The organism is Sporosarcina sp. P32b, from assembly GCF_002743335.1.
Lineage (GTDB): Bacteria > Bacillota > Bacilli > Bacillales_A > Planococcaceae > Sporosarcina.
The window spans coordinates 57672-173014 of the sequence record NZ_PDZB01000003.1 but is presented as its reverse complement, the minus strand read 5'-3'; the positions used below and the strand labels follow the sequence as shown (position 1 = coordinate 173014).

Below are 115343 nucleotides of genomic sequence, written 5' to 3'. Positions count from 1 at the left end.
AGCATTATGTTGTTCCGCTTTATAATATCCGCGTATAGTATATGGGCCCCTAGTTAACAATTCCCCTACTGCACCTAGTTCAACTTCCCGATCCTCTTCGTCAACTACACGAATCTCATCGTAGGGTGACATCGGTCGTCCCTGCGTATTAATAATAGTCTCTTCTGGATCATCTAATCTTGTGTAATTAACCAACCCTTCAGCCATCCCATACACTTGTTGCAGCTTACATCCAAAGGTCTGTTGCATTCGTTTAGCTATTTCAGCATTGAAATGCGCTCCGCCAACTTGAATGATTTCTAAACTAGTGAAATCATATGAACGTGTCTTCAATGCTTCCAACCAAATAATGGCTATCGGTGGAACAAGTGCTACAATCGTTACTTTTTCTTTTTCGATTATAGGGAAAGCCTCGTCTGGACTTGATCCTGTTGCTAGCACGATCCTTGCGCCTGCATAAAGTGAACCGAGCACTCCCGGTGAACTCAATGGATAATTATGCGCAATTGCTAAAACTGCAAGGTACACACTATTCTCATCCATTCGACATATTTCATTACTCTTACGAAGACTATACATATACTCATCATGTGTTCGTGGAATTAATTTAGATAGCCCTGTACTACCACCAGATAATTGTAAAAATGCGATGTCATTTGGATAAACATTAGGCTTAATATACTCTTCTTCCAAATAAAGATCTGCTAACTGTTCCAACTCTTCAGATTCACCAAGTGTAATGATATGCTCTAAAGTACTTGTTTCACGCTGAATGGTCTTAGCCATTTCATGATAATGATATCCGGAAAAGTTTTCCGGCATTATATAAGCCTTTGCCTCGGTCAACTCACAAAAATACTGTATTTCACTATATCGGTGCGACGGCAAAGCAAATACTGGCAACACTCCTAATCGGAACAAGGCAAAACAAACCTCAAAAAACTCAACTGTATTTGGAATTTGAATGACTACTCTATCTTCTTTTTTAAAACCAAGCTTTTGAAACCCGGAAGCAAGTTGATCCACTCTTTTATCCAAAGTTTCATAACTTACTTGTTTTCCCCCATCAGTTATTGCAATCTTATTACCGTGTTCTTCTGCTCTTTCTCGAAGCATCTGTCCAAATGTTTCTCCACGCCAACAATCCTTTTCACGATAAAATGCAGCTATTTCATCAGGCCATGGTTGACACCCTTCCATAAGTATTCCTCCCTGTTTACTTTGTTTTTGACATATCTATGCCCTTATAGTTTTTCAATACCCATAGCATCCAGCATTGTTTTGAACTTCGCTCCAGTCTCATTCAATTCTTCCTCGGGAATGGAGCCAGCAACTACACCTGCACCCGCAAATAATCGTATATCGTTTTCTTCAACTTCCGCACAACGAATCGTGACTATCCATTCTCCATTCCCATTTTCATCACACCAGCCGACCATTCCAGCAAAAAAACCTCTATTAAACGGCTCAATCTCATAAATGGCTTCACGTGCTAACTCTGTCGGATGTCCACATACCGCCGGTGTAGGATGTAACGCAATACCTAATTCTAAAGAAGATGTTTGTGCCTGTTTTAACGTTCCATATATTTCTGTTGACAGATGCCACATTGCTTCTGTCTTAATTAATGATGGTATTTCTGGAACATCCATCGATTCACAAAAAGGAGCTAATGATTCTTTTACCATATTGACAACCACAGCGTGTTCATATAAATCTTTTTCAGATTCCAACAGTTCTAACGCTCTACGCTGATCTTCTATTGGATCATCACACCGAGGTCTCGAGCCTGCTAATGGATTTGCGAATAATGTTGAATCGTTTTTAGACACAAGCAATTCTGGACTCGCACCAATTAATATACGTTTCCCATTTGTTGATACCGTTTCCTTATTACTAATCGTATTAACGTCTGATATATCAACAGCAAATGTGTATCCTTGCTTATTATGATGTTCCAACCTTTTTAAAATCTGTTTTACATCAATCTGCTCTTTCGTTTTAAAATTCAAGGCTCTAGAAACAACTATCTTATCTATTTGTCCTGACGAAATCTTATCTAGGCCTTGATTTACACCTTTCATATATTCTGCTGGCTCCGGAATATGCTGAATTTCATACGGCTGCAAAGGAATATTTTCTAGTTGGACACTATCTTTTACCAATGCGGTAGATACTTTTACTTCCTCAGGTATGATCATTTTTGATGCTTCCGAGTAATCAAACGGAACTGCACCCACAACGATCGGATGCGGATGTCCTGCTCGTTTCGCCTGTTCAATCGCCTCTTCCACCCTATCCGGTAAACTACATATTTGATTTTTAGTCTTCCACGTCTCCTTTACAACTGAGAAAACGCCTTTCCCCATAATCGTTTGCTTTGACGATGATAAAAAGAAATCACCTGATTCATATTCATCTAAAATCGATTTTACCTTTGACATACTCACTTTACTCATATTTCTGTTTCCTCCTCGTTAAACACCTAGTGTGGCTCCACCATCAACAACCATATCGTGCATGGTTATATGTGATGCATCATCTGACGCAAAAAATAATACTGAATTCGCAATATCAGATGGCGTTCCAATTTTACCAAGTGGAATACCTACTCGATATACCTCAGATTGTCCGTCTATCGTTTCTATTTCTCCCTCTTCATTACTCCAAAGTTTTCTTAGCATTTTTGTATCAGTAGATCCAGGCGAAATAACATTACAGCGTATATTATGCTTCGCAAGTTCCAAACCAAGACATTTTGTGAACATTGTTGCTGCCGCCTTCGAAGCTCCATAGGCCGCCATTCCAATTCTAGGAATGTGGCTGGCGTTGGAACTTACCGTAATAATCGATCCCTTTTCACGTGGAATCATTTGCCTACTGACTATTTTTGACATATGGAATACACCCGTTGCATTCACAGAAAAACTTGCATCCCAATCCGCCACATCTAAGTTATCTATTAAATCTAACTTCAGTAATCCTGCCACATTCACCAATATATCTATCGGTCCAAGCTCAGACTCAACTGTAGAAATAACTTCTTCTACAATCACTGGGTCCGTAACATCTGAAGGAAAAGCTGTAATTGGATATCCTCTTTCTTGCATCTTTCTAATACCTTTAACTAATTCATCTTTGTCCTTATCGATCGCCGCTATCACCGCCCCATGTTCAGCTAGCCGCTCAACTATTAATCGGCCTATACCGCCGGATGCTCCCGTGACAACAGCTGTTTTACCTTCTAATTGACTCTCTTTCATTGTCCCATTCCTTTCGAGTTAAGGAGTTGCAATTGATATTGATAATGATAATCGTTATCAATTACTAACCTCATGCTAATTTAATTAAAGACAACAATCAAGGCGTTTTTGAATTTTAAGAATTAAGACCTATATTTATTTTTTGATATAGTTAACATTTTATTTGTATCTTTTACATAGGAAAAGATATATTAGAACAACTCTAAATAGTTAACGGCCTCATTAGGTAAAGGCTTTTTTACCTGGTAATCACCGCTTCATTGCCGGTATTCAACTCCTTGAACGCAATGATAATAAAATAAAAAGCATAAACAAAAAAAGCATTCCGAAAGTAAATATACCTAGCTCTTTGGCTCGATACCCTTTCAGTCTGCTTTTCTTTTCAAGTTGCCGTATATTTTCACTTTTAGACGTTTTTTGAATATATCCATCGACTGTTATTTACCAGTTCATACTTTTTTCATTAACGAAGGCATAACCCGATTGCAAGGGAACCCCAACATTTTGCACACATTGTAAAGGAGTTAAGAACCGAAGATGCAATTAGCACAGTAAAGATGTTTGAGGACATTTGAATGCAAATATGCGTGAAATTTGAGTATAGAGTGTAATATATTTGAAAAAATTTCACGATTAAGTGTTGCTAATTTAATTCCAACCAAAAAAACACCGTAAACATTGATTTTAACAATGTTTACGGTGTTTTTTATTCTTATCTAGATTTCACTTCATTACGTCCCAGGAGGGATTCGAACCCCCGACCGATGCCTTAGAAGGGCATTGCTCTATCCAGCTGAGCTACTGAGACAAACACCTGCAACCACAGGCACAAGAACTATTATATGCATAATCCAAAGATAAGTCAACACTATTTCATAAAACTATTTATTTAATATAATTTGGTCTATTAATTCGTGGTTCATGCTATAAAAACTCACAGTATAAGCATCGTCGATTTCGATGACTGCGTATGTCGCTACCCTACCGCCACGTGGTTGAGTCGTGCTTCCCGGATTAATGAATAATACACCGTTGATCATCTCAGCCCCATATAAATGAGAATGTCCGAATAAAGCAATGGTTGCTTGTTGCTCAGCTGCTGCGTAAGAAAGGGTGAGCATAGAGCGCTTAACGTCGTGTTCATGGCCATGGACGATGAATATAGTCTCATCGCCCACTTTCTGTACAATGGTTGCTGGAAATTGATCATCGCCGTCACAGTTACCACGAACAATATGAATTCCATTAAGCAATGGATCTTCTGCCGATAATTCGCTGTCGCCACAATGGAATATTGCGTCTGCTTGCAGCGATTTAATCTTCTCCACTGTATTCAAGTCGCCATGTGAATCACTTAAAACAATCAGCTTCATTTTATTTCACCTAACCTCGTGATAAATTCTGGTAGCTGTTCTTTTAGCTGAGCTAGTGCCGCACCGCGATGAGAGATGGCACTTTTCTCTTCTGCGGATAATTCGGCCATCGTCTTTTCTTTATTAGGTACATAAAATATTGGATCATAGCCGAATCCATTCGTTCCTTGACGTTCATCCGTAATGATACCTTCACAGCTGCCGGAATAAGTAGTTGTCTTGATACCAGGACCGGCAATCGCCAGAACACATCGGAAACGTGCCTGACGCGCCGTTTCAGGCACTTCAACAAGTTTAGCTAGCAACTTATCGATATTCGCTTCATCGTCCGATGGCTCGCCCGCATAGCGTGCAGAGTAGACACCTGGCTCGCCATTTAGTACATCGACTTCTAGGCCACTATCATCGGCAATTACTACTTTTCCTAGTAAATTTGCAACAGTTTCTGCTTTTAGTATGGCATTTTCAACGAAAGTGGTCCCCGTTTCTTCTACATCAATCGATTCTTCGTTATCTTGCAATGTCAGTACGGTGATACCTAAAGGGCGAAAGAGAACTTCAAAATCTTTCGCCTTGCCTTTATTATTCGTTGCGATTAATACTTCATTCATTGTGCTTCGCCTACCTGTTGTCCGATCTTATCCGCCAATTCACCTAACACTTCTTTTTGAATTGCAATCAATTGCTCAATTCCCGATTCAGCCAGCGTCAATAAATCATTCATTTCCGCGCGGGAAAAAGTAGCTTCTTCGCCTGTCCCTTGCAGTTCCACAAATTGGCCTTGTCCTGTCATCACGACATTCATATCGACGTCAGCTGAAGAGTCTTCTACGTAGTCAAGATCCGTGATCAATTGACCGTCAGCCAATTTCCCTACACTTGTAGCAGCAAGGAAGTCACGAACCGGGAATACGGGTAGTTTCTTATCAATTTGTAATTTATTCGCAGCGATAACCAATGCAACAAATGCACCTGTAATGGAAGACGTTCGCGTTCCACCGTCTGCTTGAATGACATCACAGTCGATCCAAATCGTACGCTCACCAATTGCATCCAAATCAACAACTGCACGCAAAGCTCGTCCGATCAAACGCTGGATTTCCATCGTACGACCGCCTACTTTACCGCGGGAAGATTCTCGGATTGTCCGTTGTCCTGTAGCGCGTGGCAGCATAGAATATTCAGCAGAGATCCAACCTTTTCCACTATTTCGCATAAAGGGTGGTACACGATCTTCAATCGTCGCTGTACAAATCACTTTCGTATTTCCAACTGAAATCAGTACGGAACCTTCTGGGTGAATCAAATAATCCTTCTCGATTGTTACTGTACGAATATCTTCTGTTGCTCTTCCATCATGTCGCATGCAATATCCTCCATTTTGATCCATTTATTTGTTGTGACCAGTTCTTCCAGTCTACGTTCAATCCATCTTACCATATTCACAGCAAAAAACCCGAAAACGACGTACTGTTTCCGGGTACTGCTATACATGTTAAAAAGTTAGCTTGCGTACGTCAGGCTGAGGAATGGCAAGCCAATCTTCAACGATGACTTGAAACTTATCCATCGATCCTGTTGTATAAAATATGGGTTCTTCTGCTGAAATCGATAGTAATTGTTTCGCCTCAAGAATCCGTTCAACATCAATCACAGTCTCCGCCGCTGAAGAAATAACATTCTTTTGATTGGAGAAATGCGCTTCAATATGTTCTTGTAATAATGGATAATGTGTACAGCCAAGAATTACAGAATCAAACGAATAGCTATGCAAGGGCAATAACGTCTTGTCGACTATATTCCTTGCTGCCTGTGTACGATATTCTCCGTTTTCAACAATTGGCACAAATTCCGAACACGCGAGTGAATGGACTTTGGCTTCGGGTTTCAGAGCTTGAATCGCTTGATCATACGCTTGACTTTTCACAGTGCCTTCTGTACCTAGCACAGCAATTTCACCTGTTTGTGACGCATTGACAGCTGCTCTAGCCCCTGGTTCAATAACACCGACAACAGGAAAATCAAAATGTTTTCGTACTTCTTCTAGTGCGATAGCAGTCGCAGTGTTACACGCAATAACGAGCATTTTTATACCCATTTGCGCCAAACTGTTTACCATGTCCATTGTAAATTGCAACACTTCTTCCGCAGGCCGTGGACCATACGGACAACGTGCATCATCGCCAATGTAAATAATAGGTTCATTCGGTAGGTAGTTGCGCAACTCTCTTACAACTGTCAGTCCGCCAACTCCCGAATCAATTACTCCAATAGGTGCGTTCAATGTAATCCCTCAATCTCTTGTCATCTGTTCATGTAGTGTAGCCAGCAATCCTGAAAACTGCTGAATTTCCTGCTCATTTGAATTCACAAGAACATCTTGCAAATACTCTTGTCTCTTCTGTATGACCTCTTCAATAATCCGTATTCCTTCAGGTAATAAATGAACACGGACAACTCGACGATCCTTTTCATCCCTCACCCGCTTCACTAGTTGACTACTTTCCATTCGGTCTACTAAATCCGTCGTGGTGCTAAATGCTAGGAACATTCTATTCGATAGATCTCCGATGGTCATATCACCATGTTCCAACAACCATTGAAGAGCGCTGAATTGAGGAGGTGTAATTGTAGATTTTTTTAATATTTTTCGACCTTGTTCCTTAATGATGGACGCAATGTATCGTAAGTCTTTTTCCATCTTTACGATATCAGTTGGTACGTTTTTCTGTTCATTCAACAAAAAATCAGCTCCCTGAAATGAGTCCTATCTTTTCATTGTACCGTTTTCGTTGATGAACGCAACATTTTTTCCCTCGATTTTATGTTAGAGAAGAAGTAATTGACACTGATTGCACAAAATTGGTCTATCATCCTAAGCAGGGCATCATTTTTAATTCAGCTGTAACTCTCCCAATCGCAATAATTCAACGATTGCCTGTGCTCTGCCTGATACACCTAGCTTTTGAATCGTATTCGAAATATGATTTCGTACGGTCTTCTCACTAATGGTCAGCTGTCCAGCAATTTCTTTTGTTGTAAAATCATCTACCAGCAAAGTGAAAATTTGTCGTTCCCGATTTGTTAATAAAGAACGGTTTTGCATTTCATCCAAGATGCGCCCCTCCTCTTTACGCTTTCCCCTTAGGATATGTAAGCGTAAGGGCGGCTGTGTAGGCTTTTACGAGTTTTCTAGAAACATGCGTTTTTCTTCTTCTGTCCATGCAACAGGTCTTCCATCAGCTTTTCCAATTTGAACGATAGCACTTCTACCTGTAAAGACTATTTCATCGCGTTCATTCCTAGCCATATAGTGCAGATCAACTGAACTCGTGCCCATAGTATTAGCTTTCACATGGATCTGTAACTTTTCGTCAAAGTACACTTGCTTCGCAAAATCGCATTGCAAATCCGCTACGATTGGAATGGTTGTGCCCTTCGGATCGATCCACTTCGCCATATGGTTTAGATGTTTCAAAAACTCAATTCTTGCATACTCAAAATAGGCAAATACTTTCGTGTTATTCAAATGTCCATACATATCCGTCTCTGAAAAACGAACTGAAACGTCGGCATGAAAATGAAATCCTTCTACCCATTCCTCTAGATCTTCAATATAACTTTCTCTCATTTACATGCACCCCTTCAAAATGAATGATTATTCATTACTTTATTATATCAAAATACAAATTAACGTCAAATCGGATTGTTTTGCTACCGGAATCACAGAGTCAGTTAGTAGCCAAGGGAAGTGTGTAATCAAATCTCACGAGGCATTCAAGTGGAGGAATCTTCCGCTTATATCGATTGCTCTCAACTCTCCCCTACGTTCTTACATTTTCTAAAAGCTGTACATATCAAAAAAGCTGTCCAAGAAAGTCATAGACTTCCCGGACAGCTTTGTGTATAGCAATTAATCTACTTGATGGTCACTTCCGAAGAAGTTCTTGAACATTTGGATTGTTGTTGCTCTACCAATTGCACCAATAGAAGTCGTCAATGGAATTCCTTTAGGACAAGCAACTACACAGTTTTGTGAGTTACCGCACTCAGTGATTCCACCGTCTCCCATAACAGTAGCTAAACGCTCATCTTTGTTCATTGCACCAGTTGGATGTGCGTTGAATAGTCGAACTTGTGACATCAATGCAGGTCCCATGAAGTTCGTCTTGTCGTTTACGTTTGGACAAGCTTCTAGACATACTCCGCAAGTCATACATTTAGACAATTCATATGCCCATTGACGTTTACGTTCAGGCATACGTGGACCTTCACCAAGATCATACGTACCATCGATCGGAACCCATGCTTTGATGCGCTTTAACGAATCGAACATGAATTCACGGTCAACAACCAAGTCACGAACGACTGGGAATGTACGCATAGGCTCAAGTTTAATAGGTTGTGTTAACTGATCAACCAGCGCAGTACATGACTGACGAGGGCGGCCGTTTATAACCATTGAACATGCACCACAAACTTCTTCCAAACAGTTCATATCCCAGTTAATAGGAGTCGTTTTTTCACCTTTGGCATTTACTGGGTTACGTCTGATTTCCATTAGAGCCGAAATTACGTTCATATTCGGGCGATAAGGAACTTCAAATCTTTCTACATAAGGGCTTGAAGTGGCAGTATCTTGACGATGAATGTCAAATACGACAGTTTTTGTAGCAGTTGCTGTTTGTTGTTCGCTCACTTTTGTCAATCTCCTTTCTTCGCTGAGTAATCGCGTATACGTGGAGGAATGATCGATGTATCTACATCTTCATACGTAATAATTGGTGCAGATACTCCGTCAAATTCCGCAATTGTTGTTTTCAAGAAGTTCTTATCGTCACGATTAGGGAAGTCTGGCTTGTAGTGCGCGCCACGGCTCTCATCACGATTCAATGCACCTAAAGTGATAACACGTGCTAGATATAGCATGTTTTTCAATTGACGTGTAAACATAGCTCCTTGGTTAGACCATAGCTGTGTATCCGTAATGTTAATATTTTCATAGCGCTCAAGTAACTCGACAATTTTGTCGTCTGTCTGCTTCAACTTATCATTGAAACGAACAACCGTTACGTTGTCAGTCATCCACTCGCCAAGCTCTCTATGAAGAACGTACGCATTCTCTGTACCGTCCATCTTAAGAGTGTCTTCCCATTTCTGTTGCTCTTCTTTCACTGCATCTTCGAAAATCGTTTCTGGAAGTTCATCAGCAGTACGCTTCAGATGCTTCATGTAATCGATTGCGTACGGTCCAGCGACCATACCACCGTAAATTGCAGAAAGTAATGAGTTAGCACCTAAACGGTTTGCACCGTGTTGTGAGAAGTCACATTCGCCTGCTGCGAAAAGACCTGGGATACTTGTTTGCTGATGATCGTCAACCCAGAGTCCGCCCATTGAATAGTGAACAGCCGGGAAGATTTTCATTGGCAATTTACGCGGATCATCACCTGTGAACTTTTCATAAATCTCGATGATTCCACCAAGTTTGATATCAAGTTCTTTAGGGTCCTTGTGAGATAGATCCAAGTACACCATGTTTTCTCCATTAATACCCAGTTTTTGGTTTACACACACGTCAAAAATTTCACGTGTTGCGATATCCCGTGGAACTAAGTTACCATAGTCCGGATATTTCTCTTCCAAGAAGTACCAAGGTTTACCATCTTTATATGTCCAAATACGTCCACCTTCACCACGTGCAGATTCACTCATTAGACGAAGCTTGTCGTCTCCAGGAATCGCTGTTGGGTGAATTTGAATGAATTCGCCGTTTGCATATTTTGCACCTTGCTGATAAACGATGGAAGCTGCAGAACCTGTATTGATCACAGAGTTAGTAGACTTACCAAAGATAATACCAGGGCCGCCTGTAGCCATGATGACAGCATCTGCTTTAAATGCTTGGATTTCCATTGTCTTCATGTTTTGAGCTTTGATTCCACGGCATGTACCCTCTTCATCTTTAATGATTCCGAGGAATTCCCAGTGCTCATATTTTTGTACTAGTCCTGCTACCTCGTGAGAACGCACTTGTTCATCAAGAGCATACAGTAATTGTTGTCCAGTTGTCGCACCTGCATATGCTGTACGGTGGTGAAGTGTACCACCGAAACGACGGAAATCCAAAAGACCTTCTGGTGTACGGTTAAACATAACACCCATACGGTCCAATAAGTGGATAATTCCAGGAGCTGCTGCCGTCATTGCTTGTACTGGTTTTTGATTCGCTAGGAAGTCTCCACCGTAAACTGTATCATCAAAGTGAATGTCGACAGAGTCGCCTTCACCTTTCGTATTTACAGCACCGTTAATGCCGCCTTGGGCACATACGGAGTGGGAACGTTTTACTGGTACTAGCGAGAACAAGTCAACCGGTACACCAGCTTCTGCTGATTTGATGGTAGCCATTAGTCCAGCTAGTCCTCCACCGACGACAATCAATCTGCCTTTTGCCATTATTGTGTCACTCCTCAATTATACGTAATTTCATTAGTTAGTTAGTTTTTTACACAAAAGCTAGAAGTGCTTGAATTCCAATTACAGAAAGTATTAAGAATATAACTATTGTGATGTACGATACGATTTTTTGTGATCTTGGTGATTGTGCAATTCCCCAAGTAACACAGAAAGACCATAGTCCATTTGCTAAGTGGAAAGTAGCAGAAACAACACCTAGGATATAGAATACAAGCATAAATGGATTCGACAAGATATCGACCATCATGTTGAAGTCTACTTCAGTTCCAAGCGCTTTTTGAATACGAGTTTCGTATACATGCCATGCAATGAAGATGACTAGGAATACGCCTGTGAACCGTTGGAGCGTGAACATCCAGTTACGGAAAGTACTGTAATGGCCCACGTTGTATTTCGCTGAGAAAGCTATGTACACTCCGTAAAACGCGTGGAACATGAGTGGAATGTAGATAATAAACCATTCCAAGAAAAATACAAACGGCAAGTTCCCCATAAAATTAGATGCTGTGTTGAATGCTTCCTCACCGCGTGTTGCAAAATGGTTAATTACTAAGTGTTGGGCAACAAAAAGTCCAACTGGAATTACACCAAGCAACGAATGTAGACGGCGTAAGAAAAAATCTGTTTCTTTCGACAAGTCTTTTACCCTCCCTTATTTCTGAGATTATACTGTAGTGATGCGGTTCTCTATTTGGTTCGCATTCACCAGTATCTCTCTTCATGGTACAATATGATAACATGTATATTGTACTCCTCTGTATAGGACAGGTCAAGACGCTGTGTGCTTTTCATAGTAGATTATGATTTTTCTAAAAACGTCGAATCACACAATGCTTTTTCCTATGATCCGACAACGCTTGACATAGTTCGAAGCCCATGAGAGTAAGGGTTTGAGCATGTAGCTTTTCGCTTTATTATACTACGCAACTTATTTATTTCTGGAATTTTTATCTCTAATTCCGTTAACTGGCTAATTAAATAAAATATACTGAAAATTAAACTATATATATCAATGAAAGCCCCTTGACTTATTACTCAGTCAGGGGCTTTTCGGTTGTTTCAGGTTGCTGAAAATGAGCGAGTAACTCATCAGCTACTTTTTTTGGCATCCCTGCTTCTTTTAATTGTTCAGGTGTTGCTTCACGAATGGCTTTCACTGTTTTAAAGTGTTTTAGTAATTGCTGTTTACGTTTCGGTCCAACGCCTTCAATTCCATCAAGTGAAGAAGTTAGTGAAGATGCTCCTCTTCGCTGTCTGTGGAACGTAATAGCAAATCGATGGACTTCGTCTTGAACACGTTGTAATAAGTAAAATGCTTCACTTGTTTTCTTTAATGGAACTATCTCTGGTGGATGACCGTACAGCAATTGCGCTGTATTATGTTTATCGTCTTTTGCCAGTCCAGCTATCGGAATAGAAAGTCCGAGTTCATCTTCTAGCACTTCCCGAGCAATCTCCATCTGCCCTTTCCCACCATCAATGACAATTAAGTCCGGTAAAGGCAACTGATCTTTTAATACTCGTGTATAGCGTCGTCTAACGACTTCACGCATTGCACCATAATCATCATGGGCTGCTGCAGTTTTGGTTTTATACTTTCGATAATCTTTGCGATTTGGTCTTCCGTCTACAAAGGATATCATCGCGGATACCGGTTCCACGCCATGTGTATGGGAGTTATCAAACGCTTCAATGCGAAGAGGCGTACTGATATTCATCGCTTCACCAAGCTCTTCACACGCACCAATTGTACGTTCTTCTTGACGTTCAATTATTTGGAATTTGGCGTTTAATGCAATAGACGCATTTTTGGCAGCGAGTTTGACAAGCTCTTTTTTCTTTCCACGTTGTGGTATTAACACAGTCGTATCAAGCAATTGTTCGGCTAACGCAAAATTAACGGTTTCCGGAAGAAGTACTTCTTTCGGCAATAAATGTTGAGCTTCTCCATAGAAACGGCCGAGATACGTCAGTAATTCTTCTTCAGGATCTTGATAAGCTGGGAAAATGGATACATCGCGTTCTATCATTTTACCTTGTCTGACGAAGAACACCTGCACACACATCCAGCCTTTATCAACTGCATAGCCAAAAATATCACGATCTGTAAAATCATTTGCATTCATATTCTGCTTTTCCATTACGGTTTCGATATTAGTTATTTGATCGCGATATTCTTTCGCTCGTTCAAATTCTAATTCTTCCGCTGCTTCATTCATTTTTTGTTGTAGTTCTTTTTTTACTTCCTTATAACCACCATTGAGGAATCTTGTAATGTCTGCGATCATTTCAGTATATGCATCCGCAGGCACTTCTTTAATACAAGGCGCAAGACATTGACCGATATGATAGTACAGACATGCTCGAGTAGGTATAGTCTGACATTTGCGGTATGGATATAAGCGATCCAGTAATCTTTTCGTTTCATGAGCGGCCGTTGCATTTGGATACGGCCCAAAATACTTGCCTGATTTTTTATTAACTTTACGTGTAATGATTAACTTCGGATGACGTTCGTTAGTAATTTTCAAGTAAGGATATGTTTTGTCATCTTTAAGCATAATATTGTATTTTGGATCGTATTTCTTAATCATGTTTAATTCTAAAATTAAAGCTTCGATTTCAGAATTGGTTACTATATATTCAAAATCCTCTATTTCTCCTACCAACCGCTGTGTCTTGCCATCATGGGAACCCGTAAAATAGCTGCGTACACGGTTTTTTAACACTTTTGCTTTCCCAACATAGATGACAGTACCTTGACGATCTTTCATTAAATAGCAACCCGGCAATTCAGGGAGGATCGAAAGTTTATGTTCAATAATTTCATTCATTATTTTCACCTACTAAAAGACCGGGCTGCTCTTGCGGCCCGGTCTCTTGTATTTATGCGTGTTTTTCAACTAGTTGTGCAAGTGCTTCTTTAGGTTGGAAGCCTACTACCTTCTCAGCTACTTCTCCATCTTTAAAGAGAAGAAGTGTTGGAATCGACATGATACCGAACTGGCTAGCAGTTGCTTGGTTATCATCTACGTTTACTTTTACAATGTTCGCTTTCCCTTCAAGTTCTCCTGAAAGTTCTTCAAGTACAGGAGCGATCATTTTACATGGACCACACCAAGGTGCCCAAAAGTCTACTAGTACTACGCCTTCTTTTACGTTTTCTGCAAAGTTCGAATCAGTTGCATTGATAATCGCCATTCTAATTTCCTCCTTAGTCTTTAACTATATCCGTATTATATCATGGAGGTATAGAAGGAGCTAAAAAAATGCCTATCTCAATTCATTAGCTGACTTTGATCTTTTTAATTTCTTCAATCATGATGGGAATAATCTCGAAAATGTCCCCTACGATACCGTAGTCTGCAATTTTAAAGATGTTCGCTTCAGGATCCTTATTGATTGCCACAATGACTTTCGAGTTGGACATACCTGCTACGTGCTGGATCGCTCCAGAAATTCCTGCTGCAATATACAAGTCTGGAGTAACTACTTTACCCGTTTGTCCAATCTGTAGTGAATAGTCACAGTAGTCTGCGTCACATGCTCCACGTGAAGCACCGACTGCGCCGCCTAGAAGGTTTGCCAATTCTTTTAATGGTTCAAATCCTTCAGGTCCTTTGACCCCACGGCCGCCAGCTACAATAACTTTAGCTTCAGATAAATCTACACCTTCTGTAGATTTACGTACTACATCTTTAATAATAGAACGTAGGTTTGTAATGTCTACAGTTTTCGCTGTTACGTCACCTGAGCGGCTTGCATCATGTGCTAACGGCTCAATGTTGTTCGGACGGATTGTGATAAATTGCAAACCTTCTTTAATTTCTACTTTTTCAAATGCTTTACCAGAATAAATTGGGCGGATGAATTCTGCATCGTCGCCTTCTCCTTCAATCTTAGTCACATCTGAAATTAATCCAGTTCCAAGCTTACTTGCAATTTTCGGTGATAAGTCTTTACCCATAGCTGTGTGTCCAAATACGACACCGTCGGGAGATTCGTCTTCGTAGACTGCTAGGAACGCTTGGCCAAAGCCGTCTGGCGTGTAATGCTTCAAATGTGGGTGCTCAACCGTTACTACACGATCCGCCCCATAATGAATCATTTCTTCGCCAAGTGACTGAACTTGGTCCCCTATAAGAACAGCGACAACTTCTCCGCCGCCTGAAATATTCTTTGCCGCTGCAATTGTTTCAAATGATACGTTACGTAGTTCTCCATCACGTGCTTCACCTAAAACCAACATTTTCTTTGACATAATGTAGTCCCTCCTAATTACGGTTCTCTATATGAATTAAATTACTTTCGCTTCGTTACGCAATAATTTTATAAGTTCAGCCGCTTGATCTGCTGGCTCTCCTTCAAGTACACGCCCCGCTGCTTTTGCAGGTGGTAGGAAGACTTCTTTTGTTTCAGTCTTCGCTTCTACGTCATCTTCCTCTAAATCTAGATCATCGAACTCTAGGTCTTCAAGAGGTTTCTTCTTTGCTTTCATAATACCAGGCAAAGAAGGGTAACGTGGTTCGTTCAGACCTTGTTGTGCTGTGACAAGAAGTGGCAGGGATGTTTCAATGGTTTCTGAATCCCCTTCTACGTCTCGTACAACGGTTGCGTTCGTTCCGTCTATCGTTAATTCAGTAATTGTCGTGACATAGTTAATGCCAAGCAATTCTGCTACACGTGGTCCTACTTGTCCTGAACCGCCATCGATTGCTACGTTACCTGCAAGAATTAGATCAGCATCTTTGTCTTTTAGGTAATCTGCAATGACTTTCGCTGATGTGTATTCGTCAATATCATCAATGTCGTCTTCAATATTGATGAGTACTGCTTTATCTGCACCCATCGCCAATGCTGTACGTAGTTGTTTCTCGGAATCTTCGTCTCCGATTGATAGTACAGTTACTTCCCCACCGTGTTCGTCACGTAGTTTAATAGCTTCTTCTACTGCGTACTCATCGTATGGGTTGATAATGAATTCTGCACCATCTTCAGCAATGGCACCGTTTGAAATTGAAATTTTTTCTTCCGTATCAAATGTTCTTTTTACTAATGCATAAATGTTCATTAATAGAACCTCCTATTCGATAATTACTTCCCGTTAAATGTAGGTTGACGTTTTTCAATAAATGCTTGAATACCTTCTTTGGCATCTTCAGAGACGAAAACTTCTCCAAATGATTTCGCTTCTTCTTCCACACCCTCATAAAATGACTGATCTTTTGAGTAGGAAAGCATACGTAATGCATGTTTCACTGCGATCGGGCTTTTCTGAGAAATCTTCTTTGCCATCTTCAAAGTTTCAGCTGAAAGTTCTTCATCTGAATATGCATGATTTGCAAGTCCCCACTGTACTGCATCTTCACCTGAGATTGGATCACTCGTCAACATAATTTCTGCTGCCTTCGCTACACCAACCAAACGTGGCAAACGTTGCGTACCAGCAAATCCAGGAATAAGGCCTAATTGCAATTCCGGTAAGCCTAGCTTTGCACTCTTCGTAACTAAGCGGATATGGCAAGCCATCGCAAGCTCTAAACCACCACCAAGTGCTGCTCCATGAATGGAAGCGATTACAGGTTTAGGGAAGTTTTCTAATCGCTCGAAAACTTCTTGTCCTTTACTAGAAAGGTTCGAGAATGCTGCGCCTGTGTCGACCGTTGTGAATTCTTTAATGTCTGCACCCGCTGAGAAAAATCGACCTTCACCATATAGAACAACAACGCGAACATCGTCGTCGTGCTCTACGCTGGTTAACAGCTGATCCACTTCTTCAATCAATTTCGAAGACAGTGCGTTCGCCGGTGGATGGTCAATTTTCGCTAATGCGACATGTCCGTCTTTCTCCAAGTTAATCAATGTCATCTACTATCTCTCCTTTAATGCAATGCTTACTGTTGTTTATAGCCATGCAATAGCATGTAGCTAACTTTTGGTGCTAAGCTAATTAAATTAAATTTCTGTTCGTTCATCACCCAAGAGGTAATTGTCTCGTCCATTGTGCCAAATAGCATCTGCCTTGCTAGCCTAAGGTCAAGTTTAGGAGATAACTCTCCTTTCTCTACCCCTTCTTCAAGCAAAGTATCCAACAAAACCATATATTCTTTCAACACGTTATTGATTTGGAATCGCAGATCTTTATTTGACTGTCTGAGTTCCAATTGTGTGACGATCGCTAAATGAGGATCTTCTTGCAGTACTGTAAAATGATTTTCTACAACTAATTGCAGTTTTTCTGCGATTGGAAGATCTTTCTTTAAAATTTCTTCAATGTTTTCTACAAAAATCGCCATTTTTTCTCTGAATACGGATATGAGAATGTCTTCTTTATTTTTAAAGTACAAATAAATGGTTCCATCCGCAACTCCAGCTTCTTTAGCTATTTTTGAGACTTGTGCTTGGTGGTATCCATTCTCTGCAATAACAATTACTGCAGCATCTACAATTTGTTTATATTTAGGTTTTGTTCGCTTCATTAATGATTCACCACCAAAAAGAAAATATGAATGATGATTCATTCATATTTTCATATTAATATTCTTTTGGGTTATAGTCAAGCATTTTGTTATGAACTTTTTAATGAATCTTGAACTTCCGTTAATTTTCTTCGTTCTTCCTCTACTAATGTTCTACGCAAGATTTTACCTACTGCTGTTTTAGGAAGATCTTCGCGGAAATCATAATGCTTTGGAACTTTAAATGCAGCAAGCTGCTTTCTGCAATACGTATCTAATTCTTTTTCCGTTATGGAATATCCTTCTTTTAAAACAATATAAGCTTTAACTGTTTCACCACGGTAAGGATCTGGTACACCTGCTACGATACACTCTTGAATTGCGGGATGTTCATATAGGACTTCTTCAATCTCACGTGGATAGACATTGAATCCACTTGCGATAATCATATCTCTTTTACGGTCAACAACATAGAAATAACCGTCTTCATCCATATACCCTAGATCCCCTGTCAAAAACCATCCATCACGGAATGATTCCTGTGTGTCGTCCGGCCGATTCCAATAACCTGTCATTACTTGAGGTCCTTTTATCGCAATTTCTCCAATTTCTCCTATTGGTAACGATTCTGATGAGCCTGGTCCAAGAATACACGCATCTGTATCTGGCCACGGAACACCGATAGAGCCTCGCTTTTCTAGTCCATCCCACACAAAGTTCGCCATTGCTACTGGAGAGGTCTCTGTTAAGCCATAACCTTCTACAAGCTTTCCACCGGTAACCGCTTCAAACTTTTCTTTCACCTCAATGGGTAATGCAGCAGATCCACTGATACAAGCTTTAATAGAAGAAAGATCGTACTTTTCCAAATCAGGATGATTCAACAGACCAATATAGATCGTCGGTGCACCTGGGAATAATGTAGGTTTTTGTTTATCAATATCTTTTAATGCAGTCTTAAAATCAAATTTAGGAATCAAGACCATTTTATGACCTTTCATTACTGCGAAAATCAAAACCGTCGTCATACCATATACGTGGAAAAACGGTAGAATCCCCATAATCGTTTCTTCGCCATCTGTTGTTTTGTATAACCAGGCACTACACATCTCAGTATTGCTAATTAAATTGGTATGAGTCAGTTCCACACCTTTTGGCGGTCCTGTAGTTCCTCCGGTATACTGCAATAATGCAATATCCCCTTTCTCATACGCTATATGAATCGGATCAGGTTGTGTTGTTTTCATTATTTCGGTATATAAATGGTGAATACCACGATGCTCCACTTTAACCGTCAACTTATGCTCTTTTTTCTGAATGAATGGATACACTAGATTTTTAGGGAATGGGAGATAATCTTTAATCCCCGTAATTATTATATTTTCAAGCGCAGTTCCATTCATTGCTTTCGTGACGCGAGGGAACAAAATATCCAGTGAAATAATCACTTTTGCACCCGAATCAGAAAGTTGGTAGTGCAATTCCCGCTCTGTATACAAAGGATTTGTCTGTACTACAATAGCACCTGCGTAGAGAATTCCAAAGTATGCGATAGCACCTTGTGGACAGTTCGGAAGCATGATAGCTACGCGGTCACCCTTCTCAACCCCTAATTTTTGCAAATAGGTTGCGAATTTTAGAGCGGACTCGTGAAATTCTTTGAACGTGATATCTTTCCCCATAAAATGAATCGCTGTGTTATTTGAATACTTTTTGCTAGACCTCGTTAGATAGTCTTGCAATGGAATATTTTCATATTCTAAAGTAGTCGGAATTTCTTTCGGATATGCAGCAAGCCAAGGTTTTTTTGTCATCTATACAACTCCTTTACGTTAATGTAATTGTTCGAACATTCCTTATTCATTAGTATATCGATAAACTAATTAGTTTACAAGATAAATATGAAAGCGCTTTATTCGTTTGCATACATACCTCTTAGTCTATGTGAGAGTAATTAGCTTTATACATTTTATAAATAGTGAGGTTAATATTATTTTGCGTTGGGATTTCCGCTTCAGAAGAAATGCGGTCCCGCGCGAAGGCATCCGCCACTTGAAGCTTCGATCCCCTCGCAATACCTATGTAACTATCCGCTGTTTGCTATTGTTCTCCCATATTTCAAGTACTAAAAAACACACCAAGACCGAGGTCAAGGTGTGTTGTTGAATAGCCAGTAGACTCCGACGAGGACGAAGAGTACACAGACTACTAATAGTATTTTAATTAATCTTTCCATAATATGCGGTCTCCTATGAAATACTGGCGCCTATGACGAATGACAGACCTACCGAAATACAGAGCGAGATGAAGCCAACTGAACGATTGTCCGCCTGAATCTCCTCATCCACCTTGAACTTCGGTGTCAGGAATTCGAACAGCAAATAGGCAAAGACGAGAAGTACGAAACCGAATAGGCCCCAACCCATCATCTGCGGCAAGCTATTATGCTGCTCGATCGAATAGCGAAAAATATTGGCGACACCAAATATTTTTCCGCCTGTCGCCATCGCCACTGACAAGTTTCCTTTACGGATCTCTTCCCAGTTTTTATATTTTGTTACGATTTCAAATAGCACCATCGACACGATCAAGCACAGTGTAACGACACTGAAATACCCGGCCGTCTCAACTAATGGATGACTCCAAAATCCCGTATGATTCATAACGCTGCACCTTCTTTATATTCTCTTGCTTGTCATACGGTCCAAGCAGCTGAAAGGTTTCATTTATTTTAATTCTACTACAGTAACGCCACTTCCGCCTTCTCCTGCTTCACCAAAGCGATAGGATTTCACGCGTGAATGTTTTTTTAGATATTGTTGAACGCCTTGTCGAAGTGCACCCGTTCCTTTACCGTGAATAATGTTTACCTGATGGTAGTTGGACAATAACGCATCATCAATATACTTCTCGGTTCGCACAAGAGCATCTTCATATCGTTCACCACGTAAGTCAAGCTCCATTTTCACATGTTCGGAACGACCCCTAACTGCTGAGACTGTAACATGTTTCTTTTCTTTTTCAGGCTTCGTATACTGCAATCCAGATTCCGGTAGTTTCATCTTCAAAATACCAATTTGTACGATCCATTCTTTTTCTGATACTTTTTCGACAAGTGTTCCTTTTTGTCCGTATGCGAGTACTTTCACTTCGTCCCCTTGTTGTAACGGACGAGGTCCTGCTTGCGCTTTAATGGTTTTCTTTTTCTTCTCTTCAGGTGCAGCGCCTTCCAAACGTTTTCGCGCTTCGATTAATTCATGCTCTTTCACACTAGCTCCTGCATTCATTCGTAGAGCACGTAGATCTGAAATAACCGCTTCAGATTCTGTTTTGGCCTGATCCACGATTTTTTTCGCTTTCTCTTTGGCCACTTCTGTTAAACGGTCTTTTTGCTCTTCAAATTCTTGTAATTTATCGTGTAATTCTTTTTTCAGCTTTTCTGTTTCTAAAAGTACGTCATGTGTACGTTCAGCGTCTTTTTCAGATTGCACACGACTCGTTTCAAGTGAGGCGATCATAGAATCTACTTCTCCACGATTTTCTCCTGTAAAGCTCTTTGCACGATCGATTACATGACTTTGTAAACCTAGTCGTTTGGAAATTTCAAATGCATTACTTCGTCCCGGTACACCGATCAGTAAACGATAAGTCGGGCTCAACGTATCGATATCGAATTCAACACTTGCATTGGTTACACCTGGCCGGTTAAAGCTATACGCTTTTAGTTCCGGATAGTGTGTGGTCGCCATCACTCGTGCGCCAGTTCCATGCACTTCATCTAAAATGGAAATGGCAAGAGCAGCACCTTCTTGAGGATCTGTCCCTGAGCCTAATTCATCAAACAATAATAGAGAGCGATCATCGAACTTTTTCAATATATCTACGATGTTGACCATATGGGATGAAAATGTACTTAAGCTCTGTTCGATCGATTGCTCATCACCGATATCTGCGTATATAGAATCAAAGACTGCAATTTCAGAACCATCGAGTACTGGAATAGGCAGACCTGATTGCGCCATCAATGTACAAAGGCCAACTGTTTTCAACGTAACTGTTTTACCACCTGTATTCGGACCCGTGATCACAATCGTTGTAACATCTGTACCGAATTCAATTGTATTCGCTACTGCTTCATTAATTGGTAGAAGTGGGTGACGCGCTTTAGAGAGTCGCATATAGCCATCTGCGTTAACTGCTGGTTTTGTACATTTATTTGCAGTACCGTATTTGGCTTTTGCTAAAATGACATCTACTTCTGCTAATAGCTGCACTAATGTGAATAGCTCATGAGCGATCTCTTGAATACTGGCTGACAAGGCAAGCAAAATCTTTTCGATTTCTTCTTGCTCTTTGACTTTCAGTTCACGAATCTCATTATTCGCTTGTACAACTGCATCTGGTTCGATGAATAGTGTTTGGCCAGATGAAGACATATCGTGAATTACACCGCCATAGTGAGAACGATATTCCGCTTTAACTGGAATACAATACCGATCATTACGCATCGTGACGATTGCGTCAGATAACATTTTCGATGCGTTCTTCCCCCTCGTATAACTTTCAAGACGTTCACGCACGCGACTTTCTTGAATACGTAAGCTCTGGCGAATTGAACGTAACGCGGATGAAGCACTGTCCATCACTCGACCATTATCATCGATTGCCGCATTGACTTCATGTTCGATTGCTGTCAGGATCGGCATTGCTTCTTTACGTGCGATTAAATGGGGAATAGAAATCTCACCTTCAGCCATAACAGCCTCTAAAAACTGACGTAGAATTCTACTCGCCCGGATCGTGTCTGCAATTTCCACTAGTTCCATGGCGCTTAACATTCCGCCAATTTGTGCTCGTTTAGCGTGGGATCGAATATCGTGGATTCCACCCATCGGGACATTGCCGCGAATTCGTAAAAGTGCCAACCCTTCGTCTGTTTCTTCAAGTAACCGATTGACATCTTCAAGGTTTGTTGAAGGTACTAACTGCTCTATATGTGCACGGCCCGCAATGGACGTACATTGTGCCGCTACTTGTTGAATGATTTTATCAAATTCAAGTGTTTTTAAGACACGCTTTTCCAATGTCTTACACTTCCTTTCATCTACGAATCACTTTCTCAATAAATGTTTCAAGTGTCCATGTGTTGACTACCTGTTCAGCAGGAAGCCAAGCTTTTTGGGCGTATTCTACGCCAATCGGCATAATGTCAAGTTGTTCTATCGCATGCGCATCTGTATTGATCGCAATATTGACACCAGCTTCCATCGCTTGGATTACGTGTTCCGTGCGTAAATCCAAACGATATGGACTTGCGTTCACTTCTAGTATTTTGCCGTATTCGCTCGCCCACTTAATGAGCTGTTCGATATCCGGATTATACCCTTCACGCTGACCTATAATACGGCCTGTCGGGTGGGCAATCATGTGCACATGTGGATTTTGACAAGCAGCATGCAATCTCTCCATGATTTGCTCCTGTGGTTGATTGAAACTTGAGTGAATCGACGCAATGACAAAGTCTAGTTGCTCAAGAATTTCATCATCAAAATCTAATGTCCCATCCGGAAGAATGTCCATCTCGGTTCCGCAGAATACTTCGATGTCATCATATTTCGCGTTTACTTCGCGAATTTCCTCAATTTGCTTTACTAAACGCTCAGGTGTTAAACCATTAGCTACTTTTAAATAATGTGAATGATCGGTGATAACCATATGTGAATAGCCTTTTGCACGGCAGGCTTGCACCATTTCTTCTATGGAATGCCCGCCATCCGACCAAGTAGTGTGCATATGAAGATCGGAACGAATCAGTTCAGGTGTGACAAGTGTAGAAATCTCACTTGCCCGGTCGAGTTCCGTACCGTCTTTGCGAATACTTGGTGGAATGAATGGCAAATCAAAATGTGCAAAGAATTCTTTTTCACTAGTAAATGTCTGCACATGTCCTGTTTCATCTTCTACACCGTACTCACTAATTTTCTGTTTACGATTTTTAGCCAACTGACGCATCCGTATATTATGCGCAGCAGAGCCAGTAAAGTGATGAAGTGCTGTTGCGAATTGGTCTTCCGTGACAAAACGAAAATCTGCATCGATTGGATGTTCTGTATCAAGCGAAATCGATAGTTTAGCATCTCCCGCTGCGATCACCTTTTCGATCGGTAACGCAGCCATGATTTTTTCACGTACGATTTGTGGTTCGTCCGTTACGAGAATCCAGTCCACATCCGAACTTTCTTCTTCGCGCCTACGATAACTGCCTGCTACTTGAAACTTCTGAATTTCATCAATCAATTGTAATTCAGCCTGAACGATATCCACGATTTTTGTTACTTGCCAAATTGGTGTCTTGCCGGAACGACTTGAGAGTATTTCAATTTCACGCAATATGTTTTCTTCTGTCTTTTTACCGAATCCCGGAATTTTACTAACCTCTTGTCTTTCGCAAGCTGCTTGAAGTGATTCAATCGAATCTATATTCAACGCTTCGCGTAGTTTGGCTATTTTCTTGCCACCGAGTCCAGGAATATTCAAGAGAGGGATCAAACCTTTTGGAACCTTCTCTTCAAGTTCCGTCAAAACATCTGAAGTTCCTTTTTCCATTAAATCAGTAATGACTGCACCGGTTCCTTTACCGATTCCCTTCAACGACAAGATATCATCCATTTCAGCGAGACTTCTTGTGTCCAATTCCAGAATCGAAGCGGCTTTCCTGAACGCAGCTACTTTAAAATGGTTTTCTCCAAGTAACTCCATATACAATGCAATTTTTTCAAATGTACGAATTATAGTCTTTTTATTCAAGTCAGTATCCTCCCCACTCTGTTAAAAAAGCTTCCACGCGTTCGGGAAGCTTTTGGTTCATATGTACAGTACATTATTTACAAGCGTTAGCCTATATAAACGAACCACCAATTTTTTATTGCCGAGGAAATAATTGGCGTGTGTTCGAACATTGCTTTTGCCAGCAATGAATGACCTAATGAATTTTGAATGACTTCAACAGGAAGCATCGCAAGTAATGATAATACGAAAAAGATGATAACGTAGAATTCAATAAAGCCCAGTCCTGCGCCAATCAGACGTGCGCCGAAACCAAGAATTGGAATATGCTTGATAAAGTCCAGCATGGAACCAACTAAATGCAAAATCAGCTTCATTCCGACAAAAATCAAAATAAATGCAATCAATCGGTAAAACGTCATATCCATATCCAAGTTTTCAAACGACCAGCTCAGTGTATCTGCTGCAGTCGCCCCTGGATAAGGTATCCATAATATTAATTTTTCTGCAAATGGCTTGTAGAATTTATACGCCACGATTACCGATACAATCAACCCTAACATATGGATGAGCTGTACGATGAATCCGCGTCTAAAGCCTGCAATCAAGCCGCCTACAAGCAGTAAAATAATGAGTAAATCTATCATATTTCGCCCCTCAACCCTTCATTTTTTTCACTTCATCTTCTAATTCTTTTACTCTTTCTTGTAGTTTTAGAAATTCATGCACATTATTTACCGCCGTCAGGACAGCAATTCTTTTACTGTCGAGATGTCGATTATGCTTACTGATTTCGCGCATTTTTTCATCAACGAGCGAGGCTACATAACGCACATGTGAAGATGGTTCCGTACCAACAACCGTATATGTTTGTCCGTAGATTTCAACTGTCACTCTTGCTTTTTTATTGTCCGCCATTTTTATGCCCTCCCTCTAAAAACCCTCTCATAATCATACCATGAAAATCAATTACTTGTGAATCAATTATGCCTCAAACTGACACTAGGTTAGAATTTTAGACATTATCTTTCATTTGAAACTCTAGTTTCAGGTATACTGAGGAATAGATCATTTCAAGGAGTGGGTAAATAAATGAGTAATCAGGTCATTGTCCTGTCTGAAAAAGAAATGCCGGAAGTTGTTCGCTTCTATGAAACAAATAAAGTCACCCGTAATGCACCAGGTGTCATCTTCGCAGCCAAGATTGCTGACACCTCCATTACCGCTTACCGGTCAGGTAAAGTGTTGTTTCAAGGAGCAGGCGCAGACAGAGAGGCTGCACGCTGGGGGACTATAGGTACAGTAACGAAAGTGACGCCGTCTGGAGCCAAAGGAGATACATTACCAGCAAACTTCGCATCGTTATCCGTTCTTGGCTCGGATGAGACAGGTACTGGCGATTTCTTCGGCCCCATTACTGTAGCCGCCTGTTATGTTAGTAGTGACCAGATTGAGTTGGTAAAAGAACTGGGAGTAAAAGATTCCAAACAACTTACAGATGCGTATATGCAACAAATCGCAGAGGATTTGAAACAAGTTGTAACCTACTCCGTCCTGACGCTTGATAACGTCAAATACAATGAAATTCAAAGCGCAGGATGGTCGCAAGGGAAGATCAAGGCTATTCTTCATAACCAAGCACTTCAGGAAGTACTGGATCAGATGCGTCCTGTTCTACCGGAACATATACTCATTGACCAGTTTGCGGAACGACGTGTCTACTTTAATTATCTAAAGGATGAATCTAGTATCATTCGAGACAAAGTACTTTTTTCGACAAAAGCTGAAAACCTTCACGTATCGGTAGCTACTGCTTCTATATTGGCACGGGTTGCATTCCTTGAAGCAATGGATCAATTAAGCAGTAAAGCGGGTGTAACATTGCCTAAAGGTGCGGGCCCCAAAGTTGACCAAGTAGCTTGTCAGCTCATCCGTAAAAAGGGAGAGCCATTTCTACACACCATTACGAAAGTACATTTTGCCAATACACAAAAGGCATTGAAACTCGCTTATAAAAAATAATGTGACTGCAGTAAAATAAAGCAGGCTACCCATCAGAAAACTGATAGGTAGCCTGCTTATTTATTATGATCGGAGTTGTGCGTTCGCTTGTACAGTTAACGCATCCAATACTTTACTATGTGCCTTGACGACGTCGTCATCCGTCAACGTACGCTCAGGATCGAAGTACGTCAGAGAGAACGCAACGGATTTTGTTCCTTCTTCTACGTTCTTTCCTTCGTATAAATCAAACAACTGAACTTTCTTCAGTAATTTACCGCCTGCTTGCTGGATAATCTTCTCCAAGTTCGCAGCAGATGTGTCTCGATCCACAACTAAGGCAATATCACGAGAGATGGAAGGATAGCGTGGAACGGCTTCATACAACAGCTCTTCTGTTGCAGTTTGCATAATAGACTGCAAATTCATTTCCATGACATACGTCTCCTGTAAGTCACGTTGATGTTGAACAGTCGGGTGCACTTGACCGATGATCCCCACTGACTGATCATCCAACCATACTGTCGCTGTTCGACCTGGGTGCATTTGATCCACTGTCGCTTTTGTGAATTGTAGTCTTTCAAGCAAACCTAATTGCTCAAACAACCCTTCTACAATTCCCTTCATGACGAAGAAGTCGACTTTTTTCGTTTCACCTTGCCACGCATGATGAACCCATTTGCCAGTCAACACGGCTGCAACATGTTCTACTTCTTTCGGCAAACCATCTTCTTCGATACCAAGGAAAACAGATCCTGTTTCGTAAAGTGCAATCGATTCATTTCGTCGAGCCACATTGTACGTTGTTGCATCAAGAAGGTGCGGAATTATGCTTTGACGAAGAACACTGCGCTCTTCACTCATCGGCATTAGCAATTTCGTTACCGGAGCTGTCTCCAGTGCGAAAGCTTGCGCGTCTTTCGGTGAAGCCAATGAATACGTCAGAGCCTGTGATAGTCCTGCCGCTTCAAGATATCTGCGGACAATGCGACGCTTCGCCTGATAAGGAGTCAAACCGCCTGGTGTACTTTCTACGACTGGCAATGTTTTTGGGATTTCATCATAACCATATAGACGCGCGATTTCTTCAATCATGTCTTCTTTGATTTTCAAATCTTGACGACGTGTCGGGATATCCATCACGAGTTGTCCATTGATTAATTCCGTCGGGATCTGCAAACGGTCCATAATCGTTTTCATTTCATCCATAGCAATTTTCATACCTAGACGATTATTTACATAGTCCGGTGAAAGAATGATTTTCTCAGGTGTTTTGTCGAGTTCGTCGAACGTAACGGACCCTTCAAGAACTTCTCCACCAGCAAGTTCAGCCATCAATTGAGCCGCTCTTTCTGCTGCTTCTGCTACACGATTCGGATCGACACCTTTTTCAAAACGTGTGCTCGCATCACTGCGTAGGCCTACTTCTTTAGAAGTTTGACGAACAGAACCTGGCGCGAAATAAGCTGACTCAATAACAACTGTTGTAGTACCTTCATACACTTCTGAATTAGCGCCGCCCATTACACCCGCAAGTGCAACCGGCTCTTTGCCATTCGTTATGACTAGTTGATGATCATGTAAAGTCCGTTCTACTTGATCAAGCGTCACCATCTTTTCACCTTCACGGGCATGACGCACGACGATCTCTTTCGTTTCGAGACGATCATAGTCAAATGCGTGAAGGGGCTGACCATACTCCATCAATACGTAGTTCGTAATATCAACTACGTTATTATGCGGTCGGATACCAGCAGACATTAACGTGTTTTGCAACCATTGAGGTGATTCGGCAACTTTGACATTCTTCACTACTTTTGCCACGTACATGGGATTGTCTTCTGCTGCTTCTACGGAAAGTTTCAAAACGTCTTGCGCTTTTTCTGCAGATGCTGAATAAGAAATTTCCGGCAACTTAATATCTTTCGATAAAATCGCCCCTACTTCATACGCAACACCGAGCATACTCAATGCATCAGAACGGTTTGGTGTTAAATCAAATTCCAAAATACGATCGTACAAACCGAGATGCGTCAATGCGCTATCACCAGCACGTACATCATTCGGTAACACATAAATTCCTTCAGCATACGCTTTTGGAACCAACTTTCCTTCTATACCGAGTTCTTGTAGTGAACAGATCATGCCGTTAGACTCTTCACCACGAAGTTTCGCTTTCTTGATCTTCATTCCACCAGGCAACACTGCTCCTGGACGTGCGACAATAACATTTTGCCCCTCTGCGATATTTGGTGCTCCACAAATAATTTGTGAAATCTCTCCACCTACATCGACTTGACAAATATGTAATTTATCCGCTTCAGGATGTTTTACACAGCTATTTACGTGTCCAATGACGATATGATCCATACCGAATGAACGATCAATAATGCCGTCTACTTCTATTCCGGCACGAGTAATTTTTTCTGCCAGTTCTTCTATGGAAAGTTCATTCCAATCTACGTAATTACTTAACCAATTTGTTGATACTAACATCAATATTCCTCCTTATGCCTCTGACCGGTGGAATTGTGAAATAAACCGAATGTCATTTGTATAGAAATGACGAATATCTTCCACTCCGTATTTTAACATCGCAATTCTTTCCGGCCCCATGCCGAATGCAAATCCTGTGACTTCTTCCGGGTTGTAGCCAGCCATTTCCAAAACGTTAGGATGGACCATACCCGCTCCTAAAATTTCGATCCAGCCTGTTTTCTTACACACGTTACAGCCTGTTCCGCCACATTTGAAACAAGAAATATCCATTTCAACTGAAGGCTCCGTGAATGGGAAGAAACTTGGACGCAAACGAATTTCACGCTCAGCGCCGAATAATTTCTTCGCAAGGAGATCAAGTGTACCTTTCAAGTCGCTCATGCGAATATTTTCGCCCACAACAAGCCCTTCGATTTGTGTAAATTGATGAGAGTGCGTCGCATCATCCGAGTCTCGACGGTATACTTTACCCGGACAAATGATTTTGATTGCAGCTCCATCTTTCGCTTCCATCGTACGAGCTTGGACAGGAGATGTATGTGTGCGCAATAAAATGTCTTCTGTAATATAAAATGAATCTTGCATATCTCGAGCTGGGTGACCTTTTGGCAAGTTCAACGCTTCGAAGTTGTAATAATCTTTTTCTACTTCGGGTCCTTCTGCGATTTCATAGCCCATACTAATGAAAAAGTCTTCAATTTCCTCTACTACTCGCGTTAAAGGATGATGATTACCTAATTCTACTGGACGGCCTGGTAATGTAACATCAATCGATTCATTTTCCAATTGTTCCTGGATTGCTTGCTGTTCGAGGATTTCTTTACGTTCCTCAAGGATTGCCGTTACACTTTCACGGATTTCATTGACGAGCGCCCCCATCTTCGGACGTTCTTCAGCCGGCAGTTTACCCATCCCTTTTAGTAGGTCGGTAATCGGACCTTTTTTCCCGAGATACGCTACGCGCACATCATTCAATTCTTTGACAGTATGGGATTCTTTGATTTTCAGCATTACCTGTTCTTTCAGTTCATGTAACTGTTCTTTCATGTGTACTTGCTCCTCTCTCTATTTGGCGGTTACGTAGCTAAACTTTCCGGAAAACAAAAAAACTCGCCCCTATAAAAGGGACGAGGTCGATTTCGCGGTACCACCCTGATTAGTTTGCATCGAAAAACGACGATGCAAAATCACTTAAATTGGAATAACGGTCCTATGCCGGCACGCCTTTACATGTCTGGTCCAAGCGTGCAGCTCGCGGGGTGAACTTCAATGGAGCATCGTTTTTCACACTTTCAGTCAAGGTGTGAAATCCCTGAGAACGCATCTCACCATTTACTTTTCCCGGTCATTGCTGTTTTCTTTCATTCGCCTTCTAGTATACCGTAAATCGATTACGCCTTCAATAGAGATGTCAGTGCTGTCGAAGTGTGTACAGCAAAATACCTGTCGCAACTGCCACATTCAGTGATTCAGCCTGACCGTATAACGGAATTTTCACTACATGATCAGCTTGGGATAGTAATTCACTATCAACACCACTTCCTTCATTCCCTACAAGCAGTGCAAATGAAGTTTGTGCCTCTAATTCGTTAAGTGAAACGGCTTGCTGTAAACCTGTGCCGATAACCGGGACTTGATTGGCTTTCAAACGATCTATCCACACTGTCAACTCTTCACGTACAACAGGAATATGGAAATGAGAACCTTGCGCAGAGCGAACCGTTTTTGGATTAAATGGATCCGCACATCCTTTACCTAAAATTACCGCATCTAAACCTGCTGCGTCTGCAGTACGGATCATCGTACCGATATTCCCCGGATCCTGTACAGCGTCAATTAGCAACACTCGCTTCCACTGATGTTGATCTGTTTCTTCGTACTGAGGCTGTCTACAATAAGCGAAAACACCTTGTGTCTGCTCTGTTTCAGAAATTTCTTTTGCAACTGCAGTTGTCAGTTCAATAATCGGTGCCGTCCAATGTGTCGGAATTTCAATATCTTCGCGTACAAGTAATTGAATAACTAAATCCGGCTGTTTAATAGCTTCTTCGACAAGATGGAAACCTTCCACGAGAAACTCTTTCGTCTGATCTCGTTCCTTTCGAGTCGTAACTAATTTCTTCCAATGTTTCACTAATGAGTTCTGAGTTGATTCAATTCGTTTATTCAAGAGGCTGAACATCCTTTTTTTCTTTTTAGTGTATCAAACCAGCGTATATTTAGCGACTTTTGTGGAAAAGATGAGAATAAAGGAGGCTGAAGAACATGAATTTCCAAATACGCGATGCCATCTCAGCAAACATGACAAACAATAGCTCCACTGACGTACGAGGTGTGATCGACGATGCCATTCAACGAGGCGAAGAACATCTATTACCAGGATTAGGTGTGTTTTTCGAGCAACTATGGAAACGCGCAGACGAAACAGAAAAAGCAGAAATCACCAACGAACTATCCGAAGCATTCGCACAAGCACAATAAAGATAAACCAAACAAAAGCCCTTCACTTCTCTAATTTAGTGAAGGGCTTTTGATTTTTGTTTTTGTTTTTGTTTTTGTTTTTGTTTTTGTTTTATCTAATTATAATCACACATAAAGAAAACTAAACTAGTTGATCGTAAGTGTAAGGCGGCGACTCCCGGAGGATCAGCGTGTGCCTTGAGACCCCGCAGGAACGCTAGTGACGAGGAGGCTCAAGCCACGCCCTCGGGAAAGCGTCCGCCTGAAACGTCGATCAACGGCGCCTTTCCCTATCCAGTCTCACTAATCTTTACTTACTCCTTCGTATAATGCTCCTTCAACTGATCCCGTAAAGCCGCTTTCAAAAACTTCCCAACAGACGTCTTTGGAATCTCCTTGACAAACAAAATCTCATCCGGAATCCACCAACTCGCAAACTGCACCTTTAGCGAATCTTTCAACTCCTGTACCTTCGCGTCATCCTCTGCCACATTCTCATTCAACACGACACAAGCCAACGGGCGCTCCATCCACTTTTCATGCGGAACTGCGATCACCGCTGCCTCATACACATCATCATGTGACATCAACGCGTTCTCCAAGTCAACAGAAGAAATCCATTCGCCACCGCTCTTGATTAAATCCTTCGTGCGATCCGTCAACTTCAGATAGCCGTCCTCTGTCATCACTGCAATATCACCTGTATACAGCCAACCATCTTTAAAGGCTTCTTCCGTTCGCTCATCTTTGTAATATTCACTAGCAATCCACGGGCCTCTGACAGTCAACTCACCCATCGTTTCACCGTCCCACGGTACCTCTCCGTTTTCATTGACTACACGGATATCGAGTCCCGGCATAACCAACCCTTGCAACGCACGCATATCGATTCTCTCATCTGTCGTCAAATTATCCATGGAAGATGTTAGCACTGATAAACTGACAAGCGGCGAAGTTTCCGTCATGCCGTAGCCGACAATGAATGGAACTTTGTACTTCTCTTCAAACGTTCGAATTAAGCCTTTTGGCGAAGCAGAGCCGCCACAAACAATACCACGCAGTGAAGAGATATCTCGTGGATTCTGCTCCAATTCTTTCAGTACAGCGAGCCAAATCGTCGGAACGCCTGCAGTAATTGTTACTTTTTCACTTTCAATTAAATCGAGTAGAACGGCTGGATTAAACCCTGGACCGGGCAAGACTTGTGTCGTGCCATAGAAAACGCCAGCGAAAGGAATTCCCCATGCATTAACATGAAACATCGGTACAACAGACATGGCAATATCCCGTTCACACACACCCATTGCATCCGATAATCCAAGTGCGTAACTTTGCAGAACCAATCCTCTATGCGTATATATAACGCCTTTCGGTAATCCTGTAGTAGCTGATGTGTAGCACAGACCCGCTGGAGTATTTTCATCCAAGTCTTGTGGATAATCGTACTCATCTGACGCATTTTCTAAAAGCGCTTCATAGGAATGTACATTTTCTAATGTAGTCTCAGGTATATCTTTACTGTCGCCCATGATCACAAAATGTTTTACCGTCTTTAGCATCGGTGCCATTTTTTCAAGATGAGGGAAAAACTCTGCATCCACGAGCAAAATTTCATCTTCTGCGTGATTGATAATATACATAATATGTTCAGGCGATAAGCGAATGTTGATCATGTGAAGGATTGCACCCGTACAAGGCACCGCGAAATAAGCTTCTAAATGCCGGTGATGGTTCCATGCAAATGTGCCAACTTTCGTACCATGCTCCATGCCTAGCTGCGTCAGTGCATTTGATAGTTTCCGCGTTCTCTTTGCCCATTCACGATACGTAAAACGCTGTATGCGCTGTTCTCCTGTTCGTGAAATGACCATCTTATTCGGAAAAAACCGTTCTGCCCGTGTGATAAATGTAGATAGAATTAGTGGTGTTTGCATCATATCCATCCGCTCCTCTTTCGTTAGAAGTGAAATTATCAATCCGTCGTGCACGTTTCAAAGCATGTACTATTCATTTCAATGAAATCAATGCGCAGATGGAATGATTCTCAGGATGTACTCTATGCGCAAACAAATTACTCTATGAATACTTACTAACGTTACTTTCTGAATATAGTATATACGTTGTCTAACTATTCTGTCTACATAAATCGGTAGTATATCGCTTATCCCACTTTTTGACGCGTCCAAAAGAATGCATCTACTCCGAGAACGGTTAGCGTGCCAAATACAATCGACCAGATAGCTAGACTTAGCAACAACCAGATGGCGGTCTGTGATTTAGATGAGCCTAGGGCAAGTGCTAGGAACGCAGCCAGATGGGAGCCAATCAAAACAGGCCCAAGCAAAGCTAGACCTGGAACGCCATAGCGTGTCCAAATTTTCTCCGCACGAGCTGTACGCTTTGAAGGTGTTTTCACGTCGGTTTTCTTCTTACTTTCCCACCATTTTTTTAATTTCTGAAAAACTAAAATTTCCAGTACTATTGTTAAAGCGTTTCCTGCAAAACCAACCACGACAGCAGTTGCTAGGGACATACCACGCAGAATCCCTAAAGGAACCGCCACTAGAACTTCAAATCCCGGTGCTGCACCGGCAAGAAATACAAGCAAATATGTAATCAACTATTTTCCTCCCCTATTTCGATTCCATTCAGTATATCAAACGAAAGATAGCAGAACATAAAAAAACTGCTTTCCAAATAAACGGAAAGCAGTTGATCGATTTATTATAGTAACGATGCAAGAATTGCTTTTTGTGCGTGCAGACGATTTCCGGCTTGCTGGAATACATACGAGTTATTACCATCGATCACAGAAGTCGATACTTCTTCTTCACGGTGTGCTGGAAGACAATGCAAGAACACATAATCTTTCTTTGCATGACCGACTAATTGGTCATTAATTTGGAAATCTTTAAAATCGACTAAACGCTTCGCTGCTTCTTCCTCTTGCCCCATACTTGTCCAAACATCCGTATAAATTGCATCTGCATCTGTGGCAGACTCAACTGGATCATACGTTGACGTCACGCTTCCACCATTTGACTCGGCAATTTTCTTCGCCTTTTCAAACAAGCCTGAGTGGTATTCATAGCCTTTAGGTGTCGCCACAGAAACGTGCATGCCCATATGCGCACCAGCAATGACTAATGAATGTGCTACGTTGTTCCCGTCTCCAATATAAGAGAGTTTTAAGCCTTTCAAATCGCCTTTCACTTCTTTGATTGTAAGTAAATCTGCCATCGCTTGGCACGGGTGAAATAGATCAGTCAATCCGTTTATAATTGGAACTGAAGTATGTTCTGCCAACTCTTCCACCATTTTATGAGACTTCGCACGAATCATCACGCCGTCTAAAAACTCGGATAATACTTTCCCAGTATCTGAAACAGATTCCCCGCGTCCAATCTGCAAATCTCGAGCATTCATGAACAGACCATGTCCGCCTAATTGAATCATGCCCACTTCGAATGAAATACGGGTACGAGTGGAATTCTTCTCAAATATCATGCCGAGTGTTTTACCCGCTAAGATGTCCGGCGTCTTACCAGCCAATGTATCTTGCTTCATGTCATATGCCAGTTGTGTGAGATACGCGATTTCTTCGCTAGAATAATCGAGTAGTGTTAGAAAGTCGCGTCCTTTTAAGCTATCTTTGTCTATACTTGTCGTTGTTTGATTTGTCTTTACCATTTATTGATCCCCTACCATCCATTTGAAGTGTGTATAAACTAGTATACAATTGTATATTTATGAAGTCAAATGAATTTTTATAACTTATTATATTATTTCATTAAAAAACAGCGATGCTTTTTCGGCACCGCTGAGTGATCATATAATTTATTCAAATGTGATGTTTTTCACTGCTTCTGCGTCCAAACGCTTAACAATTTCAACTAACAGTTTCACTGTATTCTCAAAGTCTTGACGGTGAAGCATTGCCGCATGACTGTGGATGTAACGAGTTGGGATACAGATAGCCAATGTAGGGATCCCTGTTCCGCTCACGTGGATTGACCCACCATCCGTTCCGCCACCGGACATCGTTGCGAATTGATACGGAATATTAAGCTCTTCTGCTGTATCGACTACGAAATTGCGTAATCCTCTATGAGATACCATTGAAGCGTCATACAACAAGATCTGTGGACCGTCACCCATTGTACCAACAGATTCTTTTGCTGTAATACCCGGTGTATCCCCTGCAATACCTACGTCAACCGCGAAACCGATATCCGGCTGAATTTTATTCGTTGCGGTTTTCGCTCCACGCAAACCAACCTCTTCTTGAATCGCACCAACACTATACAAACGGTTCGGATGCTTTTCATCTTTCAACCGCTTCATCACTTCAATGGCGATGGCACAGCCGATCCGATTATCCCATGCTTTTGCCAGTAAGTAATTCTCATTTTTCATAACAGTGAATTCGAAGTAAGGCACGATCATATCTCCTGGGAGAATGCCCCATGACAGAACTTCTTCTTTTGACTCTGCGCCTACGTCAATGAACATGTCTTTAATATCGACAGGTTTCTTGCGAGCTTCAGGTGGCAGAATATGTGGCGGCTTTGAACCAATTACGCCTGTAATCGTCTCACCTGAACGTGTCACGATGGAAACGCGTTGTGCCAGCATAACTTGTGACCACCAGCCACCTACTGTCTGAAAGTATACGAAGCCTTTATCATCGATTCGTGTCAACATGAAGCCTACTTCATCCAAGTGCCCTGCGATCATGATCTTCGGCCCGTTTGCATCGCCTTCTTTGCTAGCGATCAGTGAACCTAGTCCGTCATGATCAATTTCATCTGCATAGGGTTTGATGTGCTTCGTCATGACATCCCGTGCTTCGCGCTCATTGCCCGGAATTCCTCGTGCATCTGTTAAATCTTTTAGCATCTCTAATGTCTCATCCAGTTTCATAAAAGATTCTGCCTCCTCATTCTACATTCTAAAATAATTTACCAGGTATTACAGTAATTCTTTACGAATAGCTGCAGGTGATTTAGGTGATAACAAGCCGGGTGCGATGTCATAAACTGTTTTCGCTCCAGTATCGCCTTTTTGCTGCAATTTATAAGCCGCTCTTGCATATGCGACAAGGACACTTGATGTAAATTCGGGATTGCTATCTAATTTAAGCGAGAATTCTATGACTTGATCTGTGTGCTTACCCGTGTTGCCACTGCGAATGACGAAACCGCCATGTGGCATCTTCGCATGGTCCAGACGAAGTTCTTCTTCCGTAATGAAATGAACGATCGTATCGTAATCTGCGAAGTAATCAGGCATCGTAACAATCGTTTCACGTACTAGATCTGCACTAGCTCCTTCTTCAAGAACGACATAACATTCACGTGTATGTTTATCTTTTGTCGAAAGCTCAGGGTGCTCACCGTTACGCACACGATTGATCGCATCTTCAGCTGGCAATGTGTACTGAACGCCTGCTTTTACGCCGTCAACACGACGCACTGCATCGGAGTGACCTTGACTTAATCCTTTACCCCAGAACGTATACGTTTCTCCTTCTGGCAAAATGGATTCACCCATTAAACGGTTGATCGAAAATAAACCCGGATCCCATCCAACAGAAATGATAGCTGTTGTTCCTGCCTCTTTAGCTACTTCATCAACTGCCGCGAAGTACTTTGGAATCTTGGCATGCGTGTCAAAGCTATCTACCGTTGTAAAGTGTTTCGCAAGGGCTGGCCCTTGTTCTGGCAAATCATTTTTAGAACCACCGCATAAAATCAAGACATCAATATCCTCTTTAAATGATTCTATTTCATCCAGCTTATGAACAGGTACTTGTTCTGAAAGTAATTGTACGTCTTTCGGCTCTCTGCGCGTGAATACGCCAACTAATGTCATATCTTTATTTTGACTGATTGCTGACTCTACTCCACGCCCTAAATTACCGTAACCAGCGATTCCTACTCGAATTTCTTTCGTCAAGATCACTCATCCCCTTATGCTTTGTTGTTTACGTTTTTCATTTTACCGTGAAGGATGATAGATTGCGAATATTTATCTTTGAGCAGTTCGGTTCTATTCGAAAAGTTTCATGTTAAAATAGATAGTAGTTGAATTTTTTGTAAAGTGAGGATCTTTTATGCGCTTTTTTGTCTATCTAATTGTTTTCTTCTCGTTCTTTGATTTATTTTCACAGTTGCCGATCATGAGTCCGTTCGCTACAGGTCTCGGTGCTTCTGCTTTTATCGTCGGATTGTCGGTCGGTATTTACTCGTTTGCGAATATTTTCGGTAATATCATTTCAGGTATTTTGACAGATCGTAGAGGACCATTCTATATTTTATTATTTGGTTTGTTCACATCCGCTTTGTCGTTGTTCTCATATGGATTGATTTCTGGTTCAGGATCATTAATCGGCATTCGTTTTGTGCACGGCTTAACGGAAGGTTTAATCATTCCAGCTGCCTTCACGTTTCTAGCTAACGGTTCCGAACGTTCTAAGCGGGGTAGAAATGCTGCGATCTCTGGTGCGTTTGTCGGACTTGCTGCCATTTTCGGACCTGCCTATAGCGGGATCGTCTCCGTTAAGACAAGCGTTGTGACCATCATGGCCATCAATGGGGTCTTCATGATTTTGCTAACCATTGGCGCCGTTATTTTTTTACGTTCGTTTACATACGTAAGAAAAGTAAAAACAGCGAAACAAAAAGCAGTGAAGCCGTTAGCGTTTTTCCGCCACCCAGGTATCATCCGAGCTTTTCTTGGCGCATTCTTCCTGATGTTCTCACAAGGTGTGTTAGCCTTAGTACTCCCACTAAAAGTCGAGTACCTTCAGTTTGATGCAAAAACGACGGGTATGCTGCTAAGTGTTTTCGGTCTAGTCGCTGTGTTGATTTTCGTTTTGCCGATCAACCGTATTTTTGATATCGCCCGTCCAATGGTCACATTGGCAGTCGGCTTGATTTTGATGAGTGGCAGTATGTTGTTCTTATCACAAGTTGACGAACTATCTTTAATGATGCTGGCGATGGTCGTCTATGGAACTGGGTTCGCATTCCTGTTCCCTTCTATTAACTCATTGCTAATAGATTCCACGGAACCCGAAACAAGAGGGAAAGCGTACGGATTCTTCTATGCATTCTTCTCCTTTGGCGTAGTAGTAGGATCTAGCGCTATTGGTATATTGGACTTGGAATTCCATCATGCCTTCATGCTTGCAAGTGCGATTTTGTTAATCGCAGCCATTTTCACATTAATTGGTTTGCGAAAAGATACTCGTCCATTCGAGGGTCAACGCTCTGCACAGTAAATAGGTTAAAAAAGGTATGTCTGTTGAAGTCATTTGACTTTAATGGGCATACCTTTTTATATGGAGATTGTCGATTAATAAGTGATTTTTAAACTCGTTAAGTTCAAAAGCAAGCGCGGGGAAAAAGTGAGTTACTTAGTTAGTACGAAGGTATGGAAGCTCCAGTTGGGGGACGCTTTCCCATGGGCCCGCGGTGAGCCAACCAGTTCGCTTTGCTCTCTTTGGTTGTCTCACCTGATCGGGCTGATCCATCGGGAAGAGCCGTTACGAAGAACGGCTTTTGCGAGTAAAAGCGAAGCGTTAGGAGCACATCTTTGCACTTCGCCCCCAACTTCCGCTTCCATCCTACATTGATAGTGGAGATACTTGTATCACTCAATGAAGGTAGCGTGTGAATTATTATTTTATCTTAACTTATTTAAATTCAAATCTAGAAGTTCAAAATTCATTAAAACACTTATTTCAATATGCAATAAAAAGTATTATCTTCTTACACTGCAAGGGATTGGCGCTACGGAGTGGAGACTCCCGCGGGAATAGCATGAGCCTTGAGACCCCGCAGGAAAGCAGTCCTCCCTACCGCCAATCCCAAACCCAACACCACTCCCATTCTTTTTACTTCATTATCATAATCTTAAATTTTAAAAAACATCACAGGAAGTCGTAAAGCAACGACTTCTTGCGATGTTTCCTATTTACGCTTGCTGCGTTGAAAACGAATCGATAATCTCAAGGAACACTTCTCCGTAACGTTCAAGCTTTGTTTCGCCTACCCCTTGCACGGTTAATAACTCTTCATTAGTAGCAGGCATTTTCGCTACCATGTCGCGTAATGTCTTGTCCGAGAAAATAACGAATGGTGGGACACCAGCTTCTTGTGCTAGTTTCAAGCGCATCGCTCGAAGTTCGTTGAATAACGGATCGTCTTTAGCGACGATAGTTGTCACCATCTCGCCTTTACGCCAGACTTTTACTTTTCCTAGTAAGACATCTTTCCCATCTTCACTGACGAAAATAGTTGGATACGGCCCACTTTCAACTTGTAGGTAATTCTTTGAAATCAAAAATTCGATGAAATCTGCCACGTCTTTGGCATTGCGTCCTTTCATCAATCCATATGTCGTTAGCTCATCAAAGTTTAATTCTTTGAGCTTCTTATTTCTCGATCCTGTCAGTACTTGCGCAACCATCGTCTTACCAAAGCGTTGCCCCATACGGATAACACAGGAAAGCACTTTTTGCGTATCCACTGTTACATCAAACTGTTCGCGCGTGTCGGTGCAGTTGCCGCAACGACCACAATCTTCCACATCATTTTCGCCAAAATACTTGATGATGTGTTTTTGCAGACAACCTTCCGTATGGCAGTAATCTACCATCACTTGCATCTTTTTGATTTCATTCGATACACGGGAAGGATCTGGAGACTGTTCGATGAGGAAGCGTTGTGTTAAGACGTCTTGCGAAGAGAATAACAAATAACAATCACTGTCGAGCCCATCACGTCCTGCCCTTCCAGCTTCCTGATAATAACTTTCCATATTCTTCGGCATTTGATAATGAATGACGTAGCGAATATTGGATTTATCGATTCCCATACCGAACGCGTTAGTTGCGACCATCACGCGTGCATCTTCCATGATGAATCGATCTTGCTGCTGTTGGCGTTCATCAATGGGTAATCCTGCATGATACTTTGCAGCTGGGATACCACTTTTTTCAAGTAATACATAAACTTGCTCCACTGCTTTTCTAGTCGCGGCATAAATAATGCCCGATTCATTTTTGTTTTTCTGAACATATTCTTTAACAAATTGGTCTCGATTTTGACCTTTGACTACAGAGAACACCAAATTGCTTCTTTCGAAACCAGTTACGACGCGACTTACAGGCGGGATATGCAATTGCTGGCATATATCATCCTGTACTTCGGGTGTAGCCGTTGCGGTTAGTGCAAGAACAATGGGCCGGTTGTTTAAATAATCAAAGATACGATGGATATTTCGGTAACTCGGCCGGAAATCATGTCCCCATTGTGAAATACAATGCGCTTCGTCGATCGCAATTAGCGGAATCGTCATCCGCTGTAATTGATTAAGAAAGGATTCGGAATCCAATCGCTCTGGAGCCACATATAACAGTTTATATTTTCCTTCAAGTGCGTTATCCATCGTGCCAAAATATTCTTCTGATGATAATGTACTGTTAATATACGCTGCTGGAATACCCAACTGATGCAATGCATCGACTTGGTCCTTCATCAAAGAAATCAGCGGCGAAATGACAAGAACAGTTCCTTCCATCGCTAGCGCAGGTACTTGATAACAGACCGACTTACCACCACCTGTTGGCATGACGCAAAGTGAGTCATCACCTTGTAGTACTTGATCAATAACTCGCTGCTGCCCTTCTCGAAATGCTGAATAACCAAAATACTTTTCCAATATATCTAACGGATTTTGAATGATCGCCACCACCTTCCCTTAGTTACTAGTTTTGTTATTGAAATAATAAACGTTCTTCTTCTCTGCTATGTAATTCATTCACCACGATCAAACCGTTGAATTTCTGCATAATTTCAGTTGTGACGGTTGGATCTTCCTCACGTAATGCCTCGATATCTGCAACGAGTATTCGCATCAAATCGTGGTCACGGGTAAGCTGGATAATGTCTCGCGCAAGCTCTGGCTTCTCTTCTAGAACTTGTTTATAAAAGCCTTCTTCTTCAGCATCCGCATGACTGATCACGCGTGTCTTCCAATAATCTAGTAAATGATCGCAAGCCTGCTGAACCATTTCCGTTTCACCTTGTTCTACATATTCTAGTAAATCATCTGTTTTCATTACGGCACCAGAAAGTCCACCTTCATGAATTGCTTTATGTGAATGAAGCTGTCTTAATGCGGGTCCTGACATACTGACCACTCCTTCTAGTTTTCCTTAAGCATAACAGAATTTCTGAGTCAGTGATAGCTTCCTACAATGAAAAGAGCCTTACAGAAAATTCTCTGCAAGACACTTTTCACACTTTCGCTATACGAATACGACTGACCATAAGCCATGCAAGTACACACATATAAATCACAATGTAAGGTGCAATTAAATACGGAACTACGAAGTAACTCAATGTAAGTAAAACACCGGCCGCTGTTATAGGCAGGCCATAATAGGAGCCATCGAACTCTTCGACGTTATAGCGGGCTAAACGGACTGCGCCTGCTAAAATATAAAAAATTACAGCGGACAAACCAATCCACATCGTATCAGTCAACGCGGTGTCATAGAGTAGAATAGCAGGTGCTACGCCGAATGAAACTAAATCGCTGAGCGAATCAAGTTCTTTACCAAATGCCGACTCTGCCTGATAATGCCTGGCTACCATTCCATCGAACCGATCAAATAATGCAGCGAAGAATATGAACATCAGACTCATATGTGCATGACCTTGAAGCACAAGTAATATCGCTATAATCCCTAAACTTAAATTAAAAAGTGTTATGATATTCGCCAATTGGGATTTTAGTTTAGTATAATTAAAATATCTAGATGAAAACAAGTTACGACCTCCTCGTACACTTCTTTAGTATATGCTTTAAATGAAAGGAAGAAAAGATGAAAACACGTATTTTTAAATCATTTGTTGAATTAACTGGATCACCGGTCAGTTCGGCTTTGCTTAAACAAGTCACTACCTCACGTATTAGTAAACCGTTAATAAAGCCTTTTGCGTCATTCTATCATATTCAAATAGACGAAGCGGAATACCCAATAGAACATTATAAAAGTCTCAATGACTTTTTCACCCGTTCATTACAGACTGGTAAGAGACCAATTGATAGCAATCAAAAGACGTTAATCTCTCCAGTTGACGGTGTTTTGAGCGACTCAGGCATTATTGATACACAACAACAATTTAGCGTGAAAGATAAAACATACAGTCTAGCTTCATTGCTTGGCGGCACAGAAAAAGCTGCTCGCTATACGAATGGCTATTATTATCTATTCTATCTTTCTCCTAGACATTATCATCATTTCCATTATCCTATTTCTGGAACGTTGATAAATCGCTATGCATTAGGTTCTACTTCATATCCAGTAAATGATTTAGGAATTCGTATGCGTAACGATGTGTTTTCTTCTAACCATAGGGTCATTTCGGAACTCTTGACTGATTTCGGACATGTAGCTGTCGTCAAAGTAGGCGCCTTAAATGTAAACAGTGTCCGCATTGCAAATTCTGAAACTACTTGTGAAAAAGGGCAAGATTTTGGTCATTTTGCATTTGGATCTACTGTTATTTTATTCATTGAACAAAATGACGTATTTAAGCCAGAAAAAATGTCGTTTACGGAAGTTCAAGTTGGTGATAGGATCGGAGAATGGCAATCTTAAGTAGATGAGGTTTTCTGATGGAACATCTTCAAGAATATATAGTGCAGTATGGCTATCTTTCTATATTTTTCTTTTTGGCTCTTGGTATTTTCGGGCTTCCTTTGCCGGATGAAGTGCTTGTAGCATTCGCCGGTTATTTAACTTCAGCAGGTACGTTCCAGTTTGTCTTCACAATCATTTTCACACTATCTGGAGTCATGGTCGGAACATTGTTCACCTATATGATTGGCAGAAAACTTGGTAAACCATTGATTCATCGTTTTGGAAATCACTTATTCCTCACGCCCCATCGTATGCACAAGGTCGAGCGATGGTTTATGACTTACGGCTCCTGGACGGTGACATTCGGTTACTTTGTTCCTGGTATGCGCCATTTCATTTGTTATGTTTCGGGAATGAGCGGTATGAGTGTTAAACGATATGTGTTGTTTGCTATACCGGGTGTCATTGTCTCAACTACGATTTGCTTGTTACTTGGCTATTTCATCCATCTACCTTTTTTCTAAGCGATAGAAAGATGTTAGTAGAGAGTGGAATGGGGGTACAGTGCCTCTTCTACACTGAATCTAAAGATTAAAACGACGATGTGCTTTCTGTTACAGAAAGGGCATCGTCGTTTTTTCACTGGTTCATGATAGTCACCGTAATTCAAGAAGTTTATATACCTTGATCTAATGCATATAGCTGCTGATATCTTTCGTTTGTAGCTAATAATTCTTTATGTGTTCCGTTCATAATGACTTCCCCGCCATCCATGAAAATAATACGATCCATTTTTTCCATGCCCATTAAGTGGTGTGTGATCCATACGACCGTTTTATCTTCTAAAGAGTGATGAAGTGTTTCTACAAGAGAGTGCTCTGTCACCGGATCTAAACCGACAGTCGGCTCATCTAAAATGACAACTGGCGTTTGTTTCAATAAAATTCGTGCCAAAGCAATCCGTTGACGCTCTCCACCTGAGAATCGTTGTCCTGTTTCTTCCATTTGAGTTTTCAAGCCTTCTGGAAGTGATTGCAAATACTCAAATAAACCAACTTGTTCAGCTACCCGCTGCACATCTTCGAAAGTAGCAGATGCGTCACCAAGTTTTATATTATTTTGAACTGTTGTTGCGAAAAGGTATGGCTTTTGATTCAAAACGCTCATAATTTCAAATATAGAATCTCCATAGAGTGAAGCGGCTTGTTCATTGACATGTACCTGTCCTTCTGTCGGTTGAACGGTGCCAAGTAATAACTGTATAAGAGTGGACTTTCCTGCACCACTCTTTCCTAGTACTGCCACTTTTTCTCCTGGTTGAATCGTCAGTGAAATATTTTGAACTGCATTTTCTTTCTGACCTTCATAACGATAACCAACATTGTCGAGAACGATAGAAACTTGATCTGCTCGACTAAGCTCCATTGCGATTGGCTCCTCTGCAGTGTTTTGCTGATGAATAGCGTCAATCCTCTGCAAAGAAGCTTCATAAGCAGGTAAACGTTCGATCGCGAATGACACTGGGATCAGGCCTTCTAAAATCGGCAACGTAACCAATGTAAATGCAGCGATATACGTAGGTGCCAACGAACCTGCTGCAGCTTGCTGTCCTGCCCAAACTCCGACGACTAAGACTAGTAATCCTGAGAAAACTTGCAATTGCATCGTCCGAGATTGTTGCCAATACGCCAGTTTTTTATCAATGGCGTGGCTTGCATGACTTTCTTCTTTAAATGACGCAAGGAATTGTTGTTTTCTGCCGCTGATGATCCAATCACGTAAACCAAAAATACCTTCTGTCATCGTATTATACAATTGACTGTGAAGTTTTTTCGATTGCAACTGGTTTTTCTTCATCATATAAAGTGAAAGCATAGGATACATAAACGTCACGATGGCTAGTAACACAGCCATAATAAGCGCAAATTTCCAGTCATAGACAGCCAGTACAATCACAGAGAAACTGAATAAGAATAATCCAATGACAGTCGGAAACAACGTACGGATATAGACATCCTGTAAATGTTCAATATCATCCGCTAGTGCACCAAGTAAATCGCCCGTCTGAAAACGTGAACGAATGAATAATGCTTGCGGCTCCAGTACGTGATATAGCTGTACCCGCATATCGGCAATAATTTTCAATACGGCATTATGGCCAAGCAAACGCTCTACATATCGTAAGGCTGCACGCGAAATACCGAATGTCCGAACTGCCACGATCGGAATATAAACAAGTAATATCGTTTCAGGCCTTTCGGATGTACGGGATATTAAATATCCTGATGTAAAGGTCAACATCGCAGCTGAAAGAATAGTCAGTGTTCCGAGAAGTATAGTAGATAGTATGGTTTTGTTATATTTACGGGCATAGGGAAGTATATGTTGTTGGTACAAGTTCATACAGCATGCCCCCTTCCACGCGCTTCAAGTAAACGACAATAGGCTCCGTCTTGTTGCAATAATTGTTCGTGAGAGCCCGTTTCTACCACTTTACCATTTTCCAGGACTACAATCGTATCCATTTCTTGCATCCAATGAATGCGATGCGTAGCAAACACAACGAGTTTATCTTCAAGAAGTGGTAAGATCATCTGCTTTAATTCATGCTCTGTTTCAATATCCAAATGTGCAGTCGGCTCATCGAATAATAATATTTGACGACGTTGCAGTAACGAACGAGCTAGCGCTATCCGTTGTTCTTCTCCACCGCTCAGAACTCTTCCACCCGCTCCGATCCGTTCTTCATAACCTGCTGGGAACGTTGCGATCAAAAGATCCAGACCTACCCGCTCCGCCGCATCTTGTACTTCCTGCAATGTAGCATCTGGTTCATAGAAGCGAATATTTCCGATAACAGTATCCGGAAAAATCGTAGGATGTTGTGGAATATAAGCGATTTGTTTTTGCCAATCAGCAATAGCTAAATGCGGTAATTCTTGTCCGTCCAGTACGCAACTTCCATCAGTCGGTAATGTGAAACCGGATAAGACATCAATAAGTGTCGATTTTCCCGCTCCTGAATGACCAATGACGCCAACTTTTGTGAATCCTTGTAACTCTAAATCCAACCCTTCAAAAATAGTTTGTTCATCGATTTTGACTTCGACATTTCGTAACTCGATCTTTGACTTGTCGTTCCAAGTAGCAATCGGCGAAACAATCACTGGCTGAACAACTGTTTCCTCTTCTAAAATACTGTGGATTTGTAAGCTTGCATCCTTGCCGTCAGCTGTAGCATGGAAGTCATTCCCTAACTCTCTAACAGGCGAGAAAAATTCTGGCGCCAAAATCAAAATAGCAAGTGACGGTTCAAGAAGAATCTGTCCATTAATCAAACGCAGACCCAGTTCAACCGCCACTACTGCTACGGAAAGACTAGCAAAGAAATCCAATGAAAACGAAGACAGAAACGCGTAGCGCAATGATCGATTCGTCGCGATACGATATTTATTACTGACTATAGCAATAGATTCCTCGTGTGCTCGGCTACGTCCTAAGTATTTCAGTGTCACAATTCCCCGTAATGAATCGACAAAGTGCCGTGAAAGTAAGCGGTACGTATCCATCTGCTCATCTATTTTCTTCTTCGAAACCAATCCGATCAAAATTAAGAAAATGATGAGAATCGGCAAAACTATAATGAGTGTCACAGCCGACATAATATCTAAAGTAAAGACATATCCGACAATGACAAACGGAACAATAGCCATCGCTAACGTCCGTGGTATGAGCAATTCTACATACTTTCTGAACTTCGGAACACCTTCTAAACCAAGTGTCACTAAATGTCCAGAACCATATTTCCCCACTACTTGAGGACCCAAATCAAAGATTTTTTTTAATAATTGTTGCTCATAATCCTTTGCTGTTAGATCGGCAAAGCGATACGAAATACGTTCCTTCGCCCATTGGATCACATGACGTACACTGTTTGCTACGACAAAAATCACAAATGATCGAAGTGCTTCACTCCAGTCTGCACCTTGGAACAATTGTGTAATCGCTTTTGCTAAATAGATCGCTTGAATAACAATGGCGATGGACTGAACTACAGTAAGTAGTCCAATCCATACCATCACTTGTTTACTTCCTTTGTATTGAAGCAAGTATTTATCCATTAGTATTCTAGATGCTCCTTATCACCTGTCAACCGTTTACGGAACACGTAATAACTCCAAATTGTATACGCCAAAACGATTGGCACCATAGTAAACGCTACGATTGTCATGATTTTCAATGAATAGTCTCCTGAAGCCGCATCGGCAATCGACATATTAAATGCAGGATCCATTGAGCTGATCATGACATTCGGGAATAGCGCGATGAAAAAATTAGCCATGATAATGATTAACACTAAACCAGTCATCGTAAAGCTCAGTCCTTCTCGTTTTGATTTTAAGAAGAAGAACAGTAAACCGTACAATATAACTGCCAGACCATACATTGGAATCAAAATAGCTCCATGATCTGTAAAGGCATCTGTATCCAAATACGTAAAGATGATAAACAATATGAGGAATACACCAGTCAATGCATACACTTTACGTGCAGTTGCATTCGCTCGCTCACGTAACTCCCCTACAGTTTTTAAGCCGATGAACAGCAAACCATGGAGATACGATAACAGAACAAACGTTACACCACCAATCACTGTGTAGACATTTACAAAATCGGTAAAGCTTGCATACATGTTCATATCTCCATCAATCGGTAATCCGCGAATTAAACTCGTGAAGAATACACCAAATAGGAATGGCGGTAAAATACTACCGATGAATACTGCCCAGTCCCACGTCTTGACCCAGGCTTTCGAATCAACCTTATTACGAAACTCGAATGCTACGCCCCGTATGATGAAGGCTAGTAATAAAATAACAAACGGTAAATAAAATCCACTAAATGCTGTTGCATACCAGTGTGGGAATGCAGCGAACATCGCACCACCCGCAGTAATTAGCCATACTTCATTCGCATCCCAAACAGGTCCAATCGTATTCATGACAACTCTTTTTTCCAAATCATTACGTGCCAAGAATTTCGTACTCATTCCGACACCGAAATCAAATCCTTCTAAGAAGATAAACCCTATGAATAGGACAGCAATCAATATAAACCAAATATCACTTAACGGCATGTCCCGCACCTCCTGTTTCAAACGGATCTGTTGCTGATACATCCTCTTCCGGTTGTTCTTCCGGACCACGCTGGATGAATTTCACGAACAATACGACCATGATGATTCCAAGGATCGTATATATAGTAGAGAAGGATATGAGTGAAAACAGAATCTGCCCTGCTGAAACGTTTGGTGAAATACCATCCGCCGTTTTCATCAAACCGTTGACTACCCATGGCTGTCGTCCCATTTCAGACATGATCCAACCAAATGAGTTCCCTATAAACGGTAGGAAGATCCCCACTACTAGAAGTCGTAAGAACCACACGGACTCCACAATTTTCTTTCGGAACATTAGGAACAAACCAAGTGCACCTAACCCAAGTAGTGTACCGCCTGTAACCACCATTATACGGAAACTCCAGAATGTCGTCTTAACAGGTGGAAGATACTCCCCTTCTCCGTGCCGTTCAATCATTTGTTGTTCCAACGCGTTCATACCTTGTACTTTCCCTTTAAACTCACTGTATGTTAAATAGCTCAACATATAAGGTATATCAATTCGTTTCGTTGTCTCTCGATTTTCCACATCAATCTTTGCAAACAATGTCCATGCAGCCGGATCTCCACTATCTTCCCATAGCGCTTCTGCCGCTGCCATCTTCATTGGTTGTGCATGCATCAAGTACTGAGCTTGTGCGTGACCCGTAAATGCAATTCCGAGACCTGACAACATACCGATGACTAATGAAATTGCCAGAGACTTTTTAAAGAAGTCTACATTACGTTTTTTAATCAAATACCATGCGCTAACACCGACTACGAAAAATGCACCGGTAGCAAAACTTCCGAAAATCGTATGCGGGAACGCAACCCATAACTTTTCATTTGTCAGCAAGGCGACCACATCATTCATTTCTGCACGGCCATTTTGTAATACATAGCCTGTTGGATTTTGCATGAATGAGTTAGCTGCCAAAATCCAGAATGCGGACATGACCGTTCCGATAGATACTAACCAAATACAAGCTAAGTGTAATTTCTTCGGTAGCTTGTTCCAACCGAAGATCCAAATTCCGATAAACGTAGATTCTAGGAAAAATGCTAGTAACGCTTCAACAGCTAGTGGTGCACCAAAGATGTCTCCAACAAATCTAGAGTAAGCCGACCAATTCATTCCAAATTGAAACTCTTGAATGATACCAGTCACTACGCCGATCGCGAAGTTGATCAGAAAGAAAACACTCCAGAACTTCGTCATTTTTAAGTAGATTTCATCTTTCTTCACTACATACATCGTCTGCATGATCGCGATAATCAGCGCCAAGCCGATGGACAAAGGGACGAAAATGAAATGAAACAATGTGGTAGATGCGAATTGAATTCTCGCTAATAAAACTTCTTCCATCATTTTTGTTGATCTCCTTTCGAACTGTCTTTCTACTACCTAGAATAACGTAGAACGAAAAATAGTTCGTGAACTATGTACGATATTCCTGTTACAAACCTGCAAACTTATGACGAAATCGTCTAGAAGTTATGGCGGCTTTGTAACAACGCAGAAAAGATGGAGATTCGACCCAATTTCAGTGATTTTCCTCTTACACTCTACGGTTGTAAGCTGGGATTTCTGTTGTAGTTGCGAGTGCTTTATATTCCATTATTAGGAAAAGGACTAAATTGAGCGGGTAACGAGTATTATAGAGCGGGTGTTTCGTAGGTATGAGCGGTTAGAACATGCCATAGAGCGGGTATGCAAGAACTATGAGCGATTGACGAAAGCTTTGAGCGGGTAAGACGTTACTATGATCATTTGTAAATTCACTATGCCCCCTTACAATACGATAATCCTCCAATGTGAAAAAACGACCAGCTCCCCTTTATTAAATAGGAAGCCAGTCGTTTTAATTAGATGTTATCTATTATTTTTATAATCTCATCATAATCAGGATGTCCTTTGTGGAGATATATAATGAAGTGATCTACCTTTTTTACGGCCAACTGCTCGGTCTTACTGCCGATATACACCGGAAGATTGCCGGTTTCTTCAACTATATCAAGGCGCTTGTCAGATGGATCTAGTTTATAGAGATGTAATGGAAGTAAAGCGTCTCCATTGATCGTTAATACCATGCCACTTTCCGCTCTGAACATATCAATCGCAGCTTCATCTGGTTCGCTTACTGTTAAACCCACCTGTTCTAGCTGACTCACTACTTTTTGATATAATTCTTCATCATCCACTGCTGCAACGATGACTTCCTCTTCTTCTGGAATTTCAGGAGTCAGTTCGGTTGATGTCGCTGGTGGTGCTGTTTCTTCTTTATCATTGCATGCAACTAATACTACTGATAAACAGCTTAGTACAATGGCATAAAGAAACCATTTTTTCATAGTGCTCATATATTGATGTCCTTTCTATGCAAATCATTTTCTATCATTATTATACATCATTCTACAATTATACTTAATCTAATTCGTATTTCTAGACAAATAGTTGGTAACAAATTATGATGAATATACAGTACATAATAACCTATACTTAATAATAACTATTATTAATTAATAACTATTATAAATAAGGCTTTCTTTTTAAATTTAGCTCTGGTATAATAGTGTTTATAGGTTATAAACCAACAATCGAGGAGGAATGTATTTTGAACAACAATGATAATAATTCTCAAAAAAGAAAATTGACGACTGCTGCGGGTGCACCTGTAGTTGATAACCAAAACTCTATGTCAGCGGGTCCAAGAGGTCCACTTCTATTACAAGATGTATGGTTACTTGAAAAATTAGCGCACTTCGACCGTGAAGTGATTCCTGAACGTCGTATGCACGCAAAAGGATCTGGAGCCTACGGTACTTTCACTGTAACGCATGATATTACAAAGTATACGAAAGCAAAGTTATTTTCAGAGATTGGTAAACAGACGGAGATGTTCGCACGTTTCTCCACTGTTGCAGGTGAACGTGGTGCAGCAGATGCAGAGCGCGATATCCGCGGATTTTCTTTGAAGTTCTATACTGAAGAAGGAAACTGGGATATGGTCGGAAACAATACGCCTGTATTCTTCTTCCGTGATCCATTGCAATTCCCTGACTTGAATCACGCAGTAAAACGTGATCCACGTACAAACTTACGTAGTCCAACAAACAACTGGGATTTCTGGACTGGACTTCCTGAAGCATTACACCAAATCACTATTGTCATGAGCGACCGCGGTATACCTCGTTCATTCCGTGAAATGCACGGTTTTGGTAGCCATACATTCAGTATGATCAATGAGAACAATGAACGCCACTGGGTGAAGTTCCACTTCCGTTCCCAGCAAGGTATTGAAAACATGACAGATGAAGAGGCTGCAGCAACAGTTGCATCAGATCGTGAAAGTTCACAACGCGATTTGCTATCTAATATCGACAATGGCAATTTCCCTAAATGGAAAATGTACATTCAAGTGATGACAGAAGAACAAGCAATGGAAATGCCATACAATCCATTCGACTTAACAAAAGTTTGGTATAAAAAAGACTTCCCACTAATTGAAGTCGGTGAATTTGAATTAAATCGCAACCCTGAAAACTACTTTGCTGAAGTAGAACAAGCTGCGTTTACACCAGCAGCGGTCGTTCCGGGTATTGGATTCTCACCTGATAAAATGTTACAAGCTCGTCTATTCTCTTATGGCGATGCGCAACGTTATCGTTTAGGTGTCAATCACCACCAGATTCCTGTTAACGCACCAAAATGTCCGTTCCATAGTTTCCACCGCGATGGTGCAATGCGTGTGGATGGCAATATGGGCTCTACTACTCACTACGAGCCAAACAGCTATGGTGAGTGGCAAGAACAACCAGACTTCAAAGAGCCACCACTAAAAATTCACGGCGACGCCGATCACTGGGACTTCCGTGAAGATGACGATGATTACTTCACACAGCCTGGTAAGTTGTTCAATATTTTGAACTTAGAAGAGCAGCAGCGTTTATTTGAGAACACTGCACGGAATATGGGTGACGCTCCGAAAGAGATCAAAATCAAGCATATTCGTCACTGTTACTTAGCAGACCCGAAATACGGTGAAGGTGTAGCGAAAGCATTGGATATTCCGATGGCTGATGTAGATATTGAAAATACAACAACAATTGTAGAACAATAAAATCATATAAAAAACCGCTTGGAGCAAATCTCCAAGCGGTTTTTGTATTTTATGCTTTATCCCCTACACCATTTAATATATTGGCAATTAAGAGGCCAAGGACGATGGCGATAACACTCATGACAAACGGTGTACCACTTTCAGGCATACCAGGGTAAATCACAAAAATCGAACCGATGATTAATCCCATGATGATGGCAAACATTCCGGTATGGAAATTGGCAAGAAGATAGCGTATTAATTTACTGCTAATTACAAACCCAAAGACTATCCCACAACCCGTCGCGATGATAATTGGTATGTTAAAGTCTGAAATTGCCGTAATGACTGAGGCATAAACGCCTAACAACAGGAGAATAAATGATCCACTGACACCTGGTAACAGCATCGCCATACTACCTGCCCAGCCTGATAGGAAAAGGATAATGGTGTTTTTCACTGTTAGATGTGTAATCGTAATGGGATCAATAGGATTCATAAAAGCTGTAGAAGCTAATGCTGCTGCCACTACTACCATCAACAAAACATGATGAAATTTAAAGTTTTTTCTCAGTCCTGCTTGCTTTGAAACAAATGGAATGACACCAACAATTAATCCTAAAAAGAAGTATTGCGTTGGTTCATGATAATGCTTCAGTAAATACGAGATCACTTTACTGAATAGAATGATCGTCGCTCCCATCCCGATACCAAGAGGAAGGAGAAACCCAATATGTTTCTTCCAGTCTTTACTAAAAAATCCACTTATCGAAATAAGTAATTGATCATAAATCCCTAATATAAATGCTATCGTTCCGCCACTTACTCCGGGAACCAGGTCACTGATGCCCATTAAAAAACCGCGGTATAAATTTCTCCATTCCATGCTAATTGTTCCCCCAATGATTTCATTCCGTTTAGTATATCATGCTGTGTTGTACTAATAATAGTTCACCACTACTTATTTTCTTTATATGTTACAGCTATTTGGACAGCATATGAACTTCTTTACGTAAATAGGACTTTACAAAACAAAAGTTGTTCCATTGTTAGACAAAAACAATGAAACAACTTCACATTAATAATCATCCATTTCAGATACTGTTACAAATTTATAGCCTTGAGACTGTAGATTTTCGAGTACCGCGTCTAGTCCATCCGCTGTGGATTTATGAATATCATGCATTAAAATAATACTTCCTGCACGGGTAGCTTCCGTGACATGTTCTAATAACAGCTCTGGATCATGATGCTCCCAGTCCAATGTATCCACATTCCATAACACTACAGGTAATTTCGTACTTTCTCGTACTCGATCATCAACAGCCCCATATGGAGGTCTGAAAACAGTTGCAGGTTGTCCTGTTATCGCTTCAATGATATCGGATGTACCTTTCACTTCACTTTGAAGTGCAACATCAGTAACCCCCGTCAAGGAAGGATGATTCCAAGAATGGTTACCTATCTCATGTCCAGCTTCAGCTACCTTCTTGGCAATTGAAGGATATGAATGAACTCTATTGCCCAGCATAAAGAATGTAGCTTTTGCATTATATTTCTCGAGCGTTTCTAAAATCCTGACTGTATAGTTTGGATCGGGACCATCATCAAACGTCAAAGCAATGGTTTTTTCTTTCTTCTCGTCTTCAGTCGCCACTTGAAATTCCTTTGCTAAGAAGGAATTCAATTTTCGTAGTGGGATTTCTACTGTTGCCGGTCCAGCTTGCTTCTTTGTAAATTCACCAGTTCCGAAATAAAGAATTAATGAATCGTCTGTTAAAGCGAAGTTACGATAGTTTACCCACATGGGTTCAGTAGGTTGCCATACACTTTCCTTAATCACATCATCTTGCAGTGACGGACTATGATATATTTCGTTACGCACTACACTCGCCATTCGTTTTAGCTTTTCCAGATCATGATCTACAATATCTTCAATCGTTAGTTCGTCCCCTGTTTCAGGATTGATATGAAATGTTTGTATTTCCTTGTGACTATCTTGATCAGCAAAGTACGTAACAGCTTGCATAACAAAAGAATAATTTCCCGAAAGATGCTGGAGTGTTTCAAAAGATACATCTAACTTAGACACTCTATTTTTCTTTTGTTGTTTATTGGCATAGGCCGTTTTCAATTCATCTACAGAGTCTAACACTTGCTGATTAAAGCCATCGTACTCTGTTTGCGGATAACGAATGACAAAAGGATACTGTGATTCACTGGCTTTCTCAGATAAAATTTTTATACCTGGGTAGGGTGATGTACTCGACTCTACCGACACTTTCTGCTTCGGTGCAGGTATGACTTCATGTGTTACCTGTTTAGTAGAGCTAGTATCTTTAGTTTTCATTACATTCACTATTAATAGTAGCGTAATAGATACCAATGTTATGATTGTGATAATTAACGCACTATCGATCCATACTGATCGACGTCTTTTATTTGAATCTTTCATGAAAGGACTCCTTTACTACTCACTGCCTAGCACTGATTGAACATTACAGTTTACTAGCGACAGAACTACTATACCCTTTACGATCAAAAAGTATTCTGTATTCAACTCATACATTTTACAATGAGCTATCTTTAATTATAATCGACATGTATGAAAGTATTTCCATCTCCTAGTATACAACAAATTAGTCATGATACAAAGCGGTGTTTAGTTGTGTTTCGCTTTCAAAAAGGCATTTTGGTGAAATAGCTTTTTGAATCCTTTGCTCGAAATTGAAATTATGCTATACTATTCTGGGCCCGATTCTTGCAAATTCGGGTTCAAGGGACACACGATCCCTTTGTACACACCGATCTCGGCTGTTGTCTATTGCAAAGATCAAACAGAAGGCGGTAATTTACATGGAAAAGAAAGACTATCGAGTATTATTGTTTTATAAGTATGTAACGATTGAGGAACCTGAAGAGTTTGCGGCTTCACATTTGGAATTCTGTAAGGAAACTGGATTAAAAGGACGTATCCTTGTAGGAGCAGAAGGCATCAACGGTACTTGTTCCGGAACAATCGAACAAACGGATGCGTATATGGAGCATATGAAAGCCGATCCACGTTTTGCTGATGTATGGTTTAAAATTGATGAAACAGATGGCCACGCATTCAAGAAAATGCACGTTCGCTTCCGTCCAGAGATTGTCAATCTTAGCTTACCTGAAGATGTCAATCCGTTGGAAATTACGGGTGAATATTTAGAACCTGAAGAGTTCTTACAGCAAATGCAAGATGAGAACACAATTGTATTAGATGCTCGTAATGATTACGAGTATGACCTAGGTCATTTCCGTGGCGCAATCCGCCCGGATATCGAAAACTTCCGTGATCTTCCTGAATGGGTAATTGAAAACAAAGAACAACTTGAAGGTAAGAAAATTCTTGCGTATTGTACGGGTGGGATTCGTTGTGAGAAGTTCACTGGCTGGTTGAAACGTGAAGGATTCGAAGATGTAGCCCATTTGCACGGCGGTATCGTTTCTTACGGTAAAGACCCTAAAGCAAAAGGACAGTTATGGGACGGTCAATGCTACGTATTTGATGAGCGTATTGCAGTTCCAATTAACCAAGTAGAACATGTCATCGTAGGCCGCGATCATTTTGATGGCACACCATGTGAACGCTATGTAAACTGTGCAAACCCTGAGTGTAATGCGAAGATTCTATGCTCGGAAGAGAACGAGCACTTCTATATGCGCAGTTGTTCAGACGATTGCCGTACACATCCTCGTAACCGTTATTTTGTGGAACACGATATGACAGTGGATGAATACGACGCACGAATGGCAAAAATTGAAGAAGCACGCACGCACGAAACCATTTCTTAATACATGAACAGCCAGCATCCTTTTATAGGAGCTGGCTTTTTCTTTATTATGTAACGACTTACACTACTTTCCATTTGTTGCTCTGCAACTCTTCAACCAAACTTGCCTGCAATATAATCTTTCGTCTCAGAATTTAATGGGTTGTTAAATATTGTGGCTGTCTGCCCATACTCTTTTACTTCACCATTTAGAAAGAAAGCTGTGAAATCAGATATTCGTGCAGCTTGTTGCATATTATGCGTGACGATGATGATCGTATAGTGCTCTTTTAACGTTTGGATTAGTTCCTCCACTTTAGCAGTAGAGATTGGATCTAGAGCTGAAGTAGGTTCATCCATCAATAATATATCCGGCTTGGTCGCTAAAGTTCGTGCAATGGTTAAGCGTTGCTGTTGCCCGCCTGAAAGTCCTGTAGCAGACTGGTCTAAGTGATCTTTTACTTCGTCCCACAAAGCAGCTGCGCGCAGATTCTCTTCCACAATTTCATCCAGTACTTTTTTATTTCTTTCTCCATGAATACGAGGCCCATATGCAATGTTTCCATAAATCGAAAACGGAAAGACCGAGGCATGTTGAAATACCATTCCAACCTTCTTTCGCAATTCTACTGGATCAATAGATGATTCTATTATATTTTCTTTACCGATCCAAATTGCTCCTTCGGTCTTCACTCCAGGAATTAAATCGTTCATACGGTTCATTGTCCGCAAAAAAGTTGATTTTCCACATCCTGACGGCCCTATGAGCGCAGTGATTTTCTTTTCTTCAAACTTCAGATTGATATCTTTTAGTGCATGGTGGGTATCATAATAGAATTGCAGATTTTCTGTTTGTATGACTGATTGTTCGATAGTTTCCACTACATTCATTTCAATCTCCCCTATCCAATGCGTCCGTTAATATAATGTGCGGTTTGTTCATGACGTGGATTAGTAAAAACTTGTTCAGTGGGTCCATGCTCAATGACACGCCCCATATAAAAATACGCTACTTCATCCGAGATTCGTGCGGCTTGTTGCATATTATGTGTAACGATTACAATCGTATAGTCTTTTTTTAATTGTGATATCAGTTCTTCGATTTTTGTTGTCGAGACTGGATCAAGTGCAGATGCAGGTTCATCTAGTAATAAAACGCTTGGCTGCAGTGCAAGTGCTCTGGCGATACAAAGACGTTGTTGCTGCCCACCTGAAAGGCGCAAAGCAGATGTATGTAATTGATCTTTTACTTCTTCCCATAGTGCTGCTTTTTTCAGATTCTCTTCTACAATTCTTTGTAATTCCTTCTTATCTTTCACTCCGTAGCGCATGGGTCCAGCTGCTACGTTTTTAAAAATAGATTTGGCAAACGGTACGGGTCTTTGAAATACCATTCCAATCTGTTTACGTATTTCATGTAAATTTACATGGGGTGAGTGTAGATCTACCCCTTCGTAATAGATTGCTCCTTCTGTACGACAGGAGTCGACATCATCATTCATTCGATTAATAGAACGCAGAAAAGTGGATTTCCCACAGCCCGACGGACCGATTAATGCCGTAACGGATTGTTTTGGAAATGATAGACTGACTTGATCCACAGCACAATGCCCGCCATAATATACCGATAAATTAGTAGTTTGTAACACGGAACTGTATTGTAAGTCGGGACTGTCAGCTTGTTTAATCCTATTCGTCTTCATTGTGACAGGCTGTAAAGCGACCGATTGCATAAAGATCCTCCTTTTAGTTAGCACCCATTTTTTTAAACAATAAGTTCCCGATAAAGCGTGATGTAAAATTAAAGAATAAAATTGAGATGATCAATAATGCCGCCGCGCCGTCAGAGATTGCCGCTGCGTCCGGCATAATTCCTTCCCCATTAATTTTCCAAATGTGAACCGCCATGGTTTCAGCCGGTCTAAATGGATGTAAAGGAGATGTTGGTGACAACGGATTCCAGTTGGTGAAATCTATAATTGGTGTGCTCATTCCTGCTGTATAAATCAAGGCGGCCGCCTCTCCGAATACTCTTCCTGATGCCAGTATGATACCGGTCACAATACCAGGTAGTGCCGCCGGAAGTATGATGGTCGTAATGGTTTCCCATTTTGAAAAACCAAGCGCCCAGCCTGCTTCGCGCTGTGATTTCGGCACGTTATGAATAGACTGCTCAATGACCCGCACGAGTAACGGCAAATTGAATACCGAAAGTGCGAAGGCACCTGACAAAATGGAAAAACCCCAGCCCATATACAAAACGAAGAAGAGAAATCCAAATAATCCTACCACTATAGATGGTAATGAAGACAGCACTTCAATCAGTACGCGAATACAACGAATGATCCAGTGGTCTTTTGCATACTCCGCTAAATAAATACCGGCCCCAATTGCAATCGGCACCGAAATTATAAGTGTCAAAACTAATAAGTAAAAGGAATTAAATAGTTGAGGTCCCACCCCGCCACCCTCTTTGAAAATCTGAGGTGGAGACGTGATGAATTGCCAGCTAAGTTGAGGAACACCTTTTACAAAGACAAATCCAAGCAATCCTGCCAGAACTGTAATGATGATGCCTACAATGACATATAATCCAGCCGTGGCGAGTTGATCTTTCCTTTTAGCAGACATTAGCTACTTTTCCCCTTTCCAATCATTCGCACGGCGATCGTAAAGAAAAGCGACATTAGTAAAAGTACAAGTGCTAGTGACCAAAGCGCATTATTTTCTGCTTGTCCCATCACGGTATATCCCATGCCCATTGTTAAAATACTAGTGACTGTAGAGGCCGGTTCAAATAATGAATGCGGAATGACCGAAGCATTCCCAATGACCATCTGTACAGCTAAGGCTTCACCAAATGCTCGCGCCATTCCAAAAATGACAGCCATCAGTAAGCCGGGTTTCGCTGTTTTCAATACCACTTTACAAATCATTTGCCATCTTGTTGAACCAAGCGCCAGTGATGCTTCGCGTAATGAACGTGGCACCGCCTGAATAGCATCCAGTGCTAAACTCGTAACTGTCGGTAAGATCATGACCGATAAGACAATAGTCCCCGCAGCAATACCAAATCCGCTACCTGGAAATAGACCGCGTAAAAAAGGAACGACGACAGTTAATCCGATAAATCCATAGACAACGGAAGGAATACCTACTAACAACTCGATCACTGGCTGCATAATTCTCTTGCCCGTATTTGGCGCAATCTCGCTCATGAAAATGGCTGCGCCAATGGCAAGCGGTCCCGCAATTAGAGCGGAGATTCCTGTAACCGCTAATGAACCTACTAAAAATGGTAAGGCCCCAATAATAGGCTGACCCAGAGAATTTACTTCCGCTGGGTTCCAAGTCGTACCTGTGAAAAATTCTTTAACACTTCCATCATTTACGATGAACGTAGATACACCTTTCGAGAAAACTAGAAATAGAATCGCAGCAGTGATGGTTGCAGTCAAAGCCACTGAGAGGAAGGTTAGCCATTTACCAATTCGCTCCATACGCATTTTATTACTTTTTCTATACAATGGATGTTCCGTCTCTTTGATCATCTTCGCCATCATGTACGCTCCTTTCCAAAGTGGTGAGATGTGCAGTTTCTATCATTTTTTTATAATAGTCCCTTCCGCATCTCGTTCTACTTGCATCCCCGTTACCGGTAAGTAGTCCATTTCAGGAAGAACGGTTTCTTGTACATCATCCGAAAGTATATAATCGATGAAGTCCTTTGCGAGACCCGTTGCTTCTCCATTTGTATACATATGCTGGTAAGCCCAAATTTCCCATTTATTTGACTCGACGTTTTCTTGGTTTGGCGCAATACCATTAACCCGTAAAGCTGTAGTCGTTTGATCGAAATAAGAAAATGCTAAATAGCTGATTGCTCCCGGTGTTTCACTGACAATCTTTCGTACCGTACCCGAAGAGTCTTGTTCTTGTGCTTCGATTGGTTGTTTTCCTTGCAACGCAATGGTTTCAAAAGTAGCGCGTGTTCCAGATCCTTTTGCACGGTTTATGACAATAATCTCTTGATCGATTCCACCAAGCTCTTTCCAGTTTTTGATTTCTCCTGTAAAGATTCCAAGTAGTTCTTCAGTGGTAACGTCTTCTACGCCAGTATCTGGATGACTTACTGGACCCATTCCAACAACCGCCACTTTATAATCGACTAAGTTCGTCGCGTCCACACCTTCTTTTTCTTCTGCGAATATATCCGAGTTGCCAATATCTACTGCACCTTCGCTAATTTTACTTAAACCAGTTCCGCTTCCTCCACCTTGGACGTTAATAACGGACCCTGGATTTTTTGCCGAATACTGCTGTGCTGCTGCTTCTACTAAAGGTTGTAGTGCACTTGACCCTACTGCCGTGATGGGTTCAGTTTCTTGTTTTGCTTCTCCTTTTTCACTATCGCTCGCTTTCGTACTACTACAAGCCGCGATTACCCACGTACAAAGTAAAACAAATGCCAATACAGTTATTCGATTACGTTTCCTCATCACTGTGCCCCCTAGGATTTATCGTTTTAGTAAGAACTCTCTACTGCTTCTTTACTATAAGCAATGGATATTAAAGAGTGATGGATGAAACGTAAAGGTTGTGTAAAGGTTGTGTATAAATAGATACTACTCTAGATTTTTACAACCTAAGAAGGAATAATAAAAAGCCAAAGACGCAATCCTATATGGATTCGACTTCAGCCTACGTATGTATCTACAGTATTTAGTTTGTTACTTCTTCAAATTTATAACCAAATCCCCTGACAGTCTTAATATAGACTGGACTTTTTGTATCGGGTTCGATTTTTTCCCTCAGATGACTAATATGAACATCTACGATCCTAGAATCTCCAGTGTAGTCATAATTCCATATCGCATTTAACAACTGCTCGCGGTGTAGTACCTTTCCTGAATGTCGCATTAAGTATAAAAGGAGTTCAAATTCTTTTGGTGTTAATTCTAATGGGCTTCCATCTAAAAAGGCTTCAATTCGTTCTGGATGAACTAGTAAACTTCCATGACTAAGTTCTGCTACCGATTCTTTTCCTTGAATAGAATCCTGTAACTCTATTCTGCGCAAGATCGCTTTCACACGGGCAAGTACTTCTCGTGGACTGAATGGTTTTGTTAAGTAGTCATCTGCTCCAAGTTCGAGTCCAAGGACTTTATCAAATTCATCGCCTTTTGCCGTCAACATTAAAATAGGTGTATGAATCTTTTCCTGGCGAAGTTTTTTGCATACATCCATGCCATCCATTCCAGGCAGCATAATATCGAGCAAGAGTAAATCTGGTTCTTCAGATAGAGTCATCGAAATTGCTGCATTACCATCTCGGGCTACGTACACAGTGTATCCTGCCTGCTCCAAGTTGTATTGCAAAAGAGTAGCTATTGACTTTTCATCTTCCACAACCAAAATCTTTTTCATTTGGTTAGCTCCTTTACAGCTAGATCATTAATTTTTCTGAAAGTCTACGTCTCTACTCTACTTTGACGTCAAGAAAAAGTCCACTCAAATCATTATTGAATATTCTTTAATTGATTCATTTAAATGAATCCGGATGACCTTTTCATGTCAGTGCAATTAATTGACATCCATACTGCATGCTAGTAACCTTGTACTTAAGCTTACTATTAGTTAGTTGATAAGTTGAAATGTAGATAAAACTGGAGGAATTACTATGACACAAGAAATGCAAAGAGAAATTCATTTAGCAAATCGACCGAAAGGCTTGCCTACTATGGAAGCCTTCAATTTTGTAGAAAAACCTATGCCTGAGCTAAAAGACAATGAAGTTCTTGTTCGTACGCTATATGTATCTGTTGATCCGTACATGCGTGGAAGAATGATAGATGCAAAATCTTATATTCCACCTTTTAAACTAGATGAAGTGATTGCCGGTGGAGTTGTGGGTGAAGTCACAAAGTCTACTTCTGATTCATTCAAACCCGGAGATTTTGTAGTTGGGAACTTGAATTGGGCAGAGTATACGGCAGCTTCAGACAAAGAAGTACGTAAGATTGATCCAACTATCGCTCCAATTACTACACATTTAGGTATCCTTGGCATGACAGGCTTAACTGCATACTTCGGTCTACTCGATATCGGTAAGCCACAAGAAGGTGAAACAGTCGTCGTTTCTGGCGCTGCCGGAGCAGTTGGTTCAGTTGTGGGCCAAATCGCCAAAATGAAAGGTGCTAAAGTAATCGGGATTGCAGGCTCCCAGGAGAAGATCGAGTACTTGAAAAATGAACTCGGCTTTGATGAGGCAGTCAATTACAAACTAGATAGCTTCAAAGAAGACTTAGCTAAAGCTGCAGCTGACGGTGTAGATGTCTATTTCGATAATGTCGGCGGTGAAGTGACGGATGCAGTCTTCACATTACTTAATAAACATGCACGAATTGCACTATGTGGCGCTATTTCTTCTTACAATAAAGAAGGACAAGACGTAGGTCCTCGTATTCAATCTACGATGATCAAAACAAGTGCTTTGATGAAAGGCTTTACCGTAGGAGATTATGCGGCAGACTTCGCTACTGCATCAACTGATTTAGGTACATGGCTTTCTGAAGGTAAATTGAAGTATGAAGAAACGATTGTTGAAGGCTTCGATAATATTCCAGACGCATTTCTCGGTTTATTCGATGGAACAAATTTAGGAAAACAACTGGTCAAAGTCGCTGATTCTGAAACGACAAAATGATGATCAACTCACAATGAAAAAGGCTATCTCGAGAATTATCTCGGGATAGCCTTTTATCGTCCTTGTAAAAAAGCACCTGTACAGCAAAAAACTCTCCATACAAGGTGCTGACTATTTTATTAACCGAATATGCTCGTGCTGTGCAACGGCTGTACTTTTGCTTTCGGATCTAGGAACGCTTTCGCGTGGCTAATTGCGACAGGTGCTTCGCCCATACCGACCGCAATCAATTTCACTTTGCCATCGTATGTTGTGACATCACCAGCTGCATAAATGCCTTCAATATTCGTCTCCATGCGAGAGTTAACTATAATAGAATTACGATCCATTTCTAAGCCCCAGTCTTTCAATGGGCCGAGTGAGGAAATATTGCCGTAGTTGACTACAACATGATCGAATTCAAGTTCTTTCACGCTACCGTCTTTTTCTTTCAGTACAACTTTATCCAATGTGTCTCCGTCGCCCTGTAACTCACTTACAGCATGCGAAGTTAAAACATTGACACTAGACGCGCGCAGTTGATTGACACTTGTTTCATGCGCAGTAAAACGTTCTCTACGATGAATAAGTGTTACCTGGCTTGCGATATCTTCAAGCATCAATGCCCAGTCCAGTGCGGAGTCTCCCCCACCACAAACACAAATATTTTGATCTTTAAACATAGACAAGTCTTTGATACCATAGTGTAATGTCTTGCCTTCAAAAGTAGGTTCTTCTTTCAATCCGATTTTACGCGGTTGAAAAGCCCCTATTCCTGCAGTCAATAAAATGGTACGTGTCAAATGCTGTCCTTTATCCGTCGTTAAAACAAAGTGATCGTCCTTCTTTTCGATGGACATCGCTGCTTCCCCTAAACAAATTTCAGGCTTTGCATAGTGCGCTTGTGTCACTAAGTTTGCCACCAAATCCTTCGCCAAAATTTTAGGGAATCCGCCTACATCATAAATGTATTTATCAGGATATAGTTCGATCAATTGGCCGCCCAGCTGTGGCAAACTATCGATGATTTTGACAGACATCTCACGCATTCCCGCGTAAAACGAAGAAAATAATCCAGTTGGGCCTCCGCCGATAATCGTAATATCCACTATTTCTTGATTCATTTTAAACACTCCTATAATTATTTCTTTAATGAGAAGCTATTGGGGTGTACCACTTATGTTACCCAAGTCTATTATCCCCTATTCTAAAGAGAATAACATCTTTTTTGTATTCAGATTTCAGGGAAATGTTCTATGCAGTATTGCTCTGCTGATGCTTGTTCTTCTTCGTCCCACTCTACGTCAAACGTGCTTTCCGTTGCCAATTCATAAAATTGGTATGTTAACATTTTTCGCTGGCCATCCTTCACAGAATATAGCAAACGTAAGCCAGTACCCTCTTCATTGAACAGTTCATCTTCTTCATCGAACTTAACTGTCAATAGAAATTCGTAGCGCTGACCATCGATAATACCTGTTGGATCGACCAATTCTTGTACTTTACCATTTAATATTTGCATTATATTTCTCCTTCTTCCCGCTCACTTAGAGTTTACTCTCTCTATCCTACATCATTTCATAAGATTGTGGCAATTTATGAACGTCATTTTTGGTTAATTGTTTGCTTTTCTTTACTGGTTGCTAGAAAATGAAGGGATAGTCACACTTTATACGAACTAGGAGGAGTACAATGCTTACTTTTGAAGATTACGAGTATACTCGCCCAGATATTGAAAAACTACAAATAGAATTTAAGACGGCACTTGAACAATTTAAGCAGGCAAACTCATTCGAAGATCAAGCGAAAATTATGGAGCATATAAACATGTTGACGAGTGATTACAGTACGGCAGAAAACATCATGTATATACGTTCTTCGGTTGATACGAATGACAGCTTCTATCAAGATGAACGGGATTATTTTGATGAGATTGGACCACAATTCCAAGCTTTGCAAAGCGATTATTACCGAGCCGTCATCACCACACCCTTCCGAGCACAACTGGAAGAGAGATGGGGACCACAGCTATTTAAGCTTGCGGAGAATGCCGTTCATTCATATTCTGATGAAGTCTTGCCACTTTTACAACAAGAAAATAAACTAGTTTCTGAATACTCCACCCTTGTCGCTTCTGCACAAATTGAGTTCCAAGGCGAATTACTAACATTGGCACAACTTGGACCCTTTAAAGAGTCACTCGATCGTACGGTTAGAAAAGATGCTATGATTGCCACGGCTGATTTTTATGCGTCCAATGAAGATCATTTCGACAGGATTTTTGATCGACTCGTGGCTTTACGTCATGAAATTGCTACAAAGCTCGGATTTAAGAGCTTTACAGAACTCGGATACATACGTATGGACCGTATCGGCTATGATGCACATATGATGGAAAACTTCCGTAATCAGATTCGAACACATGTAGTGCCATTAGCCGAGAAGATTCGAGCTATGCAAAGTAGAAGAATAGGCATCTCTCAGATGAAGTTTTATGATGAACCATTGCATTACCCTGAGGGAAACCCTCAACCTAAAGGTTCTCCAGAATGGATTTTAGAAAACGGGCATAAAATGTATCAGGAGTTATCACGTGAAACCGGACGCTTTTTCGATTATATGAAACGAAAAAACTTATTGGATTTAGTAGCAAAAAAGGGCAAAGAAGCTGGTGGCTATTGTACATTTATAGAAAATTATGATTCACCGTTTATCTTCTCTAACTTTAATGGAACTTCAGGTGATATTGACGTGTTGACGCATGAAGCTGGCCATGCGTTCCAAGTTTATTCTAGTCGTTCGATTGGCATCCCCGAATATATATGGCCAACGACTGAAGCAGCAGAAATTCATTCCATGAGTATGGAGTTTTTCACTTGGTTCTGGATGGATCACTTTTTTGGTAGCGATGCAGAACGTTATCGCTATGCGCACTTACTAGAAAGTGTATTGTTTTTACCTTATGGAGTGGCGGTGGATGAGTTTCAACAACGCATTTATGACCATCCTGAAATGACACCTAGCGAACGCAAAGCCGTATGGAAGGATCTCGAGAACTTGTATTTACCTAATCGGGATTATGATGGACACCCCTATTTGGAACAAGGCGGTTTCTGGCAAAGACAAGGTCATATTTATGAAGTGCCGTTTTATTATATTGATTATGCATTGGCACAAATCTGCGCTCTCCAATTTTGGCAACGCTCACTAAACGATTTTGATGAAGCATGGACAGACTATTTGGCATTGTGTCAATTAGGGGGAAGTAAATCATTCCTGGAGCTCGTTGCAACTGCCCACTTGAGGTCACCCTTTGAAGATGGGACTGTTGAGTCGATCATGGATTTCGTTAGTGGTTGGCTGGTTGAGCATAAGATAGTTTAATTTTTGTGATTACAAATAAGGATGTACAGAATGTCGTGTTGACGACTTTCTGTACATCCTTTTTATAAATCAACTTTTGATAAAAAGCAAAAAGCCGTAATGGCTCTTCGCTTCTTTATTTCTCTTCTAAGGATGTTATCACATTAACCCTTTCGCATTACCGGCCGAATCGACATCCATATTGAGTGCTGCCGGTTTTTTTGGTAAACCAGGCATAGTCATGATGTCGCCTGTTAGACAAACTAAGAATCCTGCACCCAGTTTCGGTAAAATATTGCGGATTGTGATGGAAAAATCTGTCGGACGTCCTAACTTTTTTGGATCGTCGGAAAACGAGTACTGAGTCTTCGCCATACAGACCGGCAATAGATCCCAGCCATTCTTTTTGATTTCGGCTAAATCTTTCTTTGCTTGATCGGTCAATACGATGCCTGTGCCACCATATACTTTTTGAACAATCGCTGTGAGTTTTTCTTCTACTGATTGCTCTACTTCATAGATCGGTGCGAAATTATTTGGCTCTTCCATCACTTTTAGGACTTCTTTCGCCAATGCTTCCCCGCCTGCTCCACCGTCTTGCCAGACATCAGTTAAAGCCATTTTCACGTCATGATCTTGGCACCACTTCTGGACTTTCTGCAATTCATTATCGGAGTCCCCTACAAAACGATTAAGCGCGACGACAGGCTGCACTCCGAACGATAGAATCGTCTCAACATGCTTTTCCAAATTGACTAAACCATTTTCTACAGCTTGACTATTCTCAGCTTTTAATTCCTGCTTGGCTACTCCGCCATGCATTTTGAGCGCACGAATCGTTGTCACAAGAACGACTGCATCCGGTTGGAATTTACCGATGCGCGCTTTAATGTCCATAAACTTTTCTGCGCCTAAATCCGATCCGAATCCTGCTTCTGTCACGACATAGTCAGCCAGATTACGGGCTGTATTCGTTGCGATCAACGAATTACAACCATGCGCAATATTTGCAAACGGTCCACCGTGAATTAAAGCTGGCGTACCTTCGATCGTTTGGACGAGATTGGGTTTGAATGCATCTTTAAGCAGAAGCGTCAACGCACCCTCTACACCTAAATCACGCACAGTCACAGCTTCTTTTTCATACGTATAGCCGATCACGATATCGGACAAGCGCTCTTTCAAGTCTTGCAAACTAGTCGCCAGACAGAATACAGCCATGATTTCGGATGCAACTGTAATATCGAAGCCATCTTCGCGTGGCACGCCTTGTGACGGCCCACCTAAACCAATCGTCACATGACGAAGCGCACGGTCATTCATATCCATGACGCGCTTCCATGTAATGCGGCGAGGATCAATGTGTAACACATTCCCCTGATGCAAATGGTTATCGATCATAGCGCTCAATGCGTTGTTTACCGTCGTAATGGCATGAAGGTCTCCAGTGAAGTGCAGATTGATGTCTTCCATAGGCAGTACTTGTGAGAAGCCACCGCCCGTCGCTCCACCTTTGACCCCCATTACCGGTCCTAATGAAGGTTCACGTAATGCAACCATTGTTTTCTTACCTAAACGGGAAAGTGCGTCGCCAAGACCAACAGTCACTGTCGATTTTCCTTCTCCAGCCGGTGTTGGACTAGTAGCAGTTACGAGTATAACTTTGGCTTGTGAAGTTTGTTTTGGAATGAGGTCTACATTGATTTTCGCTTTGTACTTACCATATAGCTCTAGTGCATCCAATGGAATTCCTGCTTTATCTGCAATATCCTCAATGGGTTGCATAGTTGCTTTTGAAGCAATTTCCAAATCCGTCAGTGTCTTTACTTCTTTCGTCACTACTTCCACTGCCTTTCTATACCGGTTATATTGTTTAATTCGAAATGGCTAAAACGATTTTACCGAATTGTACACTGTCATCTAGCTTAGTAAATGCCTCATTTGCTTTTTCAAGAGGGATCACTGAATCAATCACAGGATGAATTTGATGTTCTTCAACTAACGCTAACATATCCCGTAATTCTTCACGACTTCCCATCGTAGTGCCTAGTAACGAATACTGACCATAAAAGAATTCGCGTAAGTTCAGTTCGACGGTATCTTCTGTCGTTGCACCAAACACTACGATCCGACCACCTTTTTTAAGAATTTCAAGAGAACGATTGAATGTTGCTCTTCCCACACTCTCAATCACAAGATCCACATGTTCATCTTTTAGTTCGGTTGGCCAATCACTATTCGTATCAAGTGCTACATCTGCACCAATTTTTATTGCGTGTTTTCTTTTATCTTCACTTCTTGAAGATACGATAACACGCGCTCCCATTTTCTTCGCAAATTGAATCATATAGGTCGCGACTCCACTTCCTGCTCCAGGAATAAAGACGGTTTGTCCTTCTTCTATACGGCCCCTCGTCACCAATGCTCGATAACCTGTAAGCCCTGCTAGAGCGATGACTGCAGCTTCATTCCATGTAAGATGTGATGGCTTTTTCTCTAGCTGTTCTGAAGATATGCAAATCTTTTCAGCAAACGTACCATGATCTGGCATACCTAGAATATCAAATTCAGCCGGTGGCGCATCGCTTTCTTCGAACCATCGAAGTGCTGGATTGATAATGACTTCATCTCCAACATTCCAACCGGTTACACCTTCTCCGATTGATTCGATCGTGCCTGCGCCGTCTGAGCCTAATGCCAATGGTTCTTTAGCGTCCCCACGTCGTTTGGGTATAGCCGTATCACGTCGATTGAGTCCTGCTGTTTTCAATGCGACAATTACTTCACCTTTTCCAGCCGAGGGATCGGCGATATCTGTATAGTGCAACACACCATTTTCATGAACGAATGCTTTCAATCAATTCATCCTCCTTGGGTTTATCTACGATTCTATCATAACGCATTTCTTTCTATTTTCCTACATTTCACGCTATTTGATTAATAATTATTTGGGAATAAAGGGTGTGGCTGACGGGATGTTAGGGTGGGGATTTGCGCTTCGGAGGGTGCGATTTCTGGAGCTTCCATCCCTTCGTACTCTCCATGCTTATCCCACTTATATTTTTAAACGTCAGGTCTATGTAAAAACGATGCCCCTCGAAGTATAATTACTTCAAGGGACATCGTTTTATAGTGTACGTCTTTTATATTTAGCAAGCTCGAGTAGTTCTAGTACATCTTTCTTAGGAAGACGGATAGCTAACTCCATCAGCTCTTTTTCAGCTGATCGACGTCCTTTACCGCTGCGATACTTCTCTTTATTCACCACGTCGATTTCTGCATATAGCTCATCAATTTCTGTTGGCCATTTACCAGAGGATTCGACATTCATCGTTTCACGTAGACGATCATAGAGTGATTCTACTGTATTACCTGTCGCTTTAAAATATGGAGTAAATGTTACCTCCCCCATAATTAACTCATCGGTAGAAACAGAAAAACGCTCTGAAATTTTAGCGATCCATGCAGCGGACGGTGCGTTCTTGCCACGTTCCCAATCTTTAATTCGGCTAGCCGATGTGCCGATTGCCGCGCCAAATGCCATCATCGATAGTCCCCGACGTTCTCTCAGTGCTTTCAAACGCAATCCAAAATCATCCTTACTCCATTCGTTCAACGAAATACCCCCTGTATGACCTGTATTGTATTAATTTTATTATCAAAACAGTCTTCTTGTCAATTTATTTATTTATGAAATTTTTACTATAGTTAAAATTACTAAAAAGTGAATGATACCAGTTAATAGCCGCTTCTTTGACGTGCGTAGTTTTCTTCATTTTTATCAATATAAGCTTGAATAATTTGTTCTTCAGTAAATCCGAGCGTATTCGCAAGTACACCGTAATTCACCCAGATTTTTTTATAATCTTCAAATGTTAATGAATCCAAAAATGCATAAATAGCTTGGCCTGTTTGAATGAATTGTTGTGTCAGATTTTGATCTGTAGCCTCGCCTGTTGGCCATTCTTCCAATCCTTCAAAGCCTTTTTCAATTCCTAAAGACAATAAGAAATGAATAGAATCTACATATTCTTCTAAAATGACGTCATCTGCTGATGGACCTTTTGTGCTCCAGAATTTAAAACAACGTGTTTCGTTAGCTAACTCGGAAAGTTCGACTACTAATGCCAAACCTCTTTCAGTAAACGTCTCATTCGTTTGATGATTTTTTTGAATATATGTATCAAGCGCTCTTTGCATTTCAAATAGTTGATGTAATTTCATTCAAATTCCCTCCACCATTTTATTATAAAATGAAACCTTTTCTCATGCTCATCCGTATAGTAAAGTACTATATCGTTTGCAGGAGCTGATTTCATGGTTTTATTGATCCGCGTCTTTATTATAGCACTTGTGATTTATTTATTTTATGCCGGAATTCGCTATTTGACAGACGCTAAGCGAAAGCTGGACGAAGCGTATGAAAAAGAACAATATTATTTTTATGATGACATTAAAAACATCCGTAAAAACTTCTTTATTACGTATAAAGGTGCGATGTTTGAAGGTGAGAAATATTTAGGCACCACGACTGATTCCTTTGATGTTGTTTCCATTTTCATTTGGGTGAAAAATGAGGCAAAGTTACAAGGTATGACGAAAGAGGACTTTCATTTCCTTGAATCCGAAGTACGGACGAATTATCCTCATGCCGAGATCAATTGGAAGAACCCCATTGAACAATTAATGAATTCTTGAGTAGACGGAAATAGCTAAGACTAGCTATTTCCGCTTTTTTATATCAAAATGTCATTGTCGTTGGCAATTTCACACCATATATAGCAAGTAGCAACACAATATCCACCATCATCAGAAGAAGAAATCCAATACGGAAATTGGTCTTTCTTGTTTTGTGATGAAAGAATTGCATGCCAAAGTACGCACCTACTCCACCGCCAAGCAATGCTAGTAGCCATAAGTTTCGCTCAGGCACACGTTGCTTCTTCTTTTGAGCTTGTCTTTTATCGTATCCCATTGCCCCAAATGCCCAGAGTGACAGGATGACCATATAAATCAATAGAGTTTGCGCCATTTCAGCCATTCCTCCATACGAAAAAAATCCACCTTCATTTCCATATAAGAATGAAAACGAAAGTGGATTTTGGTTCATCTTATTTTGCTACAGATTTTTTTGCTGTTTCTGCAAGTTGTGCAAATGCTGGTGCATCTGTCACTGCAAGTTCTGCAAGCATCTTACGGTTAACATCGATGCCAGCTACTTTCAAGCCGTGCATTAATGTGCTGTATGAAATACCATTCACACGAGCAGCCGCGTTGATACGTGTGATCCATAGTCTACGGAAATCACGTTTTTTGTTACGACGGTCACGGTAAGCATAGTTATAAGATTTCATTACCTGTTGGTTTGCTACCTTATAAAGTCTATGTTTTGAACCGAAATAACCTTTTGCTAATTTCAATACTTTTTTATGACGCTTGCGCGTTACTGTTCCACCTTTTACGCGTGGCATAGTGCATTACCTCCTGCTTATCCTATAAGTGTGTGTTCGGTCTTACTTCATGTTTGTTAGCATTTCGCGAATACGCTTGTAATCGCCTGAAGAAACTAGTGAAGACTTACGTAAGTGACGCTTAGCCTTCGTAGATTTGTTAGCAAATAGGTGACTTGTGTAAGCACGGCCACGTTTTAATTTACCAGATCCAGTTCTTTTGAAACGTTTCGCGGAACCGCGGTGAGTTTTCATTTTTGGCATGTTCTGTTCCTCCTAAATTGTTCGTGTTACTCTTACTGTTACTGTTTCTCGGCAAGTGGGGCAAGTATTAAGAACATGCTCCGACCTTCCATTTTTGGTTTTACTTCAACAGTTGCAACTTCTTTACAAGCTTCTGCAAAGCGATCAAGTACTCGTTGGCCAATTTCTTTGTGCGTAATCGCACGACCGCGGAAACGAATCGAAGCTTTTACCTTATCCCCATTTTCAAGGAACTTGATTCCGTTACGAAGTTTCGTTTGGAAATCATGCTCATCAATTGTAGGGCTAAGTCGTACTTCTTTTACGTTGATGATCTTTTGATTCTTACGTACTTCACGCTCTTTCTTTTGCTGTTCGAACTTGAACTTTCCATGGTCCATAACACGAGCTACTGGGGGCTTCGCTTGTGGAGCAACAAGAACTAAGTCCAGGTTTGCTTGAGCAGCAATTTCTAAAGCTTCATTACGTGTTTTGATACCGAGTTGCTCGCCGTTGTGATCAATTAGTCGCAACTCACGTGCTCGGATACCATCATTTACGTACATGTCTTTGCTAATAGTAATCCACCTCCGAATATTGTCTCGTGAATACATGTTTTGGTATATCGGAAATTCCGATTTCAAAGTCCCATAGGTCTATCCATTTTACAAAATAAAAAAAGTAGACAAATATGATTTGTCTACCCGCGTAAGTATACTATGCTAGTACGCATAGATATAAACTTATTGTGCTAACCTGGCAACAACTTCATTGCGTCGATCAGGTGAGAAGCGGGTAGCCTCTTCTTATACCACAAACTGTATTCAGTTAACCTTATTAATAATAACATCTTTAGTATCAAGTGTCAATAACTCTGTAGATCTCATGGTTGGATGCACAGGTTATGTTTGAATTAATTCAACTTTTTAAGTATAGCGCATATTAAATTGAATTGCAACTACTATTTTAAACACTTTAGAAATGCGGAATAAATAACAGCTTTAACCCCACTTCAACGCTTGCGGCTGGTTAACGCGATTGAACCCAGACAAGATGAACTCTTGTCTGGCTCATCGCTACGCCTACCGCATAAAGCCTTGTGTAATAAGTGGAAAGCATTCCTAAAAAAACAGATGCAAGGTACTTATTTCTTCTTTTAGTCTTTCTTCACGTCTTCTTTGATTAACTCAAGGAACGCGTCGAATGACATACTTTCAGAATTTTGTTCACCGTATTTACGAACGTTGACTTCGCCGGCTTCCATTTCACGATCTCCTAGTACAAGCATGTATGGAACTTTTTGTACTTGTGCTTCACGGATTTTATAACCAATCTTCTCATCACGGCTGTCTACGTCTACTCGGAAGCCTGCCATTGTCAGTTTTTCTTTAACGCTCTCTGCATAATCAAAGTGAACGTCAGGTGATACTGGGATGAGTTCTACTTGGATCGGTGCTAACCATGTCGGGAACGCGCCTTTGTATTCTTCAATTAAGAAGGCAACAAAACGTTCCATTGTCGATACGACACCTCTGTGAATGACGACTGGACGATGTTGCTTGCCGTCTTCTCCGATGTACGTAAGGTCGAAGCGCTCAGGTAATAAGAAGTCCAGTTGTGCAGTGGAAAGTGTCTCTTCCATGCCGATTGCTGTTTTCACTTGGACATCTAACTTCGGACCGTAGAATGCTGCTTCGCCTTCTTCTTCTGTATACGGAAGCTCCATCTCATCCATTGCTTCTTTTAACATCGTTTGTGCGCGTTCCCACATTTCATCGTCATCAAAATATTTCGTTGTATCTTCAGGATCGCGATACGATAGACGGAATGAATAATCTTTGATATTGAAGTCTTTATATACTTCAATGATTAACATGACCACACGTTTAAACTCTTCTTTAATCTGATCTGGACGCACGAAGATATGTGCATCGTTCAATGTCATTCCGCGTACACGCTGGAGACCTGAAAGTGCTCCAGACATTTCATAACGGTGCATTGTGCCGAGTTCTGCCAAACGGAGTGGCAAGTTACGATACGAATGAATACCATTTTTATAAATCATCATGTGGTGAGGACAGTTCATTGGACGTAGAACAAGATCTTCGTTATCCATGCTCATTGTTGGGAACATGCTATCTTGATAATGATCCCAGTGACCAGAAGTTTTGTAGAGATCTACACTTCCCAGTACCGGAGTATAGACGTGCTGATAGCCTAGTCTTTCTTCTTTATCTACAATATAACGCTCTACTACACGGCGAATGGTAGCGCCTTTTGGCAACCATAACGGAAGACCTTGTCCAACTTTTTGTGAATTCGTGAAGAGATTCAATTCTTTACCGATTTTTCGGTGATCACGCTCTTTCGCTTCTTCAAGCATACGCAAGTGTTCTTTCAGCTCGTCTTTTTTGAAGAAAGCTGTTCCGTAGATACGCTGAAGCATTTTGTTATCAGAGTTTCCTCTCCAATAAGCTCCTGCAATGCTTAACAATTTAAATTCTTTTAGTTTACCTGTAGACGGGACGTGAATACCACGGCATAGGTCAAAGAATTCACCTTGTTCATAAATGGACACTTGTTGATCTTCAGGAATTGCTTCAAGAAGTTCCAATTTGTATTCATCATCTATTTCTTTGAAACGTTTTTCGGCTTCAGCGCGGGATACATCGTGACGAATGACCGGCAAGTTTTCACCGATGATGCGTTTCATTTCTTTTTCTAATTCAGGTAAGTCTTCAGCTGTAATCGGTGTAGGTGAATCGATATCATAATAGAATCCATTTTCGATAGTAGGCCCTATTCCAAGTTTCGCATCTGGGAATTTACGTTTGACGGCTTGTGCCAAAAGGTGAGCCGTACTATGGCGCAGAATTTCCAATGCTTCATCTGATGTTGGCGTAATGATACTAATATCTCCATCTGTATGGATTGGTGATTTCAAATCGATCAGCTGATCTCCAATTTTTCCTGCCAATGCGCTTTTACGCAATCCAGGACTAATGGAGCCTGCAATTTCTTCTGTTGTGACGCCGTCCTCGAATTCTTTTACTGCTCCATCTGGAAATGTTAAATGAATATTTTCTGGCATGTGTATGACTCCCTTTCTTTTTTTGAACGCAAAAAAGCCCCATCCCTAAAGGGACGAGGCTTGAGCTCGTGGTTCCACCCTTCTTCCTTCCATTCGCAAAAACGCGAAAAGACCGAAGCTTTCGATCGGCTAACGGGCCGCTACCGTCATCAGCTACTTCATTTCACTGATGCTGCTTGGAGGTGGTAAATTTATCTTCTGCCTACAAGGGTTTCAGCCAAGCCCCTGTTCTCTGGATAGGTGAAAAATAAATTATTGTCCTCTTCGATGCATTTTAACATTTTATGAATGTTGAACTGTGTAATAGTATAGAAAAGTCTGAGCATAATTGCAAGTGTAATCGAGTAATTCTTTCAATAAAGCAATTTTATAAGGGAAGATTAATCCCGCCAGTTCTCCCCACCTAGTTTAAATGGCTGGCTGACCATGCGGATTCTTTCCATAATTCGTGCAGCTTTAATAGGCTCTTTTTCCCCACGTTGACTCGTTGTGAGATGATGTTCTAATTCATCATAATTAAAGTTGGATGTAAAGAATACGGGTAGCTTTTCCGCCATACGGTACTGTAGGATTGTGCCAAGCACTTCGTCCCGTGTCCATGTTGACATTGTTTCTGCCCCTATATCATCGAGCATCAAGACAGGAGCTCGCTTCACAAATTCCACTTTTTCGTCCAATGTTTGGTTTTGAATAGACTGCTTCATCTCACGCAGGAATTCCGGCACATAGACGACAACAGTCTGTACACGTCGAGTGGCTAATTCATTCGCCAACGCACCTAAAATGAAGGATTTACCAATACCGAAATTACCGAATAGATAGAATCCCCTTTCAGGAACCTTACCGGCAGAATCGATTTGATTCAAGAAATCTTTAGCAGCCCGCATCACGACCACGCGACTATCCTCTGACAGGAAATTCACATCAGCTAGACGTGCTTCCATCACTTCTTTAGGCATGTACATACTATTCACCATTCTCGAGATGTTTTTACGTTCATCTTCCAACTGTTTAGTAGGACAGACTACGTAATCAATATCAATTAGGCGCTGTGCTATGACTAGTTTCGGCTCAAAGCCTTTCATGACATTAATACACCCTTCGAGATTCGGACAGCGCTCACAAGCGTGGGATGCTGTTGTGAATTCATATAATTTCCCTAGGCTGCGATTGACCACTTCTGTATTGACTTCATCAGAATGATCGTTAATAAATTGTTGTACAGACGGATCTTCCATAACTTCCGTTTTAAGCTCGTCGTATTTTTGAGCTAATGAAGGAGCATTCACTACGCGTTTCATCGCATCCCCAATTCGTTCCATATTACTTCACCTCTGATTCTTGAATCCCCAATTCTTTCAATAACTTCTGGCGTTCTTCCTCCACATTGAAGTCATCAGGTTTTTCGGATTTCTTACTCTTTTTATCACGCTTTGAAAACCATTCGGGAACTTTTTCTTCTCTTGTTGGCTTTCGATTTCTAGGCGTCGACTGCTTTCCTTCTTTAAGCCATTTCATGTATTGATCATGTTCTTCTCGTGATAGCTTCAAAGCGGTTTTCGCATCGTTTACTTGTTTATTCGCCCAATGAGAAGCGATTCGTTCCACAAAACTGCTCGTAATTTTGCCATCATTACGTAGCATTACATATTGTAGCAAAACATTGACGACACCCACTGGGAATTTATGCAGATTGATTAACCGCTCTGCAAGTTGAATGTCTACAAGGAATGGTTCTTTTTTGCTGACTTTGCGTAACATCTCTTTCGGTGGTGTATGTTCCAAATAGAATAGCAATTCTTCGTCACGACTCATATTCTCTTTTGGCACTTCATCGACTACCGGCTGTGTAAACACCGACTGTAATTTAGGTGGTTGTTTTGACGTATTCATCTTATAAAACTCCGCAGCCGCCTTACGAACTTTTTCTTCTGTCAGCTGATGATTTTCATCCATTGCAATCATCACGACCTTTTGCATATCAAGCGGACTGAGTGAATACAAAAAAGCTAGCATCGCAATCATTTCCTGAGAAATAGTTCGTAACGAAGCTTTAGGGATCATTTGTTCTGAAAGACCGTTATAAAATAAATCAAAATTAAAATTTGCTACATAAAACGGTATGCCTGGAGGTTCACTCTTTCCTTGAAATTGCATTCCTGCAGTCAATTCCATCGCTTGATCGCCTCTTGCTGGTTTATAGACATCTAAAAATGTCCGTGATATATCTTGATACTCCTCTTTCGCAATAGGCTCCTCTAAAAACCGGGCACGCAACTGACGATAGGGTTGCTCTCCGATTTTACTGAATAAAAATGTAGATAGGAGCGGATCACTGAAAAAAGAAGGTGCATCGAGAGGCGGTAATAATTCGTAAAGGAAAGACCGCTTATCTATTTCTTGTTTCTTCTTATACGTACGCAATAACCCAATAGCTTCCAATGAAATCCTCGCTTCAAAAATGGCTTGAAGTGGGAAAGAAGACATATTCATTAAATAATAGTGGGTATGTTCTTGCGGTTCTCTGCTCTCCGCATCTGTCCAAAGTGTCATAAACAAACTGACCGCTTCAGGACCGATAAGTGGCTGGTAAAATAGCGTGAGCATCTGTCGGTCATACGCAGAGAACGGATGTGCTAATTTCACTTCGAAGGAATCGACAGGCTGCAACTCTGTATAAAGCATTTTAACAATCGCCTCCCCTTCTAGATCAACATCTTACTCTTGTTCATCTTTCCTGTTTTGCAATTGTTGCAACTCGTCAATAAAGACTGTGATGTCTTTGTAATGTCGGTAGACAGACGCGAATCGTACATACGCTACTTCATCGACATCCACTAGTCGTTCCATCACCATTTCTCCTACTTGTTCAGAATCTATTTCGACATTTCCTGAGCTTCTTAGTTCTTTTTCGATAGAACTGACAATATCTTTTAATTGTTCAATCGGAACCGCACGTTTTTCACACGCGCGAATTAATCCTCTTAGCAATTTTTCACTGCTAAACTCTTCCCGTGTCTTATCTTTCTTTACGACAACTAGCGGAGAATGCTCTACTTTTTCAAATGTCGTGAAACGAAAACTACATTTTTCGCATTCACGTCTTCGTCGAATGGAGCGGTTTTCTTCCGCTGGCCGCGAATCAATTACACGTGTTCCGTTATAGTGACAAGCTGGACATAACATAGTTAGTTCCTCCGCATTTTCATTAGTACTTTTCATTATAACAGAAACTATCCAGACAACAACAAACGGACATACAAAAGCACTTCATCCCGTAAGATGAAGTGCTGATTCATTCATTAAGAAGTTACTTTGTCATTTAATGCAGCAGCGACTTTTTTCGCCAATTGCACAACACGTGCTGAATAACCCCACTCATTATCATACCAAGCAAGCACTTTGATTTTACGATCGCCCATGACCATGGTAGAAAGTCCATCAAGTGTTGCAGATTCTGTAGTCGTATTGAAGTCAATCGATACAAGAGGTTCTGTAGTAAAGCGAAGAATGCCTTTCATCGGGCCTTCTGCTGCTTTACGGAACGCGTTGTTCACTTCTTCAACCGTCACATCTTTTTCAACGTCCACTACCAAGTCCACAAGGGAAACATTCGGTGTCGGGATGCGTAATGCCAAACCATGAATCTTCCCTTCCAGCTCAGGGAGTACAAGAGACAACGCTTTTGCAGCACCTGTTGAAGTAGGAATGATGGACTCTCCACAAGAACGCGCGCGGCGCAAATCTTTATGAGGGTTGTCCAGGTTCTTCTGATCATTCGTATATGCGTGTACAGTTGTCATTAAGCCGTTTACAATACCGAATTCATCATTCAATACTTTGGCAACGGGGGCTAGACAGTTGGTTGTACAACTAGCATTAGAAATTACACTATGTTTGTTCACATCTAATTTGTCGTCATTCACTCCGATTACAACGGTTACGTCTTCATTTTTACCTGGAGCTGTTAAAATTACTTTCTTTGCTCCGGATTCCAAGTGAAGTGCTGCTTTGTCACGAGAGTTGAATACACCTGTTGATTCTATAACGATATCTACGCCAAGTTCTTTCCAAGGCAATTTCGAAGGGTCACGCTCAGTAATTAATTGTACACGTTTGCCGTTAACAATGATCGCGTTTTCTTCCGCTACGATTTCACCATCGAACACTCCATGTGTGGAGTCGTATTTCAAGAGATGTGCAATCGTTTCAGCTGGATATGTCGCATTGACAGCTACTAGATTAACATCGTCTTCCTTGATAATCTGGCGGAATACCATCCGTCCAATACGGCCGAGTCCGTTAATTGCAATTTTTGTAGTCATTAAAGGGATCCTCCTGCATGTATGTTATACTTTATATCCTTAATCGTTCATTAGTATAACACATTTTATCATTATGCCAACACTATTACACATTAAATTTACAAATTAATTCTCCACGCTCATGATCTCGGTACAGCTTGCCAGTTTTCAAGGATTGTATCTAGCTGCTTTTCGGTTTCTTCCACTGTATCATTATTGTGAATAACCGCATCAGCGCCTTGTTCTTTGATGTCCATATCCAGTTGCGATGCAATTCTGACATCTGCTTCTGCTTCCGTTAATTCATTGCGTGCCATTAGTCTCTGCTTTTGAATTTCCTTTGTAACAGAAACCACGACAATCCTCTCCACATAGTCCTGAAGCTTACTTTCAAACAGTAAAGGGATGTCCATGATGACCGTTTCATAGCCTTGCGTTAAATACTCTTCTTTCTGACTGACCATTCGCCCTCTGATTGCAGGATGCATCAATTCATTTAACTGTTGTCGCTTCACTTCATCGCCAAAAATAACCGCACCAAGCTGTTCGCGATTGAGTGTGCCATCTTCCCGTAATACCTCTTGACCGAATGTCTGCTCTATTTTATCAAGCAATGGACTGCCTGGCTCCACCACTTCCCTCGCGATTACATCCGCATCGACAATAGGGTAACCTTTTTCACGCAACATATTGGCTACAGTACTTTTCCCGCTCGCTATACTTCCTGTTAATCCGATAATCACGTTCATCCCTCCTTATTTTTGGCAAGCTGGACAATAGACAGACGTTCTGCCCGCAATCTGCTTACTCTTAGTCGGTGTGTCACATGCTAAACATGTTTTTTTACCGTACATATGCAGTCGATCTTGCATCGTGCCCGCGTTGCCGTTAACTGAACGATAGTCGGATATTGTACTGCCACCCGCATCGATACTTTCTTGCAAAACACGTACAATTTCTTCAAACAATAAAACTTTGCGCTTCTTGCTGATCCGCTCCGCTGAGCGCCCCGGATGAATCTTCATATGAAACAGCGCTTCTGTAGCATAAATATTGCCGCATCCCGAAATTACTTTGCCATCCATGATGACTTCTTTGATCGGTTTTCTTTTATACTTCGGAGTTTCTGCCATCGATAAAAAATGTTGTAGTGCTTCATCAGAAAAAGGTTCTGGTGCCATCTCTAACAAAGGAGGAAAATCTTCTTCAGATTGCAAAAGACGCATTTCGCCGAATCTTCGTATATCCGAGTAGACTAGTAATCCGCCATCTTCCATTTCTAAAAAGACATGCGCATGCTTGCGGAATTTCTCTTCTGTAATTTCGTCAGGAGAATCTACGACAAACCAAGCGCCCGTCATGCCAAGATGGCTGACGAGCAAGTATGGTTGATTTTCTTTCAATAAATGAAAATAAATATATTTACTGCGACGCACAATTTTCTCGACTTGCATGTTCTCCATGCCGTGAAGAAAGTCGTCTACAGATTTTCCTTTAATAATCGTTTCTTTTCCAGCTGTTTTAGAAATGACGACGGTATCCGATACAGATAGTTGCTTCACCGTACGCCCTTCCACGAGTGGCGCAAGGTCTCGCACCACTCCTTCTACTTCCGGTAATTCTGGCATGTATATTCACTCACTTCGTTTCGTACCAAGACTTGCCATAATTCCAATCGACTTTCAACGGAACGTCGAGTTGAATCGTTTGTTCCATGACTTCCGGTACGATTTCTTTTAGTTTCTCCAACTCTTCCATAGGCGCCTCAAAGATCAACTCATCATGCACTTGTAGTAGCATTCGTGCTTGCATATTTTCTTTTTCGAGTCTGGCATCCATATCGATCATTGCTTGCTTAATGATGTCTGCCGCCGTTCCTTGAATCGGCGTGTTCATCGCTGTACGTTCAGCAAAGCCACGCAAGTTGAAATTCGAACTCGTAATATCCGGCAAATACCGTCTACGTTTCAATAGTGTTGTCACATAGCCTTTTTGCTTAGCGTCAATAATACTGTCATCCATATACTGTTTGACGCCTGGGAAACTCGCTAAATACGTATCGATAAATTCCCCTGCTTCTTTACGAGTAATATTTAAACTTTGTGATAATCCATAATCACTGATGCCATAGACGATACCAAAGTTGACCGCTTTTGCAGCGCGACGCATATTGCTATCGACTTCTTCTTGCTTCACACCAAACACATCCATGGCGGTTTTCGTATGAATATCCGCACCTTGACGGAATGCTTCAATCAATTTTTCATCTTGCGAAATATGTGCCAGTACACGCAATTCAATTTGTGAATAGTCGGCCGCAAACATAATCCATTCTGTTTCAGATGGAATGAATGCTGCACGTATTTTGCGTCCTTCTTCCAAACGGATCGGGATATTTTGCAAGTTGGGATTGATCGAGCTCAATCTTCCCGTCTGTGTTAAGGCTTGCTGGAAACGTGTATGGATTTTTCCGTCTTCATGAATTTCTTTCGTTAGTCCTTCAATATATGTGGAATTTAATTTGCCGAGCTGTCTGTATAGTAAAATGTGTTGAATGATTTCATGTTCGCTTTCGAGCTTCTCTAACACATCCGCAGCTGTCGAGTAACCCGTCTTCGTTTTCTTAATAGGAGTTAATCCGATTTTCTCAAATAAAATGACGCCGAGTTGTTTAGGCGAATTAATATTGAATTTCTCGCCAGCCATTTCATAGATCGTCTTTTCGATGACTGCCAGACGTTCCGATAACTGCTCGCCTATCGTTTTCAGCACATCTACGTCCGTTTTCACACCGGTTACTTCCATTTTTCCGAGAATCTTTGCTAACGGTAATTCTAGGTCATGGAACAGGTCTTGCTGTTCATTTTCCTCCAACTGTTTCGAGACTACAGGATACAACTCCCATACCGCATGTGCTTTTCTCGCTGTATGATTAGCCAGTTGTTCAGGTGCTGGTACAGTCCGTTTAGCTCCTTTGCCATAGACCGCTTCATCACTTTCTACCCCATGGTAGCCAAATGAACGAGCAATTTCTGAGACTTCATTTGTTGAGAATGAAGGATTGACGATGTACGCCGCCAGCATAAGATCGAATTCTGCACCATTTAGCTCCATGCCAAGTCGTGCAATCGCTGCATAGGCTGATTTAGAATCTGAAACATATTTACGCGTTGCATGGTCTGCAATCCAGTTTTTAAAGAGGTCAGACGATGTAGCTAATTCCGTAGAAATGAAATACGTATCTGTTTCATTCGACAGACCTATACCTAAAATATCTTGAGATAAATAATTATCTCCATCGATTTCGACATGCACAGACATCGTATCCGTCAACATCTCGGAAGTAATTTCCTCCACTGTGTGAACAGCGATTTCTTCTAGTGGTTGAACTTCGACAGATACATCCATCTTTTCAAGCAATGATTTAAATTGTAATTCTTTATATAGTTGTATAACTTCTTCTTCGTTACGTCCAACAAAGTCCAAATCATTCAATGACACCGTAATCGGTGCGTGAACTTCAATTGTTGCAAGTTCTTTACTCATGAACGCTTGGTCTTTATTGTTCACGAGATTTTCTTTCATTTTCTTTGCTGTGATTTGATCGATCGATTCATAGACAGCTTCTACTGAACCATATTCCTTCAATAATTTCAGTGCTGTTTTTTCACCAATTCCAGGTACACCTGGGATATTGTCGGATGCATCGCCCATCAAACCTTTCATGTCGATGATCTGCAATGGTGCAATACCATATTTCTCTTCGATGTGTGCTGGTGTATATTTTTCAAGATCGGTAATGCCTTTTCTAGTAATACATACGGTCGTCTGATCATTCGCAAGTTGTGTTAAATCTTTATCTCCCGAAATGATGACGACTTCTGCTTCCGCATCACTGCACTCTCTGCTCAACGTCCCGATAATATCATCAGCTTCATATAAATCGAGTTCATATTGCGTAATGCCGAATGCTTCAATTAGTTTACGAATATACGGGAACTGCTCCGATAGCTCTGGTGGAGTTTTTTGACGTCCGCCTTTGTATTCTGTATACGTACTGTGGCGGAAAGTTGTTTTGCCTGCATCCCAAGCTACGATCACATGCGTCGGTTTTTCATTCGCTAAGATGGTCTCTAACATCATAGTAAAACCATATACCGCGTTTGTATGAACACCTTTTTCATTCGTTAATAAAGGTAAAGCGAAAAATGCACGATAGGCTAAGCTGTTACCATCCAATAAGACGACTTTCTTTTTCGTCAAAATTCATCCCACTCCTTCATGTTCGTCACTATAAAAAAACGTCATTTTCATCTAGTTTACCACGTTTGGCAACTCGAATGAAAATGACGCACTTATGATTACTCGATATTGCCGGTTAATAGCTTGGCATATGGAGAATCTGCTGGAAGGATGATCATCGTTTCGTCATCCACGACTTTCGTATAAGACTGAAGTGTTCTATACAGTTTGTAGAATTCAGGATCTTTTGCATACGCATTATTATAGATTTTTGCAGCTTCCGCTTCACCTTGCGCAGTGACAATCGCTGCTTCTTTTTTCGCTTTTGCTAACATTTCCTGCACTTCACGATCTGTTTCCGCTTCAATCTTCTGCTTTTCTGCATCCCCTTCTGACAGGTATGATTGCGCAGTCGAATCACGTTCTGAAATCATCCGTGTGTAGATAGATTGTTCGTTTTCTTCAGGTAAATCAATACGCTTCATACGGACATCCACTACTTTAATTCCATAATTTCCGTCGTCCAAGAACTTATTTACTTTGGCCGTGACATCATCATTCAAGCTTCCGCGAGAAGAATCTTCGTCATTGACGACATTGACATAATCAAGACGTCCCATTTCATTACGGACAACAGAATAAATAAATTCTTCCATTCTCGCTTCCGCATTGACGATATTACGTGCGTTCGAAATCATTTTCGCAGGATCAGTAATATGCCATATTGCATAGTTGTCAATGATGATCCGCTTCTTATCTTTTGTATTGATTTCAGCTTCTGACACATTAGAAGTCATTCGGTTTTTCGGCAATGTACTTACACTTTGAATGAATGGTATTTTCATATTGATACCAGGTTTTTCGATAATCCGTGTGATCTCACCAAACTGACGAACGACACGATACTCATTCTCTTTTACGATAAATAAGTTAGATAACAGAATAACGAGAATCGCAAAAACTACTGTTAGCGAGATAATGAGTTTCGTATACTTTTTCATATCAAACGCTTTTTTCGGTCGCATCTGTGTAACTTTAGGATCTGATTCCGGTCCTGGCTTCTGCGCACTTCTTTTTTGATCAGTTTCCCCCATTTTCTTGAGGGCCTCTTCTATCTTCTTGAAAGGGTTTTGTTCGTTACTCATGAAGCTTTCCCTCCTTTTTCAGCTGACTTATCCTTTTCTTCCGTTACAGGCGGCTGATCTTTTTGCAATTGTTGGAGTGGTAAATACTTCATCGTTTCTCCGCTATCGTTCATGATGTAAAGGTTCGCTTTAGGTAAAACTTGTTCTAGCGTCTCAATGATCAAACGCTCGCGAGTGATATCTTTACTTTTTGCGTATTCATTATATAAATCGCTGAATACCGCCACGTCACCACGTGCTTGTTCTATACGTGCCGTCTTTTTCCCTTGCGCTTGGGATTTGATCGCGTCACGTTCACCGATTGCTTCTTTCGTTCTCTGGTTCTCATATTTTTTCGCTTCGTTAATCTTCGTGTTTTTCGTTTCACGCGCATCCGTTACTGCGGTAAATGCTGCACGTACTTCTGCGTTCGGTAATTCAACGTCTTGTAGCTTTACGCCTTGTACCGCGACACCGATATCATATTTCTCTACTAAACTAGTCAATAAATCACGTGTCTTCGCTTCGATTTCGGCTTTTCCATCCGTTAAAGCCGCATCGATTGTGGAACTACCGATGACAGAACGAATAGATGCAGATGCCGCATCCCTTAAGATCTCAATAGGATCTTCCGCATTAAATAAATACTTCTTTGGATCGACAATACGCCACTGCACTGTCAAATCGGTCAGAACGATGTATTCATCCCCCGTAATCATCTTCGTTTCCTTATCTACGATTTCCCCCGACTTGTCTTGCTTGTAACCGAAATGGATACTATACGTTTCCTTCGATAAAATCTCTGTCTTCTGAATCGGCCAAGGTAATTTAAAATGTAGACCTGAGTCCGTCACAGGTGCGCCAGCTTGCCCGAACGAAATGACGACAGCTTGTTCAGATTCGTCTACTGTGTACCACGTGGTAAAGACGATCAATAAAAGTACTAATCCGGTGATAAACAAACCGAGTGTCACCAGGATTCTTTTTGTGCTCATATCTGTTCCCCCTTTTCTATGTATGACTACTGTACGGAACAGTAGTCTAGTAAGTTTCAATTTCTTTACTACATTTATTCATGTGTAGGTAACTGAATACGGAAAACCGTGCCAACACCCACTTCACTGTCCACTGTGACGGTGCCATGATGCGCTTCAGCAATGTGTTTCACAATCGCAAGACCTAATCCTGTGCCGCCTGACTCCCTGCTTCTAGCACGATCTACGCGGTAAAAACGTTCAAAGAGACGCGGTAGCTCTGAAGACATAATACCAATCCCTTGGTCACGAACCGTAATTTCTACGTACTCTTCAATTTCTTCTACAGAAACCGTCACAACCGTTTCTTCTTGCGAGTAGGCAATGGCATTATTCAATAAGTTCACCATCACTTGCACTAATCGATCATGATCTGCAGGTATGATTAGTTGTCCTGGCATTTGCAAATCGATTCGCATATCTTTTTCCTGAACTCTTGCTTGAACGATTTTGATGGACTGTTCGACTACTTCCACTACATCAACCGGTGTTCGTATAATTTCAAAACTTCCACGTTCCATACTGGACAAGCGCAATAAATCTTCAATCAATAATTGCAGACGATTACTTTCTTTATACATAATCTCCAGGAATTCACGTTTCATCACAGGATCTTCCACCGCGCCATCTAGCAACATTTCTGAAAAACCTTTAATTGACGTCACAGGTGTTTTTAATTCATGAGACACATTCGCCACGAAATCCTTCCGTATTTGTTCAAGACGAACCAATTCTGTAATGTCGTGCATAATGATAACGATTCCAAGCCAGTTACCGTTTTCACCTATTACAGGAGCACCGTACACTTCTAAATGACAAATACCTTCTGGAAGTAATACTTCAGATTGAAATGTACGCACTTCTTCAGTTAAAAATATCGTTTCAATTTCTTTTTCAATATCTGAAGGCAAACCGATATCTTTAAACGTTTTCCCCATCAACTCTTCTCCATTGCGATGGAATGTTTCTTCAAACACGCGGTTCACCAAGTTCACTGCACCTTGTCTTCCAAACATTAATAGACTGCTACCAATGCTGCTGACCAATGTTTTTAAACGCTCTTGTTCCATTGCGCGAAGTGAAGAGTTACCTTGTAATTTTTGTGCGACTTGATTAATGGAATTCGTTAGTTGATGATTGATTTCACTGTCTTCATTATGCGCACGCGCCAAATAATTCCCCTGTGCCAATTGATGCACAACACCTGTGAAGTGATCAATCGGCTTAACATACTGTTGAAGAATTTTTGCCATAACAAACATCATGACAACAAATACTAAAACTAGCGTAAACAGTAAGTAGACCCAATAGGTTTGTTGTATGGTCGCATCCACATTTTCTCCAAACAAATGAAAAAATTGTCCTAAGATAATTCCTAGCACAATTAGTAAAATAGATAAAATGACTGCAGATGCTGTTAAAATTCTTCTGTAATAGTACTTCATCTAGTTTTGCTCCCCGAACTTGTAACCGACGCCTCTCATCGTTTTAATATAGCGCGGCTTCCTCGTATTTTCTTCGATTTTATCGCGCAAATGACTCACGTGCACATCAACAATTCTTGAATCTCCTGCAAAATCGTAATTCCACACCGCTTGTAGCAACTGATCACGAGAGAACACTCGATTCGGATGCTTCATGAAATAAACAAGCAACTCAAATTCTTTCGGTGTAAATTCTAATGGTTTCTCGTCTAAATAGACTTCTAAGCGCTCAGGATACACTGTCAACTGCCCAGCAACCAATTTCTTTTCCTTCATATGGTTGCGCTCACCTGTACGCCTAAGAACCGCACGAACTCTTGCCGCCACTTCACGTGGACTAAAAGGCTTGGTCATATAATCATCGGCACCCATTTCTAGGCCAACGATTTTATCCATCTCTTCTCCTTTAGCAGTCAACATGATAATAGGCGTTTCAATATCCTCTTTTCTCAGCATACGGCAAACTTCTAATCCGTCTATTTTGGGCAACATTAAATCCAGGATAATCAAATCAGGCTGTTCATCTAAAACTTTCTCCACGGCTTCTTCTCCATCATTTGCGAGTACTGTTTTATAGTCCGCTTGTTGCAATGTGAATTCAAGCAGTTTTTGTATAGACAGTTCATCTTCCACAATCAAAATCTTTTGTTGTTTAATTCCCATCCGCGGCTTCCTTTGTTTGTGCAAGTTTGACAGGTAACTTTTGCGGGGCGATAACCACTACTTCCCCACTCATAATTCGTTCTCCTTCTTGATCCGTCGCGTCTACTTGGATGGTTACTTGGTTCGACTGAATTTCAAGCTTCGTCACTTCCAGAACGAATTCAACAATTGAGTAATGATAGACAGGTTTAGGAAAATGCAGTTGCTGATTAATTATGTGCGCGCCTGGTCCAGGCATATGTTTTGAAATAGCTGCTGTCACGATCCCCGTCAACATGATGGGCGGAACAATGGGCTGTCCATATATCGTCTCCGCTGCGTAATCATGTTGTAGATAAAGCGGATTGGCATCATTCGTCAATCCAAGGTACAGCATTAAGTCTTTATCTTCAATTTTCTCGGTCAAGTGCAGCCTCTCGCCGATTTCTAATTCTGTAATATCTTTTCCTATCAATTTCCGTCTACTTTTCAACAAATAAACCCCTCCTATATTTCTACAGTCATCAATGAAAAAGCTGAAAATTACTTCAATAATTAAATTATAACAATCCGTGCATGAAAAATCGAGCTAACAAGAAAAAAGATCGGACGGCTAGATAGCTGTCCGATCTTTCACCTATAATTTCACGCTAGAACACTCATTACTGTACGTACAGAGTCAGCGGACTTTTGAAGCCCCATTTTCTCATCGTCCGTTAATTCAAGCTCTATAATTCTTTCGATACCGCCAGCACCTAAAACCGTCGGCACTCCTAAATAAATCCCGTTCATACCGTATTCGCCTTCTAAGAACGCAATAGATGGTAATACACGTTTTTGGTCTTTCAAAATAGCTTCTGTCATTTCAACCAATGCAGCAGCTGGCGCATAATATGCAGATCCATTGCCTAGCAGATTGACGATTTCAGCTCCGCCTTTACGTGTACGTTCTACAATTTCTTCTAGACGACCAGCAGAGATCAAGTTTTCTAAAGGTACACCGCCAGCAGTTGAGTAACGCACTAGAGGCACCATATCATCTCCATGACCACCCAGAACGAATCCTGTTACATCTTTCACTGATAGATTCAATTCTTGTGCGACAAACGTCCGGAAACGGGCTGTATCCAGTACACCTGACTGACCGATAACACGTTCTTTAGGGAATTCGGATGCTTTGTATACCGTATACGTCATGGCGTCCACTGGATTTGTCAGAACGATAATCTTCGTATCAGGAGAATACTTTATAATTTCAGCTGTTACGGATTTCATTACTTTTTGATTTGTCTGTACTAAGTCGTCGCGGCTCATTCCAGGTTTACGCGCAATCCCTGCGGTAATGACAACTACATCAGAATCTTTTGTATCCTCGTAATTGGATGTACCGATGATGTTGGCATCAAACCCTTGAACCGGACCAGCTTCCAACATGTCTAACGCTTTGCCCTTCGTCGGATTTTCCATAGGTGGAATATCTACGATGACGACATCACATAATTCTTTTTGAGCTAAAAGGAATGCAGTTGTTGCTCCAGTAAAACCAGATCCGATAACCGATACTTTTTTACGCTTCAATGACATGCAAAACTCTCCTTTTTCAGAACAAATTAGTAGAAAAGAGGGGGATTCTCATCCCCCTCTTTCGTTAATGCTTATAGGTTTTTGATTAGTGCATCTGCGAATCCAGAAGTGCTTACTTCTTCTGCATTGTCCATTAGACGTGCGAAGTCGTATGTCACTACTTTAGATGCGATAGACTTTTCGATAGAAGCAGTGATTAGATCAGCCGCTTCAGTCCAGCCAAGGTGTTGAAGCATCATAACGCCTGATAGCAATAGGGATGAAGGGTTAACTTTATCCAATCCTGCATACTTAGGTGCTGTACCATGAGTAGCTTCAAAGATAGCATGACCTGTTTCGTAGTTAATGTTCGCTCCCGGAGCAATTCCGATTCCGCCTACTTGTGCAGCAAGTGCATCAGAAATATAGTCTCCGTTCAAGTTCATTGTAGCTACTACGTCAAACTCTTTAGGACGTGTAAGGATTTGTTGCAAGAAGATATCAGCAATTGCATCTTTAACGATGATTTTGCCAGCTGCTTCTGCATCAGATTGTGCTTTGTTTGCAGCATCTGTTCCTTCAGCGTCTTTAATACGATCATATTGTCTCCATGTGAATACTTTGTCGCCGAATTCTTCTTCAGCTAACTCGTAAGCCCAGCTTGCGAATGCGCCTTCTGTGAACTTCATGATGTTACCTTTGTGTACAATTGTTAGAGACTTGCGTCCTTCTTCAATTGTATAGTTCAATGCAGAACGTACTAAACGCTTCGTACCGTCTTCTGAAATTGGTTTGATTCCAAGACCGGAAGTTTCAGGGAAACGAATATTTTTAACACCTAATTCAGTTTGAAGGAAGTTAACTAATTTTTTCGCTTCGTCAGAACCTTTTTGGTACTCGATCCCAGCATAGATATCTTCCGTGTTCTCACGGAAAATAACCATGTCACAATCCTCAGGACGTTTCACGGGTGAAGGTACTCCTTCGAAATAACGAACCGGACGCAAGCAAGTGTAAAGATCTAGTTCTTGACGTAGTGCTACGTTCAATGAACGGAATCCTCCACCAATCGGCGTAGTAAGTGGCCCTTTAATCGCAATTAGATATTCTTCAATTGTGTCTAGAGTTTCTTTTGGAAGCCAGTCACCAGTTTCGTTGAATGCCTTTTCTCCTGCAAGAACTTCTAACCAATTAATCTTCTTTTTTCCGTCATAAGCTTTTTCAACAGCTGCTTCGATTACGCGTGAAGCTGCATGCCAAATATCCGGACCTGTGCCATCGCCTATAATGAAAGGAATCGTTGCGTGATCTGGGACGTTTAAAACACCGTTAGTTACTGTAATCTTTCCATCATTAGCCATTATTGATATCCTCCTGAGTTCAAAATCAGTGGGCCGGTATACGAGATACCGCCCCACGAATTTACTTTTTTTTATCGTTCATTGATTGGAACATACTTCTGCATGCCTGGTCCAACGTACTCTGCACGTGGGCGGATCAAGCGGTTGTTTTCGTATTGTTCCAGGATATGAGCAATCCATCCTGAAAAACGAGAAACAGCAAAAATAGGTGTGAAAATATCATGATCGATGTCTAATGAATGATATACCGAAGCGGAGTAGAAATCAACATTTGGAGGCAATTTCTTTTCTCCAGTGACAATTGCTTCGATTTGTTCAGACATATTGTACCACTTTTCTTCACCGCGAAGAGTAGTCAATCGCTTAGACATTTCACGTAAGTGCTTCGCACGTGGATCACCTTGACGGTATACACGGTGTCCGAAGCCCATGATTTTTTCTTTGTTAGCTAACTTTTCACGAATATATGAATCGACCTTATCTTCATCGCCGATTTCCATTAGCATATTCATAACCGCTTCGTTTGCACCGCCGTGTAATGGGCCTTTTAGAGCGCCGATTGCTGCAGTAACACCAGAATACATATCAGATAGAGTAGCTACACATACGCGTGCTGTGAACGTAGATGCGTTCAATTCATGGTCTGCATGTAGTACAAGTGCTTTGTTGAATGCTTCTTCAGCAATATCAGCAGGCTCTTCCCCAGAAAGCATGTAAAGGAAGTTTGCCGCATAGCTTAAACCTTTTTTAGGTGCTACTGGCTCTTGTCCTTTTCTGATACGTGCAAATGCAGTAACTACAGTTGCAACTTTAGCTTGAAGCTTCACTGCTTTTTTGTAGTTTTCTTCTGGTGACATATCTTCCGCTTTTTCATCGTATAATCCTAGAAGCGAGATAGCTGTACGAAGTGCCGCCATTGGATGCACTTTGTCGATTGGGTACGTTTTGAAGTGATCAAGAACCCCTTGTGGAATTTCTGCGTTATCTTCTAACTGCTGTTTCAATTCAGCTAGTTCCTTTTCGTTTGGCAAACGTTTGTGCCAAAGTAGGTAAACTACTTCTTCAAAACTAGCATTTTCTGCCAAATCATCGATGCCGTATCCTACATATGTAAGAGTGTCATCGATAATGGAACTGATTTGAGTTTGTGCTGCCACGATACCTTCCAAACCTTTTGTTGCTGTCATGATATTCGCTCCTTCTTCCCAGTTTGGTCATCTCCCTGAAGCGGAGTGCAGAACGATGACCACCTGCTAATTATATTTTTATCTAAAACGCTTACAAAGTCCATTATAAGCAACTTAAACGGTTTTGTGAATGGTTAAGATGTTTTTTATTTATTATTACTCGAAAGGAATGGACAAATCCGCATGATATCCTTTGACTCCAAGCGCTTCCAAACCTATGCCCGTCAATGGTTACCAGCTATATTAATCGTGATTTTCCTTATCGTGATCCCACCTGTAGGATTTGCGATAGTTTTCGCTTTCTTCACTGCTCCGCTCATGAATTCCTTAATTGCCCTTACAAAACTGCCGGCTTTTTTAGCTGCTTTACTCATAATGGGGGTGCTTACTTCTTTAGTATACACCTTCCTATTCCTATCAATCAATGGATTGATTTCTGTCATTTGGACAATGGAAGATCAATTAGGTGTAATTATCGAAATGATGGATAGTAAAGGCTGGAATTTACACGCGGCCGCAGAACAATTTATTCAAGTCAGTCATGAAGCGATGGAAGGGATTATTAGTTTACTACAAAAAACGTTCCAGCAGATCTTTAGTACATTTTTATTTATTATCGCGTATTTCTTCGCTTTACGTGAAAGTGCTACCAATCGCTTTTGGTTTTTAGTATACTTCCCTAAAAACTTCAGACAGGTAGCACGCAGGATTTTTGATAGGTCAAGCCATTTGATGGGACATTTCTTTTCTGTTCAGATTCGACTATTTTTCATGACGTTTATTCTAATGGCAGCCGGTTTTTGGTTGCTTGATTTCGAGTCTTTCTTAACTAAAGCGTTTTTAATTTCATTAGTCGATAGTATTCCGTTCCTTGGCATCGGTCTGGTGTTTTTACCGATGATTGCCTTTTCCTTCTATATTGATGACATGCAATCGGCAATCGGCTTATTAGTTTTGTACATCATTTTACTAGTGTGCAGGCAGATGATTGAATCCATTCTGTGGGCACATGCGTTTAAATTACGTACCGTACATTCCTTTGTTATTACCGCTTGCGCTGTCTATTTATTCGGTTTGTATGGCATTATGTTTTTACCATTCTTCCTATTTATCGCGTTGAAAGTCAAAGAAAATCCTACATTTACATAACTCGGATTTGACCATTACGGATTTTATTGTAAATCCACTTGACGATAAATGGGTACAATAGTTTACGCGGACCGCTGAACAATAATAATAATCCTACTATGTCAGTGATAAAACCAGGCATGAGTAATAATAAACCACCTAGTAAAATACAGACGCTATCCACTAATGCTTTACCAGGAGTTTCTTTATTGGCCATACGGTACTGTAAATCACGCCATGCACGAAGTCCTTGTTTCTTCGCAAGATAAGCGCCACCAATTCCTGTTGCGATAATAATCAAAATTGTAGGCATGATACCGAGTGTTTTACCTGAAACCATTAATACAGCCAGTTCCGCAGTCGGTACAATAATAAATAATGCTGCTAACCACTTCATATAGTAACCTCCAAAAAAGACCGCTATCTCTTAATGAGAAGCGGTCTGTATGTTTTTACAATACTTTTGCGTGACCGTTGTAGATTACGCCACTCGCTGCGTCCATTGTAATGTCACTGCCATTTTTAATAACAGATGTAATATTTTCAGCACCGACGATCACAGGTATACCAAGGCTCAAACCAACCACTGCTGCGTGACTAGTCAGTCCGCCTGTTTCAGTAATGATCCCTGCACATCGCTCAAGCGCTGCAAACATATCACGGTCTGTAGAATGCGTAACCATGATGTCGCCTTCTTTAATTTGTGTCAATGCTTCTTGTGAATTCTTGATGATTTTCGCTTTACCAAAGGCAATGTTTTTGCCGATGCCTTGTCCACGACCGATTAAATCACCGATTACATGTAATTTCATCAAGTTCGTTGTACCTGCTTTACCAACCGGTACACCCGCCGTAATGATGACTACATCACCGTGCGTTACGTATTGATGCTTGACACTTTCTTCGACGGATTCTTGAAGAATTCCATCGATGTCGAGTGCTTTCTTCCCAACAATCGGATACACTCCCCAAACAAGTGTCAGCTTGTTAGAAATTACTTCAGAACGAGTAACCGCAATAATTGGAACACCTGGACGGTATTTCGCGATCATCGTAGCAGTTTGACCACTTTCAGTTGGGGCTAAAATCGCCTTGACGTTCAAGTTTAGGGCTGTATAAGCAGCTGCTTGTCCAATTGCCTCAGTCAGATTCCCTTCTTTTTCTCTCGTTCTTGTGGAAACGACAGAATGGAAGTCCATGGATTCTTCAGTAGATAAAGCAATTTTACACATCACCTTTACAGATTCAACCGGATACATTCCTGCAGCCGTTTCACCTGAAAGCATGACAGCATCTGAACCGTCCAAAATCGCGTTGGCTACATCACTTGCCTCTGCACGTGTAGGGCGTGGATTTCTTTGCATAGAATCCAACATTTGAGTTGCTGTGATAACCGGCTTACCGTATTGGTTACATTTACGAATCATCGTTTTTTGTACCAAAGGCACTTCTTCAGCTGGGATTTCTACTCCTAAATCTCCACGAGCAACCATCAGACCGTCAGATAATTGAAGGATTTCATCTAGATTGTCGACACCTTCTTGATTTTCAATCTTCGGCACGATATGGATATGTCCACCATCATTATTTTCAAGTAGTTCACGGATTTGAATGACGTCAGATGCACGACGTACAAATGAAGCCGCGATAAAATCAACGCCTTGTTCAATACCAAACAAAATATCTTCTTTGTCTTTATCCGTAATTCCTGGTAATTGAACAGAAACATTTGGAACGTTGACACCTTTGTTATCTTTTAAAGGACCTGCGTTGATCACTTTTGTGTGGATCAACCCTTTATCCGTATCTTTACCTGTTACTTCAAGTTCGATTAATCCGTCATCTAAAAGGACAAATGAACCACGGTCAACATCATGAATTAACTTTTCGTAGGTAACAGAAAAAGTTTCAGCAGTACCAAGCACTTCTTGCATTGCGATATCAACTGCTTGTCCTCGTACCAATTCGATTTGGCCGTCTTTCATTTTGTGCGTCCGAATTTCAGGACCTTTTGTGTCGAGTAGAATGCCTACCACTTTTTCTTTTTCAGCTGCCGCTTTGCGGATTCTTTCAATACGTACTTTATGTTCTTCTTGAGTACCATGGGAGAAGTTTAGACGTGCTACGTTCATCCCTGCATCAATCAGCTCAAGTAGTCCTTCATATGATTCACTTGCCGGGCCGATTGTACACACAATTTTTGTCTTTCTCACTACTTATCGCTCCTCTGCGTCATGTCGACTCTGACTAATTAGATAGATAATGTTTCTGCCAAATCTAATAATGACAAGTCCAACTGTTCTCGTTTTATAAAGACTTCTTCTAAATTATAGTCTACCACTTTATGATTTCTCATACCAACAGCAGAACTTTTCTTTCCAGACAATAATGTTTCAACAGCTCTTGCCCCGTATTGACTGGCAATTACCCGGTCACGTGCAGATGGCGAGCCACCTCGCTGCATATGTCCTAAAATGGACACACGGGTTTCGACACCCGCTTCTTCCTTCAAAATAGCTGCTAGTTGTGTAGCAGACATCATCCCTTCAGCGAGTACGATAATACTATGTTTTTTACCACGACTCGTACTGCTCTTGAGGCGATCTACAATAGAGTTGACGTCAAACGGCTTCTCGGGCAGTATAATTGATTCCGCACCGCCACCAAGACCCGCCCACAACGCTAAATCACCCGCGTCACGCCCCATTACTTCAATAATAAATGAGCGCTCATGTGATGTCGCAGTATCCCGGATTTTATCGATGACTTCGACTACTGTATTCAATGCCGTATCAAAGCCGATCGTAAATTCCGTTCCGGTAATATCGTTATCAATTGTAGCAGGTACACAAGCACAAGGAACACCCAATTTAACTAACTCATTCGCTCCCTTGAATGACCCATCTCCACCAATAACAACTAACCCTTCAATAGCATGAAGTTTGATTTGCTCCATCGCTTTGGCACGACCTTCTTCCGTCATGAACTCCGGACATCTTGCAGATCGCAATATTGTTCCCCCACGCTGAATGATATCTCCAACAGAACCAAGTTGAAATTGCTCGATTCTTCCATCAATCAATCCTTGATAGCCATTAAACACACCCGAAACTTCTACCCCTTCAAAAAGGGCTTTCCTGACTACGGAACGAATGGCCGCATTCATTCCTGGCGCGTCGCCACCGCTTGTTAAGACCGCAATTTTTTTCATGTCGATCCCATCCTTTAATCATGACTTGTATGTACGAGCAAAAGACGCGGTTGCCCGCATCTTTTATTCCGAAAAGACGCCAATATTCCGGAATTTAGTATATCGATTATCAATCAATTCATCTGATGTCAATTTGCATAACGTTTGCAATGAACTACGTAGTGTAGAACGAATCTCTAGCGACTGTTTGTTTGCATCGCGATGTGCTCCGCCAAGTACTTCCGGAATGATTTCATCAATAATATTCATTTCTTTCAAATCGGGTGCAGTGATCTTCATCGCTTCCGCCGCCTGTTTAGCAAGTGATGGATCCTTCCACAAAATAGACGCTGCTCCTTCAGGAGAAATTACTGAGTACGTGGAGTTTTCGAGCATATGGATATGGTTGGCTACACCTAGAGCCAATGCACCTCCACTACCTCCCTCTCCTATGACGATGGAGATTACAGGCACTTTCAAACCAGCCATTTCAACTAAATTACGAGCAATTGCCTCACTCTGGCCACGTTCCTCTGCTGCTTTACCAGGATACGCGCCTTTAGTATCAATGAAACAAATAATAGGACGATTGAATTTTTCTGCTTGCTTCATGAGGCGAAGCGCTTTGCGGTATCCTTCAGGATGCGGCATACCAAAGTTTCTTTTGACATTTTCTTTGGTGTCTTTTCCGCGCTGATGTCCTATGATTGTAATAGGTGTTTCTTCAAATGAAGCGATTCCGCCGATGATGGCTTCATCGTCTCCGAAGTTGCGATCTCCATGAAATTCGATAAAATCTTCGAACAACCGATTAATATAATCCATTGTCGTCGGTCGTTCAGGATGTCGTGCAACTTGTACACGATCCCAAGGCTCCATACTTTCATAGATATCCGTCTCCAACTTAGCTAGACGATTTTTCAAATTGACGATTTCAGATGAAAGATCTACATCATTGACTGCCGTATACTCTTCTAGTTCATTAATTTTTTCACGTAGTTTGACGATTGGTTCTTCAAATGCAAGTGTTTTACTCATACAAGTACGGCCCCCTTTTGCGCGTGAAGCTTCAAGATTTTACTCATCACTTCTGGCATTTCATTGCGATGGACGACCGCGTCTAATTGACCGTGATTCAATAAAAACTCTGCTGTTTGGAAATCTTCAGGCAGTTTTTCACGTACGGTTTGTTCAATTACACGACGTCCCGCAAACCCAATCAAAGCTTTTGGTTCCGCTAGGTTAATATCACCAACGGAGGCAAAGCTCGCCGATACGCCACCTGTGGTTGGGTAGGTCATGATGGAAATATACAATAAGCCTTTGTTAGCATGTCTTTCAAGAGCTACACTCACTTTAGCCATTTGCATTAGACTGATGACGCCTTCTTGCATACGGGCACCACCACTTGCTGAAAAGATCATCATAGGTATACCTAATTCAGTAGCTTTTTCTACAGCTCTCGTAATCTTTTCGCCAACAACCGAACCCATAGAGCCCATACGGAAATGTGCATCCATGACCGCAACAGCGACTTGTGAACCTTGAATCTTTCCGACACCCGTCAGAACCGCTTCATTCAAACCTGTCGCTTTGGCATCCGCTTCTACTTTTTCTGTATACGAAGGGAAATCAAGTGGATTCTCTGTTTTCAAATGATCATCCATTGATTCAAAACTATTGTCGTCAAATAAATGATCAATTCGTTCTTGAGCCGTCATTTTATAATGATGTTGGCAAGATGGACAAACTTTATCATTCTTCAACAAGTCCTTCGTCAAAATTACGTGCTTACACTCCGGACATTTCGTCATAATTCCTTCTGGCACGTCTGCTTTACTCTTGGCAGAAGGCATTGTATGTTGGTCAACTTTTGGTTTCTTTTTAAATAATTCTTTAATACTCATTCCATTTCCCTTCTTTCTCCCTCAACTTGATTCATCCATTTTTCATAACAAATTAAGGCTTTTTCCGTATTACCTGCCATCATTTCATCCAGCAGTTCATGCACTATAGCTATTTCTTCAACAGCCTCAATGGCTACATCAAAAGAAACGCCGCTATATTGTTTCAATAAAAACCAAATTTTCAAGGACAGTCGATTTTCAGTAGCGACAATGGTTTCGCGCACCATATCTTCACGCAAAAACACTGACTCTCCATCTATCAACTTACTTTGCATACCAACCCAAACGGGAAGCATGCGGAATTCTTCATTTTCAGTGATCGTTGTGATTGCTGCTCGCTCATGGATCATCCTGGTTTCAACTACATCTTGGATGGACCGTGCTTGCTGCATAATAAACGTCGAGAGAACTTCTACTAACTGATGTTTTTTGAAATCGGATAGGAATGTTCCTTCGCCTCGCCTCGTCTCAATGAGACCTAGCAATTCCATACTTCGTAACGCCTCGCGTACCGCTGTTCTACTTACTTGCAGCTTTTCTGCCAGGTGACGTTCAGATGGTAACCTATCGCCATATTCGATTTTTTGTTCGCTAATCAGTGATTGTAGTTCTCCGATAATATCCAAAAAACGCTTGGATGATGATTGTGAATTTTGCATGAGGAGAACTCCTTTTTCATACCTTCAGCAGAGTGGTCTGACCACCCTGCATACAAGCATACAAAAAAGTCAGCACTACGTAAAGCAATATCGTAAAATTACAAGTGTTTTTATTTCGTCATTTTTCTCACTGACTGAACGCTCGCTTGCCGAAAAGTCGAAGCATGGTCCATCGTGACGCAGATTGCGTCATGACGGACCATGGAGGACTGTACTAGTATTTTCTTAATCATTTTTCATTCTCCTGAGAAACTAAGCGGCAATAACTGTTCTACTATGAGTTGAACGGATTGATTTCGGAAATCAATGCTTCCTGAAATTTGAACAAATGCTTCCTCTTTTAATTGGACGCTAATCTGTGCATATTGTTTCGGAAATACGGTACAGGAAATTTCTTCAGTCTCATCCTGTAACGTAAGAAACGCCATAGCCTCACCTTTTTTAGTACGAATTCGTCTGATTGACAAAATAATCCCCATACAGTCCACTTTGGTACCTTGACGCAAAGAAAATAGAGACGCAATGGCTGGTATTTGACTGGATGCATTCCGCTTCAATTGTTCTACAGGATGCTCAGACAAATAAAATCCTAATGTATCATGTTCAAAACCAAGCATAGTCATTTGATCCATTGTGCCACCCGGTGTATATTTCGGTTGCGAATTAAATTGAAACTGATCGCTTAATGCATCATCCCCTATGAAGAGCGCATGGGATTGAGCGGCATCTATGGAAGCAAGGAGCACTGAACGCCTTTCATTAAAATCGTCAAGCGCACCTGCTTTAATTAACGGGATGATCGCTTTCTCTGTAAAATGATCCGCTCCTAGTGAGAGGGCCATGTCAAACATAGAAGACCAACTCCCCTTTTCACGGGCAGTAGCCAATTGCTGGTAGAAGGCGAAATTGACACCTTTTATAGCACCTAAACCCAGACGAATCGCATGTCCTTCCACTGTATGTGAATAGCGGCTTTTCGTGACAGATGGGGGTAGTATTGGAATACCTTTTGCTTTCATTTCACGGATCACTTCCATCATCTTATCTTTACTTCCTGTTAAAGAAGATAAAAACGCGGCGTAAAAATATGTCGGTTCATTGGCTTTAAAAAATGCCAAGCGATACGAAATCAGTGAATACGCCACAGCATGGCTTTTTGGAAATCCGTAATCTGCGAATTTAACGATCAAGTTATAGACGTTGTTTGCCTTCACTTGATCAAATCCTTTTTTACGTGCTCCGGCAATAAAGTGCTGTCTTTCTTCCTCTAGCACTTGCTGATTCTTCTTACTAATGGCTCGTCTCAGAAGATCGGCTTCCGCCATAGTGAAGCCCGCAATATTCACCGCGATTTTCATAATCTGTTCTTGATAGATAATGATGCCGTACGTTTCAGCTAGAATAGGTTCGAGCTCCGGAATGTCATAAACAGTCGGCTCTTGTCCATTTTTCCGACGGCTATACAGCGGAATAAACTCCATAGGGCCTGGACGATACAACGCATTGACTGAGTAAATATCTTTAAAGTTATCTGGCTGTATCGTTCGTAGGGCGCGACGCATGCCTGGTGATTCGAACTGGAAAATTCCTGTTGTATCTCCTGCTTTAAATAGTTTGTAGGTTGCTTGGTCAGTGAGTGGGATCTGTTCGAAGTCAATAACCTGTTTTTTATTGTATTGAATCATGGCACGAATTCTATCGAGTAATGTTAAGTTTCGCAATCCAAGGAAGTCCATCTTCAATAAACCGACTTCTTCTACATCTTTCATCGCCCACTGCGTTAGGAAGACTTCATCCGATCCAATTTGCAATGGGACATAATGAACAAGCGGTTTCGCGGCAAGTACAACACCCGCAGCATGCGTGGATGCATTTCTCGGTAAGTCTTCTAAACGTTCAGCAGCTTGTTGCCACATCTCTCTTCGCGGCTCTACTTGAATCCAGTCACGTAATTTCTTGGACTGCTTGATGGTTTCCTTAAATGACTGTCCACTATTCAATTCATTGGACATGAATCGAACTTCTTCAGGTGTGAAATCCAACACTCTGGCCACATTTCGAGCAACGGCTTTCGTTGAAAGTGTACCGAATGTGATGATCTGTGCGACATATTGTTTACCGTATGTATCTGCCACATAATTTACCACTTCTGTTCTGCGATGGTCGGCAAAATCGATATCGATATCGGGCATCGTCACTCGCTCCGGATTCAAGAAGCGTTCAAATAATAAGCCGTATTTAATGGGATCTACTTCTGTGATACCCAGTGCAAACGCGACTAAAGAGCCTGCTGAAGACCCTCGTCCCGGACCAACTAGGATTCCCTCTGTTTTCGCATAACGCACATAGTCTTCCACTATTAAGAAGTAATCTGTAAAGCCCATCTGTTCTATAATCGATAATTCATAGCGCAGCCGTTCTTCGTATTCTGGAGATAACGTCTGAAAGCGTTGTTGCAATCCTGTCTGGCAATTTTCTTCCAGCAAATCAATAGGTACTTTGCCATCTACTACAGGAAACTTCGGAAGTAAAAAATCTTCTTTCTGGATAGCTACGTCACAGGAATTCAAAATGTTTTCCGTTGTTTGTAACCATTCTGGATAATCCGTGAACCAATCCGAAAGTTCTTGTTGTTCAGGCAAATACGCTTGTCGATAACGATTGGGTGGCTTTTTTGAATCATTCAATTTATAGCCTTTACGAATAGCTGTTGCGACTTCATACGCTTGAAAGTCTTCTTTGTAGAGAAAGCGTGTTTCCTGACAAGCCGCTATGGACAATTGACTTTCTTTACTCAATTGAATGATTGCCTCTTCGTCGGTGTGTGCCCCTCCACCCGGCCGGCTAATCCCGATAAATGTAGAAGAGCTAGAAACTTTCTCCATCAGCAACTGTAATACATGGAGGTTACGCGCGTTCGCCCATGAAGAATCCGTCATCGCACATATGATGATGCACCCTTCTCTATAGGCTTGAAGCCAGTTAAGCGGTAAGTTTTCTTCTTCACGTGTCGAAATGGCGCTGCTCATTTTCATTAGATTGGAAAAACCTATTTCATCTTGTGCATATATATATAAAAGCACTTCATGATCTTCGATTTCTAACATAACGGACAAACCAATTACCGGTCGGATACCGTATTTCACTAACATTTTACTAAATGATCGAACACCATATAATTTACTGTTGACGATCGCAGCAGAAGAAGCCCCTCTTTTTTGCAAAAGAGGAGCCAGTTCATCTAACTTTACAATTCCACGCAATAAGTCTGCGCCCGTTACGATTTGCGGATACATCAGGTTCATTTCAATCCCTCAGCTCTGCTTAATAGTTTCTGCAAAGTTCTTGCAGTTTGACGATAATTTCATCTACTTCTGTCCATGAGTATGCGGAAGCGCCTGAGGCTAATGGATGACCGCCACCATTATGCTGCATCGCTAACGTATTGATGACTGGACCTTTCGAACGTAGGCGGACACGGATTTGATTTTTCTCTTCAATAAAGATAATCCATGCACAAATTCCTTTCACATCTCCAAGTGACCCTACTAGTTGAGACGTCTCAGACACTGTGACATCGAACTGTTCCAAAATGTCTTGAGTTAATTTAATATACGCCGCACCATTTTCATCAATCGTAAAGTTTTGGTAGATATATCCTTGCAAATGCAAGATTTTACGATCCATCTCATACATTCCCGCGAATAATTTCGTGCGATCAAAAGGTTGCTTGATCAATGAGCTGGCAACTTCAAATGTTTTTTCCGTTGTGCTCGGGAACATAAAGCGGCCTGTATCTCCCACAATTCCTGCGAATAAAAAACGTGCCGCTTCCGGAGACATTTCCCAACCGTATGACGCTTGACCTTCTTCATACAGTGTATAGATCATTTCTGAACAAGAACTTGCATCTGTATTCACCCATCGCTCATCGCCATATGGATCTTCGTTCGGGTGATGATCGATTTTCAATAAAAATGAACCTTTGTTGTAAAATGATCCGTCAATGCGATCCGTGTTCGCTGTATCGGTGACGATGACGAGAGCTCCTTCGTAATCAGCTTCAGTCACTGTATTTGGTTCCCCTAAATAGCCTAATAATTCATCATGTGTTCCTGCTGCAAGTACTTGTTTTTGGGGATAGTTCTTTTCAATAAGTGCTTTCAACCCCATTTGTGATCCATATGCATCTGGATCCGGTCGGACGTGACGATGGATGATGATTTTTTCGTATTTTTCAATTGTGTCAATGATTTGTCGTTTCATGTATATTCCCCCAGGTTCCTGTACAAGTATTCGCATTTCCCAGTAAAAGCCGCTACAATATATAATGAACCTCTACTGTTAGGTAGTAGGTTATTTTGTATGTATTGGAGGCTTTTTTGATGGAAATGGTTAATTTTATTTTTGTATTTGGTATCGTCGCTTCAGGCGTATTCTATTTTGTTTTCAAAACACGACAATTCCGCACAAGCCATATGTTTCCCATCCGTAAAAAGATGTATGCAAGTTTGGCCGGCACAGCACTTGGTGCCCTATTGATCTTCTTCGGAATTAATCAATTGCTCATATTTGATGGCGTACTAACCTATATCGTGTCAGCTATATTCATTTTATTCGGTGGATATGTGGCCATATTTAACTTTAATGCTCAGAAACATTATAAGCAGTTTGTAGCTGAAGAACGTGAACTAAACAAAGCTGATGTCAATTGACGTCAGCTTTTTTATTTCTCAAAAAGCTGGAAAGTTCCCATAGCTTTCGCTACAATTCCGTCGTTTGACGTTAATTCGATTTCCAGTTTGATGAATCGGCGACTCAAGTGAATAATTTTTGGCTCCACTGTTACCGTTGCGCCAAGTTGCACTTGTTTGATGAAATAGATTGTCACATTCTCAGGCACACTTTCGCCGCGTTTTTGAAGCTTAATCGTACGACTGCCTGCTTCCGTCAGAATCGTCAACATCGCTCCGTAAGACAATGAACCAAATTGATTGGTCATCTGCGGCACCACAGCGAACTCGATTTTTTCAGGTGAATTCGCAATGGCTTTCATTTGGTTTTTGACAATGTCGTCAATGGTTTCCCCTTGTTGCGGTTGACGTTGCGTCATTTGCAATGCTTTTAGGACATCCTGACGACTGATGATCCCTTCGAGGACTCCAGCATCATTAACGACAGGCATTAAATCAATACCTTCCCAAATCATACTGTGTCCTGCTGATGCCACACTCATTTTTCCGTTTACAGTGATTGGCCCTGGCGTCATAACTTTCCCAATAGTTTCTACATCGGGGTTGCTCACAACATCGCGGGACGTAATAATCCCTACTAATGTGCCATCAGATTTTACTACAGGGTAGGCTGAGTGCGATGTTTGATGATTGACTTCGTAAAATTGGTCGACTGAATCCTCAGGAGATAATGTCACTGTACTGGCCAGTGGCGTTAAAATATCCTCAACAAGCAAAATTTCTTTTTCAATCAACTGATCATAAATCGCTCGGTTTAGCATAGTCGCTACTGTGAAAGTATCGTAACTTGTTGAAATCACAGGCAAATTCATTTCATCTGCTAGCTGCTTCACTTCATCTGTCGCATCGAAGCCACCCGTAACAAGTACAGCTGCCCCCGCTTTAATCGCAATTTCATGCGCTTTCAAACGATTTCCTACAATCAATAAACTGCCTGCATCGATATAGCGGATCATATCTTCAAGTTGCATGGCTCCCACTACAAATTTCGTTAATGTTTTATGTAATCCATCCCGTCCACCCAGCACGACGCCATCTACAATGTTGATGACTTCCGCGAATGTTAAGCGTTCAATATTTTCTTTTTTCTTTTTCTCAATTCGGATTGTACCTACACGTTCAATAGTATTCACCAGTTTTTGATTTTCCGCTTCTTTTATCGCTCGGTAAGCGGTTCCATCACTGACTTCCAATACTTTCGCAACTTGGCGGACGGAGATCTTTTCTCCCACGGCCAAGCTTTCGATATAACGCAAAATCTGCTCGTGTTTAGTTGACATGATTTCACCTTTTTCTTCGACCTAGTTTAAGGTTTCGGCTTTTTGATAATCATACCATAAAACCATAAAAAAAACGGTCTAAGACACGAACAATGCGCCTTAGACCGTAATTTTTCATTTCACATTTTACAGTTCGATTGATTCCCCTGGTTCCATTATTCTCACTTCATAATTCGTTACGAGTGACTTGAAGTCTTCAGGATCCACTTCGATTGGTGGGAAAGTATTGAAATGAACCGGAACAGTTAGCTTCGGTTTCAGCAACTCGACTGCTTTTGCGGCATCTTTAGGACCCATCGTGAAATTATCACCAATCGGTAAGAACGCCACATCAATTCCATCTTCCCCATACAGCTTCATATCACTAAACAGCGAAGTATCCCCTGCATGATAGATTACTTTATCTTCTATCGTCAATAGTAACCCCGCTGGCATACCTGTATATATAATCTCATTATCTTCCGTTGTATAGGAAGAACTATGGAATGCCTGTGTATATTTCACGGTACCAAAATCAAACTCTTTTGCTCCACCAATGTTCATTCCATGCGTGTTCAATCCTTGGAATCCAAGGTATACGGCTAATTCATTCGGTGCTACGACTAGTATGTCTTCCCTTTTAGCAATATCCATCGTATCGCCTACATGGTCATTATGTCCGTGCGTTAGTAAAATCACGTCCGGTTTTTCCTCTTCCGCGTGTAGATCTGTTAATTTATTGCCTGTAATGAAAGGATCGATTAATATCGTCTTTCCTTTTGTCTCAATTTTTACGATCGAATGACCATGGTATGAGATTTTCACAACGATCACACTCCTCTTTTTAATTACCTACTCTCTCTATACCTTCTGCAAAACAGCTTAAAACCCTCTTATTTGTTATACTAACCAAAACGGAGGAGGAAATAATTTGACGAACATTCAAAAAGTACAAGATTTCTTAGAGAAACATAATATTGATGCCGCACTCATAACGAATCCAGATAATATATTTTATCTGACTGATTTCCGAAGCGATCCCCACGAGCGGTTACTAGCTGTAGTTGTTTTCAAAGAAGCGGACCCATTTATTATTTGTCCAGCTATGGAAGTGGCCGATGTAAAAGCAATTGGTTGGCAGTATGATGCTATCGGCTATAAGGATACAGATAATGCGTTCAAATTTTTAGATGAAGCCATAACGGAACGGATTTCTACATGTTCATTGCTCGCAATTGAAAAAGAACATCTAACTGTTGATCGATTCGAAATACTGCAAGAGCGTTTCCCTGCCCTACAATTCGCAAAGCTGGATGATATACTGGCAAATAATCGTCTAATCAAAAATGATGTGGAACTTCAGCATTTACGTAAAGCAGCTGAATTGGCAGATTATGCAATTGAAGTAGGTTGCAATGAAATCGCAGAAGGAAAAACCGAACTAGAAATAGTTCAAGCTGTAGAACAGGCTGTGAAACAAAAAGGTGCAGAGAAGATGTCATTCGATACCATTATCGTTTCCGGTACAAAAACCGCTTCACCTCATGGTATTCCAGGAGATAAGAGAATTGAAAAAGGGGATTTCATCTTATTTGATCTAGGTGTTGTGTATAAAGGTTACTGCTCTGACATCACGCGTACGATTGCCTTTGGCGAGCCTACAGAAGAAAAGCGTAAAATTTATGAGACGGTCAAGAAAGCACAACAAGCAGCTATTGATGTAGTACGTCCTGGCACATTAGCTCGGGAAGTTGATCATGCGGCACGGTCCATCATTGAAGAAGCAGGATACGGAAAATTGTTCCCGCACCGTATTGGACACGGTCTTGGTATTTCTGTTCATGAGTTCCCTTCTTTAACAGGCACGAATGATATGCCACTTCAAGAAGGTATGGTCTTCACCATTGAGCCAGGTATATATGATCCAGCAATCACGGGTGTGCGGATTGAGGATGATCTGTATGTAACCAAAGATGGTGTCGAAGTGTTAACGAAGTTCCCTAAAGAATTGAAGATTATCGCAGAATAAGCAAGATGAAGAGAAAAAAACTGAAGACAAACTCCAATGCAGGGGTTTGTCTTCAGTCCTAGACCGCTACTTTATGTAGTGGTCTTTTTTAGTTTAGATTGTTTCTAGTGCTTCTTCAATGTTTACGTGATCCAGCTCTTGCGCTTCTGCTACTGCTTTGTATGTTATTTTTCCAGCTAGTGTGTTAATTCCTTTACGTAGTGCTTCGTTGTCTGTACATGCCTTTTTGACGCCTTTGTTAGCGATTTGAAGAGCATAAGGGATCGTCACGTTTGTCAGTGCCATGGTAGATGTTTGTGGAACTGCACCTGGCATGTTCGCTACTGCGTAGTGAATAACACCGTGTTTCGTATACGTTGGGTCGTCGTGTGTTGTAACGCGGTCCGATGTCTCGAAAATCCCACCTTGATCAATCGCAATATCAATGACTACAGAGCCAGGGCCCATGGATTTCACCATTTCTTCTGTTACGAGAGTTGGCGCTTTTGCACCTGGAATCAGAACACAACCGATTACCAAATCTGCATCTTTTACTGCTTTAGCGATGTTAAACGGATTGGATACTAATGTTTGAATATGCTCTCCGAAAATCTCATCAAGCTGACGTACACGCTCAACCGATAGATCCAAGATCGTTACGTGTGCACCGATTCCGATTGCCACACGTGCAGCATTTGTACCAGCTTGTCCACCACCAATGATGGTGATTTTCCCACGTGATACACCCGGTACTCCAGCAAGCAAAATCCCTTTGCCGCCTTTCGTTTTTTCCAAGTACTGTGCGCCGATTTGCGTTGCCATACGGCCCGCTACTTCACTCATTGGTGCTAGTAGAGGTAAGCCACCGCCAGGAAGTTGAACTGTTTCATAAGCAATTGCTGTTACTTTTTTATTAAGCAATTCTTGTGTTAACTTTAACTCTGGTGCTAAATGAAGATACGCAAATAGAATTAATCCTTCACGGAAATACTGATATTCTGACTCTGCAGGTTCTTTAACTTTCAGTACCATATCCGCTTCCCATACTTCAGCGGCAGAATCTACGATTGTCGCGCCTGCTTCTTGATACTCTTCATCCTGGAAACTCGAACCGATTCCAGCACCTTTTTCAATTAATACTTCATGACCAGCGTTTAGTAGAGTTAGTACACTTGAAGGGGCTATTGCCACTCGGTTCTCATTATTTTTAATCTCTTTTGGAACACCAATACGCATGCAAAATCCTCCTAGAATTGTAATTTCTTTTCATTCATTTTTCATTATCTCATTGTCGATTCATGACTATTTAATCTTATCAGAAAATAGCTAGATTTACCTCTTTTTTTCAACGTTATTCCATACAAACTTCATTTTCTAAATTTTGATAAAACATTTCGACAAAAAAAGAAGGACTATCATAAAACTACGTAGAATAAGAATAGTGTAGAAAGAATTTAATTTTAAGGATGGAGTGGTAATTATGGCACTTACTTACAAAGACATCATCGTAGCCGTGGATGGTTCAGATGAGGCGAAATGGGCTTTCAAGAAAGCGATCGCCATTGCAGATCGTAACGACGCAACTCTTCACTTGATCAATATTATTGATACACGTTCTTACGCAGCAGTTGAAGCGTATGATCGTTCAATCGCTGAGCGTGCGCAGAAATACGCTGAAGAGTTGTTAACCGATTATCGTAATGAAGCTGTCGCAGCGGGCGTTGCAAATGTGGAGATCCACGTAGAATACGGTTCTCCTAAGACGTTGATCCCACGCGATATCGCTAAGAAACTTAATGCAGATTTAATTATCTGTGGTGCTACAGGTCTAAACCGTGTAGAACGTTTCTTAATCGGAAGTGTTTCCGAGAATATCGTGCGTTCTGCGAAATGTGATGTACTAGTTGTACGTACACCGGAACATCTACAAGGCTAATGAGTAACTACAGACTGTCCAAGGAGTCGTTCATTCGATTTCTTGTGGCAGTCTTTTTTATTCTTGCCTATCAAGAGTTGGCGGTAGACGCCGTTGTTCAACGTTTCAAGTAATGCTTTTACGATTTCTTAAAAAATCCCGACTGTCAGAATTCTGACGGTCGGGATTTTGTGTGATTTATTTAACTGCTACTTTCTCTGCTTCTACTGGTACTGGAATTTCCGCGATGCGCACAGTGTCGCGCGCTAGCATGATTTCTTCGTTTGTTGGGATGATCAGTACTTTGACTGGTGAATGCGGGAAGCTGATATATGCTTCTTCACCGCGGATGTTGTTAAGGCTTGGGTCAAAGTAGACACCCATGAATTCCAATCCGTTCATTACTTTTTCACGAACGATTGCACTATTCTCGCCAATCCCTGCTGTGAAGATGATTGCATCCACTCCACCCATTCCAGCTGCGTATTGACCGATGTGTTGGTGGATACGATCTGTGAAGACGTCCAGAGCCAATTGCGCACGGTGGTTGCCTTGTTCTGCAGCTTCCGTAATATCGCGCAAGTCACTTGAAAATCCACTGATTCCAAGTAGTCCTGATTTTTTATTTAACGTGTTGACGACTTCTTCAGCTGATTCATTCGTACGCTCCATCATATACGGAATAAGAGCCGGATCAATATTACCTGACCGCGTGCCCATAATTACTCCTGCTAACGGAGTGAAGCCCATAGACGTGTCTACTGACTTACCACCTTTAACTGCTGCGATACTCGCGCCGTTACCTAAGTGACAAGAGATTAGACGTGTATCTTCAAGTGGTCTATTCAAAATCTTTGCAGCACGCTCCGTTACGTATTTATGGCTCGTCCCGTGGAAACCGTATTTACGAATCCCGTATTTTTCATAGTATTCATATGGTAACGCATACAAAAATGCTTTTTCAGGCATCGTCTGGTGAAATGCTGTATCAAAGATTGCAACTGAAGGTGTGTTTGGCAGCGCTTTCTCAAAAGCTTTAATTCCTACAATGTTTGCTGGATTATGCAAAGGTGCGAAGCTTGAAATTTCTTCAAGTCTCTCGACCACTTCATCTGTAATTAATACTGAGTCACTATAAAGTTCTCCCCCATGAACAACACGGTGACCGATTCCGTCAATCTCATCATAGGATGAAACGACTCCCTCACTGAGTAAGTGCTCCAAAAGCATCTCAACTGCCATCGAGTGATCTGTAACATCTACTACTTTTTCGATTTTCTTTTCGGCAGTTGCCATTGTGAAAACCGATTTTTCTAAACCAATTCGCTCGAATAACCCCTTAGTAATTTCTTCTTCGTTCGTCATTTCAATCAATTGAAACTTCAAAGAAGAACTGCCTGCATTTATCGACAAAATCTTCGGCATAAATACCCACCCCTTAAAATAATTACGTCGTAGAACGTTTGAATTTATTATAGTATCTAACAATTTTAAAAGCAATGGAATTCATGGATCTGTACTATCTTTCCGCTAATATATGCACGAATTAAAAAAGAAGAGAAGTGACTTTTCGTCACTCCTCCTCTTCTTCATCCATCCATGCACTAAGTTTATCGAAGAACTTTTGCATAGCGGTTGTATTGCCAAGCTCAGGTATTTTCGCTAACAATACGTCCGGCAAGACAAAGTTTTCATTTGGCGGTTGTTGTAATAATAAAATACTTTTCGCGAAACGCTGATCCGCAAATAATGAAGAAGGCAATTCAAGCAAGCCTCTCAATAATTTATGTTCTTTGACAAAATTCAAAATGGGTTCTGCCCCTTCAGCAGTCAACAACTTCGAAGGAACGATGAATAATCCATAACCACCCGGCTTCACGTAGCGCATAGATTGCTCAATATATAAATAATGAGAGAATGCATGGCCTTCAGGTGCCATTAGTTCATAATCCAAAGCGACTTCATCGTCAGGATAATAGCCTACAGGTAAGTCACTCACTACCGCATCGACTACATCAATAGGTAACGGACGAAGCGCGTCTTGTAAATAAAATGATACCGGCAACTCCAATAAATTGGCTGTCGCCACAGCAATTTGGATCAACACATCATCGATTTCAACTGCACTGGCAGAAGCGGAACCTTTGTATTGATTCAATACTGTAAACAACAAGTTCCCTGTTCCTGCTGCGGGATCCAATAACGTGACGGGCTGAGTTGAGTCTAGTAATTTATTGACTAGATAGCCCATCAAAAAGCCAATTGTATCAGGAGTCATTTGGTGATGAGCTTGTGTGGACTGCTTCAATCCTTTTAATAAGGCTAGTTGAATGCCTTTACGAATTTCCTCTTTATCTGGATCTTGTAAGTCTACCGCTGACGGTTGATCGAGCCACTTTTCACTAGCTTCCAACACCGCATCCAAATACAATCCTTCAGTAGCCGCCGCATGATTGTCGTAATACGTAAAAACTTTTTCCATGTTGTTCATTTGAAATTCCTCCAAGAAGAAACCCACCTCTTGTTCAGGTGGGTTTTTTAATTAATTCAATTCTTTTACTGCTTTGATTGCTGCATCATAATCTGGGTGGTCTGTCGCTTCACTCACATATTCAACATATGTGACTTTGTCATCACGATCGACAACGAAGATAGAACGAGTCAATAATCGTAATTCCTCAATCGCCGTACCAAACGCTTTACCGAATGAAAGATCACGATGATCGGAATATAAGTGTAAATTCTCTACGTTCTCATTTTCTTTCCAACGCCCTTGTGCAAACGGAAGATCGCAAGAAATCGTCATGACTTCCACATCCTCACCGAGTGAAGTTGCTTCGTCGTTGAAACGCTTAGTCTGGATGGAACATACACCTGTATCAACAGAAGGCACAACACTGATCAAACGTACTTTACCTTTTGAATCGTCAAGTGTAACAGGATTCAAATCATTCGCAAGCACTGTGAAGCTTGGTGCCTGATCTCCTACTTTCACCTCTGAACCTAATAGATGAATCGGATTATCTTTGAATGTAACTTGTACCATAACTAACCACTCCTTTTAAGCTAGTGTACTAAACTGTAGGGTCATCATGCAACTGATGGTGTTCAGGGTGAATGATTTTCTGTACTTCTTTTCTCTCAAATGTTCGTTCATGAACCACAACCGTGTCAGCGAAAACATCATGAAGTGCTTTCTTTTGTGGTAAGAACAACACTAGCAAATACGGAATCCATAGCATTTGTGAAATGAAACGGCCGAAACCTTCTCTAAAGATAACGGAACTAAAGCTTAACTTCTCGCCGTTTGTTTTCATCACTCGAATGCCCATAATCATTTTCCCTATAGTTTGCCCCGCTATTTTCGTCATCAAGATAAAATACAACAATAACAAGACAAGTGCTGTCACTTTATACGGGCTGAATAAAAAGGCAGAGGGCTTGGTGATCGCAATATCGAGCACGCGGAACACCGGCTTGACAAAGATGCCGCTAACAGCCGAAAGAATCAGCATGTCGATTAAAAATGCCCACAGTCTGATCCAGAAGCCTGCATACTTTGGCACGAGCGTCTGTTCAAGTCGCACGGTTGGTTGCGTATCTAGCAGTTCATTCGTCATTATCGTTTCCCTCCTTGTTATTCACCGTATAAATACATCATGCGTGGTGCTGTATTTTCAGTCAGTAATTTTTTCATAATTTGTGATTCGACATCTCCATTGAATACATCATGCGCTTTCATGGACAGAATCGCTTTCAAATTAGTAGGCATTCCATATTCGAATACTTCTGCTTTTTCTAAGTGATAATCTTCTTTCATTGCAGAAATAACACTTGGTAGCTTACCATAATCATCCGCAAGTCCCGCTTCAATCGCTTGACGACCATTCATGACACGTCCATCCGCTACTTTACGGACAGCTGCTTCAGACATACCGCGTCCCTCTACAATAATATCAACGAAGCGTTTATACGAATCATCAATCATTTCCTGTAGCATTGCACGTTCTTCAGGTTTCATGTCACGTGTCGGGCTCATCATGTCTTTATATGGTCCAGACTTGATCGTCGGGAATTCCACACCGTATTTCTCAGCCAATTTTCCGTAGTTAATCGATTGCATAATGACACCAATCGAACCAGTCAATGTTTCAGGATGAACATAAATTTTATCGGCAGGAGCTGAAATATAATAGCCTCCTGAAGCCGCCATACCGCCCATCGCCACGTAGACTGGAATTTCTTTCGATTCCTGAATTTCTGTAATCGCATCATAAATATCAGATGACTCCAATACACCGCCACCTGGTGAGTTGACAGAAAGGACAATTCCTTTCACCGTGTCGTCATTCGATAATTCATTCAACTGTGTCAAGAACTGCTTGTGGTTGTACTCTGCTCCACTGAAAATTGTAGCTTCCCCAACATCTTGAATGACGCCATCTACTGTCAATACCGCAATTCGCTCATTGACACTTCCTTCTTCTACTACTGTTTCTTGCACTTGCGTCTCCATTAAATTGATTTCATTGACGAAACTGTTCCAATCTCTCGTGAAAACCCATGACATCGCGTTAATACCTACCGACACAATAATCAATGTGGCAGTTACCGCTACGGCAATCCATCTTTTTGCATTCATAATTAAAGTTCCTCCTTTGTCCACATCTACCTATACGTTCCTCATCGTCCAAATGTTTCATTCATGCTACACTTATTCTATTAACTGAATAAGGAGATGATTCAAATGAATTCCCTACATACTATCTTTCTCTTCAGCCGTTTGGATGAAGACACCGTACATAAAAAACATTTCATTGCCCAACGCCTTAAAAACGAAGGCTTCAAATTAACTGAAGACCATACCGAAGCGACCGTAGTCATTAGTATCGGCAGTGACGGCACATTCCTTCAAGCGGTTCGTAAAACGGATTTCCGTCAGGATGTTCTATATCTCGGAACATCTGTAAAAGGAGCACACGGTGTATATTGTGATTTCAAATACGATGATATCAGTCGCCTAACAGAAACTTTACAGCAATCCACAATTGAAGAACGTCATTATCCACTTCTCGAAGTAACGATCAATCAGCAGAACCCGTTCTTCTGCCTGAATGAATTCAGCATACGTTCCACAATCATCCGTACATTTGTCATGGATATTTACATCGATGATTTATTGTTCGAAACGTTTCTTGGCGACGGCATGATCATCTCTACGCCAACTGGCAGTACGGCGTATAATAAATCCGTTAAGGGCGCCGTAATTGATCCGCGACTTCCTTCTTTCCAAGTGACAGAACTCGCATCAGTTAATAATAATCGCTACCGCACACTCGGCACGTCGTTCATCCTAAGCAATGAACGAACGTTGACGCTCAATATCCAACAAGAAGGCAATGAATTCCCTTCCATTGCAGCAGATAACGAAGCACTCGGTATTAAACAAGTAGAAAAAGTAGAAGCGCGACTCAGCAATAAAGTCATTCGCACCGCTAAACTTCTAGATAACTCATTCTTCGAGAAAGTCCAACGTACGTTCTTTTAAAATAAAATGAAAAGGACTGTCAAATGTCGGTACAAAACGACTCTTGACAGTCCTTTTTATAGCCTTACGACAACGTCAATTTTGATTTTGTTCTTTTTTGCGCAATTCAACACGCATGATTTTTCCTGAAGATGTTTTTGGCAACTCTTCTAAAAACTCAATCTTACGTGGATATTTATAAGGTGCCGTCAGTTCTTTGACATGGTTTTGCAACTCTTTTACAAGTTTTTCAGTTGATTCTGTCGCATTGTCACGCAAGACAACAAACGCCTTGACGATATTTCCGCGTTCAGGATCAGGGCTTGCTACTACTGCGCACTCACGAACTGCAGGATGCTTGATCAACGCATCTTCCACTTCGAAAGGTCCAATCGTATAACCTGAGCTCACAATGATATCATCGCCTCGGCCCTCAAACCAGAAATAGCCGTCTTCATCTTTTTTAGCACGGTCACCCGTAATATAATAATCCCCTCTAAATTGCATTCTCGTGCGTTCTGGATCATTTAAATATTCTTGGAAAAGTGCTGGCGTTGATTTATGAACCGCAATATCTCCCACTACACCTACGTCTGCCGGTTTTCCTTCATCAGTAATGACATCGACGATATTCCCTGGTGTTGGTTTGCCCATTGATCCAGGACGTGGTTCCATTCCAATCATCGTACCGACTAGCAGCGTGTTCTCTGTTTGCCCATAGCCATCTCGTACAGAAAGCGAGAACTGTTTCTCAAAAATATCAATGATTCCACGATTTAATGGCTCTCCTGCTGAGACGGCACTTTTTAGAGAAGCTAATGAAAACTTGTCCAAATTCTCCGCTTTTGCGATAAATCGGTATTCAGTCGGCGTACAACATAGAACACTCACTTGATAGTCATCCAAGAATTGCAAATATTTGTCTACGTTGAATTTGCCACTATAAACGAAACCTATCGCACCGCTTCCTAGAACAGATAAGAATGGTGTCCAAATCCACTTCTGCCAGCCTGGTGCCGCTGTAGCCCACACAATGTCATGTTCTTCAATCCCTAACCAGTTCGGTGCAGTGGTTCGCAAGTGCGCGTATCCCCAACCATGTGTATGCACTACACCTTTAGGTTTGCCTGTCGTTCCAGACGTATACGATAGAAACGCCATATCATCACTAGCG

108 protein-coding genes, 1 tRNA gene and 2 other annotated features (2 of these 111 cut by a window edge) are annotated in these 115343 nt (G+C 41.2%); of the genes, 15 read left to right on the top strand and 94 right to left on the bottom strand.

Annotated features, from left to right (window positions below):
* The 26 genes from CSV64_RS03940 to zapA all read right to left on the bottom strand — a co-directional run.
* Positions 1-1200 carry the 5' portion of a (2,3-dihydroxybenzoyl)adenylate synthase gene (locus CSV64_RS03940; protein ID WP_099632889.1) on the bottom strand. 417 nt of this gene lie to the left of the window's left edge, so the window shows 1200 of its 1617 coding nt (coding positions 1-1200); it begins with the start codon at positions 1198-1200; its stop codon lies beyond the left edge, outside the window.
* A 44-nt stretch (positions 1201-1244) separates the two neighbouring features.
* Positions 1245-2459: an isochorismate synthase DhbC gene (dhbC, locus tag CSV64_RS03935; RefSeq protein WP_099632888.1), complete on the bottom strand. Its 1215-nt coding sequence runs from the start codon at positions 2457-2459 to the stop codon at positions 1245-1247.
* 18 nt (positions 2460-2477) lie between these two features.
* A complete protein-coding gene (locus CSV64_RS03930) occupies positions 2478-3263 on the bottom strand; it encodes a 2,3-dihydro-2,3-dihydroxybenzoate dehydrogenase (protein ID WP_099632887.1) in 786 nt (261 codons plus the stop codon).
* Between the two features lie 734 nt (positions 3264-3997).
* Positions 3998-4071, bottom strand: a tRNA-Arg gene (locus CSV64_RS03925).
* Between the two features lie 73 nt (positions 4072-4144).
* A complete protein-coding gene (locus tag CSV64_RS03920) occupies positions 4145-4636 on the bottom strand; it encodes a metallophosphoesterase (RefSeq protein ID WP_099632886.1) in 492 nt (163 codons plus the stop codon).
* On the bottom strand, positions 4633-5247 hold the full coding sequence (locus CSV64_RS03915) for an XTP/dITP diphosphatase (protein WP_099632885.1): 615 nt from the start codon (positions 5245-5247) through the stop codon (positions 4633-4635). Before CSV64_RS03915 ends, CSV64_RS03920 begins: the two co-directional genes overlap by 4 nt.
* Positions 5244-6002: a ribonuclease PH gene (rph, locus tag CSV64_RS03910; RefSeq protein WP_099632884.1), complete on the bottom strand. Its 759-nt coding sequence runs from the start codon at positions 6000-6002 to the stop codon at positions 5244-5246. The genes CSV64_RS03915 and rph overlap by 4 nt, the downstream gene beginning before the upstream one ends.
* Positions 6003-6131: 129 nt before the next feature.
* Positions 6132-6920, bottom strand: a complete 789-nt coding sequence (gene racE / locus CSV64_RS03905) for a glutamate racemase (protein WP_099632883.1) — start codon at positions 6918-6920, stop codon at positions 6132-6134.
* Positions 6921-6929: 9 nt separating this feature from the next.
* Entirely contained in the window at positions 6930-7337 is a 408-nt protein-coding gene (locus tag CSV64_RS03900; protein WP_099633021.1) for a MarR family winged helix-turn-helix transcriptional regulator, read from the bottom strand.
* Between the two features lie 192 nt (positions 7338-7529).
* Entirely contained in the window at positions 7530-7742 is a 213-nt protein-coding gene (locus CSV64_RS03895; protein WP_085428963.1) for a helix-turn-helix domain-containing protein, read from the bottom strand.
* A gap of 75 nt (positions 7743-7817) precedes the next feature.
* A complete protein-coding gene (locus CSV64_RS03890) occupies positions 7818-8267 on the bottom strand; it encodes an acyl-CoA thioesterase (protein ID WP_099632882.1) in 450 nt (149 codons plus the stop codon).
* A gap of 282 nt (positions 8268-8549) precedes the next feature.
* Positions 8550-9344: a succinate dehydrogenase iron-sulfur subunit gene (gene sdhB / locus CSV64_RS03885; RefSeq protein WP_198166058.1), complete on the bottom strand. Its 795-nt coding sequence runs from the start codon at positions 9342-9344 to the stop codon at positions 8550-8552.
* Positions 9341-11095, bottom strand: coding sequence for a succinate dehydrogenase flavoprotein subunit (gene sdhA / locus CSV64_RS03880; protein ID WP_099632881.1), 1755 nt, complete (start codon positions 11093-11095; stop codon positions 9341-9343). Before sdhA ends, sdhB begins: the two co-directional genes overlap by 4 nt.
* A gap of 49 nt (positions 11096-11144) precedes the next feature.
* Positions 11145-11753 (bottom strand): succinate dehydrogenase cytochrome b558 subunit, encoded by a 609-nt coding sequence (locus tag CSV64_RS03875; RefSeq protein ID WP_099632880.1) that lies wholly within the window; start codon positions 11751-11753, stop codon positions 11145-11147.
* A 394-nt stretch (positions 11754-12147) separates the two neighbouring features.
* Complete coding sequence (gene uvrC / locus CSV64_RS03870) at positions 12148-13950, bottom strand: excinuclease ABC subunit UvrC (protein ID WP_099632879.1); 1803 nt, start codon at positions 13948-13950, stop codon at positions 12148-12150.
* A 52-nt stretch (positions 13951-14002) separates the two neighbouring features.
* Positions 14003-14317, bottom strand: a complete 315-nt coding sequence (gene trxA, locus CSV64_RS03865) for a thioredoxin (RefSeq protein ID WP_029052960.1) — start codon at positions 14315-14317, stop codon at positions 14003-14005.
* An 85-nt stretch (positions 14318-14402) separates the two neighbouring features.
* Positions 14403-15377 (bottom strand): electron transfer flavoprotein subunit alpha/FixB family protein, encoded by a 975-nt coding sequence (locus CSV64_RS03860; protein ID WP_099632878.1) that lies wholly within the window; start codon positions 15375-15377, stop codon positions 14403-14405.
* Positions 15378-15413: 36 nt separating this feature from the next.
* The gene (locus CSV64_RS03855) at positions 15414-16187 is read right to left on the bottom strand and encodes an electron transfer flavoprotein subunit beta/FixA family protein (RefSeq protein ID WP_099632877.1); all 774 of its coding nucleotides are present in this window, start codon (positions 16185-16187) and stop codon (positions 15414-15416) included.
* Between the two features lie 23 nt (positions 16188-16210).
* Complete coding sequence (locus CSV64_RS03850) at positions 16211-16984, bottom strand: enoyl-CoA hydratase (RefSeq protein ID WP_099632876.1); 774 nt, start codon at positions 16982-16984, stop codon at positions 16211-16213.
* 26 nt (positions 16985-17010) lie between these two features.
* Positions 17011-17595 (bottom strand): fatty acid metabolism transcriptional regulator FadR, encoded by a 585-nt coding sequence (locus CSV64_RS03845; protein WP_099632875.1) that lies wholly within the window; start codon positions 17593-17595, stop codon positions 17011-17013.
* Positions 17596-17684: 89 nt separating this feature from the next.
* Positions 17685-19388 carry a long-chain-fatty-acid--CoA ligase gene (locus CSV64_RS03840; RefSeq protein ID WP_099632874.1) on the bottom strand — a complete coding sequence of 568 codons (1704 nt, stop codon included), beginning with the start codon at positions 19386-19388 and terminating at the stop codon, positions 17685-17687.
* A 435-nt stretch (positions 19389-19823) separates the two neighbouring features.
* Positions 19824-20237 carry a DUF350 domain-containing protein gene (locus CSV64_RS03835; protein ID WP_029052954.1) on the bottom strand — a complete coding sequence of 138 codons (414 nt, stop codon included), beginning with the start codon at positions 20235-20237 and terminating at the stop codon, positions 19824-19826.
* Positions 20238-20300: 63 nt separating this feature from the next.
* On the bottom strand, positions 20301-22658 hold the full coding sequence (locus CSV64_RS03830) for an endonuclease MutS2 (protein WP_099632873.1): 2358 nt from the start codon (positions 22656-22658) through the stop codon (positions 20301-20303).
* 16 nt (positions 22659-22674) lie between these two features.
* Entirely contained in the window at positions 22675-24381 is a 1707-nt protein-coding gene (polX, locus tag CSV64_RS03825; protein ID WP_099632872.1) for a DNA polymerase/3'-5' exonuclease PolX, read from the bottom strand.
* An 86-nt stretch (positions 24382-24467) separates the two neighbouring features.
* Positions 24468-25007 carry a CvpA family protein gene (locus CSV64_RS03820; RefSeq protein WP_099632871.1) on the bottom strand — a complete coding sequence of 180 codons (540 nt, stop codon included), beginning with the start codon at positions 25005-25007 and terminating at the stop codon, positions 24468-24470.
* Between the two features lie 10 nt (positions 25008-25017).
* Positions 25018-25278 carry a cell division protein ZapA gene (gene zapA / locus CSV64_RS03815; RefSeq protein ID WP_099629713.1) on the bottom strand — a complete coding sequence of 87 codons (261 nt, stop codon included), beginning with the start codon at positions 25276-25278 and terminating at the stop codon, positions 25018-25020.
* A gap of 174 nt (positions 25279-25452) precedes the next feature.
* Here zapA and rnhC point away from each other — a divergent pair, with 174 nt between their 5' ends.
* Entirely contained in the window at positions 25453-26382 is a 930-nt protein-coding gene (gene rnhC, locus CSV64_RS03810; RefSeq protein ID WP_099632870.1) for a ribonuclease HIII, read from the top strand.
* A 63-nt stretch (positions 26383-26445) separates the two neighbouring features.
* Here rnhC and pheT read toward each other — a convergent pair whose 3' ends face one another.
* From pheT to CSV64_RS03795, 3 genes are all read right to left on the bottom strand, one after another.
* Entirely contained in the window at positions 26446-28857 is a 2412-nt protein-coding gene (pheT, locus tag CSV64_RS03805; RefSeq protein ID WP_099632869.1) for a phenylalanine--tRNA ligase subunit beta, read from the bottom strand.
* A gap of 12 nt (positions 28858-28869) precedes the next feature.
* Complete coding sequence (pheS, locus tag CSV64_RS03800; RefSeq protein ID WP_099632868.1) at positions 28870-29907, bottom strand: phenylalanine--tRNA ligase subunit alpha; 1038 nt, start codon at positions 29905-29907, stop codon at positions 28870-28872.
* Positions 29908-29980: 73 nt separating this feature from the next.
* Positions 29981-30218, bottom strand: a binding site (T-box leader).
* Positions 30219-30271: 53 nt separating this feature from the next.
* Positions 30272-31042 carry a TrmH family RNA methyltransferase gene (locus CSV64_RS03795; RefSeq protein ID WP_099632867.1) on the bottom strand — a complete coding sequence of 257 codons (771 nt, stop codon included), beginning with the start codon at positions 31040-31042 and terminating at the stop codon, positions 30272-30274.
* Positions 31043-31125: 83 nt separating this feature from the next.
* Here CSV64_RS03795 and sspI point away from each other — a divergent pair, with 83 nt between their 5' ends.
* The gene (sspI, locus tag CSV64_RS03790) at positions 31126-31341 is read left to right on the top strand and encodes a small acid-soluble spore protein SspI (protein WP_099632866.1); all 216 of its coding nucleotides are present in this window, start codon (positions 31126-31128) and stop codon (positions 31339-31341) included.
* Positions 31342-31634: 293 nt separating this feature from the next.
* On the opposite strand, the gene CSV64_RS03785 is transcribed toward sspI, so the two are convergent.
* The 5 genes from CSV64_RS03785 to CSV64_RS03765 all read right to left on the bottom strand — a co-directional run bounded on the left by CSV64_RS03785 (position 31635) and on the right by CSV64_RS03765 (position 37278).
* Positions 31635-33257 (bottom strand): long-chain fatty acid--CoA ligase, encoded by a 1623-nt coding sequence (locus CSV64_RS03785; protein WP_099633020.1) that lies wholly within the window; start codon positions 33255-33257, stop codon positions 31635-31637.
* Positions 33258-33481: 224 nt separating this feature from the next.
* Positions 33482-33940, bottom strand: coding sequence for a small multi-drug export protein (locus tag CSV64_RS03780; RefSeq protein WP_099632865.1), 459 nt, complete (start codon positions 33938-33940; stop codon positions 33482-33484).
* A 104-nt stretch (positions 33941-34044) separates the two neighbouring features.
* Complete coding sequence (gene argF, locus CSV64_RS03775) at positions 34045-35010, bottom strand: ornithine carbamoyltransferase (RefSeq protein WP_099632864.1); 966 nt, start codon at positions 35008-35010, stop codon at positions 34045-34047.
* A gap of 147 nt (positions 35011-35157) precedes the next feature.
* Entirely contained in the window at positions 35158-36243 is a 1086-nt protein-coding gene (locus CSV64_RS03770; protein ID WP_099632863.1) for a M42 family metallopeptidase, read from the bottom strand.
* 48 nt (positions 36244-36291) lie between these two features.
* Entirely contained in the window at positions 36292-37278 is a 987-nt protein-coding gene (locus CSV64_RS03765; RefSeq protein WP_099632862.1) for a diaminopimelate dehydrogenase, read from the bottom strand.
* A 157-nt stretch (positions 37279-37435) separates the two neighbouring features.
* On the opposite strand from CSV64_RS03765, the gene CSV64_RS03760 reads away from it, so the two are divergent.
* Positions 37436-38605: an MFS transporter gene (locus CSV64_RS03760; protein ID WP_099632861.1), complete on the top strand. Its 1170-nt coding sequence runs from the start codon at positions 37436-37438 to the stop codon at positions 38603-38605.
* Positions 38606-39300: 695 nt separating this feature from the next.
* Here the strand turns inward: CSV64_RS03760 and recQ are convergent.
* The 3 genes from recQ to pssA all read right to left on the bottom strand — a co-directional run bounded on the left by recQ (position 39301) and on the right by pssA (position 42161).
* On the bottom strand, positions 39301-41073 hold the full coding sequence (gene recQ / locus CSV64_RS03755) for a DNA helicase RecQ (RefSeq protein ID WP_099633019.1): 1773 nt from the start codon (positions 41071-41073) through the stop codon (positions 39301-39303).
* Positions 41074-41104: 31 nt separating this feature from the next.
* Complete coding sequence (locus tag CSV64_RS03750) at positions 41105-41521, bottom strand: hemerythrin domain-containing protein (protein ID WP_099632860.1); 417 nt, start codon at positions 41519-41521, stop codon at positions 41105-41107.
* 106 nt (positions 41522-41627) lie between these two features.
* Positions 41628-42161, bottom strand: a complete 534-nt coding sequence (gene pssA, locus CSV64_RS03745) for a CDP-diacylglycerol--serine O-phosphatidyltransferase (RefSeq protein ID WP_099632859.1) — start codon at positions 42159-42161, stop codon at positions 41628-41630.
* Positions 42162-42217: 56 nt separating this feature from the next.
* Between pssA and asd the strand changes: the two genes are divergently transcribed.
* Both asd and CSV64_RS03735 read left to right on the top strand, forming a co-directional pair.
* On the top strand, positions 42218-42997 hold the full coding sequence (gene asd / locus CSV64_RS03740; protein ID WP_099632858.1) for an archaetidylserine decarboxylase: 780 nt from the start codon (positions 42218-42220) through the stop codon (positions 42995-42997).
* Between the two features lie 17 nt (positions 42998-43014).
* Positions 43015-43503 carry a DedA family protein gene (locus tag CSV64_RS03735; RefSeq protein ID WP_099632857.1) on the top strand — a complete coding sequence of 163 codons (489 nt, stop codon included), beginning with the start codon at positions 43015-43017 and terminating at the stop codon, positions 43501-43503.
* Between the two features lie 151 nt (positions 43504-43654).
* Here CSV64_RS03735 and cydC read toward each other — a convergent pair whose 3' ends face one another.
* From cydC to CSV64_RS03710, 5 genes are all read right to left on the bottom strand, one after another.
* The gene (gene cydC, locus CSV64_RS03730) at positions 43655-45382 is read right to left on the bottom strand and encodes a thiol reductant ABC exporter subunit CydC (protein WP_099632856.1); all 1728 of its coding nucleotides are present in this window, start codon (positions 45380-45382) and stop codon (positions 43655-43657) included.
* Positions 45379-47100, bottom strand: a complete 1722-nt coding sequence (cydD, locus tag CSV64_RS03725; RefSeq protein WP_099632855.1) for a thiol reductant ABC exporter subunit CydD — start codon at positions 47098-47100, stop codon at positions 45379-45381. Before cydD ends, cydC begins: the two co-directional genes overlap by 4 nt.
* The gene (gene cydB, locus CSV64_RS03720; RefSeq protein ID WP_099632854.1) at positions 47100-48116 is read right to left on the bottom strand and encodes a cytochrome d ubiquinol oxidase subunit II; all 1017 of its coding nucleotides are present in this window, start codon (positions 48114-48116) and stop codon (positions 47100-47102) included. Before cydB ends, cydD begins: the two co-directional genes overlap by 1 nt.
* Complete coding sequence (locus tag CSV64_RS03715) at positions 48103-49506, bottom strand: cytochrome ubiquinol oxidase subunit I (RefSeq protein WP_099633018.1); 1404 nt, start codon at positions 49504-49506, stop codon at positions 48103-48105. Before CSV64_RS03715 ends, cydB begins: the two co-directional genes overlap by 14 nt.
* A 500-nt stretch (positions 49507-50006) precedes the next feature.
* Positions 50007-50501 carry a hypothetical protein gene (locus CSV64_RS03710; protein WP_099632853.1) on the bottom strand — a complete coding sequence of 165 codons (495 nt, stop codon included), beginning with the start codon at positions 50499-50501 and terminating at the stop codon, positions 50007-50009.
* A 335-nt stretch (positions 50502-50836) separates the two neighbouring features.
* On the opposite strand from CSV64_RS03710, the gene CSV64_RS03705 reads away from it, so the two are divergent.
* Positions 50837-52261, top strand: coding sequence for a catalase (locus tag CSV64_RS03705; protein WP_233190372.1), 1425 nt, complete (start codon positions 50837-50839; stop codon positions 52259-52261).
* Positions 52262-52310: 49 nt separating this feature from the next.
* Here the strand turns inward: CSV64_RS03705 and CSV64_RS03700 are convergent, their stop codons facing one another.
* Positions 52311-53126, bottom strand: coding sequence for a DUF368 domain-containing protein (locus CSV64_RS03700; protein WP_099632851.1), 816 nt, complete (start codon positions 53124-53126; stop codon positions 52311-52313).
* 192 nt (positions 53127-53318) lie between these two features.
* The gene (locus tag CSV64_RS03695) at positions 53319-54695 is read right to left on the bottom strand and encodes a polysaccharide deacetylase family protein (protein WP_099632850.1); all 1377 of its coding nucleotides are present in this window, start codon (positions 54693-54695) and stop codon (positions 53319-53321) included.
* 401 nt (positions 54696-55096) lie between these two features.
* On the opposite strand from CSV64_RS03695, the gene trhO reads away from it, so the two are divergent.
* Entirely contained in the window at positions 55097-56071 is a 975-nt protein-coding gene (gene trhO / locus CSV64_RS03690) for an oxygen-dependent tRNA uridine(34) hydroxylase TrhO (protein ID WP_099632849.1), read from the top strand.
* Positions 56072-56163: 92 nt separating this feature from the next.
* On the opposite strand, the gene pstB (CSV64_RS03685) is transcribed toward trhO, so the two are convergent.
* The 6 genes from pstB (CSV64_RS03685) to CSV64_RS03660 all read right to left on the bottom strand — a co-directional run bounded on the left by pstB (CSV64_RS03685) (position 56164) and on the right by CSV64_RS03660 (position 61476).
* Positions 56164-56940: a phosphate ABC transporter ATP-binding protein PstB gene (gene pstB / locus CSV64_RS03685; RefSeq protein ID WP_099632848.1), complete on the bottom strand. Its 777-nt coding sequence runs from the start codon at positions 56938-56940 to the stop codon at positions 56164-56166.
* Between the two features lie 11 nt (positions 56941-56951).
* A complete protein-coding gene (pstB, locus tag CSV64_RS03680) occupies positions 56952-57752 on the bottom strand; it encodes a phosphate ABC transporter ATP-binding protein PstB (RefSeq protein ID WP_199168350.1) in 801 nt (266 codons plus the stop codon).
* 43 nt (positions 57753-57795) lie between these two features.
* The gene (pstA, locus tag CSV64_RS03675; protein WP_099632846.1) at positions 57796-58680 is read right to left on the bottom strand and encodes a phosphate ABC transporter permease PstA; all 885 of its coding nucleotides are present in this window, start codon (positions 58678-58680) and stop codon (positions 57796-57798) included.
* Positions 58680-59612, bottom strand: coding sequence for a phosphate ABC transporter permease subunit PstC (pstC, locus tag CSV64_RS03670; protein ID WP_099632845.1), 933 nt, complete (start codon positions 59610-59612; stop codon positions 58680-58682). Before pstC ends, pstA begins: the two co-directional genes overlap by 1 nt.
* Positions 59613-59651: 39 nt before the next feature.
* Positions 59652-60548, bottom strand: coding sequence for a phosphate ABC transporter substrate-binding protein PstS family protein (locus CSV64_RS03665; RefSeq protein ID WP_099632844.1), 897 nt, complete (start codon positions 60546-60548; stop codon positions 59652-59654).
* A gap of 223 nt (positions 60549-60771) precedes the next feature.
* Entirely contained in the window at positions 60772-61476 is a 705-nt protein-coding gene (locus tag CSV64_RS03660; RefSeq protein ID WP_099632843.1) for a response regulator transcription factor, read from the bottom strand.
* A gap of 253 nt (positions 61477-61729) precedes the next feature.
* Between CSV64_RS03660 and CSV64_RS03655 the strand changes: the two genes are divergently transcribed.
* A complete protein-coding gene (locus tag CSV64_RS03655; RefSeq protein ID WP_233190365.1) occupies positions 61730-62755 on the top strand; it encodes an NADP-dependent oxidoreductase in 1026 nt (341 codons plus the stop codon).
* A gap of 119 nt (positions 62756-62874) precedes the next feature.
* Here CSV64_RS03655 and CSV64_RS03650 read toward each other — a convergent pair whose 3' ends face one another.
* Both CSV64_RS03650 and CSV64_RS03645 read right to left on the bottom strand, forming a co-directional pair.
* A complete protein-coding gene (locus CSV64_RS03650) occupies positions 62875-63858 on the bottom strand; it encodes an NAD(P)/FAD-dependent oxidoreductase (RefSeq protein ID WP_099632842.1) in 984 nt (327 codons plus the stop codon).
* A gap of 110 nt (positions 63859-63968) precedes the next feature.
* The gene (locus CSV64_RS03645; protein WP_099632841.1) at positions 63969-64256 is read right to left on the bottom strand and encodes a DUF6509 family protein; all 288 of its coding nucleotides are present in this window, start codon (positions 64254-64256) and stop codon (positions 63969-63971) included.
* 170 nt (positions 64257-64426) lie between these two features.
* On the opposite strand from CSV64_RS03645, the gene CSV64_RS03640 reads away from it, so the two are divergent.
* On the top strand, positions 64427-66118 hold the full coding sequence (locus tag CSV64_RS03640; RefSeq protein WP_099632840.1) for a M3 family oligoendopeptidase: 1692 nt from the start codon (positions 64427-64429) through the stop codon (positions 66116-66118).
* A 138-nt stretch (positions 66119-66256) separates the two neighbouring features.
* Here the strand turns inward: CSV64_RS03640 and CSV64_RS03635 are convergent, their stop codons facing one another.
* The 4 genes from CSV64_RS03635 to CSV64_RS03620 all read right to left on the bottom strand — a co-directional run bounded on the left by CSV64_RS03635 (position 66257) and on the right by CSV64_RS03620 (position 70321).
* On the bottom strand, positions 66257-67936 hold the full coding sequence (locus CSV64_RS03635; protein WP_099632839.1) for a formate--tetrahydrofolate ligase: 1680 nt from the start codon (positions 67934-67936) through the stop codon (positions 66257-66259).
* Between the two features lie 34 nt (positions 67937-67970).
* On the bottom strand, positions 67971-68954 hold the full coding sequence (locus CSV64_RS03630) for a zinc-binding dehydrogenase (protein ID WP_099632838.1): 984 nt from the start codon (positions 68952-68954) through the stop codon (positions 67971-67973).
* 270 nt (positions 68955-69224) lie between these two features.
* A complete protein-coding gene (locus CSV64_RS03625; protein ID WP_158232974.1) occupies positions 69225-69713 on the bottom strand; it encodes a helix-turn-helix domain-containing protein in 489 nt (162 codons plus the stop codon).
* 122 nt (positions 69714-69835) lie between these two features.
* Positions 69836-70321: a dUTP diphosphatase gene (locus tag CSV64_RS03620; RefSeq protein WP_099632836.1), complete on the bottom strand. Its 486-nt coding sequence runs from the start codon at positions 70319-70321 to the stop codon at positions 69836-69838.
* A 93-nt stretch (positions 70322-70414) separates the two neighbouring features.
* On the opposite strand from CSV64_RS03620, the gene CSV64_RS03615 reads away from it, so the two are divergent.
* Complete coding sequence (locus CSV64_RS03615; protein ID WP_099632835.1) at positions 70415-70795, top strand: sigma-w pathway protein ysdB; 381 nt, start codon at positions 70415-70417, stop codon at positions 70793-70795.
* Positions 70796-70838: 43 nt separating this feature from the next.
* Here the strand turns inward: CSV64_RS03615 and CSV64_RS03610 are convergent, their stop codons facing one another.
* The 20 genes from CSV64_RS03610 to citZ form a co-directional block, all read right to left on the bottom strand.
* Positions 70839-71129, bottom strand: coding sequence for a DUF1294 domain-containing protein (locus CSV64_RS03610; RefSeq protein WP_099633016.1), 291 nt, complete (start codon positions 71127-71129; stop codon positions 70839-70841).
* 79 nt (positions 71130-71208) lie between these two features.
* The gene (gene rplT / locus CSV64_RS03605) at positions 71209-71568 is read right to left on the bottom strand and encodes a 50S ribosomal protein L20 (RefSeq protein WP_029052910.1); all 360 of its coding nucleotides are present in this window, start codon (positions 71566-71568) and stop codon (positions 71209-71211) included.
* A gap of 42 nt (positions 71569-71610) precedes the next feature.
* Positions 71611-71811, bottom strand: a complete 201-nt coding sequence (gene rpmI / locus CSV64_RS03600; RefSeq protein ID WP_085131191.1) for a 50S ribosomal protein L35 — start codon at positions 71809-71811, stop codon at positions 71611-71613.
* 38 nt (positions 71812-71849) lie between these two features.
* Positions 71850-72404 carry a translation initiation factor IF-3 gene (gene infC, locus CSV64_RS03595; RefSeq protein WP_099629673.1) on the bottom strand — a complete coding sequence of 185 codons (555 nt, stop codon included), beginning with the start codon at positions 72402-72404 and terminating at the stop codon, positions 71850-71852.
* Between the two features lie 542 nt (positions 72405-72946).
* Positions 72947-74881: a threonine--tRNA ligase gene (gene thrS / locus CSV64_RS03590; protein ID WP_099632834.1), complete on the bottom strand. Its 1935-nt coding sequence runs from the start codon at positions 74879-74881 to the stop codon at positions 72947-72949.
* 46 nt (positions 74882-74927) lie between these two features.
* Positions 74928-75158: a binding site (T-box leader), on the bottom strand.
* Between the two features lie 103 nt (positions 75159-75261).
* Positions 75262-76203 (bottom strand): primosomal protein DnaI, encoded by a 942-nt coding sequence (dnaI, locus tag CSV64_RS03585; protein WP_099632833.1) that lies wholly within the window; start codon positions 76201-76203, stop codon positions 75262-75264.
* A 1-nt stretch (position 76204) separates the two neighbouring features.
* Complete coding sequence (locus CSV64_RS03580) at positions 76205-77566, bottom strand: replication initiation and membrane attachment family protein (RefSeq protein WP_099632832.1); 1362 nt, start codon at positions 77564-77566, stop codon at positions 76205-76207.
* A gap of 33 nt (positions 77567-77599) precedes the next feature.
* The gene (gene nrdR / locus CSV64_RS03575; protein ID WP_099632831.1) at positions 77600-78067 is read right to left on the bottom strand and encodes a transcriptional regulator NrdR; all 468 of its coding nucleotides are present in this window, start codon (positions 78065-78067) and stop codon (positions 77600-77602) included.
* A gap of 116 nt (positions 78068-78183) precedes the next feature.
* The gene (locus tag CSV64_RS03570; RefSeq protein WP_099632830.1) at positions 78184-79206 is read right to left on the bottom strand and encodes a glyceraldehyde-3-phosphate dehydrogenase; all 1023 of its coding nucleotides are present in this window, start codon (positions 79204-79206) and stop codon (positions 78184-78186) included.
* 119 nt (positions 79207-79325) lie between these two features.
* A complete protein-coding gene (gene coaE, locus CSV64_RS03565) occupies positions 79326-79928 on the bottom strand; it encodes a dephospho-CoA kinase (protein WP_099632829.1) in 603 nt (200 codons plus the stop codon).
* Positions 79929-79940: 12 nt separating this feature from the next.
* Positions 79941-80813: a bifunctional DNA-formamidopyrimidine glycosylase/DNA-(apurinic or apyrimidinic site) lyase gene (gene mutM, locus CSV64_RS03560; RefSeq protein WP_099632828.1), complete on the bottom strand. Its 873-nt coding sequence runs from the start codon at positions 80811-80813 to the stop codon at positions 79941-79943.
* 10 nt (positions 80814-80823) lie between these two features.
* Entirely contained in the window at positions 80824-83448 is a 2625-nt protein-coding gene (polA, locus tag CSV64_RS03555) for a DNA polymerase I (RefSeq protein ID WP_099632827.1), read from the bottom strand.
* A 98-nt stretch (positions 83449-83546) separates the two neighbouring features.
* Positions 83547-84572: a protease modulator HflC gene (hflC, locus tag CSV64_RS03550; protein WP_099632826.1), complete on the bottom strand. Its 1026-nt coding sequence runs from the start codon at positions 84570-84572 to the stop codon at positions 83547-83549.
* Entirely contained in the window at positions 84569-85546 is a 978-nt protein-coding gene (gene hflK, locus CSV64_RS03545; protein ID WP_099632825.1) for an FtsH protease activity modulator HflK, read from the bottom strand. The genes hflC and hflK overlap by 4 nt, the downstream gene beginning before the upstream one ends.
* 74 nt (positions 85547-85620) lie before the next feature.
* Positions 85621-87030, bottom strand: coding sequence for a two-component system histidine kinase PnpS (gene pnpS, locus CSV64_RS03540; protein WP_099632824.1), 1410 nt, complete (start codon positions 87028-87030; stop codon positions 85621-85623).
* Positions 87031-87732 (bottom strand): response regulator transcription factor, encoded by a 702-nt coding sequence (locus CSV64_RS03535; protein ID WP_099632823.1) that lies wholly within the window; start codon positions 87730-87732, stop codon positions 87031-87033.
* Complete coding sequence (locus CSV64_RS03530; protein ID WP_099632822.1) at positions 87722-88207, bottom strand: MaoC/PaaZ C-terminal domain-containing protein; 486 nt, start codon at positions 88205-88207, stop codon at positions 87722-87724. The genes CSV64_RS03535 and CSV64_RS03530 overlap by 11 nt, the downstream gene beginning before the upstream one ends.
* A gap of 149 nt (positions 88208-88356) precedes the next feature.
* Positions 88357-89295 (bottom strand): malate dehydrogenase, encoded by a 939-nt coding sequence (gene mdh / locus CSV64_RS03525; protein WP_099632821.1) that lies wholly within the window; start codon positions 89293-89295, stop codon positions 88357-88359.
* 71 nt (positions 89296-89366) lie between these two features.
* Complete coding sequence (gene icd, locus CSV64_RS03520) at positions 89367-90635, bottom strand: NADP-dependent isocitrate dehydrogenase (RefSeq protein ID WP_099632820.1); 1269 nt, start codon at positions 90633-90635, stop codon at positions 89367-89369.
* Between the two features lie 71 nt (positions 90636-90706).
* On the bottom strand, positions 90707-91822 hold the full coding sequence (citZ, locus tag CSV64_RS03515) for a citrate synthase (RefSeq protein WP_085426545.1): 1116 nt from the start codon (positions 91820-91822) through the stop codon (positions 90707-90709).
* Positions 91823-92005: 183 nt separating this feature from the next.
* Here citZ and CSV64_RS03510 point away from each other — a divergent pair, with 183 nt between their 5' ends.
* The gene (locus tag CSV64_RS03510) at positions 92006-92971 is read left to right on the top strand and encodes an AI-2E family transporter (RefSeq protein ID WP_099632819.1); all 966 of its coding nucleotides are present in this window, start codon (positions 92006-92008) and stop codon (positions 92969-92971) included.
* Here CSV64_RS03510 and CSV64_RS03505 read toward each other — a convergent pair.
* The 9 genes from CSV64_RS03505 to CSV64_RS03470 all read right to left on the bottom strand — a co-directional run bounded on the left by CSV64_RS03505 (position 92964) and on the right by CSV64_RS03470 (position 102972).
* Positions 92964-93347: an FxsA family protein gene (locus tag CSV64_RS03505; RefSeq protein WP_099632818.1), complete on the bottom strand. Its 384-nt coding sequence runs from the start codon at positions 93345-93347 to the stop codon at positions 92964-92966. The two genes, CSV64_RS03510 and CSV64_RS03505, sit on opposite strands and share 8 nt — an antisense overlap.
* 55 nt (positions 93348-93402) lie before the next feature.
* Entirely contained in the window at positions 93403-95163 is a 1761-nt protein-coding gene (gene pyk, locus CSV64_RS03500; RefSeq protein WP_099632817.1) for a pyruvate kinase, read from the bottom strand.
* Between the two features lie 38 nt (positions 95164-95201).
* Positions 95202-96161 carry a 6-phosphofructokinase gene (pfkA, locus tag CSV64_RS03495; protein ID WP_099632816.1) on the bottom strand — a complete coding sequence of 320 codons (960 nt, stop codon included), beginning with the start codon at positions 96159-96161 and terminating at the stop codon, positions 95202-95204.
* Between the two features lie 63 nt (positions 96162-96224).
* The gene (accA, locus tag CSV64_RS03490) at positions 96225-97178 is read right to left on the bottom strand and encodes an acetyl-CoA carboxylase carboxyl transferase subunit alpha (protein WP_099632815.1); all 954 of its coding nucleotides are present in this window, start codon (positions 97176-97178) and stop codon (positions 96225-96227) included.
* Entirely contained in the window at positions 97175-98047 is an 873-nt protein-coding gene (gene accD, locus CSV64_RS03485; RefSeq protein ID WP_099632814.1) for an acetyl-CoA carboxylase, carboxyltransferase subunit beta, read from the bottom strand. Before accD ends, accA begins: the two co-directional genes overlap by 4 nt.
* Positions 98044-98706, bottom strand: a complete 663-nt coding sequence (locus tag CSV64_RS03480) for a FadR/GntR family transcriptional regulator (RefSeq protein WP_099632813.1) — start codon at positions 98704-98706, stop codon at positions 98044-98046. The genes accD and CSV64_RS03480 overlap by 4 nt, the downstream gene beginning before the upstream one ends.
* 110 nt (positions 98707-98816) lie before the next feature.
* The gene (locus CSV64_RS16950) at positions 98817-98939 is read right to left on the bottom strand and encodes a hypothetical protein (RefSeq protein WP_255397609.1); all 123 of its coding nucleotides are present in this window, start codon (positions 98937-98939) and stop codon (positions 98817-98819) included.
* Positions 98940-98942: 3 nt separating this feature from the next.
* On the bottom strand, positions 98943-102011 hold the full coding sequence (locus tag CSV64_RS03475) for a DNA polymerase III subunit alpha (protein ID WP_099632812.1): 3069 nt from the start codon (positions 102009-102011) through the stop codon (positions 98943-98945).
* A 19-nt stretch (positions 102012-102030) separates the two neighbouring features.
* On the bottom strand, positions 102031-102972 hold the full coding sequence (locus CSV64_RS03470; RefSeq protein WP_099632811.1) for a DHH family phosphoesterase: 942 nt from the start codon (positions 102970-102972) through the stop codon (positions 102031-102033).
* A gap of 119 nt (positions 102973-103091) precedes the next feature.
* Here CSV64_RS03470 and CSV64_RS03465 point away from each other — a divergent pair, with 119 nt between their 5' ends.
* Entirely contained in the window at positions 103092-103421 is a 330-nt protein-coding gene (locus CSV64_RS03465; protein ID WP_099632810.1) for a YtpI family protein, read from the top strand.
* 11 nt (positions 103422-103432) lie between these two features.
* Here CSV64_RS03465 and CSV64_RS03460 read toward each other — a convergent pair whose 3' ends face one another.
* Both CSV64_RS03460 and CSV64_RS03455 read right to left on the bottom strand, forming a co-directional pair.
* Positions 103433-104740, bottom strand: coding sequence for a DRTGG domain-containing protein (locus tag CSV64_RS03460; RefSeq protein ID WP_099632809.1), 1308 nt, complete (start codon positions 104738-104740; stop codon positions 103433-103435).
* Between the two features lie 126 nt (positions 104741-104866).
* Positions 104867-105544 (bottom strand): metal-dependent hydrolase, encoded by a 678-nt coding sequence (locus tag CSV64_RS03455; protein WP_099632808.1) that lies wholly within the window; start codon positions 105542-105544, stop codon positions 104867-104869.
* Positions 105545-105650: 106 nt separating this feature from the next.
* Here CSV64_RS03455 and CSV64_RS03450 point away from each other — a divergent pair, with 106 nt between their 5' ends.
* The gene (locus CSV64_RS03450; RefSeq protein ID WP_099632807.1) at positions 105651-106748 is read left to right on the top strand and encodes a M24 family metallopeptidase; all 1098 of its coding nucleotides are present in this window, start codon (positions 105651-105653) and stop codon (positions 106746-106748) included.
* A 93-nt stretch (positions 106749-106841) separates the two neighbouring features.
* On the opposite strand, the gene ald is transcribed toward CSV64_RS03450, so the two are convergent.
* Positions 106842-107963 carry an alanine dehydrogenase gene (gene ald / locus CSV64_RS03445; RefSeq protein WP_099632806.1) on the bottom strand — a complete coding sequence of 374 codons (1122 nt, stop codon included), beginning with the start codon at positions 107961-107963 and terminating at the stop codon, positions 106842-106844.
* A gap of 244 nt (positions 107964-108207) precedes the next feature.
* Between ald and CSV64_RS03440 the strand changes: the two genes are divergently transcribed.
* Positions 108208-108663, top strand: coding sequence for a universal stress protein (locus CSV64_RS03440; protein WP_099632805.1), 456 nt, complete (start codon positions 108208-108210; stop codon positions 108661-108663).
* A 177-nt stretch (positions 108664-108840) separates the two neighbouring features.
* Here CSV64_RS03440 and CSV64_RS03435 read toward each other — a convergent pair whose 3' ends face one another.
* The 5 genes from CSV64_RS03435 to sppA form a co-directional block, all read right to left on the bottom strand.
* Positions 108841-110067, bottom strand: coding sequence for an acetate kinase (locus CSV64_RS03435; protein WP_099632804.1), 1227 nt, complete (start codon positions 110065-110067; stop codon positions 108841-108843).
* A 148-nt stretch (positions 110068-110215) separates the two neighbouring features.
* A complete protein-coding gene (locus tag CSV64_RS03430) occupies positions 110216-111133 on the bottom strand; it encodes a class I SAM-dependent methyltransferase (protein ID WP_099632803.1) in 918 nt (305 codons plus the stop codon).
* A 51-nt stretch (positions 111134-111184) separates the two neighbouring features.
* On the bottom strand, positions 111185-111688 hold the full coding sequence (gene tpx, locus CSV64_RS03425) for a thiol peroxidase (protein WP_099632802.1): 504 nt from the start codon (positions 111686-111688) through the stop codon (positions 111185-111187).
* A gap of 28 nt (positions 111689-111716) precedes the next feature.
* Positions 111717-112262 carry an RDD family protein gene (locus tag CSV64_RS03420; RefSeq protein ID WP_233190364.1) on the bottom strand — a complete coding sequence of 182 codons (546 nt, stop codon included), beginning with the start codon at positions 112260-112262 and terminating at the stop codon, positions 111717-111719.
* Between the two features lie 17 nt (positions 112263-112279).
* Positions 112280-113284 carry a signal peptide peptidase SppA gene (gene sppA, locus CSV64_RS03415; RefSeq protein WP_099632800.1) on the bottom strand — a complete coding sequence of 335 codons (1005 nt, stop codon included), beginning with the start codon at positions 113282-113284 and terminating at the stop codon, positions 112280-112282.
* A 105-nt stretch (positions 113285-113389) separates the two neighbouring features.
* On the opposite strand from sppA, the gene CSV64_RS03410 reads away from it, so the two are divergent.
* Positions 113390-114190 (top strand): NAD kinase, encoded by an 801-nt coding sequence (locus tag CSV64_RS03410; protein ID WP_099632799.1) that lies wholly within the window; start codon positions 113390-113392, stop codon positions 114188-114190.
* Between the two features lie 75 nt (positions 114191-114265).
* Here CSV64_RS03410 and mbcS read toward each other — a convergent pair whose 3' ends face one another.
* Positions 114266-115343, bottom strand: the 3' portion of a protein-coding gene (gene mbcS / locus CSV64_RS03405) for an acyl-CoA synthetase MbcS (protein ID WP_099632798.1). 500 nt of this gene lie beyond the right edge of the window; only the last 1078 of its 1578 coding nucleotides appear in the window; its start codon lies beyond the right edge, outside the window; the stop codon is at positions 114266-114268.

Excerpts from the sequence above, each read along its gene's own strand:
- dhbC (WP_099632888.1), bottom strand. The coding sequence starts at position 2,459 with ATGAGTAAAGTGAGTATGTCAAAGGTAAAATCGATTTTAGATGAATAT.
- CSV64_RS03930 (WP_099632887.1), bottom strand. The coding sequence starts at position 3,263 with ATGAAAGAGAGTCAATTAGAAGGTAAAACAGCTGTTGTCACGGGAGCA.
- CSV64_RS03920 (WP_099632886.1), bottom strand. The coding sequence starts at position 4,636 with ATGAAGCTGATTGTTTTAAGTGATTCACATGGCGACTTGAATACAGTG.
- CSV64_RS03915 (WP_099632885.1), bottom strand. The coding sequence starts at position 5,247 with ATGAATGAAGTATTAATCGCAACGAATAATAAAGGCAAGGCGAAAGAT.
- rph (WP_099632884.1), bottom strand. The coding sequence starts at position 6,002 with ATGCGACATGATGGAAGAGCAACAGAAGATATTCGTACAGTAACAATC.
- CSV64_RS03900 (WP_099633021.1), bottom strand. The coding sequence starts at position 7,337 with ATGGAAAAAGACTTACGATACATTGCGTCCATCATTAAGGAACAAGGT.
- CSV64_RS03895 (WP_085428963.1), bottom strand. The coding sequence starts at position 7,742 with ATGCAAAACCGTTCTTTATTAACAAATCGGGAACGACAAATTTTCACT.
- CSV64_RS03890 (WP_099632882.1), bottom strand. The coding sequence starts at position 8,267 with ATGAGAGAAAGTTATATTGAAGATCTAGAGGAATGGGTAGAAGGATTT.
- sdhA (WP_099632881.1), bottom strand. The coding sequence starts at position 11,095 with ATGGCAAAAGGCAGATTGATTGTCGTCGGTGGAGGACTAGCTGGACTA.
- uvrC (WP_099632879.1), bottom strand. The coding sequence starts at position 13,950 with ATGAATGAAATTATTGAACATAAACTTTCGATCCTCCCTGAATTGCCG.
- trxA (WP_029052960.1), bottom strand. The coding sequence starts at position 14,317 with ATGGCGATTATCAATGCAACTGATTCGAACTTTGCAGAAAACGTAAAA.
- CSV64_RS03860 (WP_099632878.1), bottom strand. The coding sequence starts at position 15,377 with ATGTCAAAGAAAATGTTGGTTTTAGGTGAAGCACGTGATGGAGAACTA.
- CSV64_RS03855 (WP_099632877.1), bottom strand. The coding sequence starts at position 16,187 with ATGAACATTTATGCATTAGTAAAAAGAACATTTGATACGGAAGAAAAA.
- CSV64_RS03850 (WP_099632876.1), bottom strand. The coding sequence starts at position 16,984 with ATGACATTGATTAACTTGGAGAAAGACGGACATGTCGCATTAGCGAAA.
- CSV64_RS03845 (WP_099632875.1), bottom strand. The coding sequence starts at position 17,595 with ATGAAGCGAACAAAACCTAAATATAAACAAATTGTAGATGCTGCAGTA.
- CSV64_RS03840 (WP_099632874.1), bottom strand. The coding sequence starts at position 19,388 with ATGACAAAAAAACCTTGGCTTGCTGCATATCCGAAAGAAATTCCGACT.
- CSV64_RS03835 (WP_029052954.1), bottom strand. The coding sequence starts at position 20,237 with ATGAATCATACGGGATTTTGGAGTCATCCATTAGTTGAGACGGCCGGG.
- CSV64_RS03820 (WP_099632871.1), bottom strand. The coding sequence starts at position 25,007 with ATGATAGATTTACTCATTATTTTACTGCTTGTAGGCGGCTTGATTGCA.
- zapA (WP_099629713.1), bottom strand. The coding sequence starts at position 25,278 with ATGGCGGACAATAAAAAAGCAAGAGTGACAGTTGAAATCTACGGACAA.
- rnhC (WP_099632870.1), top strand. The coding sequence starts at position 25,453 with ATGAGTAATCAGGTCATTGTCCTGTCTGAAAAAGAAATGCCGGAAGTT.
- pheT (WP_099632869.1), bottom strand. The coding sequence starts at position 28,857 with ATGTTAGTATCAACAAATTGGTTAAGTAATTACGTAGATTGGAATGAA.
- pheS (WP_099632868.1), bottom strand. The coding sequence starts at position 29,907 with ATGAAAGAACAGTTACATGAACTGAAAGAACAGGTAATGCTGAAAATC.
- CSV64_RS03795 (WP_099632867.1), bottom strand. The coding sequence starts at position 31,042 with ATGTTCAGCCTCTTGAATAAACGAATTGAATCAACTCAGAACTCATTA.
- sspI (WP_099632866.1), top strand. The coding sequence starts at position 31,126 with ATGAATTTCCAAATACGCGATGCCATCTCAGCAAACATGACAAACAAT.
- CSV64_RS03785 (WP_099633020.1), bottom strand. The coding sequence starts at position 33,257 with ATGATGCAAACACCACTAATTCTATCTACATTTATCACACGGGCAGAA.
- argF (WP_099632864.1), bottom strand. The coding sequence starts at position 35,010 with ATGGTAAAGACAAATCAAACAACGACAAGTATAGACAAAGATAGCTTA.
- CSV64_RS03770 (WP_099632863.1), bottom strand. The coding sequence starts at position 36,243 with ATGAAACTGGATGAGACATTAGAGATGCTAAAAGATTTAACAGATGCA.
- CSV64_RS03760 (WP_099632861.1), top strand. The coding sequence starts at position 37,436 with ATGCGCTTTTTTGTCTATCTAATTGTTTTCTTCTCGTTCTTTGATTTA.
- CSV64_RS03750 (WP_099632860.1), bottom strand. The coding sequence starts at position 41,521 with ATGTCAGGACCCGCATTAAGACAGCTTCATTCACATAAAGCAATTCAT.
- asd (WP_099632858.1), top strand. The coding sequence starts at position 42,218 with ATGAAAACACGTATTTTTAAATCATTTGTTGAATTAACTGGATCACCG.
- CSV64_RS03735 (WP_099632857.1), top strand. The coding sequence starts at position 43,015 with ATGGAACATCTTCAAGAATATATAGTGCAGTATGGCTATCTTTCTATA.
- cydC (WP_099632856.1), bottom strand. The coding sequence starts at position 45,382 with ATGAACTTGTACCAACAACATATACTTCCCTATGCCCGTAAATATAAC.
- cydD (WP_099632855.1), bottom strand. The coding sequence starts at position 47,100 with ATGGATAAATACTTGCTTCAATACAAAGGAAGTAAACAAGTGATGGTA.
- cydB (WP_099632854.1), bottom strand. The coding sequence starts at position 48,116 with ATGCCGTTAAGTGATATTTGGTTTATATTGATTGCTGTCCTATTCATA.
- CSV64_RS03715 (WP_099633018.1), bottom strand. The coding sequence starts at position 49,506 with ATGGAAGAAGTTTTATTAGCGAGAATTCAATTCGCATCTACCACATTG.
- CSV64_RS03710 (WP_099632853.1), bottom strand. The coding sequence starts at position 50,501 with ATGAGCACTATGAAAAAATGGTTTCTTTATGCCATTGTACTAAGCTGT.
- CSV64_RS03705 (WP_233190372.1), top strand. The coding sequence starts at position 50,837 with ATGTCAGCGGGTCCAAGAGGTCCACTTCTATTACAAGATGTATGGTTA.
- CSV64_RS03700 (WP_099632851.1), bottom strand. The coding sequence starts at position 53,126 with ATGGAATGGAGAAATTTATACCGCGGTTTTTTAATGGGCATCAGTGAC.
- CSV64_RS03695 (WP_099632850.1), bottom strand. The coding sequence starts at position 54,695 with ATGAAAGATTCAAATAAAAGACGTCGATCAGTATGGATCGATAGTGCG.
- trhO (WP_099632849.1), top strand. The coding sequence starts at position 55,097 with ATGGAAAAGAAAGACTATCGAGTATTATTGTTTTATAAGTATGTAACG.
- pstB (WP_099632848.1), bottom strand. The coding sequence starts at position 56,940 with ATGAATGTAGTGGAAACTATCGAACAATCAGTCATACAAACAGAAAAT.
- pstB (WP_199168350.1), bottom strand. The coding sequence starts at position 57,752 with ATGAAGACGAATAGGATTAAACAAGCTGACAGTCCCGACTTACAATAC.
- pstA (WP_099632846.1), bottom strand. The coding sequence starts at position 58,680 with ATGTCTGCTAAAAGGAAAGATCAACTCGCCACGGCTGGATTATATGTC.
- pstC (WP_099632845.1), bottom strand. The coding sequence starts at position 59,612 with ATGATGGCGAAGATGATCAAAGAGACGGAACATCCATTGTATAGAAAA.
- CSV64_RS03665 (WP_099632844.1), bottom strand. The coding sequence starts at position 60,548 with ATGAGGAAACGTAATCGAATAACTGTATTGGCATTTGTTTTACTTTGT.
- CSV64_RS03660 (WP_099632843.1), bottom strand. The coding sequence starts at position 61,476 with ATGAAAAAGATTTTGGTTGTGGAAGATGAAAAGTCAATAGCTACTCTT.
- CSV64_RS03655 (WP_233190365.1), top strand. The coding sequence starts at position 61,730 with ATGACACAAGAAATGCAAAGAGAAATTCATTTAGCAAATCGACCGAAA.
- CSV64_RS03650 (WP_099632842.1), bottom strand. The coding sequence starts at position 63,858 with ATGAATCAAGAAATAGTGGATATTACGATTATCGGCGGAGGCCCAACT.
- CSV64_RS03645 (WP_099632841.1), bottom strand. The coding sequence starts at position 64,256 with ATGCAAATATTAAATGGTAAAGTACAAGAATTGGTCGATCCAACAGGT.
- CSV64_RS03640 (WP_099632840.1), top strand. The coding sequence starts at position 64,427 with ATGCTTACTTTTGAAGATTACGAGTATACTCGCCCAGATATTGAAAAA.
- CSV64_RS03620 (WP_099632836.1), bottom strand. The coding sequence starts at position 70,321 with ATGAAATTACATCAACTATTTGAAATGCAAAGAGCGCTTGATACATAT.
- CSV64_RS03615 (WP_099632835.1), top strand. The coding sequence starts at position 70,415 with ATGGTTTTATTGATCCGCGTCTTTATTATAGCACTTGTGATTTATTTA.
- CSV64_RS03610 (WP_099633016.1), bottom strand. The coding sequence starts at position 71,129 with ATGGCGCAAACTCTATTGATTTATATGGTCATCCTGTCACTCTGGGCA.
- rplT (WP_029052910.1), bottom strand. The coding sequence starts at position 71,568 with ATGCCACGCGTAAAAGGTGGAACAGTAACGCGCAAGCGTCATAAAAAA.
- rpmI (WP_085131191.1), bottom strand. The coding sequence starts at position 71,811 with ATGCCAAAAATGAAAACTCACCGCGGTTCCGCGAAACGTTTCAAAAGA.
- infC (WP_099629673.1), bottom strand. The coding sequence starts at position 72,404 with ATGTATTCACGAGACAATATTCGGAGGTGGATTACTATTAGCAAAGAC.
- thrS (WP_099632834.1), bottom strand. The coding sequence starts at position 74,881 with ATGCCAGAAAATATTCATTTAACATTTCCAGATGGAGCAGTAAAAGAA.
- dnaI (WP_099632833.1), bottom strand. The coding sequence starts at position 76,203 with ATGGAACGAATTGGGGATGCGATGAAACGCGTAGTGAATGCTCCTTCA.
- CSV64_RS03580 (WP_099632832.1), bottom strand. The coding sequence starts at position 77,566 with ATGCTTTATACAGAGTTGCAGCCTGTCGATTCCTTCGAAGTGAAATTA.
- nrdR (WP_099632831.1), bottom strand. The coding sequence starts at position 78,067 with ATGTTATGTCCAGCTTGTCACTATAACGGAACACGTGTAATTGATTCG.
- CSV64_RS03570 (WP_099632830.1), bottom strand. The coding sequence starts at position 79,206 with ATGACTACAAAAATTGCAATTAACGGACTCGGCCGTATTGGACGGATG.
- mutM (WP_099632828.1), bottom strand. The coding sequence starts at position 80,813 with ATGCCAGAATTACCGGAAGTAGAAGGAGTGGTGCGAGACCTTGCGCCA.
- hflC (WP_099632826.1), bottom strand. The coding sequence starts at position 84,572 with ATGAGTAACGAACAAAACCCTTTCAAGAAGATAGAAGAGGCCCTCAAG.
- hflK (WP_099632825.1), bottom strand. The coding sequence starts at position 85,546 with ATGAGCACAAAAAGAATCCTGGTGACACTCGGTTTGTTTATCACCGGA.
- pnpS (WP_099632824.1), bottom strand. The coding sequence starts at position 87,030 with ATGAAGTACTATTACAGAAGAATTTTAACAGCATCTGCAGTCATTTTA.
- CSV64_RS03535 (WP_099632823.1), bottom strand. The coding sequence starts at position 87,732 with ATGGGAATTAAACAACAAAAGATTTTGATTGTGGAAGATGAACTGTCT.
- mdh (WP_099632821.1), bottom strand. The coding sequence starts at position 89,295 with ATGTCATTGAAGCGTAAAAAAGTATCGGTTATCGGATCTGGTTTTACT.
- icd (WP_099632820.1), bottom strand. The coding sequence starts at position 90,635 with ATGGCTAATGATGGAAAGATTACAGTAACTAACGGTGTTTTAAACGTC.
- citZ (WP_085426545.1), bottom strand. The coding sequence starts at position 91,822 with ATGACAGCAACAAAAGGTTTGGAAGGTATCGTGGCAGCACAAACTCAA.
- CSV64_RS03510 (WP_099632819.1), top strand. The coding sequence starts at position 92,006 with ATGATATCCTTTGACTCCAAGCGCTTCCAAACCTATGCCCGTCAATGG.
- CSV64_RS03505 (WP_099632818.1), bottom strand. The coding sequence starts at position 93,347 with ATGAAGTGGTTAGCAGCATTATTTATTATTGTACCGACTGCGGAACTG.
- pfkA (WP_099632816.1), bottom strand. The coding sequence starts at position 96,161 with ATGAAAAAAATTGCGGTCTTAACAAGCGGTGGCGACGCGCCAGGAATG.
- accA (WP_099632815.1), bottom strand. The coding sequence starts at position 97,178 with ATGAGTAAAACACTTGCATTTGAAGAACCAATCGTCAAACTACGTGAA.
- accD (WP_099632814.1), bottom strand. The coding sequence starts at position 98,047 with ATGAGTATTAAAGAATTATTTAAAAAGAAACCAAAAGTTGACCAACAT.
- CSV64_RS03480 (WP_099632813.1), bottom strand. The coding sequence starts at position 98,706 with ATGCAAAATTCACAATCATCATCCAAGCGTTTTTTGGATATTATCGGA.
- CSV64_RS16950 (WP_255397609.1), bottom strand. The coding sequence starts at position 98,939 with ATGATTAAGAAAATACTAGTACAGTCCTCCATGGTCCGTCATGACGCA.
- CSV64_RS03475 (WP_099632812.1), bottom strand. The coding sequence starts at position 102,011 with ATGAACCTGATGTATCCGCAAATCGTAACGGGCGCAGACTTATTGCGT.
- CSV64_RS03470 (WP_099632811.1), bottom strand. The coding sequence starts at position 102,972 with ATGAAACGACAAATCATTGACACAATTGAAAAATACGAAAAAATCATC.
- CSV64_RS03465 (WP_099632810.1), top strand. The coding sequence starts at position 103,092 with ATGGAAATGGTTAATTTTATTTTTGTATTTGGTATCGTCGCTTCAGGC.
- CSV64_RS03460 (WP_099632809.1), bottom strand. The coding sequence starts at position 104,740 with ATGTCAACTAAACACGAGCAGATTTTGCGTTATATCGAAAGCTTGGCC.
- ald (WP_099632806.1), bottom strand. The coding sequence starts at position 107,963 with ATGCGTATTGGTGTTCCAAAAGAGATTAAAAATAATGAGAACCGAGTG.
- CSV64_RS03440 (WP_099632805.1), top strand. The coding sequence starts at position 108,208 with ATGGCACTTACTTACAAAGACATCATCGTAGCCGTGGATGGTTCAGAT.
- CSV64_RS03435 (WP_099632804.1), bottom strand. The coding sequence starts at position 110,067 with ATGCCGAAGATTTTGTCGATAAATGCAGGCAGTTCTTCTTTGAAGTTT.
- CSV64_RS03430 (WP_099632803.1), bottom strand. The coding sequence starts at position 111,133 with ATGAACAACATGGAAAAAGTTTTTACGTATTACGACAATCATGCGGCG.
- tpx (WP_099632802.1), bottom strand. The coding sequence starts at position 111,688 with ATGGTACAAGTTACATTCAAAGATAATCCGATTCATCTATTAGGTTCA.
- CSV64_RS03420 (WP_233190364.1), bottom strand. The coding sequence starts at position 112,262 with ATGACGAATGAACTGCTAGATACGCAACCAACCGTGCGACTTGAACAG.
- sppA (WP_099632800.1), bottom strand. The coding sequence starts at position 113,284 with ATGAATGCAAAAAGATGGATTGCCGTAGCGGTAACTGCCACATTGATT.
- CSV64_RS03410 (WP_099632799.1), top strand. The coding sequence starts at position 113,390 with ATGAATTCCCTACATACTATCTTTCTCTTCAGCCGTTTGGATGAAGAC.